Origin of the sequence: Klebsiella sp. 141251, from assembly GCF_050600725.1 — a bacterium.
Classification (GTDB): Bacteria; Pseudomonadota; Gammaproteobacteria; order Enterobacterales; family Enterobacteriaceae; genus Klebsiella; species Klebsiella aerogenes.
This window is the reverse complement of sequence record NZ_JAQIRG010000007.1, coordinates 1-114,415: the sequence shown is the minus strand read 5'-3', so window position 1 is coordinate 114,415 and position 114,415 is coordinate 1. Positions and strand designations below refer to the sequence as shown.

Sequence of the window (114,415 nt, the reverse complement as noted above, 5' to 3'; positions counted from 1 at the left end):
TAAAAAGCCCGATGTGTCCGTCAATGAAGGTCAGTAATCAGCGCATTCATTCGCCGAAAGGCCGCGCGACGCTGGTGCGTGAATGGTTACGTCTGCTGGCCGACCGCGGGATAGACCCGAACAAACTGGAGCAAGAACTTCCGGAAAAAGGTGTGAGCCTGCGCGCCCTGATCGAGCGTACCCGCAATAGCTGGCATGCGCGTAAAGGCGAATATGATTTCTCGCATGAAGTGAAAGAGGCGATGTCCGGCTGCCTGGCCTGTAAGGCCTGTTCAACCCAGTGCCCGATTAAGATCGACGTGCCGGAATTCCGCTCCCGCTTCCTGCAGCTGTATCACAGCCGCTACCTGCGCCCGGTACGCGATCATCTGGTGGCGACGGTCGAATCGTACGCGCCGCTGATGGCCCAGGCGCCGAAAACATTCAACTTCTTTATCAATCAGCCGTGGATGCGCAAGCTGTCGGAAAAACACATCGGCATGGTCGATCTGCCGCTGCTCTCCGTACCGTCGCTCAAGCAGCAGCTGGCAGGCCATCGCTCCGCCAATACCACGCTTGAGGATCTGGAAGCAATGAGCGTCGAACAGCGTGCGAAGAGAGTGCTGGTGGTGCAGGATCCGTTTACCAGCTACTACGAAGCGCAGGTGGTGGCTGACTTTGTCCGCCTGATTGAAAAAGTCGGCTATCAGCCGGTACTGTTGCCGTTCTCACCGAACGGTAAAGCGCAGCATATCAAGGGGTTCCTGACGCGCTTCGCGCGCACGGCGCAGAAAACCGCTGATTTCCTCAACCGCGTAGCGCAGCTGGATATACCGATGGTTGGCGTCGACCCGGCGCTGGTGCTTTGCTATCGCGATGAATATAACCAGACGCTGGGCGAGAAACGCGGCGATTTTCGCGTGATGCTGGTGCATGAATGGCTGACCGAGGCGATAGCGCCTTCAGCCGGGCGGGACAACAGCGGCGAACCCTGGTACCTGTTTGGCCATTGCACCGAAGTGACGGCGCTACCGGCCGCGCCCAAACAGTGGGCAGAGATCTTTGCCCGTTGCGGGGCGAAAATGGAGTACATCAGTACGGGTTGCTGCGGCATGGCTGGCACCTACGGCCACGAAGTGAAAAACCACGCCAACTCGCTGGCGATTTACGCGCTTTCCTGGCAGCAGGCGATGGCGCGTTTACCGCGCGGTCGCTGTCTGGCCACCGGCTATTCCTGCCGAAGCCAGGTGAAGCGTATCGAAGGTAGCGGGGTACGTCACCCGCTGCAGGCTCTGCTGGAGATTATGGGATGATTTGGAAACGTCAGGCTTCGCTGCCGCAGCTTAACGCGATGGGCGAGGGAAACATGGTTGGCCTGTTGGATATTCACTTTGTGTCCATCAGCGATAACGCGATTGAAGCGACGATGCCGGTGGATCACCGTACACATCAGCCTTTTGGTCTGCTACACGGCGGCGCATCGGTGGTTCTGGCTGAAACCCTTGGCTCGGTCGCGGGCTATCTGTGTACCGAAGGAGAACAAAAAGTGGTCGGCCTGGAAGTCAATGCCAACCATATTCGTTCGGTGCGCAGCGGGCGGGTGCGAGGGGTTTGTACCGCGTTGCATGTTGGGTCTCGCCATCAGGTGTGGCAAATCGATATCACCGATGAGCAGGGGCGACTGTGCTGCTCCTCACGACTGACCACCGCCGTGGTGTAACGGTCGCCACATTATTTTAAGGGGATGCGCTTGCATCCCCTTCTTGTTATTGCGTTTCGTCCTTGATGACCTCGCTGGCGCCGTTTTTCTGCACCGAGGCGATACCCTTTTTAGCCGCATCTTTCGACGAGTACATCTCGCTGGTGGCGATGGTCTCATGGTTGTCAGCCTTCAGCAGAAAATACCACGGCTGCGAGACACTCTTTTCAGACTTTTTCAGTACGTAATATCCCATTTCTCACTCCTTCGGCGTTAACGAGCACTGAATAATCTGTAGACCATGGCTAACGGCACGGCAAGCAATCATTTAATAAATATATATTTGTTAAATCATTCGTTGTAATTATGCTACTATTTTAATTACGAATTACATTCACGGTAACAAAGAGGACGGAGTTAACCATGGGTATCATTTCCTGGATCATTTTTGGTTTGATCGCTGGTATTTTGGCTAAGTGGATTATGCCGGGCAAAGACGGCGGTGGATTTATTGTCACCGTGATCCTCGGTATTATCGGTGCGGTAGTCGGTGGCTGGATCAGTACGTTATTCGGCTTTGGCAAAGTTGACGGTTTTAACTTCGGTAGCTTTGTCGTGGCGGTAATTGGCGCACTTGTGGTGCTGTTTATCTACCGTAAAGTGAAGAGCTAATACGCCGAGCGCCTATTCACTCTGAGACAGCAAACCGCCGTGAATCACGGCGGTTTTTTTTGTGCTCATGATAGCCGCAAGCAAACAAAAAAAGCCCGCTGGATACCCGCGGGCGAACCCATTTTGGCAAATTTTTCGGATGCTTCCTTACAAAGGGCGTAAACACCGTTTTGCCGGATGTTAAGGCGCAGCCCGACCGCTTCCCGGCTGGAGAAGCGGCTGGGAAATTTTATGCCCAATTCAGCGGTAAAATAAGCTAACAAAAACGGTAGGGGAAGGGGGGAATGGTTACTCCAGTAACACGCTCATCACCAGCAGCACTACCATGCACATCGACATAATACTGATATCAATCATCCTGTAAGACACAAGCTCCCGTAAATAATAGCCCAGCGTTGCTCCGGCAAGTATTCATCAACGACGTCAATTGTACATGAGTAAACGCAGACTTAACCAACCCTGCTTTTAAGAATTAACTCACTTCATCACAAAATTGAATCGTTCTGCAAAGAAGGCTTGCTATTAATTGCCAGCAGCGTCGATTGGCGCTTTGGGGAAAATCTGTAGTCGGGCTTCGGATGTGTAAAATGGAATCAGCAGAAAAGCTAAACCTGCACCACCGGTTGCATACTGCACTGCCAGATCGGCGCTGCGGGTGATAAATATTTGATGACCTCCCCAACTACAAGCCACGCTCATATCCGGCGTACAGTTTTTCCATTTGCTCAGTAACTCGCCACTTTTTGTCAGGTATAAGTACTTCTTGTCCGAACCCGATGGCGGCGCCGCGGATTCGGCTAACAGGATGAACGTTTGAGTGCTTACTACTTTCCCTTGTCCGTCTAACGATGAGGCCTGTAGCGTTGCGGTAGGGTAGTTGAAGCGTAATTCAACGGTTGCGGCATTTTTATCACTGACGTAAAAAACCTGCGTTAAATTATCCGCGCCCCAATACTTTCCGCCGCTGGATTGAAGCGGTTTGATCTTAAATCGATATACGTTCTGCGTGCGTATATCCTGGCGCTGGGAGTATTCGGCATTGTATTGCGCGCTTTGCGGCGCGTTAACCGAGCAGCCGGTAAGTAACCCCATTAATATTAATGCTGAAAATTTGCGCATGCCTTCCCCGTCCATCATTCATCTATTGCCGCCGGTTGATTATGCCCGTTAAGCCAAACGATAAAAAACGCAGAACGCTACCAAACTCGGTAGGTCGTTGCATCACGCGCCATCTGACATATAGTTAAAATAAGTGGCGGCACCTTGTTATTGCATCATGGAACAGAGAGGGAGATATGACAATTACGCTGTGCAAAGCTTGCGGTACCTCCTATGAATTTAGCGAAGTCCCTACACAACAACATTGCCCGATCTGCGAAGACGAGCGTCAATTTGTTCCTGTGGGCGGGCAGCAGTGGATTACGTTAAATAAGCTTAACGCATCGCATAACAATAAGTGGCAGCAGCATAACAGTGGGCTTTTTAGCATTCGCACCATCCCCAGTTTTGCCATTAACCAGCGTGCATTTCTGCTGCGTACGCCGCAGGGCAATATTCTGTGGGACTGCATCGCCAACCTCGATGAGGCGACAAAAACGCTGGTTTCCGCGCTGGGTGGGCTGAAAGCCATCGCTATCTCACATCCGCATTACTACAGTTGTATGCAGGATTGGGCGGCGGAGTTCAAGGCGCCAATCTATCTGCATGGGGATGACCGCCAGTGGGTCATGCGCGACAGCCCGTGGATTACCTTCTGGGAGGGAGATAGTCTGCAACTGATAGCCGATGCCAGTCTGATTCGCCTTGGTGGGCATTTTGCTGGTGGCTGCGTCCTGCACTGGGCGCAGGGCGACGGCCTGCTATTATCCGGCGATATAGTCCAGGTTGCGCCGGGAGCTAACGCCGTTTCTTTCATGTGGAGTTATCCCAATATGCTGCCGCTGCCGGCTGCCACGGTGAGTGATATCCTCCGACGTCTCGACGGGGTGAAGTTTAGTCAAATCTACGGCGCGTTTGAAGGGCGGGAAATTCTGGTTAATGCCCAAGAAATCGTACGTCAATCGGGGAAAAAGTATGTGGCATGTTTGGCCAGACATAGCGTCTAGTTATGCCGGGCTCTCTTTAGGACGAAAAAAAACTGAATCGGAAGTATTCTTGAACCAGTAATATGCCCGGCGAAAGTTCATGAGGAATTGGCCATGAATATTTCTGGTCTTAAGCGACACTTATTATTTTGTGTTAATGTTTCTGGTTTATTTACCACAAAAATGATAATCGATAGTCTGCTTTGTGCATTGCTTGTAGCGGTTTTTTACAATGAGGTTTATATCATGGTTTTCTTCGCCAGCGAGTCACTTACCGTGGTGCAATAAATATTCTATGGAAAGTCATTAAAGGCATGGCGAAGAGCGTCAGCGCGGGGGGCGTTTCTTGTTGTGTCTGTACGCCCCTGTGACGGGGCATGATTGAAAATTATAATAGAAAGTCTTTTGATAGAAGTAGGGAATAATATTTGAGTTATTAATATTTCTTTTTGAATGTGTTTTTTTGTTTTTTTCGATCCTTGATATAGGAGATGAAAACAGCAATAGCAAGTAACAAAAGAATTATCACAATAATAACGAAAAATAAATTTTCCATTTGAGATATCCTCAGGAATGAAGATCGGCGATTTTATTGTTATGGCGAAGAATCTACCTCTCTACCAGGAAAAATCCTAGTAAAAAATACGCGTCGGATAACAAAAAGTATAACCGAATGATGGTTCATAATAGAGGTGGCATTAAATTCCGAATTCCAGCGGCAGAAACGCTATTTTCTATAGCTAATTACTATTATTTCCCTTTGATGACATCCTGAAGGCACAAGCGTTCTCAATCCTGGCGCTGGCAAGGAAGCTGCCTGTGGCTACCACATAGACGGGCCTTTTGCCTATTCAATAAATAGGTATTTTCGATGCATCTTTCTTCATTGCCGCTTTATCTACGCGCTTATCCTAATAACTTATTATTTATCAATCTATTAATTGCAAAAAATGCGGCCTGATAACCTCTCGACCAGGGTCTATGCTTATAGAAAAGCGTAAAAAGGGGCGAAATGGCCGAATACCCCTGTTCCCGCAGGGTTGAAGTGATAATCATTATCACTAACATGAGGGTAGGGCCCGATAGCGGCAATCGATGAGGTAGAGCGATGGAATTACAGACAAGCACCTTTAATCCCGACGATTTTAACTGGCAGGGGCTGACGATGACCCCCGCGGCGGCGGCCCATATCCGCGAACTGATGCATAAACAGCCGGACAAGCAGGGGCTACGTCTGGGAATCAAAACCAGCGGCTGCGCCGGTTTTGGCTACGTGCTGGAGATGATTGCCGAACCGGCGGACGACGACCTGCTGTTTGAGCGCGACGGCGCGAAGCTGTTTGCGCCGCTGCAGGCGATGCCGTTTATTGATGGCACCGAACTGGATTATGTTCGCGAAGGCTTAAATGAAATATTCAAGTTTCATAACCCGAAAGCGCAGCACGAATGCGGCTGCGGCGAAAGCTTCGGGGTGCAGGCGGAGTAACTATGTCTCGAAATACTGAAGCAACTGACGATGTCAAAAGCTGGACCGGCGGCCCGCTCAACTATAAAGAAGGCTTCTTTACTCAGCTACAAACCGATGAGCTAGCCAAAGGCATTAACGAAGAGGTGGTTCGCGCGATTTCCGCGCGTCGTAATGAACCTGATTGGATGCTCGAATTTCGTCTCAACGCTTTTAAGGCGTGGCAGGAGATGGAAGAGCCGCACTGGCTGAAAGCGCATTACGATAAGCTCAATTATCAGGATTACAGCTACTACTCGGCGCCATCCTGCGGTAACTGCGATGATACCTGCGCCTCGGAACCCGGCGCGGTACAGCAAACCGGGACGAATACCTTCCTGACGAATGAAGTCGAGGAAGCCTTTAACCTGCTTGGCGTACCGGTGCGTGAAGGCAAAGAAGTGGCGGTGGACGCCATTTTCGACTCGGTATCTGTGGCGACCACCTACCGCGAGAAGCTGGCGGAGCAGGGGATCATCTTCTGCTCCTTTGGCGAAGCGATTCACGATCATCCGGAACTGGTGAAAAAGTACCTTGGTACCGTAGTGCCGTGCAACGACAACTTTTTCGCCGCGCTGAACGCCGCGGTCGCCTCTGATGGCACCTTTATCTACGTGCCGAAAGGCGTGCGCTGCCCGATGGAACTGTCGACCTATTTCCGTATTAACGCCGAGAAAACCGGCCAGTTTGAACGTACGATTCTGGTCGCCGACGAAGGTAGCTATGTGAGCTATATCGAAGGCTGCTCGGCGCCGGTACGCGACAGCTATCAGCTGCACGCGGCGGTGGTGGAAGTCATCATCCATAAAGATGCGGAAGTGAAGTACTCCACCGTGCAGAATTGGTTCCCCGGCGATAACAATACCGGCGGCATCCTTAACTTCGTCACCAAGCGCGCGCTGTGCGAAGGCGAAAACAGCAAGATGTCGTGGACCCAGTCGGAAACCGGTTCGGCCATTACCTGGAAATACCCGAGCTGCATTCTGCGCGGCGATAACTCGATCGGCGAATTCTTCTCGGTGGCGCTGACCAGCGGCCATCAGCAGGCGGATACCGGGACCAAAATGATTCATATCGGCAAGAACACCCGCTCGACCATTATCTCAAAAGGGATCTCCGCCGGACACAGCCAGAACAGCTATCGCGGGCTGGTCAAAATTATGCCGACCGCCACTAACGCCCGTAACTTCACCCAGTGCGATTCGATGCTGATCGGCCCGGACTGCGGGGCGCATACCTTCCCCTATGTCGAATGCCGCAATAACAGCGCCCAGCTGGAACACGAAGCCACCACCTCGCGTATTGGCGAAGATCAGCTGTTCTACTGTCTGCAGCGCGGTATTAGCGAAGATGATGCGATCTCGATGATCGTCAATGGATTCTGTAAAGACGTGTTCTCAGAATTGCCGCTGGAGTTCGCCGTCGAAGCGCAAAAATTGCTGGCTATTAGCCTTGAACATAGCGTCGGCTGATAATTAAGGAAAAAAGATGTTAAGTATTAAAGATTTGCAAGTCGCCGTAGAAGACAAAGAGATCCTGCGCGGGCTGAACCTTGAGGTGCGCCCCGGCGAAGTGCACGCGATCATGGGCCCTAACGGCTCAGGGAAAAGTACGCTCTCGGCGACGCTCGCCGGACGGGAAGATTACGAAGTCACCGGCGGCAGCGTCGAGTTTAAGGGCAAAAACCTGCTCGAACTCGCCCCGGAGGATCGCGCCGGGGAAGGCATTTTTATGGCTTTTCAGTACCCGGTGGAAATTCCCGGCGTCAGTAATCAATTTTTCCTGCAAACCGCGCTCAATGCGGTGCGCGGCTATCGCGGCCTGGAGGCGCTGGATCGTTTCGATTTCCAGGATTTAATGGAAGAGAAGATCAAACTGCTGAAGATGCCGGAAGATCTGCTAACTCGTTCGGTGAACGTCGGTTTCTCCGGCGGCGAGAAAAAACGCAACGATATTCTGCAAATGGCGGTGCTTGAGCCTGAGTTGTGTATCCTGGATGAATCGGATTCCGGGCTGGATATAGATGCCCTGAAGATTGTCTCGGAGGGGGTTAACTCGCTGCGCGACGGCAAACGCGCCTTTATTATCGTCACCCACTATCAGCGTATCCTCGATTACATCAAACCGGATTACGTCCACGTGCTGTATCAGGGGCGGATCGTCAAGTCAGGCGATTTTACTCTGGTCAAACAACTGGAGGAGCAGGGCTATGGCTGGCTTAGCGAACAGCAGTAACGCGTTGCAGCAGTGGCATCATCTGTTTGAAGCACAGGGCGAGGCGCGCACGCCGCAGGCCAATCAGCATCTGCAGCAGCTGTTGCGCCTGGGACTGCCGACGCGCAAACATGAAAACTGGAAATACACCCCGCTGGATACGCTGCTAAGCGGCACTTTTGTTGCAAGTCCGGCGACGCTCGGCGTGGCGCAGCGCGACGCGCTGGCGCTCAATCTCGACGCCTGGCGGATGGTGTTTGTCGATGGCCGCTTCAGCCCGGCGCTAAGTGACGATCTCGCCGCTAGCGGTTTTGACGTCAGTGTTGATAACCAGCGCCAGCATCTGCCGGAAGCGGTACAGCCGGAAGTGTTTCTGCATCTCACCGAAAGCCTGGCGCAGACGGTGACTCGCATCAGCGTGAAGCGTAACCAGCGCCCGGAAAAGCCGCTGCTGCTGATGCATATCACCAGCGGTCTGGCCGGCGACGAGCTTAATACCGCCCACTATCGTCATCATCTGGCGCTGGAGAGCGGGGCGCAGGCGACCATCATCGAACACTATACTAGCCTTGATGAGCAGCGGCATTTCACCGGCGGACGCCTGACCATGTCTGTCGCCGACAATGCCCATCTGCAGCATATCAAGCTGGCATTTGAAAATGGGCAAAGCTACCACTTCGCCCATAACGATCTGCTGCTTGGCCGCGATGCTTCGGCTTTCAGCAGCAGCTTCCTGCTGGGCGGCGCGGTGTTACGACACCATACCAGCACCCGTCTGGCTGGTGAAAACAGCAATCTGCGTATTAACTCGCTGGCGATGCCGGTGAAAAACGAGGTCTGCGACAGCCGCACCTGGCTCGATCACCGCGTTGGCTACTGCAACAGCCGTCAACTACACAAAACCATCGTCAGCGATAAGGGGCGGGCGGTGTTTAATGGCCTGATTAACGTCGCGAAACACGCGCTGAAAACCGATGGTCAGATGACCAATAACAATCTGTTGTTGGGAAGGCTGGCGGAAGTCGACACCAAACCACAGCTGGAAATTTACGCCGACGACGTCAAATGCAGCCACGGCGCTACCGTCGGGCGCATTGATGACGAACAGCTGTTTTATTTGCGCTCGCGTGGTATCGATCAACAGGCGGCGCAGCAGATGATCCTTTACGCCTTCGCCGCCGAGCTCACTGAAGCTATTAGCGATGATGCGCTGAAACAACAGGTGTTGGCGCGTATAGGCAAGCGCCTGCCGGGAGGAGATGCATGACATTTTCAGTGGAACGCCTGCGCGCCGATTTCCCGGTGTTGAGCCGCGAGGTTAACGGCCAACCATTGGTTTATCTCGATAGCGCCGCCAGCGCGCAGAAACCGGAAGCGGTGATTAACGCCGAAGCCGAGTTTTATCGCCACGGTTACGCTGCCGTCCATCGTGGTATCCATACCCTGAGCGCCGAAGCGACGGCGCGGATGGAGCAGGTACGCCAGCAGGCGGCCGCTTTCCTTAATGCCCGTTCGCCGGAAGAGCTGGTGTTCGTGCGCGGTACCACCGAAGGCATCAATCTGGTGGCCAATAGCTGGGGCGGGGCTAACGTCGGGGCTGGCGATAATATTATCGTCAGCGAGATGGAACACCACGCCAATATCGTGCCGTGGCAGATGCTCTGCGCCCGCGTCGGCGCCGAGCTAAGAGTGATCCCCCTCAACCAGGATGGCACCCTACAGCTCGACGTTATCCCCGGCCTGTTTGACAACCGTACCCGGCTGCTGGCGATAACCCAGGTGTCGAACGTACTGGGGACGGAAAACCCGCTATCGGCGCTGATCCCGCTGGCGCATCAGCATGGCGCGAAGGTGCTGGTGGATGGCGCGCAGGCGGTGATGCATCACCCGGTGGATGTGCAGGCGCTGGATTGTGATTTTTACGTCTTCTCGGCGCATAAGCTGTACGGGCCGACCGGTATCGGCGTGTTGTACGCCAAAGAAGCGTTGCTGCAGGAGATGCCGCCGTGGGAAGGCGGCGGGTCGATGATCGCCACCGTCAGCCTGAAAGAGGGTACCACCTGGGCGAAAGCGCCGTGGCGCTTTGAAGCCGGTACGCCGAATACCGGCGGAATTATTGGCCTCGGCGCGGCGCTGGACTATGTCAGCCAGATCGGACTTGAGCAGATTGGCGAATATGAGCAGACGCTGATGCGCTATGCTCTCGAGGAGCTGAAAAAGGTGCCGGATTTGACGCTGTACGGCCCGCAACATCGGTTGGGCGTCATCGCTTTTAACCTCGGGAAACATCATGCCTACGATGTCGGCAGTTTTCTCGATAACTACGGGATCGCGGTGCGCACCGGCCACCACTGCGCGATGCCGCTGATGGCGTTCTACCAGGTTCCGGCGATGTGCCGGGCATCGCTGGCGATGTACAATACGATGGAAGAGGTGGATCGGCTGGTGGCCGGGCTACAGCGGATCCACAAATTACTTGGTTAAAGGACGCGACTATGGCGGCATTACCAGACAAAGACAAATTGCTGCGCAACTTTACCCGCTGCGCCAACTGGGAAGAGAAGTATCTCTACATCATTGAACTCGGCCAGCGCCTGGCGCCGCTCAGCGCGGAAGAACACATCGCGCAGAACATTATTCAGGGCTGCCAAAGCCAGGTGTGGATCGTGATGGAGCAGGAGCCATCCGGCGTGATTACCCTTCGCGGCGATAGCGATGCGGCCATCGTCAAAGGGCTGATTGCGGTGGTCTTCATCCTTTACGACCGCATGACCGCGCAGGATATTAGCGAATTCGATGTGCGTCCGTGGTTTGAAAAAATGGCGCTGACCCAGCATCTTACCCCCTCCCGCTCGCAGGGCCTTGAAGCGATGATCCGCGCAATTCGCGCGAAAGCTGCAAATCTTAGCTAGAATAAACAGGTAGATTTCATTCTGTTACGTGCGACGAAGGCGAGTGCTTTCGTCGCCGCGCAGATCCTGGCGTTTTATCAGCGAAAGAAGGAATCTCAGTATGAAACGCGCCTCTCTCATCACGATGACCCTTCTCGCAGCTCTGAGCGCGCAGCACGGCGCCTGGGCTGTCGATTATCCACTTCCCCCTGCCAACAGCCGTTTGATTGGCCAAAACCAATACTGGACGGTACAGGAAGGGGATCGCAACCTGCAGGCTATCGCCCGCCACTTCGACACGGCGGCGATGCTGATTCTTGAAGCCAACGATACGATTGCGCCGGTGCAGCCGAAGCCGGGCACCCGGGTCTTAATCCCATCGCAGATGCTGCTGCCGGATGTGCCGCGTGAAGGCATTGTCGTCAACCTGGCCGAGCTGCGGCTGTACTATTTCCCGCCGGGGCAAAATCAGGTGCAGGTCTATCCCCTCGGCATTGGCCAGTTGGGGCTGGAAACGCCGGAGATGACTACCCGCGTCGGGCAGAAAATCCCTAACCCGACCTGGACGCCAACTGCCGGTATTCGCGCGCGCTCGCTGGAGAAGGGCATTAAGCTGCCGCCGGTGATCCCCGCCGGGCCTAATAATCCATTAGGCCGTTACGCCCTGCGGTTGGCCTACGGTAACGGCGAATATCTGATCCACGGTACCAACGCCCCTGATAGCGTCGGGCTACGGGTGAGCTCCGGCTGTATGCGGATGAATGCCGATGACATTAAGGCGCTGTTCAGCCAGGTGCGCGCCGGGACGCCGGTGCGGATTATCAATCAGCCGGTGAAGTTCGCGGTAGAACCCGATGGTAAACGCTACGTAGAGGTCCACAGGCCGCTTTCGCAAACCGAAGGGGAAAATACCCGGACAATCTCTTACTCGCTTCCTGCCGCGTTTCAGGCCTTTTCTGACGATAAAGCGGTGGATGATCTGCAGCTGAAAAAAGCGCTGTCGCGAAGAGCGGGATATCCGGTGGTGGTTTCGGAAGGGGCAGGCAGCGCGACGACGGAGCTGTCGGCGCAGAATAGCCAGCACAACGACGCTAAGCTGACGCAGTAGGGTAAAACGACAGGCAAAAAAAATGGCGCACAATGTGCGCCATTTTTATTACCAGAACTCTTACTTACGGTAAGAGTGAGCCTGGTTGTCCAGACGCTGGTTAGCGCGAGCTGCGTCGTCTTTAGCAGCCTGAACGTCAGAACGCATTGCGTTCACGTCGTTGCTCAGCTGGTCAACTTTAGCGTTCAGAGTCTGAACGTCAGAAGACAGCTGATCGATTTTAGCATTGCTGGAGCAACCAGCCAGCAGAGTAGAACCCAGGATTACCGCGCCCAGTACCAGTTTAGTACGATTCATTATTAATACCCTCTAGATTGAGTTAATCTCCATGTAGCGTTACAAGTATTACACAAACTTTTTTGGGATGAGAATATTTTTTTTATCCGAATGCACTTATTTTTGATCGTTCGCTCAAAGAAGCATCGAATTCGTCGATCTGGTTTAAAAAGCGCTGTGAAAACAGAAGGCTTCCATCGGATTCATCTTAGATAATCTCTTATTAAATAGTAAAATCCGATTTGCATTTTTATTAAGAACAGCTAGGGAATGAATAAAAAAAAGCGCCCCAGAGGGACGCTTTAAAAAAAGATAAAATAACCTGTAAATTATTACAGCACGTGCACGGAGGCTGTGTTAGTGGTGCCGCTTGGAACCAGCGCGCCGGAAACCATCACAACCACGTCGCCTTTACGCGCCAGGCCGCTCTGCAGCGCCAGCTCTTTACCCAGGTGGTAGAAATCATCAGTAGAGGCGATCTCTTTCACCAGCTGCGGTACCACGCCTTTGCTGAGAACTAACTGACGAGCGGTGGTTTCGTTGGTGGTCAACGCAAGGATAGTGGCGTCCGGGAAGTATTTACGCACTGCGCGCGCAGATTTACCGCCCTGGGTGGCGACGACGATCAGCGGCGCTTCCAGTTTCTCAGCGGTTTCAACGGCGCCGCGGCAAACCGCTTCGGTAATGCGCAGTTTACGGTTGTCGTTGTTGTAATCCAGACGGCTGGTCATCACGCGGTCGGTACGCTCGCAGATGGTCGCCATAATGGTAACGGCTTCCAGCGGGTATTTACCTTTCGCGGATTCGCCGGACAGCATAACGGCATCGGTGCCGTCGAGGATGGCGTTAGCGACGTCGCCTGCTTCAGCGCGGGTCGGGCGCGGGTTTTTGATCATGGAATCCAGCATCTGGGTCGCGGTGATAACGACTTTGCGCGCGCGGATACATTTTTCGATGATCATCTTCTGCGCGAAGATAACTTCTTCAACCGGGATTTCAACGCCCATATCGCCGCGAGCAACCATGATGCCGTCAGAAGCTTCGAGGATTTCGTCGAAGTTGTTCAGACCTTCCTGGTTTTCGATTTTGGAGATGATCTGGATGTTTTCGCCGCCGTGCGCCTTCAGGTGCTCGCGGATTTCAACGACGTCAGAACGTTTACGGATAAAGGAAGCCGCAACGAAATCAACGCCTTGCTCACAACCGAAGATCAGGTCCTGCTTGTCTTTGTCAGCCAGCGCCGGCAGAGCGATGGAAACGCCCGGCAGGTTAACGCCTTTGTTCTCGCCGAGGTCGCCGTTGTTCAGCACTTTACAGATAACTTTGTTACCTTCGATAGCGGTCACTTCCATGCCGATCAGACCATCGTCGACCAGCACGGTGTTGCCGACGCTCAGGTCGGTGGTGAAGCCTTCGTAGGTCACCGCAACGATTTCATTGTTGCCGACCACGGACTTGTCAGTGGTAAAGGTAAAGGTCTGGCCCGCTTTCAGGGAGACGTCGTTGCCGCCTTCCAGCTTAATGGTGCGGATTTCCGGCCCTTTGGTATCCAGCAGGATTGCGGCTTTCTTACCGGTTTTGTTCATCACATTGCGCAGGTTCTGGATGCGCTGACCGTGTTCCGCATAGTCGCCGTGAGAGAAGTTCAGACGCATGACGTTCATGCCCGCGTCCAGCATTTTGGTCAACATCTCTTCGGATTCGGTTTTCGGACCGATGGTGCAAACAATTTTGGTCTTTTTCATGACAGTCTTAGTCTTTAAGTTGTGAAGGATATGGAAATCTCGCTCCGGGGGCGCACTGCCGCGGAGTCAAACCTGTGTTACGAAAGTTGCAATGCCACGCTCTAAGGATAGGTGACAACAAAAGAGCGTGCAGAAGAATGTGTGCTGGCGGTTCAGCCCATGAAAAGTGGCAATGTTTTGTACGTTTTTTTGTGCAGTCCAATGCGCTGAAACCATTCAAGAAAGAATCGAGGCGCATTATACGCTGCCGAAACCAAAAAGGAAAATAAAAACGGCGTTTCATTTTTAGTGTGATTAATGTAACAAAATTCACACGATTTGCTCGCGAACCTGCAACACACTTTTGCCGCAGCGGATCAGATTAAACGGCGTTTTATCATATTTACTAACCGATTAAAGGCAGTAAAACGCCTCATTGAACGAAAAAAATAGCGCAGTTTGCTTTATTATAAAATCGTATCAATAATGAATTGATTGATAATGATAATTTAAGAGTCTTAATAATGGGAAATAAAGCGAAAGACGACGAGCTCTATCAGGAAATGTGCCGCGTAGTGGGTAAGGTGGTATTGGAAATGCGCGATCTTGGCCAGCAGCCAAAACATATTGTTATTGCCGGTGTTGTACGCACCGCGCTGGCAAATAGCAAAATTGAACGTTCCGCGCTAACCCGCGAGGCGATGGAAAGGGTGATTCATGCGTTATCGGGGCACTAATCGCCGCGCCCCGACATAAGTAATGCTTAAGAGATAACGAACCGAATCACCGCTTTCACCGCAATCTCGCAGTGGTGTGAAACCATTGCTTCGTCGTCGATTTCAGGCAGCGGATCGTCGAGGTACAGGCTACTGAAGGTATAAAAATTCGATACCTGATAGAAGCTGAAGCTGCTAATCAGCCGGTGCACGTCGCGCGCCTGCAGACCGGCCTGGAAAATCCCCTGTTGCTGGCCGCGTTGTAAAATATCCTCGATTATCGACAACGCGGTACGGTTCAGCGGCTTCAGCTCCTCTGAGCCCTTGAGCCACTTCCCGCGCTGCATGTTTTCCATGCAGATAACCCGCATATAGTCGGCATGCGTGGCGTGATAGCGCACGCTCCATTTCACCAGTTGCGCCAGCGCCTCTACCGGCGGCAGATGCTCCAGCCCCAGCTGTTGTTCCGTTTCACGGATCTGCGCATACACATGTTGCAGTACCGCCTGGTACAGCTGCTCTTTGCTCTTGAAGTAGTAAACCACCATACGCTTGGTGGTTTGCGCCTCGATGGCGATCTGCTCCATACGCGCGCCGGGAAGGCCATATTCGGCGAACACGGTAATGGCGGCGGCGAAGATGCGCTCTTTCAGGGATTGTGCTTCATCATGAGCAACGAGGGACATAACGACTCCTTTTTCTGTGGAGACAAAAAATACACATAATGATCACAATTCAGCAACCAAATCTGGCGCCTGTGAACCAAATGATACATAGTCAGTGCTCATGTCGAATGATGACCCGAGGACTCTTATGTTGCGTTCCATCGCTACCGTTTCGATATCCGGTACTTTACCTGAAAAGCTGCACGCTATCGCCGCGGCCGGTTATCAGGGCGTTGAAATCTTTGAAAACGATCTGCTCTATTATACGGGCACGCCGCGCGATATTCGCAACCTTGCCGCTGAATTAGGGCTAAAAATCACGCTTTTTCAACCCTTTCGTGATTTCGAGGGCGCCAGCCGCGCGCAGTTTGCCGCTAACCTGCAGCGGGCGAAGCGGAAATTCGCCCTGATGCATGAATTAGGCTGCAACACCATGCTGCTCTGTAGCAACGTTCAGCCGGACTGTTCTGCCGATATCGAACTGCAGGTCGCCGACCTGCGCGCGCTGGCTGAGCTCGCCGAGCAGGAGGGGATTATCATCGGCTACGAGGCGCTGGCGTGGGGAACCCACGTCAACCGCTGGCGTCAGGCATGGGAACGGGTGCAGCGGGTGAACAGCCCGGCGATGGGCATTGTGCTTGATAGCTTCCATATTCTGTCGCTCGGGGATGATCTACAAGGCCTTGCCGCGGTGCCGGTTGAGAAAATCACCTTCCTGCAGTTGGCTGACGCGCCGTTGATGAAGATGGATGTCCTTGAATGGAGCCGTCATTTCCGCTGCTTCCCGGGCCAGGGGCAACTGCCGCTGGTGGAATTCGCCTGTGAACTGACGCGCTGCGGCTATCGCGGACCCTGGTCGCTGGAGATTTTCAATGACGGCTTTCGCGCCTCACCCAACGGCACCACGGCAAAAGATGGCTACCGTTCATTGCTGTGGCTCGAAGAGCAGACCCGTCGGCAGCTTGCGGATAGCGACGCGGCGTTATTTTCGCCACCTGCACTACCGCACTATGACGGTCTGGAGTTTATTGAGTTCGCCGCTAGTCCGGCGGAGTCTACCGCGCTAGGCCAGCGCCTGACGCAGTTGGGCTTTAAGCTTCAGGGCAAGCATCGTTCCAAGCAGGTTGCGCTCTGGCGCAATGGCGAGGCGCGGGTGATTGTTAATGCGCAGCCGCACAGCTGGGCCGACCATTTTCATCAGCGCCACGGTGTCTCATTGTGCGCGATGGCGCTACGGGTAAGCCGCAGCGCGCCGGTTGTGGAACGCGCCCGCGCCTACGGTTATGCCACCTGGCAGGGGGATGCGGGGCCAAATGAGAGTTCGATCCCGGCGGTTTGCGCTCCGGATGGCAGCCTGATCTACCTGGTCGAAGCCGGTGACGATATCTACGCCCGCGATTTTCATTTACAGGCAGCGGCGCCGCGCGACGACTACCGCGGTATTGACCATCTCGCGTTAGGCATGGAGGCCGAGAGCCGCGACAACTGGATTATCTTTTTCCGTACGGTTTTCGGCTTCAGTCTCGAACATGAACAGACGTTGCCTGACCCGTATGGACTGGTGCGCAGCCTGGCGGTTCATAGCCCGCAGGGCGATATTCGTCTGGCGCTGAATATATCGCAAAGCCGAGCCACGCAGATTGCGCGTTCGGTCGCCTGTTATCAGGGGGCCGGGCTGCAGCACGCCGCTTTTGCCTGTCGCGATTTACCCGTAACGCTCGAAAGTCTGCCGCAGGCTGCGCTGAACGCGCTGCCTATCCCGGCGAATTACTATGAGGATCTGCTGGCGCGCTTTGGCGAAGAGCCGCAGGTAGAGACATTGCAGCGCCTGCAAATTCTCTACGACCGTGACGCCCGCGGCGGCGAATTCCTGCATCTTTATACCCGTCCATTCGTGGCGGGGCGCTTCTTCTTCGAATTGACCGAACGGCGTGACGGTTACGCCCAGTACGGCGCGGTAAATGCCGCCGTCCGCCTTTCGGCCATGCAGTACAGTTAAACGTAGCAAATGGTTCACAACACAACATCACAAACACAATAACAACATTCATCTGTACTCAAGACAGGAAACGACTATGAATTCTTATAGCCATAACCAGGCGACGGCGGCGGATACTGCGACTACCGCGCCTCGCTCCCGGCGGCGTATCGGGATCCTGGCGCTGCTGGCCGTCGGCACGATGATTAACTATCTCGACCGCACGGTGCTCGGTATCGCAGCGCCGAGACTGACCGCCGAGCTCGGCATTGATGCCGCCATTATGGGAATTGTCTTTTCGGCCTTTGCCTGGACCTATGCGCTGGCGCAAATTCCCGGCGGTATTTTCCTCGATCGCTTCGGCAATAAGGTGACCTATTTTCTCTCCCTGGCGCTGTGGTCGCTGTTCACTTTATTTCACGGTATGGCAATTGGCTTGAAAACGCTGTTGCTGTGTCGTTTTGGGCTTGGCGTCAGTGAAGCGCCCTGTTTTCCGGTTAACAGCAGGGTAGTGAGTACCTGGTTTCCGCAGCAGGAGCGCGCGAAGGCCACGGCGGTCTACACCGTCGGCGAATATCTCGGGCTGGCCTGTTTCTCGCCGCTGCTGTTCTGGATTATGGGCAGCTTCGGCTGGCGCGCGCTGTTTATTAGCGTCGGGGTTGTTGGCATCCTGTTCGCGCTGGTCTGGTGGCGTTGCTACCGTGAACCCCATCAGGATAGCCGCCTGAGCGACAGTGAACGCGAACATATTCTTCGCGGCGGCGGACTGGCTAGCGCGCAGCAGCAGCAAAACGCTTTTAGCTGGCCGCTGGTGCGCCAGCTGGTGGCAAAACGACAGGTGATTGGCGCCAGCGTCGGTCAGTTTGCCGGTAACACCGTGCTGGTCTTTTTCCTGACCTGGTTTCCAACGTATCTGGCGACCGAGCGCCACATGGCGTGGTTGAAAGTAGGCTTCTTCGCCATCTTGCCGTTTCTCGCCGCAGCGGGTGGCGTGCTGTTTGGCGGCTGGCTCTCCGACAAGCTGTTGAAAGCCACCGGTTCGGCCAATCTGGCGCGTAAGCTGCCTATCGTCGTCGGGCTGATGATGGCCAGCAGCATTATTTCCGCCAACTGGCTGCCGAGCGACCTGGCGGTGATCCTGATGATGTCTTTTGCCTTTTTCGGTCAGGGTATGGTTGGCCTTGGCTGGACGCTAATCTCCGATATCGCGCCGCAGGGGATGGGCGGGATAACCGCCGGCATCTTTAATTTTTGCACCAATCTGGCGGGGATCCTCACGCCGCTGATTATCGGTTTTATCGTTGCCGCTTCCGGTAGTTTTTTCTACGCGCTGGTCTATATCGGCGGCGCGGCGCTGCTTGGCGTGGTGGCGTATCTGTTTATTCTTGGCGATGTCAAACGCATCGAACTTTCGCAGTAACGACAGGAGTAGGGCATGATCATTAGTGGTCATACGCGGCTGATAGCGCATCTTGGTTATCCGACCGCCAGTTTTAAAGCGCCGATGATTTATAACCCATGGCTGGCCCATTGCGGGGCGGACGTCAAAGTGGTGCCGATGGGGGTGAGGCCGGAGGATTACGCGGCGCTGGTGCCAGCGCTGTTTTCCATGACCAACATCGTCGGCGCGCTGGTCACCATGCCGCATAAAATGGCGACCTGCGGGTTGGTCGACCAGCTGAGCCCGACGGCGGCAATCGCCGGCGCCTGCAATGCCATCCGCCGCGAAGCCGACGGCAGCCTGCGCGGCGATATGTTCGATGGCGCAGGCTTTGTGCTGGGGATTACGCGCAAAGGCTTTCAACCACAAGGGGCGAGGGCGCAGGTGTTCGGCTGCGGCGGCGTCGGCTCGGCGATTGCCGCATCGCTGGCGGGCGCCGGGGTCAGTACCTTGACGCTGTTCGACACCTGTGTAGCCGCCGCCGAGGCGCTGGCGCAGCGGCTGCATCAGCACTATCCACGTCTGGAGATCGTTCTGATGCAGCGCGATCCCGCCGCGCAGGATCTGGTGGTCAACGCCACGCCGCTGGGCATGAAAGCGGATGATCCGCTACCGCTGGATGTTTCGCGCCTGTCGCCGCGTACCTGGGTCGGCGAGGTGGTGATGAGCGTTGAATATACTCCGCTACTGCGGGCGGCGCAGGCGCTGGGGTGCCCGATTCAGCGCGGTACCGATATGCTGTTCGAGATGATCCCGGCCTATCTCGAGTTCTTCCAACTGCCGGTGGCGACGCCGGAACAGCTGCGCGAACGGGCGGAAATTCGCTACTGAATCAGCAAAAAAGGCGTTACCCTAGCGCTATATTCTCATCTTTATAGCGATTGTTGTGATGACCACTTCATTGACGCTGTTGGCGGCGGGAAGCCTGAAAAGCGCTTTCCTCCCGCTGCTGGCGCGATTTCAGCAGCTTAGCGGCATTCTGGTCGAGGCGCAGTTCGGCCCGGCTGGTCTGCTGCGCGAACGCATTGAAGGCGGCGAACGCTGCTCGCTGTTCGCCAGTGCGAATACCGAACACCCTCAGGCGCTGCTGCAGGCCGGGCTTGCGATAAACTGCTGTTCGTTTGCCGCTAACCGACTGATGCTGACCGTGCGCCGCACGCCTGATACCGATCGCGCTGACTGGCTGGCGTTACTGCACGATTCTCGGCTGCGGCTGGCGACCTCGACGCCGGGCTGCGATCCTTCCGGCGATTACACCTGGCAGCTTTTTGCCCGTCTTGAGGCCAGCTATCCGGGCCTCGGACGGACGTTGATGGCCCGGGCGCAGCAGCTGGTCGGCGGTCGGGCGTCGCTCACTGTACCGTCGGGCGCTACCGCAGGGGCATGGCTAATTGGCGAAGACTTTGCCGACCTGTTTATCGGCTACGCCCACTATGCGGTTCAGATGACGGAGAGCGCGCAGTTTCGCACGCTACTGATTCCCGAGCCGTGGAACATTCGCTGCGAGTATCAGCTGGCGCAAATTGAGGAGAGCGCTGCCGCGCGGCAGCTACGGCGCTATATAACCGCAGAAGAAGGGCAGATGTTTCTGCGCGCGGCAGGATTTTTGACCGTTAGCGATGGATCGTAAACTGCGGCGCCAGTAACGGCACTGCGCTACCGGGATGGTCGATTTTGTGAACCGGCAGGCCGTAGGCACGCTGCAGGTTCGCTTCGCTGAGTACCGCGAACGACTCTCCCGCCAGCCATTCGCCGCCGGGCAACAGCAGCAGGGTGTGGCTGGCTATCTGCAGAGCATGAGTCGGGTCATGGGTGGTGAATACCACGGTGCGCCTCTGCCGATGAGCAAGATTGCTAATCAGCTGTAATACAACCTGTTGATTAGCCAGATCCAGCGCCGAACAGGGTTCGTCTAACAGAATATTTTGACTGGCGCCGACCAGCGCGCGGGCAATGAGCACCAACTGCTGCTGGCCGCCGGACAGAGCGCGAAACACCTGATTGGCCAATGCGGCGATCCCCAGCAGCGCCAGCGCCTGTTGAACCTCCCGCTCATCTTCCGGCCCCGGCTGCGCGAACAGATCGACGAGTCGCGCGCGGCCCATCAGCACCACATCGCGTACCCGCCAGCCAAACGCCGGGCGGAACGATTGCGGCACGATGGCGATGCCGCCTTCTACGTTAAACTGCCCGCCGAGCGGCGGCAGGACGCCGGTCAGGGTATCCAGTAGCGTACTTTTGCCGCGACCGTTGGCGCCCAGTATCGCCCAGATTTCCCCGTGACGGCACTGCATGGACAGCGGGGCGAAGAGCGGCTGACGATGGCCGTAGCGCAGGGCGTTCAGTGATAATGAAATGTTCATTGGGCCACACCGCGGCGTTGGGACTGAATCAGTAAAAGGGTAAACAGCGGCGCGCCGAGCAGGGCGGTAATAATGCCAATCGGAATCTCCGCCTGGGTTAACGTGCGCGCCAGGTCGTCCACCACCACCATAAACGCGCCGCCTAGCCAGAATGCCGTTGGCAGCAGGCGGCGGTGATCGGCGCCGACAAGCAGTCGCGCCAGATGCGGAATAACCAGCCCGACCCAGGCGATGCTGCCGCTGACCGCGACCTGGGCGGCGACCAGCACCGCGCAGCAGACCAACACTCCGCGGCGCAACTTGACCACCGAAACGCCAAGACCGCGCGCATCTTTATCCTCCAGCGCCAGCAGGTTGATACGCCAGCGCAGCTTTAGCAGGATAACGGCGGCGACGGCGACCGGCAGCGCCATGGACAGCACTTTATGCCAGTTGGCGGTGGCAAAGCTGCCGAGCAGCCAGAAAACGATATTCGGCAGGGTTTCTTCCGTATCGGCAAGGTACTGCATCAGGCTGACCAGCGCGGCAAAGAAACCGCTGAGAATAATGCCGGAAAGGATCAGCGCCAGCGTGTTTTCACGCCCCTGCAGCGTGGCGATGAGATAAACCAGCGCCAGCGCGGCGAGGCCGAAGAAGAAGGTGCAACCCATCATCGATACGATGTCGAAGCCCAGCAGGATAGCAAGCGTGCCGCCGAAGGCGGAGCCGGAGGTTACCCCGATGATATGCGGGTCGACCAGCGGGTTATGGAATACGCCCTGTAACGTCGCACCGCATAGCCCCAGCGAGCCGCCGGCCAGCAGCGCCATCGCTACCCTGGGAAGTCTGACTGACCAGACGATCTGCCCGGCGACGCCGCTGCCGGGCGCGCCATGGGTAAGCTCATGAAGGACCTCATTCAGGCTGAGGTGGTACTGCCCCAGGCATAGTGAGGCGATAGCGATAAATAGCGTCGCCGCCGCCAGCCCGCCGTGCAGCAGCGCCCAGTGAAGGTTACTGCGCATTCGGCGTCCATTTCACGCGGTAGAAGCGTTGATAGTAATCCTGCGCTTTGGCATCGACATCGACATTCCGGTAGCGGGAAGGATAGAGCTTTTTCGCCATCCACAGCTCGCCTATCGCCAACGCCTCCGGCATCGGATAGCCCCAGGCCTTGGCGTATTCCGGCATCAGCCATACGCGGTGGTTTTTCACCGCGTCTATCGCTTGCCATTGCGGGTCGTTTTCAATCTGTTTGACCACCTGCGGATAGCGGTCCTGGACGAAGATAACCTCAGGGTTCCATTGCAGAATCTGTTCCAGCGAGACCTGGCGTGCGCCCTTGACCGTGGCGGCGGCGACGTTTAGCGCTCCGGCATGCTTCATCATCAGCCCGGTATATTTGCCGGAACCGTAGGTGTTGAGGTCCGGGTTGGCCATGTACACGCGCACCCGCTGGCTGTCAGGGATAGCGGCGACCGGGGCGTTAGCTTCTGCCCGCGCCGCGAAGGTGTAATCAATCAGCGCTTCGGCCTGGCTTTGGCGTTCGACCACTTCGCCAATCAGGCGGATCCCCTGTTTAAGGCCGTCGTTATAGGCCTGTTCTTCATTGGCCATTGTCGGGTTCATTTTGTTTTTCTCACCCGCCGCGTCCTGACGCAGGGATATCGCGACGACCGGAACCCCGGCGTTTTGGATCTGCTGGATCATCGCCTGCGGCGCGTAGTTAGCGACGAACACCACCTGCGGATGCAGTGCCAGCAGGCTTTCGATATTGACCTGAGTTAAATCGCCCGGCGTCGGCAGCTTTTCAATAGTGGGCATAAAGCGGAAAAACTGCGGCCCGAGCTGTTTTTTCCAGCTGCTTAACACGCCAACGATATCGTCGGCGGCATTCAACTGGACCAGGAGATTAAGCGTCTGGTGCTGCAGGACAACCGCGCGGGTGATGTGATCCGGCAGCGTAACCTGGCGGCCCAGCTGGTCGGTGACGGTGCGCTCGGCAAAAGCCTGGCTGGTGAACAGGCTGGCGCAGCACAACGTCAGCGCCAAAAGTAAACGGTGTGGTGACATGGATTGACCCGGTTGGATAAGAATAATCGATGTATATTAAATTATATAGCGGTGCCGGGTGCAAATAATTACTGCGTTCCCACCTTGTTATGGCCGGCAGCGAGCTTGAGGTCCCGCCGGGAACAAAGCATCCACATCTTGCGTATCGATGGGCTTTGGCCTACGGTAAATCCACCACCAATTTATTTACGCGCCGTTATGTCTTATCCATCCCGCTTATTAAGTGATATCCCCGGTATTCGCTACGCTTTTCTTGATGTGCACGAAACCGCCGCCTTTCCGTACAGCGAAATGGCGCCGGTGAAGTTGGTGCACGGCAATGTGGTTCATCACTATCAGGGGCCGCAGGCAGAGCGGCCGCACGCCGATGCGGTGTTTACGGCCCTGCGTGGGCAAAAGGTCGGCGTCGTTACCGCCGACTGTTTACCGTTATTGATGGCCTCGCGGGATGGGCGCTATGTTTGCAGCGTGCATGCCGGCTGGCGCGGAGCGGCGAGCGGCATTATTGAAAACAGCCTGGCGCTGTTTCACCAGCATCAGGTGGCGCCAGAAGAAATAGTGGTGGTCTGCGGGCCGCATATTCACGCCTGCTGCTATGAGGTTTCGGCCGAGTTTTATCAAACGCTGTTGACCATGCCGGCGGGCGAATTGATACGACGCTACAGCGACGAGCTCTTTCATCAGCGCCTCGCTCCGCCAGAAGCGGGGCAAGCGCGGGCTAGCGGTAGCGATAATCTGTGGTTCGATCTCCGCGCGCTGGCGCAACGGGTGCTGCAACAGGCCGGGGTGGCGGCGGAAAATACCGAATGGCTGGGGAGCTGTACCTACTGCACGCCGCAGGCGCTCGGCTCCTACCGTCGGCGCACCCATTTTCCGGCGGCCAAAACCTTCCAGTATTCATGGATTATGCGCGAATGAGATAAAATGATGTTTGCTGATGTGTAACATCGGCGCACGCTTGCTATCTCTACGGTCCTTCAAACAAGGAGGATCGTAAAATGAAAGCTAACTCAGTTGTACTGGCCCTGACCCCGCTGCTGGCCGCCAGCGCTTTTTCCGCCCATGCAGGACCGCAAGCCCAGGCGGTATGCGGCTACAGCCACACCCTTGGCGACGACGCGATTATGATGTTCGGTATGCCAAACCAGGCGATGTGGCATGATTTCTTCGGCAATATCCACACCGACGCGGTCTCAACCTATCAGACTCTGCGCGCGCAGCCGGAAACCACCTGTGATAACAAGGCCGACAGTTCTGCTTACTGGGCGCCGTCGATGAAGTTGCCGGATGGACAAATTGTCACTCCGGCTTATCAGAAAACCTATTATCAGGCGACCAAAGTCGAACGGTATCCGCTGCATCCTTTCCCGTCGGGGCTGGAGCTGCTGGCTGGCGATCACCACGGCTCCGCGCCGAGCTCGCGGATAACCTTCCTGTGCGCCAACGGTAAAGGCTATAGCAACAAAGCCGGTGAGGTTTGCGGCCTGCGTAAAGCGGGAGATGCGGTGCAGTTTAATATCGGTATTCAGTTCCCCAACTGCTGGGACGGCGTTAACCTCAAGCCGAGCCATGACCACAGCAATGCCGCTTATGATGTCAACGGCGCCTGCCCGGCCGACTATCCGGTAAAAATCCCGACGGTCAATATGAATATCGCCTACGTACTGCCGCAGATTACGTCTCTGGACACGGCGAAAATTGAGCTGTCGATGGACCCGGTTATGAATGGTGATAAACGTGAAGAGAAGTGGGGCAGCATCTATACCGCCCATGCTGATTTCATGAACGGCTGGACGGTAGAAGGGGCGCACTTCATGACCGAACACTGTATGAATGAAGGCATGGATTGCGGTACCAACGTGCCTTATAGCTTCTCGCTGGCGGAAGAAAACGCGGTGGTTGAGAGCGCGCAGCCGAATGTTAACTTCGGCGCGCCCGAAGCGCTGCAAATTTCCGATAACTGGAAGAACGGCGGCCGCACCAGCAACCCGGAAACCCTCACCCTGGTGAAGTTTAAAATCCCGGCGCTGCCTAAAGATCAGGATGCGTCGCTGTTTAAATATCGCCTGCGTCTGTACGGCGGTAAGGTTGAAACCAACGGCGCGGACCAGATCTTCTTCTACCCGGCCAGTAATGACTGGAGCGCGGCGAGCGTGACCTGGAAGCATCGCCCGACCTGCAGCTACAATTCAGATGCTCAACTGTATCTCAATTCATCACGTGAGTATCGGATGGTGGATATCGATAAAGCGGTACGTAAAGCGCTGGCGGAAGGGAAAACCGAGATCTCCTGGTACATCGGCGGCGATCGTCAGGGTAACCACTATCAGTTTGACGCCGCATCGGCGCAGAAGCAGCCGATCCTGATGCTGGTTGGTTTTAAAACCACCCCGGAAATTTAATTCACAATAAAGGTAAGTTATTCCCGGTGGCGATGTCGCCACCGGGTTTTTAACCTACAACACCTTAAAGCCGTGGGTGCCATCGCGCGCCAGCTGTTCCACCAGGCCAAACTCCCAGTCGAGATAAGCCTGCATCGTCTCTGCGGTGTTATCGGTTCCTTCATATGGCCGTCGGTAGCGATCGCTGCGTGCTGTCGCTAGATGCGTTTCGCCCTGTTCCAGCGCCAGCCCGGCATTAATCCACGCCAGCGTCCCGCCGCTTAACAGCTGTACCGCCTTACCGGTCAATGCCGCGACTTCAGGCGCGGCGTAGCGGGCCAGCAGACTACTGCCGCATGTGACAACGTAACGTTCGGCGGGAGGGATGACTTCCAGCGCCTGACGCAGCTGTGAACGCACCAGCCACCAGGCGCCGGGGATATGCCGCGCGACATAGTTCGCGCTGGTGGTGAAATCCAGTACCACGGTGCCGGGTTCGCGCAATTGTTCCGCTAACTGCGCTGGGGTTATCTCCTCAGCCCGCGGTGCCGGCGGTACGTTGGCGGGCGGAACGCCGCGTTCGCTCAATTGCTCCACGCGGACATCGCGTAATACCGCCACTTCCCAGCCCATCTGCGCCAGCCAGGACGCCGCGATCGGCGCGCGTATCTCATCATCGGCGACCAGCACAATCCGCGCTCCGCGTACGCTGGCATAATGATCGGTTTCCTGCACCAGCTGGCCGCCGGGGGCATTCACGCTGTGCGGCAGATGGCCTGCGGCATACTCCTCGGGGCTGCGAACATCAAACAGATAGGTGGTGCGGCTCGGCTGCTGTTGCCAGCGGGCTAAAGTAGGGGCATCAATGAAGGCCACGCCAGCGCGCTCGGCCAACTGCGTCACTGCAGCCACGCGTTGCGCTGAGGCGCGGAAATCGGCGTCGTAGCGCCGCTGCTGGCCGTGCTCGAGCTCCAGTCCGGCTAAGGTCCAGCCGATGGTGCCGTTGCGCAGCGCGTAAACCGGATTGGCTAAACCGGCATTACGTAGCGATTGGCTGCCGATAATGCTGCGGGTACGGCCGGCGCAATTAACGATAACCGGCGTTTGCTGCGATGGCAGCAGGCCTTCGATGCGTAACGCCAGCTCGCCGCCGGGCACGCTGATGCTGCCGGGAATATTCATCGTTTGATATTCATCAAAACGACGCGCATCGACCACCACGACCGGCTGTGGACCCTCGATCAGCGCCTTCACTTCCTCGGCGCTCAACGAGGGTGTCTGGCGCTCGCTCTCTACCAGCTCGCCGAACGCTTTGCTCGGTGAGTTAACGTCCTGAAAGAGCTCGCCGCCGCTACGCTGCCAGCCCGTCAGGCCGCCTGCCAGTAGCGCAACATCCTGATAGCCCCAGCGTTGCAGCCGCTTAACGGCCTGCTCCGCGAGACCTTCGCCATTGTCGTAGAGGGTAATTGGCGTCGTCAGGCGCGGTACGCGGCGAAAAATCTCCAGCTCCAGCTTGCTGAGCGGCAAATTAGCGGCAAACAGCGGATGGTTAGTGGCAAATGCGGCCTCTTCGCGAACATCGATGAGCGCCACTTCCGCGCCATCGATCAGCGCCTGGCGGACCTCGGCTGGCTGGCGGTAATTGTAATCAGGCATATGAATTATCCTTTGAGAGATCCCAGATATTGGGCAAGTGACGGTTGGAGTAACCGGAGACGAAAGGTTTGGCGATCCCATCCGCGCTATAAACCGCACGCCTGACGCCGCCGATGTTAGCGCCATAGACGTGAATACTGATTGAGACGTGGTCCGCGAGCGCGTTACTCACCCGATGAATATCGCCATCGCGGGAAGAGACTTTTTCTACTTTGCCGGCAGAAAGCCGTTCAGCAGGACCATTGGCGATCGGTAAACCGCGCTCGTCGAGTCGATAGCGCTGATTTTCCTCCGCGCCGCGCAACATACCGATGGCCCCCCATACCCGATGGTCGTGGATAGGCGTCGATTGCCCCGGTCCCCAGACGAAGCTGACAATCGAAAAGCGTTGGCCGGAATCGACATGCAGCAAATACTGCTGATAGTGGTGGGGATGCGGCAGGGTGTACTCTTCCGGCAACCAGTCATCTTTTTGCACCAGCGAAGCCAGGCGCACGGCGACGGCGTCGAGCAGGGTGGCCTCATCGGTAAACTGGCGATGCAGGGCATCAAGGTCTTGAATGAACTGGCGTAATTTTTCCACTCGCGGTGCGGTCATGGTGATTTCCTGTGGTCGGGACTGGTCATTACGCTAGCAAAGGCGTTAATATAATTAAAATGCAATTTCCGCATATATTAATATGCAAAAATCACATTAAGGATTGTATGCGTATCGATGACATTGATGCTCTGCTGGCTACCGTGCAGTTTTCCTCTCTGAATCAGGCGGCGGAATACCTTGGCATTACCCAATCGGCGATTACCCGTCGGCTTCAGCGTCTGGAGCAAACCCTCAATGTGACGCTGCTGGAGCGCCAGACCCGGCCCCTGACGCTCACCGCCGCCGGACATCGGGTGTATGAGCAGTGCCTGAGCATCAAGCGGGAAACCAAAAAGCTGTACGGGCTGCTCGATCCGGAGGCGGAGCCGCAGGGCGTTCTGCGTCTCGGCGTGCCGCAGAGCGTGGCGGAAATCGCCCTCCAGCCGGCGCTGAGCGCGCTACGCCAGCAGTTCCCGGCCCTTGAGCCGCAGGTGACCTGCGGCTGGAGCGGGCTGCTGCAAAAACGGCTGGAGAGCGTCGAACTGGATGGCGTGCTGGCGATGGGACCACAACAGCAGCGCTTTGCTGACGGCTACAGCGGGAGACTGCTGTGTCCGCTGGATATCGTGGTCATCGCGGCGAAAAGCTGGCGACTGCACGCCGGAGCGCTGCGCGACTGTGCGCAGCGAGGCTGGATACTCAATCCCGACGGCTGCGGCCTGCGGGCCGGGCTAATCCGCGAACTGCACTCGCAGGGGCTGCGGCTGGCGCTGAACGTCGAGACCGCCGGCGCCCAGTTGCAAATCAGCCTGGTGGCGCAGGGGCTGGGGCTTGGCCTGGTGCCTCGCGCCGCGCTGGCCGCCAGCCCGTGGCGCGATGAAGTGTCCACGCTTGCGCTCGCGGATTTTCAGCCGCAAGTGCATCTGTGGCTGGTACAGGCGCAGAATCTGGCTAACCTCAGCCAGCCGCTGACTTTTTTCGCCGGTAAAGTGGTCCAGCAACTTAATGCATCTGACTGATACATATATGTTATTTTTATAAATGCTTATCTTGCATATTAAGTTATGATAAAAATGCATTTTGCTCATTAAGAGCCTGTGTATAGGGTAATGAAAACGCGCCGCCGCCGCGGCCCATTCATTACCTTACTACCAGGAGTTCTGTATGAGCATTCAGTTTCTCGGCATGATCGGCCACCGCCTGTCGTCGGAAACCATCGCCCCGGTAGGGCCGATTTTTGACCGTGATTATATTGTGCGCTTCGCGCAAACACATGAAGCCGCGGGTTTTGACCGCCTGCTGGTGGGGCACTGGTCCGATCAACCCGACGGCTTTTTGGTGACCGCGCTGGCGGGGTTGTCGACGCAAAAGATAGCTTTCCTGCTGGCGCACCGTCCCGGTTTTGTCTCGCCAACTCTCGCCGCGCGTAAATTCGCCACCCTTGAACATCTGCTTGGCGGCCGGCTGGCGGTACATATCATCAGCGGCGGCAATGACGCCGAGCAGCGCCGTGACGGCGATTATCTCGACCACGACCAGCGCTATGCGCGCACCGACGCCTTCCTCGATACCATCCGCCAGGTCTGGACCGCCGAACAGCCGGTGGACATCGACAATGATTTTTATCAGGCGCAACAGGCCTGGTCAGCTATTCGCCCGCTGCAGAAACCGCATATTCCCCTCTATTTCGGCGGTTCGTCGGAAGCGGCGATTACGGTGGCCGGTAAACACGCTAACGTCTTCGCGCTATGGGGGGAGTCGCTGGCGCAAACGGCGGAAACTATCCAGCGGGTACGGGCGGAAGCGGCAAAACATCAGCGCGAGATCGATTTCAGCGTGTCGTTCCGGCCGATTATCGCCGATAGCGAAGCGGAAGCCTGGGAGAAGGCCGAACATATTCTGCATGTCGCCACCGAGCGGGCGGCGCAGAGTGAGGGGGGCTTTAAAGCCAAGCCCGATAGCGTTGGCGCGCAGCGTCTGCGGGCCACGGCGGCGCAGGGTAAGGTGGTGGATAAACGCCTGTGGACCGGCATCGCGCAGCTGGTGGGCGGCGGCCACAATTCCACCGCGCTGGTCGGCACGCCGGAACAGGTGGCCGATGCGCTGCTCGACTACTACGACCTCGGCGTACGTAACTTCCTGATCCGCGGATTCGACCCGCTGAACGATGCGCAGGAGTATGGCAAAGCGCTGCTGCCGATCACCCGCGAAAAAGCCGCGCTGCGCGCCGTGGCGGAGCGCGCATCATGAGGCCTCACCCCAGCGATGACTGGGTGCGGCAGCTCGCGGAGATCCGCCATCTGATGACGGAGGAGGCGGCCAGCCTTGATGCCAGCGGCGATTTTCCCCATCGCAATATTGACGTTCTGCGCCGACGCGGGTTTTTAAGCCTTGCCGTACCGCAGCAGTACGGCGGACCAGGCGCCAGTTTAGCCAAGCTGCAACAGGCCATTGCCGCCATCGCCTGGGGCGAACCGGCGACCGCGCTGATTGTCTGCATGCAGTACCTGCATCATCTGCGGCTGGCGGAAAATGTCCATTGGGCTGAGCCGCTACGCCAGCGCGTGTTTGATGATGCGCTCACAAACGGCGGGTTGATGAATAGCCTGCGCGTCGAGCCGGATCTGGGCTCTCCGGCGCGCGGCGGTCTGCCGCAAACGATAGCCAGCCGGAACAGCCGGGGCTGGCTGATTAACGGCCACAAAATTTATACCACCGGGATCGAAGGGTTGAGCTGGCTGGCGCTGTGGGCGCGTAGCGACGACAATCCGCCGCTGGTCGGTAGCTGGCTGGTTCCTGCCGACAGCGAGGGCATCAGCGTAGTGAAAAGCTGGGATCACCTCGGCATGCGGGCCACCGGCAGTCACGAGGTGGTGCTGAAAAACGTGCAGGTATCCGCCGGGCACGCGGTAGACGTTTGGCCCGCCGACGAGCCGCCCGCGGCGGACGCCGAACAGTTTCGTCTGTTTGCCAACCGTCATACGGCGTTGCTGGCGGCGATTTACGATAGCGTGGCCCGCGCGGCGCGCGACTGGCTTGTCGCGTGGCTGGGTGCGCGGGTCCCCGTCAATCTTGGACAACCGCTTTCCAGTCTGCCGCGGGTACAGGAAAAAGTGGGGCAGATAGAGGGGCTGCTGCTGGTTAACCGCGCGCTGCTGGAAAATGCCTCGGAGCTGGGCTTTTCCGCTATTGAGGCCAATCTGGCGAAAGTCACTGTCACCGATAACGCCATTCAGGCGGTCAACCTGGCGCTTGAACTCACCGGTAATCATGGTTTAAGCCGGCAAAATCCTCTGGAACGCCACTATCGCAACGTCCTGTGCGGGCGGGTACATACGCCGCAGAACGACAGCGCGTGGCAGGCGGCGGGTAAACACGCTTTTCAACAACAAGGATAATTCAGATGCGCATACCTCATTTTACCCGCATAGCCGGGGCGCTAATGCTATTGACGCTGAGCGGCTATGTTGCGGCTCAGGAAAGAATCACCCTGCGAATTGCCGATCAAAAAGGCGGCATGCGGTCGCAACTGGAAGCTGCTAACGCCTTGCAAAACCTCGCTTACGATATTAAATGGGCCGAGTTTCCTGCCGCCGCGCCGCTGGCTGAAGCGCTCAACGCCGGCGCGGTTGACGTGGGGATTATCGGCGATGCGCCGCTGCTGTTCGCGCTGGCGAACGGCGCGCCGGTAAAAGCGATTGCCGTCGATAAGAGCAACCCGGCGGGGACCGCCGTGCTGGTGCCGCCCGGCAGCGCGTTAAAAAGCGCGTCGGATCTAAAAGGTAAACGCATTGCCACCGGTAAAGGATCGATTGGCCATTTTGTGGCGCTGAAAGCGCTGGAGCAGGCGGGGATTTCGCCGAAGGATGTGCAGTGGGTATTCCTTGGCCCGGTGGATGCGAAAGTCGCGCTGCTTAACGGTTCGGTAGATGCCTGGGCGACCTGGGAGCCCTATACCACGCAGTTGGTGAAAACCGCCGAAGGGCAGATTCTGGTGAGCGGCAAAGGGCTGCTGCCGGGTAATACCTTCCTGGCCGCCACCGATAATGCGCTGAAGGATCCGCAAAAGCGCGCGGCGCTTCAGGATTATCTCACCCGACTGGCCGGCGCCGAGCGTTGGGCTTATGCCAATCTCGATAGCTATGGCAAAACGCTGGGGGAGATCATTCGCTTCCCGGCGGAGATCGCCCGCGCGCAGTTTGCCAACCGCCAGTCGCAGTGGCAGCGGCTGGACGCGCCGACGGTCGCCCAGCAGCAGTCGACGGCGGACTTTTATCTTGCTAACGGCCTCATTCGCGCAAAGCTCAATGTAACGCCGACATTTGATAACGGCTTCAGCGTGCCCGTCGCGCCGGTTCATGCGGAGGCGGCGCCATGATGACCACACGTTTTACCCGTCGTCGTTTCTTACAGTTTACCGGCGGTCTGGCGCTGGCCGGGGCGTCTGCGCCGCTATGGGCTCACGATATGGCGGAGATGGCGAGCGGCGATGAACATCCGGCGCTGCGTCTGGCGCAGCCTTACAAAATCAAGCTGGCGATCAGCAAAAGCGCGGTGTGCCTGGCGCCGGTCGCCGTCGCGGAGCAGCAGAAGATTTTTAGTAAATATAATCTCGACGTTGAGTTTGTTAACTTCGGTAATTCGACGGATGTACTGCTGGAAGCGATTGCCACCGGCAAGGCCGACGCCGGGGTCGGCATGGCGCTACGCTGGCTGAAGGCGCTGGAGCAGGGCTTTGATGTCAAGCTCACCGCCGGGACGCACGGCGGCTGCCTGAATCTGCTGACGGCCAAAAACTCGCCTTTTAGCGCGCTGGAGAGTCTGAAAGGGCAAACCATTGGCGTCACCGATATGGCCGGGCCGGATAAAAACTTCTTCGCCATCTTGCTGAAACGCCACGGTATCGACCCGATTAGCGATGTGCAGTGGAAAGTCTATCCGGCCGACCTGCTCAGCGTGGCGCTGGATAAACGCGAAATCGCCGCCATCAGCGGCAGCGAACCCTTCAGCTATCGCCTGCTGGAAACCGGCAAATATCAGCTAATCGCCAGCAATATGACCGGCGATTACGCCAACCTTAGCTGCTGCGTGCTGGGCGTCAGCGGCTCCCTTGCGCGCGATCATAAACCGGCGGCGGCCGCGCTTACCCAGGCGATTCTGGAAGCGCACAGTTATGCCGCCGCGCATCCGGAAAGCGTGGCGCAATCTTTTCTCGCCCATGCGCTAAACACTAACGAAGCGGAGGTGAGCGGCATTCTTCACGGCCAGGGGCACGGCCATCATGCGGTGGGCGAGGCTTTTGTTAAAGAGCTGACGCAGTATGCCGTGGATCTGCAGCGGGTACAGGTCATCAAACCGGGAACCGATCCTCATCAGTTTGCGGAGAGTATTTATGTCAACGTTTTCGCCTGATCGCGCGCTCGCCCGACCGGGGCCCGGCGCTCTGCTCTGGACGGAGGGCGGGCTTGCCGCCGCGCTATGGCTACTGGGCGGCCTGTTCACGCAGGCCTGGCCCGATGCCGGTCGGCGCTGGCCGTTTAGCGAGGAGTGGGCGCTGGCGCAGTTCACTCTCGGCGGCGGCCTGCTGTTACTGACACTGAGTTACCGTTACTGGCGGCAGCGGGGGGCGCGTTTGCAGCGTGCCGGGAAATGGCTGGCGCTGCTGCCGGTGCTCTTCGCGCTATGGGAAGGGCTAACGGCCAAAACGGCGTTGTTGCCGGTGCCGTTTTTCGCTCCGCCGCAGGCGCTGGTTGAAGTGCTGCACGATGACTGGCCGCGGCTGCTTGATAGCCTGTTGCATTCGCTGGGGCTGCTCGGGCTCGGAGTGCTGCTTGGCACCAGCTGCGGGTTTATCAGCGGGCTGGCGATTGGCTGGTCTCAGCGTATTGGTTATTGGGTGCATCCGATTTTACGCCTGCTGGGGCCGGTGCCTTCCACCGCGCTGCTGCCGCTATGCCTGTTTATCTTTCCTTCAAGCTTCGGCGCCAGCGTATTTTTGATTGCGCTCAGCACCTGGTTCCCGGTCACGGTATTGACCTGGTCCGGGGTCATCGGTATCGATAAAGCGTGGTATGACGTGGCGCGAACGCTGGGAGCCAGCCAGCGATTTCTGATCCTGCGCGTGGCGATCCCCGCCGCCCTGCCGAACGTGTTTGTCGGCTTGTTTATGGGGCTTGGCGCGTCGTTTTCGGTGCTGATTGTCGCCGAAATGGTCGGCGTCAAATCCGGGATCGGTTTTTATCTACAGTGGGCGCAGGGCTGGGCGGCCTATCCGAATATGTACGCGGCGCTATTCGTGATGGCGTTGCTATGTTCCGGCCTGATTAGCGGGCTATTTATGATTCGCGATCGGCTGCTGAGCTGGCAGCGCGGAGGAATGCAATGGTAAGTGCCCAGACAATTTCGACCGGTGCGGCGGTGGCGGTAGGTCATCTTCATCATGCGTTTACGTTGGGCAAACAGACGGTGCCGGTGCTGGAAAATATCAGCCTGCAGCTGCGGCCAGGCGAGAGCGTTGCGCTGCTTGGCCCTTCAGGATGCGGTAAATCGACGCTGCTGCGCCTGCTGGCGGGGCTGGAGCCGCAGCAAAGCGGGCATATTGAGATTGACGATGCGGCGATGGGCGGACCGGGGCCGGAACGGATCCTCGTTTTCCAGGATCCGACGCTTTATCCGTGGCTGACGGTGCGGCAGAACGTGCTGCTGGGGCCGCAGGCGCAGGGGAAAAAGGGGCTGGAGCCGAAGGCCGATGCGTTGATTTCACGCATCGGGCTGCAGGCGTTCAGCGAGGCGTGGCCGCGGCAGCTTTCCGGCGGGATGGCGCAGCGTGCGGCGCTGGCGCGCGCGTTGCTCAATGAACCGCGTTTACTGCTGCTTGATGAGCCGCTGGGTAAGCTGGATTCGCTCACCCGCATCAGCATGCAGCGCGAACTGATTGCGCTATGGCAGCAGCAGGGTTATACCAGCCTGCTGGTCACTCATGATATCGAAGAAGCGCTGCTGCTATGCGAGAGAGTGCTGGTGATGTCGCCGCGGCCGGGGCGCATTATCGCTGAGTTTACGCTGCCGCTGGCGTTTCCCCGCCATCGCGACAATCCGCTGTTATTGCAGCATCGGCAGGATATTTTGCGTATCCTCGGCCAGGAAGAGGATTGGTAAGCCAGGTGCGTTGTCCGGTATTTCCCCGCAGCAGGGGTTGGGGAGAAGTAGCCCGGATAAGGCGCAGCGCGCCGCTATCCGGGGCAGGGCAAGGTTTAAAAATCCATTTTCACCGTAAACTGTACTTCACGCGGGTCGCCAATCTGGTTGCCGAGATTATTGGTGCCGATTGACGAGGTGTAATAGGTCTTATCGAACAGGTTCTTCACATTCACCTGTAGCGTTACCGGATACTGCAGCTTCATTTTGTAAGCCGCGAAGACGTCGGCCACCGCATAGCCCTGCAGATAATAATCCGCGCCGTTGGTGCCGGACCGTTTGCTGACCGCGTGGCCGCCGCCGCCAACGGTCAGGGTGTTGCTGTTATAGACGTTATGAATGTCATAGGTCAGGAACAGCGAACCGGTATGTTTTGGCACGTTCGGTAGCGGTTTACCGGCATAATCAGGATCTTCCAGCACTTTAGCATCGGTATAGCCGTAGCTGGCGATGATGCTGAGGTTATCGGTGAGCGAGCCCGCCAGATCCACCTCCACGCCGCGCGAGCGAACCTTACCCGCGGTCTTCGCCACCGTCTCGTCGCCGATACTTTCGGTATACAGCACGTTACGTTTATGAATATCAAATAATGCGATATTGGCGGTAATACCCTCTAACAGGTCGAATTTGGCGCCGACTTCGTAAGAGGTGGACTCTTCCGGCGGCAGTTCGCCGATGTAGCTGGCAATCGACGACTGCGGCATAAACGACTGGGCGACGTTAGCAAACAGCGACACGTTTGGCGTTACCTTGTAGACCAGGCCTGCCTTCGGCGTCCATTTCTCATCGCGGCTATCGGTATTGACGTTAAACGGTCGGCCTTTCCCGGCATACTGGGTGTAATACTGGTAGCGTACGCCGGCCACGGCAATCCAGTTGTCGGTCAGATACAGGGCGTCCTGCAGATAGGTTGCGTAGCTCTCCTGTTTGATACGCTGATCGCTATCGGCAGCGGAGACGGTATTACAGGTATCGAGAGTGCCGTAAACCGGATGATAAATATTAAAGCCTTTCACGTTCTTACAACGCAGCATATCGGTACGCAGCAGATCGTAATTCTCATAGGCGACGCCGGTCAGCACTTCATTATAAAAGCCGCCGATGACCACATTGCCTTGTAGATCGGCGCGGGTGGAATGCATTTTTTGCGTTGAGCCATGGGTACCGTCGACCCGGCGGGTCAGGTTGCCGGGCGCAGAATCATAGGCCATCACCCTGGCCTGATTATCGTTGTAGTGATCCTGGCTGTAGCTGTAATCAAAGCGCGCGGTCCAGGCGCTGTTAAGTCGATACTCGGCATTCAATTGGGCAATATCGGAATAACCATCGGTGATATTAAAGGCTTCATCGAAACGGGTTTTACGGTCGACGTTGACCGCGTGGCCAGTATTGAGATCGAAAATGGTGCCTCGGTCAAAAGGAGCGCTGTAATCGCGATGTGAATACGAAGCGGTAATAGTCGCGCTATCGCCAAACCAGCTCAGGGAAGGGGCGATAAAGCTGCTTTTGTTCTTGCCGAAATTACGCCAGTAATCTTCATTTTGATATTCGCCGATCAGTCGATAGGCCAGACGAGTCCCTTCTATCGGACCGGTCACGTCGAAGCTACCCGTGCCGCCGCCAAAACTGCTGGAGGTGGCGGAAACCGAACCAGAGAACTGGCGCTCGGGGCGTTTGGTGACAACGTTAATCAGTCCGCCGGGGTCGAGAATACCGTACAGCGTCGAGGCCGGGCCTTTCAGAACTTCCACCCGTTCGGTCGCGGCGTTAAAGCTGCGCGGCAGAACGGTGCGCAGGCCGTTGGTCATGATAGAACCGTCGCGATTGGCGCCAAAGCCGCGGCGGGTAAAGGCATCCTGGGTACCGCCGAGGGTATTGGTCTGCACCACGTTGGCGACGTTATACAACGCTTCATCCAACGAGGTGGCGTGCTGATCTTCCAGCACCCGGTCGCTGACGGTATTCACCACCTGCGGAATATCCAACAGCGGCATTGAGGTCAATGTCGCCGTAGACGAACTCAGTGGCTGATAGCCGCTGGTGGCGTTCTGCTGGCGGCCCTCAGCTACCACGGTAATGGTGTCCTCGGCGTCTTTTGTATTATTTGCCGCGTTATTTTCTGCGGCCATTAATCCCGGTGAGGCTAAAAAAAGAAGCGAAAAAAGCGCGCGCCCTTGCAACGTCCAGCAGGCGACATGGGGTTGAGTCATTATCTGTTTCTCGTGAACGAATCTGCCTTTGCGGTCAGATAAAGCCAATAAAATCATTGCCCTGAAAATAAAACCTATCTGTTAAGCGTCTGAACGCGCCTTCAGATATGTAATTGAGAATCATTCAAGCACGAAGAAATGTAGTAGTAAATGTTATGTAAGATAAAAAATCGTCGCAGAAGAAAAGCACGATTTCGCAGCCTGTCGTAGGTAGTGGGATGCTTTTATTTTATTGATTATAAATACTATTCATAAAATTCATTTTGTGTCGCCGCGGGGTAGTGAACGTAACGATAACAACAAGAAGCACAGTATTGACTACTACATTCATCCCCTTCATGATCAAAAGAGAATGAGATTTATTTTGATTTGACTGCAGAACGTCGAGGGCTGATGCCGGAACGCTGCGGCGCAGGAGCGAGTTATGCCACAGCGGGTAAACCCTGCAGAAAAGGGGATCGTCCTGGAATCCCTGTCGGCCGGATATGGCCAGACGCTTATCGTCGATGACATTAACCTGACGATCCCCAGCGGTAAAATGACGGTGCTTGCCGGGGCCAACGGCTCAGGCAAATCAACGCTATTATCGACCATCGCCCGGATGCTAAAACCGCTCGGCGGCTGCGTGCGTCTGGACGGAAAGACCATCCACGACATGCCGACCAAAGCGGTCTCCCGCCAGCTGGGGATCCTGCCGCAATCGCCACTGACGCCGGAAGGGCTCACGGTGTTTGAACTGGTATCGCGCGGGCGCTACCCGTGGCAGGGGCTGATGCGCCAGTGGTCTGCAGCCGATGAACAGGCGGTGGAAGAGGCGCTGCAATTAACCGGCACCGCTGAATTCGCCCATTTGCCGGTTGATAGCCTTTCCGGCGGCCAGCGCCAGCGCTGCTGGATAGCGATGGCGCTGGCCCAGCAGACGAAAACCATTTTACTGGATGAGCCAACCACCTGGCTCGACCTGCGCTATCAGGTCGATATTCTTGAACTGCTGCAAAGCCTGACCCGCCAGCATGGCCGCACGGTGGTAACGGTCCTTCACGACCTGAACTTTGCGGTGAACTACGCCGATCTGCTGGTATTTCTCAAAAAGGGGCGGATAGTCGGGACCATTTCAGAACAGGAAATCTGCAGCCCCGAACTGATTAAAAACGTCTTTGATGTTGATGTGCAGATGTCAATCAATCCGCAAACCGGCAAACCTTTCTTTATGCCGTTTCGCGCACCCCAGGCCGTTGCCCGATGAGCGCCTCCGTGCTGTACGCCACGCGGCGTCGTACCCGTCCGCGGCTGGCATTGCTGCTATTAACCCTGATGCTTATCGCCGGTTCGCTGGTTCATCTTGGTTTAGGCGCCCGCTGGATCGCGCCGCAAACGGTCCTGCAGGCGCTGCTCGAGTACGATCCGCGGAACTTCGATCACCGTATTATTGTTGATTTACGTCTGGTTCGGCTGGCGGCGGCGCTGGTGACCGGCGCGGCGCTCGGCGTTGCCGGGGTGCTGCTGCAGACGGTGATCCGCAACCCGCTTGGCGAACCGCATATTCTTGGGCTTAACGCCGGCGCCTCGCTGGCGGTGGTCGCGACCTCGGCGCTGGGCCTCTCTCTCGGCGATTTTCCGGCGGCACGCCCGCTAACCGCCGCCTGTGGCGCGGCGCTGCTGTTCGGCGGGGTGATGGCGCTGGCCGCTGCCGGGCGCGGCGGGGCGACGCCGCTGCGCATCACGCTATGCGGCGTGGCGCTCTCGGCGTTTGCCTCGGCGGTGACGGCGGCGATATTAATTCTTGATGAACAAACGCTGCTGGCGATGCGCACCTGGCTTGCCGGCGATCTGTCCGGGTTGAACTGGGCTAGCCTACAGGCGGCGCTGGTGCCGGCGCTTTCTGGCATGGGACTGGCGCTGCTTCTCGCGCCACGCCTGAACGTGCTGGCGCTGGGCGATAAAGTGGCGCTGGGGCTGGGGGTGAATCTGGTGCAGACCCGACTGTTGGGGCTGGTCGCTATCGCGCTGCTGTGCGGCGCGGCGGTGGCGGTCGCCGGGCCAATTGGGTTCGTCGGGCTGGTGGTGCCGCACGTAGTGCGCCGTCTGATAACGCAAGATATTCGTCTGGCGTTACCGCTGGCGGCGCCGGTCGGGGCGCTGGTGCTGGTGTTGGCGGATATCGCCGCCCGTACCCTCGTCGCGCCGCAGGAACTGGCGACCGGGGCGATGACCGCGCTGGTGGGCGCACCGCTATTTATCTTTATCGCCGCGAGGTTTTTTAAATGAAACGCGCCGTTCACCGCGCCGGATTTCGGCCACTGGGTTTTGCTTCAAGGCATCTGTTGTTGCGCCCGGCTTCATTAAAAATTGCCGCCTTCATCCTGCTGCTTTTGCTGGCTCTCGGGCTCTACAGCCTCAGCCGAGGCAGCTTCCCGCTGCCATCTTCGACATGGGCGCGTGCGCTGCTGGCGCCGGAGCAGATTGGCGAACAGCAGCGTTTTATCCTGTTTGACATCCGCCTGCCGCGAATTTTGATGGCGCTGCTGTGCGGCGCCATGCTTGGGCTGGCCGGGGCGGCGATGCAGAGCATTACCCGTAACGGTCTGGCGGACCCCGGCCTGATTGGCGTCAAAGAGGGCGCCTGCATTGTCGTGCTGGCGCTAATTCTGTTTTTTCCGGCCGTAGGGCTGGCGTGGCGACCGCTGGCGGGAATGCTCGGCGGCGTGCTGGTGGCGCTGTTGGTGCTGGCGCTGGCGCGCGATTGTTCACGTCCGCGCTTTATTTTGATTGGCATTGGCGTGTCGTGGACGCTGGCGGCAGCGGTTGGCATTTTTATGACCACCGCCGACGTACGCGATGTACAGACGGCGATGATCTGGCTCTCCGGCAGCCTGCACGCGGCGACCTGGCCGCTGCTGGCGGTGGCGTTTTGCTGGGCGCTGCCTGGCGCACTGATTCTGTTCTGCACTGCCCGCGCGGCGGATGTGGCGCTGCTTGGCGACAGTACCGCCATCGGTCTTGGCGTGCGTTTGCCCCAGCTCACGTTACTGCGTTTCTTCGCCCCCGTGCTGCTGACCTCTGCCAGCGTTTCCTGCGTTGGCAGTCTGGGTTTTGTCGGTCTGATGGCGCCGCATATGGCGCGCTTCGTCCTGCGCGGCGGTCAGGTGGCGCTGCTCTGCGGCAGCGCGCTGATTGGCGCGTTGCTGGTGCTGGCAACCGATACGCTGGGGCGGCTGGCGTTTGCGCCGCTGCAGATCCCGGCGGGGATTGTCATTGCGCTGGTAGGGTGCCCATTTTTTATTGCTCTGCTTTGGCGTCGCCGTGACGCCCTGTAAATCAAAAAGGATTGTTATGCGTTGGTTCGTTTCTCTGCTGGTGCTGTGCGCGGGCGCTGCCGCGGCTGTCGATTCGCAAACCTTCACCGACGATTTAGGTCGTACGGTGAGCGTACCGCTGCATCCGCAGCGTATCGTTTCGATGCACGATCTCGATATTACCATCCCGCTGATCGAGCTTGGGGTGCCGCCGGTGGCCAGCCATGGCCGCACGCGCCCTGACGGCAGCCATTACCTGCGCTCGAGCGCTCAGTTAACCGGCGTCGATTTCGACAATAGCGATATTCGCTTTATTGGCACCGCCGATATTGACCTTGAAGCCGTGGCCGCGGCGAAGCCGGATCTGATTATTACCGAGCCCAGCCGCCATGTCTCGGTGGAGCAGCTGGCGAAAATCGCGCCGACGGTCAGTATCGATCACCTGCAGGGCAGCGCGCCGCTGATTTACCGCAAACTGGCGCAGCTCACCGGCAGCCAGGCGCGGCTGGCGGTGCTTGAACATCGTTATCAGGAACAAATTAAACAGCTAAAGGCCACGGTCGATCCTCAGCAGTACCGCGTGTCGGTGATTCAGGCGAATAACGGTAAGGTAACGGTACACCACTCGTATCACGCGCTGGGGCGGGTTCTGCGCGACGCCGGGTTCCGCTTCCCGCCTTTGATCGACAAGATCCCCGATGGCCAGCGGATCGACGTCAGCGCTGAACAGCTACCGGAGCTGGATGCCGATTTTGTCTTCGCCACCTGGCGTTCGGACACCGGCGGTAAGCCGCAGGATGAGCTAAAGGCCATGGAGGCGGTCATGCCCGGCTGGTGTGACTTTATGCGCGCCTGCCGAACCGGCCGCTATATTTTGCTGCCGCGCGAAGAGGTTATTTCTAATTCGTACGCCGCATTGACGCTGATGGTGGCTCATGTGCAGTCGCACATCGCCGGACGGCCGATTCCAGCGGGGGCGAAATGAAAGCAGGGGTGAAAAAAGAGAAGGGCAGAGTCGATCTGTTTGGCGAGCGCTTTCGCGCTCGCGCGCACCAGCTTTCGCCCCGTTTACGCGAGGTGGCAAACTACATCAATGATAATCGTGAAGTGGTGCTGGAACGCACGGCAATGGAGATAGCCACCGCCACCCACACCTCCGATGCCACCGTGGTGAGGGCGATTCAGGCATTGGGTTTTGCTGGGCTGCGCGAGTTAAAAGAGACCATGGCGCGCTGGTTCGGGCCGTCAGCGACCTCGTCGGAAAAGATGCGCTCGACGGTGGGGGCGCTCTCCTGTGATGTCAATTCCAGCATCGATTTTGTGCTGGATGGTCATCAACGCGCCTGTGAGGTGCTATCGCGTGCCGATAATCGCGCGGCGGTAGCCCAGGCGGTGGCGCTACTGGGCGATGCGCGTCAGGTGGCGATATTTGGCATCGGGGCGTCGGGGATCCTCGCCGAGTACACCGCGCGTCTGTTTAATCGTATTGGCTTACCTGCCTGTACCCTCAACCGTACCGGCTTCAGTCTTGCCGAGCAGTTGATTAGCCTGCAGCGCGGCGATGTGCTGATTATGATGGGGCAAAAATCACCGCATCGGGAGGGCATGACCACATTGCGCGAGGCGCAGCGGCTGGGGATCCCGACGATATTACTCACCCAGGCGCTGGATTCGCGCTTCAGTCAACTGGCGCAGGTGGTGATTGATGTTCCGCGCGGCGGCGATAACGGGCGGGTGCCGCTGCACGGCACCGTGCTGATTTGCCTTGAGATGATCGTGCTGTCCGTCGCCTCGACCGCGCCGCAAAAGACGGTCAAATCAATGAAGCGAATCAATGAATTGCATCGAGCCATCGGCAAATCAGGTGGTCAACGCGGTTGAACAAAAGATAATTCACTATCCGGATGCTTTCCGGTTGCATGCCATGCTAAGTATGTGTATTTTTATGCAAAATAAATGCATAAAAAGGATATCTCATGGTCAAGAATTTGCTCAAAGCGTGTTTCATGATGGCCGCGCTGGCGGCAGCCGGACAGGCGGCTGCGGAAACCTATACCGTCGGCTCCGGCGGCACCTACCGTCCCTTTGAATTCGAAAATAGTCAAAAACAGCTGGAAGGCTTTGATATCGATATCATCAAAGCCATCGCCAGGGCCGAAGGTTTTGACGTGAAGCTGGTCAACACCCCCTGGGAGGGCATTTTCGCCACCCTGGGCACCGGCGATCGCGACATTATCATCTCGGGTATTACTATCACCGATAAACGCAAACAGATGGTGGATTTCTCTACGCCGTACTTCCCGGCCGAGCAGTCGATTGTGGTGCCGGAAGGTTCAAAAGTGAACTCGCTGGCGGCGTTGAAAAACGAGAAAGTTGGGGTGGTGAACTCCAGCACCGGCGATATTGTGGTTTCGCAGGAACTGGGTAAAAACAGCACCTCCATTAAGCGCTTCGACAATACGCCGCTGATGCTGCAGGAGCTGTTTGAGGATGGCGTCAGCGCCGCGGTAGGCGACGTCGGGGTAGTAAAATACTACATCAAGCAGCACCCGGAAAAGCAGTTCAAGCTGGTGCCTGACGCTAAATTTGAGCGCCAGTATTTCGGTATCGCCGTCGCTAAAGGTAACAGTGAACTGCTGGGCAAAATCAACGCCGGTTTGCAGAAAATCGTTGCCGACGGCACCTACGCCAAAATCTATAAAACCTGGTTCGATGACAACGTACCGACGCTGCCTGCGCAATAACACCATTTTTCAGTGACCGCGGCTGTCGCTCAGGCGATGGCCGTATTTTTTTAGGGAAGGACTATGACGGGATTCCGTTGGGAGATCATCGAGGAGTACGGCCCGCTGTTTATGGACGGCGCCTTGATGACGATTAAATGTACCATTATCTGCGTGATCCTCGGGACGCTGTGGGGGTTAACGCTTGGACTGGGGCGGATGGCGAAGGCCGAGCACGGGCCATGGAAATATATTCTGCGTTATCTGGTGCAGTTTCCGGTACGCTTCTACGTCAGCGCCTTCCGCGGTACGCCGCTGTTTGTGCAGATCATGGTGGTACACTTTGCGCTGGTGCCGCTGTTTATTAACCCGCGCGATGGCCTGCTGGTCACCAGCGGGATAATGAGCGCCGATTTTGCCCGCGAACTGCGTTCTAACTACGGCGCGTTTCTCTCCTGTATCGTGGCGATTACCCTTAACGCCGGGGCCTACGTGTCGGAGATTTTCCGCGCTGGCATCCAGTCTATCGATAAAGGGCAGATGGAAGCTTCGCGCGCGCTGGGTATGCCGTGGTGGAAAACCATGCGTAAAGTGATCCTGCCGCAGGCGTTTCGCCGCATTCTGCCGCCGCTTGGCAACAACGCTATCGCTATTGTTAAAGACTCATCGCTGGCCTCGGCGATCGGGCTTGCCGATCTGGCCTACGCGGCGCGAACCGTCTCCGGCGCTTACGCCACCTACTGGGAACCCTACCTGACTATCTCGCTGGTCTATTGGGTGATTACCTTCCTGCTGGCGCAGCTGGTTAACCGTCTGGAAAAGAGGTTTGGCAAAAGTGATTCACATTAATAACTTACATAAGCGCTTTGGCGATAGCCACGTACTGCGCGGCATCAGCTGCGATATTAAACCGCAGGAAGTGGTGTGCATTATCGGGCCCTCCGGCTCCGGCAAAAGCACCTTTCTGCGCTGCATGAACGCGCTGGAAACCGTGAGCGAAGGCGAAGTGGTGGTCAATGGCTTTGCCGCCCATGACCGGACGACCGACCTCAACAAGATGCGCGAAAGCGTTGGCATGGTGTTCCAGCGCTTTAACCTGTTCCCGCATATGACGGTGCTGGAAAACCTGCTGATGGCGCCGATGAATCTGCGCAACATGCCGCGCCAGCAGGCGGTCGACCTGGCGGATGCCTTGCTGGCGAAAGTGGGCCTCAGCGATAAGCGCGATGCCTGGCCTTCCAGCCTCTCCGGCGGTCAGCAGCAGCGGGTAGCGATTGCCCGCGCGCTGGCAATGACGCCGTCAATTATGCTGTTTGATGAGCCCACGTCAGCGCTGGATCCGGAACTGGTAGGGGATGTGCTCGAAGTAATGAAAAATCTCGCCAGCGAAGGGATGACGATGGTTATCGTGACCCACGAAATGGGATTTGCCCGCGAAGTGGCTGACCGGGTGATTTTCATCGATCATGGCGTGATTCAGGAAGAGGGCAAACCGGCGCAGATCTTTAGCGCGCCGACCAATCCACGCACCGCCGCTTTCCTCAGTAAGGTGCTGTAGCCATCAGCAAAACGGGCAGGTGGAGTCCCGCCTGCCCGTTATCAACAACGCCCGCTATTGCGCGGTCTCGGTAGCCTCTTCCATGTCTTCTTCCTGCTCATTGGCGAGCAGCGTTTTTTCATTCTTGCTAAGGCACTGGATAAGCAGGAATAGCACGCCGCTGGCGAACAGGGTGATGATCAAGCCGTCGTAGCCGGAGACGCCAATCAGCATGCCGCTGACAATCGGCCCGGCCACGCTACCGGCGGACCAGAAAAAGCCAAACAGGGCGTTAATCATGATTAACTTTTGCCCGCTAAAGGTTTTACCCGCCCGCACCAGCGACAAGGTATAAAGCGCGCCCGCCGCGGCGCCGAGCAGCAGGCAGATAGCCATCAGCTGTACGCGCGAGGCGAGCATAAACGGCAGCGCCAGTAGCGACAGGCTAAAGACAACCGCGCAGATAAGATGCACGCGACGGATGCCGAAGCGGTCAGCAACCCATCCCAGCGGCGCCTGGAACATGGCGTCGCCGGTGAGAACGACGGTGACCAGCAGTACCGCCATCGTTTCATTTAAACCTTTATCAATGCCGTACAGCGGCAGTAGCGCGAGAATACTGGCGTCGAAGAAGGCAAAGCAGAATACCCCAGAGGCCAGCACCGGCAGGAAAGCCCCCAGGCTACGCCAGCTGGCGCGCTCGGCAAGGCTTTCGCGACTGCCGCGCGGCAGATGACGCAGCATCAGCAGGCAGACGGCGGTAATGGCGACAATGGCCATCAGCGCTACGTGTTGCCAGGCGGGGCCGACGGAGATAAGCAGCGGGCCGGCGAGCTGGCAGCCGGTAAAGGCCGAGGCATAGATGCCGGTGAGAGTAGCGCGATTACTGCCCGCCGCGCCGCCGGTTATCCAGCTTTCCCCCAATACGATAATGACGCCGGAGGCGAGTCCGGTCAGCAGACGCGGCACCAGCAACAGCGTCATGTCGGTGGTCATGCAGGAGGCGATGGTCGCCAACGCCAGCAGAATCAGGCTAACGCTGAGCAACGCGCCCATTTCAAAACGACGGCACAGCGCGGGAGAAAGAAAAGAAGAGAGCATCATTCCCGCGGGCGGCAGCGCGGCCAGCAGGCCGACATAAAGCGGAGCAACTTGCTGCTGCGCCAGCTCGAGGCTGATTAATGGCACCGTATAGCCGGTGATAAATCCCACAAGTGAAGCGGCCATGATCATCGCCAGCGTGGGGGCCAGGCGATTCTGGTCTGGGTTAAACATTGTATTCCCGATAACGGAAGGTTGCAGGTGGATAATCCGGCAAGACGCCGACCAGTCTGCATGATAATTAATCAGCTGACGGAAGTCACCGCTGAAACAGCTACTATTTTTGATATCGATAAAACGATCCGCTGGTGAATAGACAAAAATCATCATCGCTGAAGTTGTCAGCCGCGGGGGCGAAAGGATATAACGAAGGGTGCCGCCTGGAAGCAGCAGGACGGGGACCACTCATTCAGTAATGGAAGGAACAGGACATGGCGGTATCGTCTTCACTGATTGCCGAAGCTATCGGCTGGCGTCGCGATTTTCATGCTCATCCGGAGCTCGGGTACCAGGAGCAGGAGACCTCGCGTCGGGTTGCCGGGCTACTGGCTTCGTTCGGCCTGCAGGTACATGTCGGGCTGGCAGGTACCGGGGTCGTCGCGACGCTTGAGAACGGCCCGGGGCCGGTGATTGGCCTGCGAGCCGATATGGATGCGCTACCGATCGCTGAACAGGGGACGGTGGAATATCGTTCGCGTCGTGCTGGCGTGATGCATGCCTGCGGTCATGACGGCCACACCGCCATGCTGTTGGCTGCTGCCGTGCACCTTGCCCAGACCCGCAACTTTGGCGGCACCGTGCATTTTGTCTTTCAGCCCGCGGAGGAGAACCTCGGCGGCGCGCGCAAAATGGTGGAAGAGGGGTTGTTCGAGCGCTTCCCGATGGACGCCATTTACGCGTTGCACAACTGGCCAGGCTTGCCGCTGGGGCATGTGGCGGTGAATCCCGGGGCAATGATGGCCTCGCTTGACGCCTTCGAGATAACGCTCACCGGTAAAAGCTGTCATGCGGCGATGCCGGAAAGCGGCGCCGACCCTATCGTCGCCGCCGCCCAGCTGATTATGGCGCTGCAGACGATTCCGTCGCGCCGCCTGTCGCCGCAGGATTCCGCGGTGGTCAGCATTACCCAGATCAACGGCGGTGAGGCGATCAACGTGCTGCCGGACCGCGTGGTGCTGCGCGGGACTTTTCGCTGCCTGAGCAATACGGTGCGCGAGCGGGTAAAAAACCTGATTGAGCAGTACGTGCATACGCAGCCGCAGGTTTCCGACGTTGACGGTCAGATTGCGTGGTATCCGGGCTATCCGGTGACCAAAAATGATGCGCAACAGGCGCTGAAGGTGCGCGAGGTGGCGCAGGCCGAGCTCGGCGAAGCCGCGGTGCGCTGGCAGATCAATCCTTCCATGGCGTCGGAGGATTTTGCCTGCATGCTGGAAGTGTGTCCCGGCGCCTATTTCTGGATAGGCACAGACGGCGAGACGCCCTCCAGGCCGCTACACAATGCCAGCTACGATTTTAACGACGATCTGCTGGCGCCCGGCGTGGCGCTGTGGACGGCGCTGGTGGAATCGCTGCTACCTGCCGGGCAGGGCTAAGTTATCGTGCGCCGCGGAAAGCGGGTCAAGGGTCTCCGGGCGCCAACATTTTGCAGTTTAAAAAGCCTCGAGGGGAGTTCACTCAGCTAAATAACCTCCATCGATGGGATAAACGCCGCCGGTACAGAACGCTGCGTTTTCTGACAGCAAAAACAGTATGAAGTCTGCTATTTCCCGCATTTTTGCCATCCTCTTCATAGGGTGGCTATTGGCGAAACTACGTACGATATTGTCAGGAAATTCACTCATTCGTGGCGTTTGGACATAGCCCGGAGCGACGGCATTGATTCGAATGCCTTGCGTTGCAAACTCTAATGCTGCGGTTTGGGTCAAACCGATGATACCGTGTTTAGCCACGGTGTAGGGCGCTAATCCGGGAATACCAACCAGACCATTTACTGCAGATAAATTAACGATAGAGCCGCCAGACTTCATCATTGCAGGTATTTCGTATTTTAGGCAGTAAAAAACGCCGCTCAATGAAGTGGCAATAACTTTATCCCAGTTTTTAACCGTCTGCTCTGTTATATTTTTACCATGTTCACCTGTGATGCCCGCATTATTTACAGCATAATCAAGTCTGCCAAAATGTTTGATAACTTTAGCGATCATTTTCTCTACTTGCTCGGGTTGTGACACATCGCATCCGATCCCCAGCGCCTGTTGCCCCTGTGAAGATAATTGTTTCGCTTTTTGGATGGCCTGCTCTGGTGAACGGGAGACAATAACGACCTTAGCCCCATGTTGGTGTAATTGCTCTGCGACTGCCTCACCTATCCCTGTCGTGCTTCCTGTGATGACAGCAACTTTATTCTGGAAATTCATCATTCCCCCTATGACGTAGAATTGAGTCTTGCATCTGGGGGAGTATACAAAATCGCTGTGACAATTTTTGTCAGTACTCTTTTGCCTCGTCGATCCTTTCTTTTATTCTCCATTTTTTCAATAAAGCCGTCCGGCTTTCCCTGTAGATAGAGTCCAGTTGTGCCATCTCTGCAATTTTATCAGTTCTAAAGTGACGAAAATCATTTCTCATTTCACACCATGCGACCAAAAGCCAACATGACTGCATATATGCCAATCCGATGGGCCATATAACACGAGAAGAGTAAGCGCCTTTCTTGTCACAATATTTTATTTTGATTTTCCTTTGCTTTTTAATAGCGCTACGAATGTCTTTGAAAAATACCTCATTACTTTCTGCAGGGCCGATCAAATAGGATTGGCTTTCGATAAGGTTTTTTAATTCATCAGGAATGACGGCGTGTATTTTGGCAAGCGCATTCCTTGCTGTATTTTTGAAATCATTATCTGTGTTATGAGATACCCAGTTTAGCCCAAGGGTAATAGCATTGATTTCTTCATGAGAAAGATTTAAGGGCGGCAAATGAAAATCAGACTTGACGATATAACCCATTCCGGCCCCACCTTCAATACGAACCCCTTGATCCTGTAGCGTTTTTATATCTCTATAAAGCGAGCGCACGCTTATTCCTAATCTTTCTGAGAGCGTGGATGCCGTGATGGGATATCTTTGCGCCCTTAATATCTGTAGTAACTCGAGAAGCCTCTCTGTTCTGGTCATATTGATAAATCCATCCCGATACTGCGAAAAATCTTAAATCTAAAGTTTCCCGTTCATGCGCAGCGCATCAACAACGAGTGAAAAGGCAGGGGAAGGCTGCTTGCGGCTGGGATAATAAAGATAGTAGCCCGGAAAAGGATGACACCAGGACTCAAGCACCCGCACGAGACGACCTTCTCTGATGTGTGAGCCGAATTCCTCTTCAGGTAAAAAGGCTATGCCTAACCCGGCCAGGGCGGCGTCGACAACATGATCCGACGTGTTAAACGTCAACTGTCCATTAACCCGGACGTTCAACTCTCCTCCCTCGCGATCGAATTCCCAGACATAAATCCCGCCGGAGCGGACCATGCGCAAATTAATACACTGATGCTGCGTCAGCTCATGAGGCGTTTGCGGCTGCGGGTATCGCGCGAAATAATCTGGCGAGGCGGCTGCGGCCATGCGTAGTTTCGGGCCGATTGGCATCGCTATCATATCTTTATCAATCGTATCGCCAAGCCGCACGCCCGCATCAAACCGATCCGCCACGATGTCCCGGAATCCGTGATTAGCATCGAACTCAATATGAATATCCGGATATTCGCGGAGCAGCGGCGCAAGCTTGGGCAGCAGGGTCGTTTTCAGCACGTTCGGCCCGCAGGTGATGCGGACGGTGCCTGCAGGCTTGTCCCGCAGTTCAGTCAGCATATCCAGCTCAGCCTCTATCTCGTCAATACGGTGGCCCACCGATTGCAACAGGCGCTCCCCGGCGGCCGTCGGGGACACACTGCGGGTGGTCCGCGTTAATAGTCGGATTTGCATTCGTTCTTCCAGCCCGGAAATCGCCTGGCTTAGCGCAGGCTGGGTCACGCCAAGCTGCGCGGCGGCGCGCGTGAAGCTGCCTTCCCGCGCCACGGTGACGAAAGAGAGTAAATCGTTGAGGTTGCGTCTTGCCATGTTGGTTTCCGGGCTATTTATAAATTTTACTTATAAGGCTATTAAGCATTCATTAGCTAGTTTCACTGCTGCCTATTGGTAACAATAATGCGATGAAAAAGTCAACGCTAAACGAGATGGAAAATGCTCACCGTAAAACGCCACTGCTGATGATCCTCTCCGCCGGGCTCAGGGCTGTGGATTGAGCCGTCGCGCCTTCCATATCCATCGTTCTCTTTTACTCACGCGCTTATCCCCCACGTCGCCGTTTCAGGAGGGGAAGGGCATCGCATTATCAACAGAAAAGAAAAGCTAAATGCGTAATCAGAAAACTGAAACCAGAAATCAGAACGGAGCCAGTGAAAAACAACAGGCGCACTGGGGCAGCGTGTTTGCTATGACGCTGTGCGTCTTCGCCCTGATTGCCTCCGAATTTATGCCGGTCAGCCTCCTGACATCGATGGCGCAGTCCCTGAAGGTCACCGAAGGTATGGCCGGGCAGGGAATTGCCATTTCCGGCGCGTTTGCGGTGATGACCAGCCTGTTTATTTCCCGACTGGCAGGCACGCTTAACCGAAAAACGCTGTTGCTTGGCCTGACGTGCATCATGGCTCTTTCCGGGGGCGTCATTGCGATGGCACCTAATTACCTGACCTATATGACCGGCCGGGCCCTGATTGGCATCGTGGTCGGCGGGTTCTGGTCGATGTCGGCGGCGACAGCGATGCGCCTGGTGCCGATGCATCGTGTTCCGCTGGCCCTGGCCATTTTTAACAGCGGCAACGCGCTGGCAACCGTTGTGGCCGCGCCTCTGGGCAGCTGGCTGGGTTCCGTCATCGGCTGGCGGGGAGCCTTCTTCTGTCTGTTACCCATTGCCATCGTCGCGTTTATCTGGCAACTGCTCAGCCTACCTTCCATGCCGGTTACCCGCCAGCCTGCGGGGGCCGGCAACGTCTTCGCACTGTTACGCCGCCGGGTGGTCATGTTGGGCATGCTGGGAGTGGGGATCTTCTTTATGGGGCAGTTCACGCTCTTTACCTATATCAGACCTTTCCTTGAGACGGTCACGAAGGTAGACGCCTCAGCGGTGACTCTCATCCTGCTGGTTATCGGGATGGCGGGTTTCATCGGCACCACGCTGATTGGCCGGGTATTGAAGCGCGGATTCTACTCGACGCTAATGGCGATTCCCGTGCTGATGGCGATCGTCGCGCTGGCTCTGATCGCGTTTGGCAGCCAGGCAGCCATCGTGACGGCCTTGCTCGGGCTGTGGGGGTTTATTTCAACCGCCGCGCCCGTGGGATGGTGGGCATGGGTTCCACGCACGTTCCCCCAAAATGCCGAAGCGGGCGGCGGGCTGATGGTGGCGATGGTGCAATTGTCCATTGCGCTGGGATCCACCGTGGGGGGCCTGCTGTTCGACCATCATGGCTACCAGAGCACCTTTCTGGCCAGCGCCGCGATGTTGATTATCGCAACCGTACTGATTTTCCTGACCTCACGTGCAGACGCGTCTGCCGATGGTCTTTCATCACACTCGTCCTGACAAGGAAACTATCATGAATAAATTTGCGTTAGCCCTGGGAATGTTCATCAGCGCATTTGCCGCCTCGGCGGCGGATATGTCCAGAGGCGCTGATAACTTTTATAAAAGCGAAAAAGTGACGCAGCAGAAAGTCACTTTTAAAAATCAGTATCAAATGAACGTGGTTGGCAATCTGTTTGTCCCGAAAACGTTAAATCAGAACGCCAAAAACCCGGCGATCGTCGTTGGTCATCCAATGGGCGCGGTCAAGGAACAAAGCGCAAACCTATACGCGCAGAAGCTGGCGGAGCAGGGGTTTGTTACGCTGGCGATCGATCTCTCGTTCTGGGGGGAAAGCGAAGGCAAGCCGGGGCACCTGATTTCACCAGAAATCTACGCGGATGATTTCAGCGCGGCGGTGGATTACCTCAGTACACAATCGTTTATTGATCCAGAAAATATCGGCGTGCTGGGCATCTGCGGTAGCGGAAGTTTTGTCATCAGCGCCGCGAAAATTGACCCGCGTATGAAAGCTATCGCCACCGTCAGTATGTATGACATGGGCGCCGCGTTTCGTAACGGCCTTAACCACTCCCAGACGCTGGAACAGCGTAAGGCCTTTATCCAGTCGGCCATTGAGCAGCGGTTTGCCGAGTTTAAAGGAGGAGAGAAAGCATACATTCCGGGCACTGTGAATAAGCTGGACGCTTCCACGCCGGAAATTCAGCGCGAGTTCTTTGATTTCTACCGTACCGAACGCGGCGGTTATACCCCGCAGGGCGAGAAAGAGGAACTGACGACAAAACCGATGCTGAGCAGTATCGGTAAGTTTATGAACTTCTATCCGTTCAATGATATTGAAACCATTTCGCCGCGTCCGATGCTCTTTATTACCGGTGACCAAGCCCATTCAAAAGAGTTCAGCGAGGACGCCTTTAAACGCGCCGGTCAGCCTAAAGAGCTGTATGTCGTTCCGGGGGCAGGGCACGTCGATCTGTATGACCGCACGGACGTGATCCCCTTCGACAAGCTGACGGACTTTTTCCGCAACAACCTGAAATAACGCGTGGAAATGGGTTGTATCAACAGCTACCGGCCTTCGGGTCGGTAGTGGGGCGTAATTTAAGCAAAAGGACAAAATGCTGCCGCATCACTGAGAGTTGAAATGTCTGTGTAGTGCCAGGAGGGGACATTACAGAGATGGCTGTGTGGTGTCACTTGCGGGGGTTACATGATTTACCTGTAATCAAGTGCCATAGCAAACGGGCAAATATTCTTGAGGCTGCGGGGAAGTGCAGCCTCAGTGATATGACTGTGGAAAGCGGTTTATTATTTCTTTGCTGCTCGAATCAGGCCGTCAAGCCATTCCTGATGACCATTAAGCATTGGGTTCGGGCGGGTATTGGCCAGATCTTTTGCCGGGACTCCGTTCTGTGTTTCCTGCGTTAGGATACGGACCCTATGACCGGAAAGATCCTCCAGTAGCCACGCATGATGGACATCGAGTCGTTGAGCGGTATCTTTTTCACCGGCCCATCCGTGCCATGCCAGGCGAGCAGGTTTACCCTCAGCAGGTGGAACAAACTCCACAACCTGAGCTTCAACTGGGAAACCAAACGTGCTGAAGTAGAAGCGAACCCCATTTTCCAATTCTGGACCTTTGTTGTCATAAAAGCGCACATCGGCGGAATTTTTATAGTATTCCGGCCATAGCAGTGGCTGACACAGGAGCGGCCAGACATCATTGACGTTCAGACCTGAGATGATCATTTCATTAGAAACAAAGTTATCGGTAAAACCCGGAATAAAGCCTTCAGGCCAGTTAATCGCGTTCATAAATTTCTCCAATTGCTATAGTTGAGTGTACTGCGTGTGTCATTACGGCAGTAACGTGATGACAGTGATTATTGGTGCAATGGAGCTATAAGGCGAGTTGTCATTACTTATATTCTTAATAAGATAAATTATATCAGGGCGCGGGATGTTGGCTTACTTCTGCGCATAAAGCACGAATCCACTGATGACTTGGGTCACGATGGGTTCGCTCATGCCAGGCCATGCTCTTGGTAAAGCCGGGTACTTTCAGGGGCAAAGGGAGAATGATGAGATCGTTGTTAGTCAAGACCATGCGGTGAGGTACAACTGCAATCATATCAGTCACTTGCAATATATCAGGTATCACCTGAAAACTGTTAACTGACATGCCTACTCGTCGTGTCAGACTGAGCTTAGCCAGTGCTTCATCTGTAACACCGGTGAAGTTACCTTCTGATGACACCAAAATATGTTCCTGTTTGCAAAATTGTTCGAGCGTCATTTCCGAACTCGCTGCCAGAGGATGATGACGTCGTGCTACGCAGACATAATCTTCTTCATAGAGCGCTCTTCCATGCAGGTCTTCGGGGGTTGTTTGCGGTGTTATCAAAGCCAGATCAACTTCACCCCGAGACAACTGCTGATACATTCGCTCATTGTCCACGGGCCGCACGGCGATTTTAATATTCGGTGCACGTTGTTTTAGCTCAGCCATCAACGGAACGACAACAGCCTTAAGTGCATAGTCCGTTGCTACGATGGTATAAGTCAGCTCCGCCGCCATAGGATCAAATTGCTTTGGTTTCAGCATGATAGCGATATCGGTGAGTATTTGTTTCACCGGCATAGAAAGTTCGGTGGCCCGCATTGTGGGAACCATACCGTGACTGGTGCGAACAAAAAGGGGATCGTCAAAATAATCACGCAAGCGAATAAGCATGCCACTGACGGCAGGTTGTGTCAGGGAGAGGCGCTGCGCAGCCCGGGTCACGCTTCCTTCATCCAGTAATGCATCAAGGGCCTTAAGAAGGTTAAGGTCGAGGGTTCTCATATCATTTTTCATAGTGAAGTAGCCTGACAGATAAAAAATTTTAATTCAGGCTAAATGCTCGGGAAAAGGTTGTCTAGAAGGTTTATGAGTGTTTTCCTTTTGGTGATCTTTTAGTTTTGGCTGGTAACCTTTGTAAAGATAAATCCGCTCTTCGCTTACGGCAGACCTGAGTTTGTCCGCTCCGTGCCAGAGGCGGACGTTGAGGAGAATGTTATTTTGATGCGAAATATTTGCGTAATATTTTTTCTAATAGCGAGAAAACGACCGTCACCCTTTTTGGAGTAATCAGCTGGTAAGGCCGATATAAATAAAATTGCCATTTCTCCTGTCGCAGTTCTGGCAGTGGGGGAACAAGTTGGCCGCTTGTTAAGTACTCCCTACAAATAAAATCGCTGGATTGTACAACTGTTTTCCCGGCCAAGGCAGCCTGAATTTCGGCGTATGGGTCTGTTGTATAAAACTCGATATGACGAGGGACAAAAGTATTCACTGCGTCACTCATAAACTCAAATAATTTTCCTGTATCAGGGTTAATTAAACCACTAAATGGATAACGCTGCCGAAGATCTTCTAAATCAGTTGGTGCTCCCAGGCGTGCAATGAGTTCAGGGGATGAGACTAAAATATGTTCAACTTGCCCGATGTTTTTAATGATAAAGTTAGGATTAGGTTCTCGCCCTACGCGTATACCTATATCGATACGATGCTCTATAGTATCAAGTTTCATCATATCTAAACGCCAGTCGATAAATAACTCAGGATAGGGACGTAGTGCAGTCAATAGTTCATACAATATTTGTTCATGATTTGGAAATCGAAGTAATGTGATACGAACAATACCCTTCATTTCATTATCATCTTTCGCCGTCTGAAATAGTTTTTCAGAATCCTCCAGCAGTCGCTTCGCTTGGGGTAAAAATAGCTCGCCGAAACTGGTGAGAAAGATCGAACGAGTATTGCGTTTGAAAAGAGGTTCACCAAGTTGTTTCTCCAGCTCAGCGACTGTCCGCGTGACTACTGATGGTGAAACCGACAGCTTGGTTGCTGCTTCGCGGAAGTTCAGGGTATCAGAGGCGATGATAAAAAACTTTAGAGCATCAAGTTTGTTCATGATTGTTGTGAAAATTGCAATAATGTATTTTGATAATAGCAATTAATTTGCAACTATTCCAGTCATATAATCGAACAATCAAATAAGTAACCTGTCTTAATTTTTTATCAGAACTCAAAAGAGTAAATTATGTCAATTCAACCAGTAGAGTTAAACAAAGCCTATCGTTTATTGCAGATCGGGCCAACAACAATGATATCGGCTAAAAATGATGGCATTGAAAATGTCATGGCAGCGGCTTGGGTGGGATTAATAGGCAATAACAAAGTGATGGCTTTTATAGGTCCACAGGCATTTACTCGTGGGCTTGTAGAAAAAAGCGGATATTACGTTGTCCAGATCCCAGTAGTAAATCAGATGGAAATGGTTTTATATGCTGGGGGCAACAGTTATTCTGACACACCCGATAAAAACAGTAAAATTCCACTGTTTTATCAGAAAGAGTTTGATCTGCCTTTAGTTGAAGGTTGCGTTGGTTGGCTAGTCTGTAAGGTCATACCCAATGAAGAAAATGAAAAGCAGCACAACTTGTTCATGGGGGAAATTGTCGGAGCATGGAGCGATGACCGCGTTTTCAGAAATGGGCACTGGATTTTTGATGATGCGCCTGATGAATTACGTACTGTCCATTACGTAGCTGGCGGACAGTTTTACGCCATTGGCAAAGGTACAAAATTTAATTATGGTCCAGGAAAAGACTAATCCTTACCTCTGTCTCAATGTAGCCATATAACATGGCTACATTGAGGTAGTAGCATAAAAAAATAATTAAGATGTCCGCTTCTCGTTCACTGCGGACCTCCAGCTAAGTTCGCCTTGTCATAACAGGAAAGCCCATTATACACGTGTATAATGGGCTTTCCTGTGCTGATTCGTTGGCTTGCTTCCCTTCATTATTAAGTGATGCCACCATTGAGAACCTGTTCCATAGGTAAGCATGACAGCTCTTCGCTCACAGTGGCCTTTCTGCTCAGTGAATCCGTCCACTCCGTGCCAGAGATAACCTCTTGATCTCAATAATAAATGGCATCTAATTTGTCCTGACTGATGCGGGATGACAGCACCTGATGGCTCTATTTTCGCTCGCTGTATCTCGGCAAGGTATCCGCTTTATCCTGGCTGTAACCATCAATAGTTTGAGGAGAGGGGATAAGTACCGTTGTACTTTTATCATAACTCCTGCTTTTGAGTTTCATATATTAAACAGAGATCAAAACCACGTACACCCATACGACGGCCTTATTACAGCAGAGCACAGAATCCGGGCACAATAAAACAATCTAAGCCGCTGAGGGCAGGTCAGTTGTATATAGGCGGTTTGAGCACCTGTGGAAAAATTGAATATTTAGCGCTGTTTCGTCAATACCCAGAAGCCCAGAAGGATAATAGTTTACCTGTGTAGAGCAAATTGCACCCTGACCATATGAAAAGGGGGTAAAAAGTGTCATATCGATATGGAATGGATTCGTATGAGTCTCAGGGGCATTATAGCGGAATACCATATCACGTTGAAACATGTGCAAGAGCTGACTGCAGAGCTTAAAAAAAGAAAATATTCACTCGATTGGATGAAGTGAATGCCGAAGCCAGACTTAGCTGACCTGGTGGCGGGTTTACACACAGATATCGGAGCTCGTGATATCTGTGTGTGAAGTTTTTAAAGCTGATGTTCCGGAATCCGGGCGATAACCTTTATCTCAAAATCAAATCCCGCCAGCCAGTTAACCCCCACGGCTGTCCAGTTGGGATATGGCGGCTTCGGAAAAACGGTTTGTTTCACCTGCATAATGGTTGAAAACTGACTCTCCGGATCGGTATGAAAGGTTGTCACATCGATAAGATCTTCAAACGAACATCCTGCGGCGGTAAGAGTGGCCTTGAGGTTTTCAAAGGCACGTTCTACCTGCGTTGCAAAGTCGGGCTCAGGACTACCATCTTCCCGGCTACCCACCTGACCGGATACAAACAGTAAATCACCAGAGCGGATCGCAGCAGAATAACCATGCTTCTCATAGAGAGCGTGGCGATTCGCCGGGAAAACAGGTTTCGGTTGGTTCATAACGTATCCTTTTTTCGGATGTGTGAAGCCGTGCGTGACATAAATAAATCAATTAATATACGCAGTGTATGTAAACTTAACCACACATACGCGGCGTATGTCAAATTTCATACGCTGCGTATATTGCAAGGAGTCCGCATGGCTGCCAAACGCCGCGCCGAAACGATGGAAGAAACCCGCACGAAGTTGATTACAGCCGCACGAAAAGCCTTTGCCGAAAAAGGGTTTGCAGCAGCATCAATGGATGATTTGACTGCCAGCGTTGGCCTGACGCGTGGGGCTCTGTACCATAATTTTGGGGACAAAAAAGGGTTGCTTGCCGCTGTGGTTGCCCAGATTGACTCAGAAATGGCACAAAGTGCCAAGAGTGCAGCGACACAGTTCAGGGATGACCAGCAAAAGCTTCTGGCTGAAGGGATAGCCTATATCAGAATGGCTCTGGATGAAGAAGTCCGGCGTATCGTTCTGCTTGATGGCCCGGCTTTTCTTGGCGATCCTACGAAATGGCCGAGTCAGAACAACTGCCTTGACGCCACCCGAGAGAGCATTTCAGATCTGATTGAACGCGGCTTAATCAAGCCGGTAGATGTGGATGCTACCGCCTGGCTGCTAAATGGAGCTGCACTGAATGCCGCTCAGTGGGTGGCTGCCAGTGAAGATCCGCAGCATGCTTTACCAAAAGCGATTCAGGTTTTCACCCTGCTGGTAAATGGCCTGCTGGAAGAGGGCAAGCACCCATAACCTCCATTCTCAACCTGAAGGTTCGTTAATAAGTTGAGCTCCGTGCCGCTTGTTCCGGCTTCGATTCTCTCGGGTCAGTAATTCAGTCTGAAAATCACATAAGGCCGGTTCAATACGGCCTTCACGAATCTTGATAGTAAAGAATTTTGTGTAGCAATGTTTTACCAGATTTTTCGGACGTTACAATACAGCCAGCCCGATTGTGTATAAACAGGCCCGAGAAGCTAAACTCCACCTTTCATTCATAGAGATCGTACGGCTATTCAGGCAGTCCGCGTCGCGCCAGAAGCGGATATTGATAATTTGATCAATTAATTATTCGATGCGTTTAACATCTGGATGACGTTCGGTTGCAGCTTCATGGAAAATATCATCTAACCAGCCTGCAATTTCATCTTCTGCCAGATCATCTGGAATAACAACGTCATAGATACGGGAATACTTTCTTTCTGTCAGATCTACTCGAAAAACCAACCAGCACTCATTCTTACGCAGAATGCCAAGGTATCGACCAAAGACATTATAAACCAACATGTTATACCTCCAGTAATGTCAATCAAACCACACGTTATATTACTTCGAATAAGAAAGGCAGAGAATAAATCCTGCATTCGTTAGAGGACAACATCTTCTTTTGTCATGACAGTTCTGGTGATCCTGCATGCTGACCGCTTCGTGCCAGGAGCGGACGTTTATGAAAAGGGTGATAGATAAACATCAGCAATTTTATCTCCGATTACAGCACCTCAACCACTTCGAATTCTTCTGCGATCAACTCCATATCCTCAGAAAAATGACCTTCACGGATGAAAAATCGCTGATGCTCTTTCTTCCAGTATTCAAGACTTAAATCGCCTTCACCCTCTTTGCGAGCGAACTCCTCATTAATATCGCAAAAACGCACCAATTGTAGCGAAACCAGCCGGATCACGCATACCGGGACATTCTGTCCATCAAGAATTATGTTATAGCTGCCAATCCTCGGAGCAGATTCTTCCTGTTGGTAAGAGGCAAAAGATCCACAAGAGGCCGTTTTGATTCCTTTTTTAATAAGGTTAGCAAGCTCGCTTGCCAGTTCTGGACTGTCTCCCATTTGCCAGGCCCCTGCGCCTGGATATTTCATTTCTATTTCCCTAAGCTTAACCATTAATGCATCTGCCTAACCGTTGATGAAAAAAGTAATAATAGTATTAGCGTTAATGGGGTCACCATTAACAGTAATACGTTACCTCAGATAGTGTGGTTTGCTCTTCGCTCAGACTGGAGCTTAAACTCAGTTGGTTCATCCGCGCAGTGCCAAAAACTGCCCCTGACTGCTTGTTAACCGCGCCTCCTATTGTATAGATATTTTCTGTACATCAAGATACATTGAGATAGCTATTTAATGGCTTAAATAGTAATAGACACTAAGTTCAGGAAGGAAAAGTGCTGATGCCAATACCTATTCTCTATACAGAACGCTTACTGTTAAAACCATTATCCTCAGAAGATGCCTCACAAATTCAGATACTTTATCCTCGCTGGGAGATTGTTCGGTACATGGTCTCATCAGTACCGTGGCCCTATCCGGGTAATGGCGCCGAGAATTATGTCAATAACGTTGCCTTGCCTGATATAGCAAATGGAATCGCTTGGATCTGGACTATTAGGCATCGTGAAACACCTGACAACATGGTAGGTTTAATCTGTCTTTATGATGTTGAGGATAACAACCGAGGATTTTGGTTATCTCCGGAGCATCAGGGCAAAGGTTTTATGCGTGAGGCCTGTAACGCAGCTACAGATTATTGGTTCAATTCCTTAAATAAGACTATATTGCGTGCGCCGAAAGCGGCTCTCAATAACCGCTCCAAACGTATCTCACAAAGCAGTGGCATGCGGCTCATTAGGACTGAAAAGAAAGCATATGTCAGCGGTCTGCTGGATTCCGAGCTATGGGAAATCACACGTGATGAATGGAATGCTCGTAAAGGTGGCTGATAAGCTGATGGCATGTCCGCTAAGCGCTCCCAGCGGACCTTCAGCTTCGTTAACACGTCCGCTATGTGCCAAAAGCGGAAGTTAACTACGGATAAAATTCAGCGCCCCACACCCAGAGCCGCTGCATAACGGCAATAAGCTACACTTGTTCATTATTTCCACAACAGGAAAGCCTTCCGCTGCTTCAACGGTGTGTGTTTGACATCGCGCAGTTGGGACATTTTGATCAACAACGAGCATGGCCAGCTAACGATGAAATTGATACTTGTTCGACACGCAGAAACAGAGTGGAATTGGGAAGGAATTATTCAGGGGCACAGCGATAGCTCCTTGACCTGTCGGGGTTTGCGTGAAACATCCCTCCTACTAGCAGCGTTTAGTGCAAGTGAGTATCAAATAGAGCGTATTTACGCTTCTCCGCTTGGGCGTGCCTGGCAAATGGGGCAAAGCCTGGCTGAACACTTTCATTGTTCACTGACGGCTGAACCGGCCCTTAAAGAGCAGGCCTTTGGTCAGTTTGAAGGTATGCCGTTAGAACTACTCAGACAAAAACATCCAAACTATGCAAATGCATTATTCAGGCTTGATGCAGATTATTGTCCACCAGGGGGGGAGTCACTGGCGCATGCTTCTCAGCGAGTTATGCGTTTTTTACAAAACCTGGAAGATACTTCATCACATCAACAAACAATATGTATTGTGTCTCACGGGCATGTCAGTCAGGGCACTCTGGCAATTCTTAAAGAAGGGACTGTCGATAGTTTCCCTCGCTATGCTCATCCCAATGCAAGTTATTCTGTTATCGACCTGATTAATGGAAAATGTATTGGCCTAAAGTGGGGGATTGCTACACATTTACGTCACCTGAATTAGTGGCTACCTTCCAGGCATTGAAAACCCATCCTGCCAGAGTCATCATTATTTAAGCACAATGTTCACTCCTCGCTGTGAGTTCAACGGGTCGATGCAACGCTATCCTTAATCAAGGGGGGACGTTGCTATGAAACGAAGAACTCGGATTAACTTACCCGCGTTGTGCCGGATGCGGGCATCGCAAACTCATGCTCTTCTGATGACGTGGGTGCTAAAGATAATTGTCCACCCATTGAAACCTGACTTTTTCACACTGACCCAATCAATGATTCCAGCCTAATTTAGGTAATGGCATAATCAGGCTGGCGAAAGTGAGGGTGAAAATGGATAAAACAGCGAAAAATCAGATAGTAGATAGCGACATTGCACAGTTATTACTAAAGCACAGGAAAGCTCGTAACTGGACGGTAACGGAGCTTGCTCAACGCTCAGGCGTGAGCCAGGCGATGATTAGTAAGATTGAACGAGGCGTCTCCAGCCCCAGCGCGACTATCCTTAGTCGTTTAGCGAACGCCATGAATATTACGCTATCAAAACTTTTCGCCGAGCTTGAGCAACATCAGAACTCGCTGGTTCGTTTCGCTCACCAGCAGCAGCATTGGACAGATGAACAATCAGGCATTATTCGTTGGACATTGTCCCCGGCGGGCGCCAGTCCGGAACTGATAAAAGTTGAAATCCCTGCAATGGGTCAACTGACGATCCCCGCCTCCGCTATTGAGCATCTTTGCGGGCAAACACTTTGGATGCTGAGCGGCAACCTTGATTTTAGGGTCAATCATCAGACTCATCATTTGCAAGCGGGTGATTGTCTTGCTCTTACCTTTGCAGGCGAGTGCCAAATGACTAACCCGGATAGCGAACAGAACTGTACATACATCGTTGCGTTTAGCCAAAAAAACAGATGATATTTCCCCTGGCAAACGGTTAGACGCCATTCCCTTTACGCAGGTGCAGCAGGGGATAAGGTCTTCCCTGACTATCCTGCCCGGAGCGCCCTGAAACCTGGAAGCCCATATGTTGATAAAACCCGACGGCCTGTTGGTTTTGTTCATTGACGTCGACGCTTAAATCAGGATGAAGAGCAAGGGCATGGGATATCAACAGTTTGCCGACGCCAAACCCGCGAGCAGCAGCATCTACGAACAGCGCCTCCAGATGACCATCATGTAAAAACATAAATCCGAGTGGAAGGTCTTCATCATTTGTCGCTACCCATACAGGGGTTTCTGAAAAAAAACCGACCACCTCTTTTTCGATCTCTTGCCGGTCATGTGTTGTCAGAAAATCGTGCGTAGCATCTACAGAACTTTTCCAAATCTGGATGATGTCTTCCGCTTCAGAAGGTCGTGACATTCTGATTTTTATCATTTTATTTTCCTTAAAGTGGACATGGTTTGGGGTAATTACCTACAAAAATAACCCCATTAATTTACTATGGTGTAATTAAATTCACAATAGTGATGATGTCGCCATGTCTATCGTTGCTAGACTCACTTTCAGGTGCAGAATGCCACGACCGGCTCTGGCCAGATAGCGCTCGAACTGGCGTACAAGCTGTTCGAGCGTATGGAAAGCCGCGATGAGTTCCGATTTATTGTTGTGGAGCTCACCCTATGCATGTCCTCAAGGTCGTAGTCACTGCCCCGGCTATGAAGCAGACTCGCTACAAGATAGTCGAGTAAAGGGCAATGGATAAGGCCTTTCAGGCCGATGCGTTCTACTGACTCAGAAATCTTTTTTACGGAAGCTATCGCGGATGGCGTCCCCCATCAGACAGGTCAGGTTCATCCAGGTAGGCTCGACTGCGAAATTCGCCATGTTTCCAGCCATATTGTCGAATGCTCGCTTGTTGGTGTACAGCATGTGCCCTGGTGACATAAACTTTGCCTCCATGATCGATTTCTCAACGTTCTCGTAATTGAGTAGGTTGCCAAAGTTGCCGCGACCAGAAACGAACGTCTTGCCTGCCTCATTTCCACCCCAGGTAAGATAGGGGTTGAGAAAAATGAAGGACGGCATGCTGTTGATGGCGACCGCACCATATTCCAGGTCAGACACCGCTTGCTCGAGTAATTTCTGATGGGCCTTTCTGGTGTCCTCATCGATAAGTATCGCACTGGCGAGCGTGCCCAGGAGCTGGGTGTTGGCGAACTTGACGGCGCCAGGGAGGAAGTGCGCGGCATTGGCTGGCAGGTCTAGCGGCACCTCAGCGAGCACCAGGCTGAACGCTTCATGTGAAGTGGCGTAGCCACCGGGCTCAACGTCTGTTAGTAATATGACGTCGGAATGCGGATACTTGCCGCCCTCGGGGCTCAGTACTTCCGCATCGGGATAGGCCTGTCGAAAACCATCCACGACCTTGTCGGCGCCGGGGTAGTACATACCCATGGCCGGAGTAGTCTCCGAGATAGCGACCCGCAGCGCGTCGAGGAATTCCTTGCGCTGCGGCCAGTGTTTGCTTGTCACCAGAGTCTGGGGACGACCGCAGTTCGCGCCACCATTGAACTTTGCCATGGTGGCTATCTGCACTGCCTGATGCTCAATTTCCTTCTTTGTCCATGGCCGGTCGCCCGGCACGATGATGCATGGGTTATTGCCGCCGCATTCGGAGATAAGCGGCGTCTCTGTCGCTGACATGATAGCCTCGGCCGTTGCGGTTCCACCTGTAAAGTAGATCCGGGAGAGGCGGGGATCTACTGTCAGGTCTTGTCCCCGATCGGCATCGCAGAAGCTCAGAACGCGCCGATCGATCAGCGGCTGCATGATCTTCGCCCAAATCCTGTCGGTTTCTTCGTTCAGGTGATGCGGTTTGTGTACGACTGTACAGTTCTCGAAGAAGATCGCTTTCAACACCTCGAGCGCTGAGCTGTAGTTGCCGGCACCCAGCACGGCAATAATACCCGCGGGCTTTTCCATCGGATTGATTTGTTTCGGTGCGCCTTTCACACGGATGCGACTCTTCTGATCCGCGTACATCAACTTGTCCTTCCGCTCCTGCGGAAAGACATAAATATCGTAGAGATCCTCACTCACTTTTTCCACGCTCAGCGGCTGTGGCATCTTGTCGTCGAGAATGGATTCATAAAGGATGATGGCTGCCGAGACGGTACTCGCCATAGGAACGACGGTAGCAACCTTTGACATTGGGTATGAAAAAAGAGGCGCACCGAGGATGCCATTCTTCATCTTGCTGTCGGCGAAGGCGAGGTCATCACCGTACTTCTTCAGGTTTGCACGGATTTCCTCCAGCAGACGCAAACGTTCTGCGGGAGATGTTGTGGTCCATTTTTGGGGATCCAGTTGGTCGATAGCTTCGGTAGCATTCATTGGGATTTCTCTATTGTTCAGATTGGACCGTCAGGACTGGTGGAACGTGTCCTGGCTGGTGTGATGTTTTCATCTCACTATAGGAAGCAAGCCGCGACAACGCTCTGGCAATCCGCGCCAATTTTAATGCGAGAGATGCCAGCACAGGGAGTGAGTCGCGGATGTTACAGGTTGGCGCAACGTGCAGTCATTGTGGCGCGGTTTGACGGGGGTTAAGCGCATGACTGCTCTATACTCTGAGCGTCGGTTGAATGAGCAATAGTGACGGAGTGCTGAAGGTGCAAAACAAAACTTTTCCCATGGATATTGGCTGGCTGGCAATACTGAAGGACTTAGGTGTTCAGCCTGGCCATGTATTACGTCGGGCCGGCCTTCCAGACGATTTACTCTCCCGTACAAGACAGGGGCTTTCTGGCGAAGACTATTTTCGTTTCTGGCGCGCTTTAGAGGCTGAGGCAAGTGATGCCATTTTTCCCTTACGCCTCGTCGAGACTCTCTCGGCTGATTCTTTCAACCCACCGCTGTTCGCTGCCCTGTGCAGCACGAATCTGGTACAGGCTATGCAGCGCCTCGCCAAATACAAGCAACTTGTGGCGCCCATGAGCCTTGAAGTCAATACGGGTGACGCAGGCGAGCTGGTCGTGACGCCTCGCTGGTTGTCGATACAAACCGCGGTACCTCACTCGCTGCAAGTGGCCGAGATTGCGTTTTTCGTGCGACTAGCCAGACTGGCTACCCGTGAGCACATTAAGGCGCATCGCGTTATCCTGCCGGAACTTCCGTCCAGTCGTTATCTCCGGCGTTACGAGAATTTCTTCGGCGTACCTGTGCAAAAGGGAGAGTATCCAGCAATCGCTTTCGCCGCTGTGGATGCTTTGCGTCCATTCCTCACGGTCAACGAAAGCATGTTTCACGCGTTCGAACCCGATCTTCGTCGACGGCTCAGTGAACTTGATTCGACGGCGTCGACGGCGGAACGCGTGCGTGCTGTCTTACTGGAGCTGTTGCCTGGTAACGCGGCTACCATTGAGAAGGCCGCGGAACGACTGGGTTTGAGCAAGCGTACGCTTCAACGTCGGCTTGAGGAGGAGGGGGAAAACTTTCGCGCCCTGGTCAATATGGTGCGGGAGAGCCTTGCCCGACATTATCTGGCAAATACCACGATGTCCGGCGCAGAGATCGCTTTCCTCCTTGGATTCGAAGATCCCAATTCCTTTTATCGCGCATTCCAGGGGTGGACTGGAAAAACACCTGACAGCGTCCGTCATGCCATGCGCTTGAATTGAGGAAAAACACACCATGTCTAAACTTACCGAATAACGGAAAGTCCTGCTTGCTGGCGCCACAGGGCTGGTGGGCGGCTATATACTTCAGTCCCTGCTGGCAGGTCCCTGAGCGGTACAAAAGATTTTCACAAAGTCGTCCTGCCAAAGAAGGCCTATTTTGATGTCAATCCAGACAGCGTCAGATTCCAGGGAGAAGCTAAGCCTCTCCCTGAATTTACCCTCAGGCGTTAGCCGCCGCCTTTAACCGCGCTTTCATCAAACTATAGGTCGTCCAGGCGTACCGTTCCGCCCAGTCCTGGTCGGCAATGGCCTCGACCTTCACCGCGCAGTACTTGGTTTCCGGCGTTTTCGAGATAGGATCCAGATTATCCTGGGTCAGCTCATTACAGGCGCCGACCCACCACTGGTAGGTCATGTACACCGCGCCGGGGTTGATACGCTCGCTGAGATCGGCGCGAGTCATCACTTTGCCGCGCCGCGAACTCACCCAAACCAGCTGACGATCGGCAATACCTGCCCGCTCGGCATCGGCAGGGTGCATCTGTATCCGGCCCGGTTCGTCCGCCAGCGACTGCAGCGCGGCGCAGTTGCCGGTCATTGAACGGCAGGAGTAATGTCCGACTTCGCGCACCGTGCAGAGCACCAGCGGGAAATCATCGTCCGGCGTTTCCGCCGGCGTGCGCCACGGCGCGGCGAACAGTTGCCCTTTGCCCGATGGGGTATCAAAGTGATTATCCTGATACAACCACGGCGTACCGGGGTGATCGAGCGTCGGGCACGGCCACTGCACGTGGCCCATATCGCCCATTTTCTCCCAGGTTACGCCGTAGAACAGCGGGCAGAGTTCACGCATCTCATCCCAGATTTGCTGGTTACTGGCGTAATGCATCGGATAGCCCATCTCGCTGGCCAGCAGGCTGATAATTTCCCAATCGCGTTTCACGTTACCTGTGGGAGAAATAGCCTGCTCGAAACGCTGGAAGCCGCGGTCGGCGCAGGTAAAGACGCCGCCGTGCTCGCCCCAGGACGTCGCCGGCAGCAGTACGTCAGCCACTTCCGCCGTTTTGGTCATAAAGATATCCTGCACCACCACGAAATCCAGCGCCTCCATCCCTTTGCGTACCAGACCCAGGTCAGCCTCGGTTTGCAGCGGATCCTCGCCCATGATGTAGTAGGCTTTGATTTCTCCCGCCAGCGCTTTATGCGGGACTTCGGTGATACGAGTGCCGATTTGCGTATCCATCATCGCCGGATCGATGCCCCAGGCATTGGCGAATTTGGCGCGCACCGCGGCGTCGGTGACATCCTGATAGCCCGGGAACTGGTTGGGTAATACGCCCATGTCGCAGGCGCCCTGAACGTTATTTTGTCCGCGAACCGGGCCGACGCCGACGTTAGGCCTTCCGAGGTTGCCGGTCAGCAGCGCGAGGCTGGCGAGACCACGAACGACATCAACCGCCTGGCCGAACTGGGTTACGCCCATTCCCCACATAATGGTGGCGGAAGGGGCGGCGGCGAAGGTACGCATCGCCCGCCGGATAGCCAGCGCCGGGACGCCGACCAGTGCTTCCACGGCTTCGGGAGAGTAGTCTTTCACCGCTTCGCGGTAGGCCTCCAGCCCTTCGGTATAACGCTCAACGTAATCGTGGTTGTAGAGATTTTCCTCCAGCAGGACGTGGGCGAAGGCGTTGACCAGCGCCATATTGCTGCCGTTGTTGAGTTGCAGATGCTGGTCGGCGATGCGGGCGGTTTCAATGCGCCGCGGATCGCAGACGATGATTTTCGCGCCGTTATCGCGGGCTTTGAGCACCCGTCGCGCCACGATAGGGTGAGAATCGGCGCAGTTGTAGCCAAAGACCAGCAGGCATTTTGAGTTCTCGATATCGCTTATTGAGTTACTCATCGCGCCATTGCCGAGTGAAGCCTGCAGCCCGGCGACCGACGGCCCGTGGCAAACGCGGGCGCAACAGTCGACGTTATTGGTATTGAGTACCGCTCGGGCGAATTTCTGCATCACATAGTTGGTTTCGTTACCGGTGCCGCGGGACGATCCGGTGGTCATGATGGCTCGCGGCCCGTACTTGGCTTTGATCTCGCTGAGCTTAGCGGCGGTGTAGCGAATCGCTTCTTCCCAGCTGACCGGGGTGAACGGGCCGCCTTTCTGATAACGAATCATCGGTTGCTTGAGGCGAGGCGTGAGAAGCTGCGTGTCATTGAGGAAATCCCAGCCGTAGTAGCCTTTCAGGCATAGCTGGTTTTGATTGGTGACGCCGTCGGCGGCTTCGGCGCGAATGATTTTATCATTTTCGACAACCAATTTGAGTTTACAACCCGCCCCGCAATAGGGGCACACGCTGGTAATTTTATTCATCAGTAACAGACCTGTTAACAGTGAAGATAGGGCGATAGCGCGCCGGGCCCGGCAGGCTACCGTCAGCAAACGCGCGACATCGAACGTCGTGCGATGCAAATCGATTGCATAATGCGTGCCAAAGTGAAAATAGCGCTGATGACGGGGGATGAAGGTGATGAAGACGTGGGAAAATCACTGACGTCGTCACAAGTGACGATGACGCGGGACGCCGTAGCTGACGATCGCCCCGCGGGGACTGAGATTAAGCGTTAACTTCCATATTTTGCTGCAGTTGGTTCAGCGTCTCTTGCGACATGCCGGCCTGCCGCGCGGCGGCGCAGATCGCCTGCCAGCTACTGGCATCGAGCGGAATACCGTTTGCCAGCCGCTGCTGACGATTGGCCGCTTCCCACTCACCAGGCGCCAGAATAGGCGTATCGGCATCGTGCGGCGACTGTTTACACCAGTCGATAAAGGCCTCGGTTTCGCGCTGCATCTGCGGCGCATCGAAGGCTTCAGGGCTGAGAATAATGGTGGTCATGCAGTTGAAGATGGCGTCGACGCAGCCCTGCAGGCTGTCCTGATGGGTCGTTTGCCCACCCGAGACCGCGCCGCCGAGCACCTCGCAGAGCGTCGCCAGGGCATAGCCTTTATGTTGAGCAAAAGTGAGCAGGGCGCCAAGCGGCGAGGTCTGCATCACCGCCGGATCGGTGGTCGGTTCGCCGCGAGAGTCAATCAATGAGCCGGCAGGCACCGCTTCGCCTTTATGCCATGCGACGCGGGTTTTGCCAAAAGCGATGGCGCTGGTGGCGTAATCGAGCAGCAGCGGCGGATGGCCTTCACGCGGGAAGACCACGCAGAGTGGGTTAGTGCCGAAGCGACTATCTTTGCCGCGAAATGGCGCCACCATCGGGTCGCCGACGACGCTAACGAAATGAATGGATATTAACCCCTGCGCCGCGCATTGTTCCGCCCAGTAACCGATGCGCCCGATATGGTGAGCATTGCGCAGCGCCACGGCGGCGAGGCCGTGCTGTTTGGCTTTTTCAATCCCCAACTGCATGGCTTCATGGGCAACGACCTGGCCAAAACCGGCGTTGCCGTCGAGGGTGACGACGGCGCCGGTGTCTTTCATCACGCTGGCATGGCGGTTAAGTTGCAAAAAACCTTCGCTATGGGATTTTACGTAGCTCGGGATCATGCCGACGCCGTGGGAATCGTGTCCGGCAAGGTTGGCGGCGATCAGGTGGTCTGCGACCAGCGCGGCTTCGGTTGGCGTACTGCCCAGCTGCGTGAACAGGGTAGTGACGAAGTGGTGTAGCTCCGTGGGGCGAAATCGATGTCCTGTAGGCACGGATAGTCTCCTCGATGTATGTTGTTGTTTTGTTGCGTTTGCCGTTCCATGCTGCGCCGCAAGGCGCAGAAGATCAAGGAGCTAGCAGTAGAATTTAGGTTTAGACATAATAAATCGGTATGCTTGTTCGTGTAAAAAATAACCGATATATCATATGGATACGATCTTCTTAGCAAAGTGTTATTTAGAGAAGATAGTAAATAGCGATACCGCCTTTATTTCTTGAAGCTTTATATCTAGAGTTATATTTGTGACGCATTAAATGCGCACCAGGCATTCGCCTGCATACCAATAAATATGCCAGAGTATTTTCTTAATAGCATGGAAAACTAACATTAATGATATTCTACTTTATCATATAGAGGTTTATTATGCCGATTTCTGCACAGCAATTATCTAAGGTTGTTATTAATGAGTGGGATAGATGGGGAACCTACCCAGGAACGCCGAATTTAAAATCCCAACATTTGGAGTCACAGGCTAAGTTCTCGCCTATTGTTCATCAATACTGGCAATCTATAGGTGCTGCTTTGGACGGTACGAGCCCTTATGCATGGTCGGCTGCTTTTATTTGTTTTTGTATAAAACAGATAGGCTATACTGGCCATGATTTTCCACTAAAATCGTATCATTCCGAATATTGCGCCTATATCTATGCGGGGAAATATCCAAAATTTTCATTGTTAGATCCAGAACTTACCCCGGTGCAAGTAGGCGATATCATTTGTAAAAGACGGCCTGATGCAAATGGCAATTATCATGAGCCATTAACCTACTATAGTGCAATTTCTTTTTATAATAACATTCTTGTTGACGATAGTAATAATTTTGATTCTCACAGTGATATTGTTATTGAGGTTAACAATGGTACGATTTTAGCTGTAGGGGGAAACGTTAGCGATGCAGTTGCTTCATCAACCTATGATCTGACAAGTAATGGCGGACTGAACATGAATGATGCTCCTTTTTTAGCTATTATTAGAATAAACTCATAATAGAGCTAAGGTAAATGACAGGAGAGCATCAATGATGTTCTCCTGGTTTATATCCTAGTTCAGTTTGGTTTCGCATTTTTTCATTTCATTCAATAGCTCGTCGGTTTCCGCTTGAGACATGTTAGAGCCACTATTTTTATTATTTTTTGTAATGACAGGGGGTGGCATTTTATATGGGTTGTTAATAATGGCGATTAAACCAGAAATATCGGGGGTGCCGAGTACCATCGAATATTGCAACTGTCTTAACTTCTCTCTGACATTAGTTAATGAGTCCAGTGCTGCGTTACGAATGGCATGGTTATCAGGAAACCTACGGTCTTTGAAAGGAAATGTTGCCATATATAGACACTGCATCGCCTGAGAAGCCAAATCGTAATTATGCGATTGCACTTCAAGGCGGTATCGCTTGCTGTATAGGGTACCTGCCGCACCCACTGACGCGCCGGCAATCACCGTCTCAGGGGATTTAGTGGCTAGTCCGACAGCACTGGCCAGTAATCCGTAAAAGGTTATTTCATCTGCTGTTTGCGACTCCAACTTTTTGGTATCGGCAACGTGCTCCCATTTTATGGCGAAGGCTTTATATGCACCAACTACCTTTTTAAAAGAATCTAGACCATCGGCATAATTATGACATGTACGAGCGTTCTGAATACACTCTTTATCGGCATCAATAATCGGAACCGGGAGTGGTGAGCTGCAGGAGATAAGCATTGATAACCCGGACAACAACCAGTATTTCATAGTTAATGATGCTTGGTGGGGAGTAACGGGAATCCCGGAGTGGCTTTACCGGGCCAAATTTCATACCTGACGGCAATTTCATCAATTCCTCCATGTAGCGGATTTCCGCCTACCCCGAGCGCCTCTGCTGCAGCGATGCTTAATTCACCAATACCATTGCCGCTACTATCTGCAACCACACAATTTATAGATTTATCTTTCCATGTTACTCTCGCCTGGCATCCAATCACTGTGCCTTTTGTTTGCGCGATCACTATCATTGGTACGGCAATATAGAGAACTGTCGCTGCATCGATATAAGCTTTGGGGTCATCTAATGAAATATGTTGATAATGTAATGATGTTTTAGATGCAATAATTCCTTGCGGAAATATTTTTGGTTGACCATTGCCGTCTAAGATGGCATTAACTCCACTTGTAGGGTTTATTTTGTGGAATACACCATTGGAATCTATTTTTAAATTAAGGTTAACTAAACGATCGCTGCCTATTTCCTTAAACTGGTCATTTATTTGGTAAGCGGCGGGAAAACCGTTTTGCCCATTGGCGCCATCCGCATCAATACTGGCATCCGCCGTATAATAGACATACTCTCCTTCCTCAGTATTTTCAAGGTGTATATCAACCGGAATTTTGTGCTCTTTATGGACGACATAAAGTGTACCGATAATAGGCATGAGATTTGCTCCAGCTTAAATAGAGATAGATGACTTGTTAAAAGTAAACGGAATTGCACGCGCTTAAAATATTCAACATCAACAGACTGATAGCCGCAAATTGCTATCATGTTATTTATAAAAACGGTCAACGAAAAATACGGCAGATAAAAATGTTATTGTCGATTAAAATGAGTCTGGCACAAAAGCAAGAAAATACAATGCTGGCCGGTAAAAATAATTTCGCATAGTAACTTTATGTATTTATAAGAAATTACCATGATGACTGTATATGCTCGTTACTGAGACCCGCAGTTAGTGGTCGACTATAGGCGCTGGATAAACAGGCTTCAATACGCAGCATTAATCTGTGACCTCGCTCGCTGTTTTCACTACTCGCTGAATAAACTCCATAAACACCACTTTTTAAACTACACCACTGTCACAAAAGCTATAAAAAACCCGGCCCATGCGTTGCAGAGGTTCTTACAGCACTATATGTTAAATTTGTGTTTAATTATTGATGCTTAAGGGTTGATTTTATGTATAAGAAAATCGGTGGTTTAGTGGTTTCACTGACGACAGTCTTCTCGTACTCCGCGCTGGCGGAGGTGCCGCAGGGCTACCCGGCAGATTATCAAAAGGTCGTTGATGCCGGGGTGAAAGAGGGCAAAGTCGTGGTTTATTCCACAACGGACACCAAAGCGGCAGGGCCGTTAATTAAAGGCTTTGAAGCGCAATATCCTGGGATTAAAGTTGAATATAACGATATGAACAGCACCGAGCTGTACAACCGTTATATTAGTGAACAAGCCGCCGGCGGCGGGAGCGGCGACGTAGTGTGGAGCTCTTCCATGGACACGGCGCTGAAATTAGCCACCGATTATGCGCAAGAGTATGCCTCGCCGGAAGTCGGCAAGCTGCCGAAATGGGCGGTCTGGCAGCAAAAAGCCTACGGTACAACCTATGAGCCGGTGGTCTTTATCTATAACAAACGGCTGATCCCGCAAAATGAAGTGCCGGATTCACATACCGCATTGGCCAAACTTATCGCCGGGCAGGCTGATAAATTTAAAGGCAAAGTCACCACCTACGATATCGAGAAATCCGGGCTTGGTTTTATGCTGGCGGTGCAGGATAGCAAGGCTGACGGCAATTACTTTGCAGACCTGGCGAATATCGCCAAAGGCGGCCTGACGGTGCAATCCTCTACCGGCACCATGATGGAGCGCGTCTCCTCCGGTGAAAACCTGATCGGTTATAACATCCTCGGCTCCTATGCCGAAGCGCGCGCTAAAACCGACCGGTCATTAGGTATTGCCTATCCGAAAGACTACGTGCTGGTGCTGTCCCGCGTCTCATTTATCACCGCGGAAGCAGGGCATCCTAACGCGGCGAAACTGTGGTTCGACTACGTACTGTCGGAAAAAGGGCAAACGATTCTCGCCTCTCAGGGTGATATTCCATCAATTCGCAACGATATTGAAGGTAAAAATGATATCGACGGAATGACGAAATTACTGGGCAATGCCCTGAAGCCGATTCCGGTGGATGAAAGCCTGTTGCAATATCTGCAACCTAAACAGCGTCTGGAATTTATTAAGCAATGGCGTGCCGCCGCTGCGAAATAAAGTTATGGCTTTTGAAAATTCCCCCGGAATGCAGTCGGGGGAATGACCTTATCAGTGTTCAGTAAATAAGTACTCATATCTCTTCTTGATAATTTATCTCTGCACTTTGCCAGGGGAATTAAAGATGAACATTTTACGCAGAAAGTGGCAGGGACTACCGCGTGGCATGGTGGTATTGATTGCGGCGCTGGTGATTTACGTTCCGCTATTATTTATCGTGGCGCAAAGCTTTCTTTCCGCGCCATTTTTTGCCCGCTCAAAAGAGTGGAGCCTCGAAGCCTTCGGTTTTATTTTTACCGATCCGGATTTTTATCTGGCCTTACGCTCCGGATTTATTCTCGCCTTTGGTCTGGTCATTATCGCGATTCCGCTGGGCGGCATTCTGGCCTTTTTAATGGTTCGCACCGATTTACCCGGGCGACGTTTTATTGAGCCGCTGATCCTGGTGCCGATTTTCGTCTCGCCGATGGTGCTGGGCTTTGGTTACGTGGTGGCCGCCGGGCCGGTCGGTTTCCTGTCGCAGTGGGCGCAGGAGTGGCTTGGTTTTGTGCCGTGGAATATCTATTCGATGTTCAGCATCGTGGTAATCGCCGGTTTAACGCACGTCCCGCACGCCTATCTTTATATCTCCTCGGCGCTACGTAGCGTCGGTTCGGACGTGGAAGAGGCGGCGCGTACCGTCGGCGCCACGCCGCTGCAGGTGATGACCTCGGTGAGCTTGCCGATGGTACGGCCGTCCATTCTCTACGCCTGCGTGCTGCTGTTCTTCCTCGGCCTGGAGGTCTTTGGCCTGATGCTGGTGCTCGGCGATCCGGAGGGCAACATGGTGCTGGCGACCTATCTCTATAAGTTGACCAATAAACTGGGAACGCCTTCTTACCATCTGATGGCGGCGGTCGCGGTGGTGTTAATCTGCATTACCATTCCGCTGGTGATGTTGCAGCGCCGGTTGATGCGTACCGCCAACCGCTTCGTGACCATGAAAGGTAAAGCGTCGCAGTCGCGCGCCTTGCCGCTGGGGAAATGGCGTTGGGTCGCGGGCGCGGTCGTGGTGGCGTGGTTGACCGTGACCATCGGCGTCCCGCTGCTGGGCGTGGCGCTACGGGCCTTTATTTCCAATTGGGGCGTTGGCGTTTCGCTATGGGATGAGCTGTCGCTGGCGACTTTCCGCAACATCTGGCAGCAGCCGAACCTGCTGCGGGCGATCGTCAACTCGATGGCGATCGGGATTATCGGCGGCGCGCTGGCGGTGGTCTGCTATCTGTTTGTCGGTATCGCCATGCACCGTAAGCCGGATAACGTGACGCGTTTTCTCGACTACAGCGTGCTGGTACCGCGTGCGGTGCCGGGCCTGTTGGCCGGTCTGGCGTTTCTGTGGGTGTTTCTGTTTGTGCCGATGTGGCTCGATCAGTCGCTGAAAAACGGCTGGCTCTCGGCGCTGCCGGTCGCCGACTGGCTGCGCGAACACCTTATCGTGCAACTGCGCGCGCTGCGCAACACCATTTTCAGCGTCTGGTTGGCCTATACGGTGGTGTGGATGGCCTACGGCCTGCGCCTTATCTCGTCAACGCTGCTGCAGGTGGCGCCGGAGCTGGAGGAGGCCGCGCGCAGCACCGGCGCCTCTCGCGGGCAAATCACCCGCCACGTCACTGTTCCTCTGGCGCGCTACGGGCTTATCGGCTCCTGGCTGCTGATGTTCCTGATCTTTGAACGCGAGTATTCAACCGGCGTTTATTTGTTGTCGCCAGGCACCGAAACGATCGGTTCGATGCTGGTCTCTCTGTGGGCGGCGGGCGCCATTGATATCGTCGCGGCGCTATCGTTTATCAATATTCTGCTGGTGGTAGTCGGTCTGGGTATCGCCCTGCGCTTTGGAGTGAAATTACATGATTGAGTTATCGGTAGACAATTTACATCTGACCTATGGCGACAACCCGGTGCTGAAAGGGGTGTCGATGGAGCTCAAACGCGGAGAGGTGGTGTCGCTGCTCGGCCCTTCAGGCAGCGGGAAAACCACGCTGCTGCGTGCGGTTGCTGGTCTGGAGAAACCGACCGCCGGGCGGATCACCATTGGCAATAACGTGGTTTATGACGGCAGCCCGCGTAGCGAGATCCCGGCGGAAGAGCGTAATCTCGGGCTGGTGTTCCAGTCCTACGCCCTGTGGCCGCATAAAACGGTATTCGACAACGTGGCCTATCCGCTGAAACTGCGTAAGGTGGCCAGCGGCGAGATTAAACAGCGGGTGCAGAGCGTACTCGAGCAGCTAGGTCTGGGACATCTGGGCAACCGGCACCCGCACCAGCTTTCCGGCGGCCAGCAGCAGCGCGTGGCAATTGGGCGGGCGCTGGTCTATAACCCGCCGGTTATTCTGCTGGATGAGCCGCTATCCAACCTCGACGCCAAGCTGCGTGAAGAGGCGCGGGTATTTCTGCGCGAGCTCATTATTAAGCTGGGCCTGTCGGCGCTGATGGTTACCCACGATCAGAATGAAGCGATGGCGATCTCCGATCGCATTTTGCTGCTTAACAACGGCGTGATTGAACAGCAGGGGACGCCGCAGGAGATGTACGGTAACCCAGCTACTCTGTTCGCCGCCGAGTTTATGGGCAGCAATAACCGCCTGCACGGTAAGGTGACGGCGCTGGAGAACGGACGCGCGCGGGTTGAAGGCGCCAGCTGGGCGCTATGGGGCCGCGCGGGCGAGGGGATAAGCGTTGGCCAGCCGGCGACGGCGGTGATCCGCGTCGAACGCCTGCGACTTGACTGCTCGCCGCAGGATAACAGCCTGGAACTTCCGCTGCTGACCAGCATGTACCTCGGCGATCGGTGGGAATATCTGTTCCGCACCGAGGGCGATGACTTTGCGATTCGCGCCTACGGCACGGCCCTGCGTGACGCCGAACATTGTCACCTGACGCTGCCCGCGGACGATGTGTGGATCTTCCCGCAGCGATAAACTTTGCTTAGGGCGCCAGATGACACACCGCTTCGATATTGTGTCCATCTGGCGCAATGACAAAGGCGGCGTAGTAATTGGCGTGGTAATTAGGCCGCAGTCCCGGCGCGCCGTTATCCTTGCCTCCGGCGGCCAGCGCCGCGTGCCAGAAGGCATCAACCTGCTCGCGGCTGTCGGCGCAAAAGGCGATATGCAGCGGCGCGGGTTTATCTTCGCTTTGATAGAGGCATAAAGAGGCATCGTTCGCCCCGGCTAGCTCCGCGCCGTAAGCCGGCTCGCCTTCGCCTGCCAGCGTCACGCCGAGCGGCGCCAACGCCTGTAAAAAGAATGCCTTGCTCGCGGCATAATCACTGACGCCAAATTTGACATGATCGAACATAAATTCTCCTTGTGGTTGGGAATATCTGTACGACATCACCGTGTCGTTAAAATGAGAAGGGCACAGATACTGATTTAATTAACAACGGTGATTAACTAATTTAACAGCTCGAATTGTTTAATTATTCATTAAGCGAGTATTTACAGGTGCTTAATCTGCCATGTACCATAAACAAAAAATAACAAATGTGATACATATCACCCTTTATTGGCGCTTTGGTAAAACCAAAGGCGCGAAATTTCCGCATGACTTACCGCACTCAGGTTATTAAATGCCCGATCTTATCGTGACAACCCGGTGAATATTTGCGCCATTTTCCCGCGTTACGTTGAGAATCGTCTAATATCCAAACGATAACCCTATAAATCTTATCGCTATTGGCGATTTATTGTACGTCTTATTGGCCAAAGCCAGACGGTCTGTTTCGCAACAGTTCAATGGTATCGGTACCAGAGCGGGGTTTGCTGGGCTTGTAAGCGACAAAACAGTATTTTTAATTGACAGGAATGTGATTATGTCGAGCGAGAAAACCAACAATTCAAGGCGTGATTTTTTAGTAAAATCAATGGCCTTGATTCCAACGGTCGTCATCGGCGGCGGCAGCGTGGGCGCCATTGGCGTGGCGGCGAGCGCCACGGCACAGGCGGCCTCCGCACCCTCAGCCGGTGGCAACGCGGCATCCAGCGACTGGAAGCCGCAATTCTTCAACGATCGCGAGTGGCTGTTTATCAACGCCGCCGTCGCTCGCTTAATCCCGGCCGATGAACTCGGTCCCGGCGCCAAAGAGGCCGGTGTGCCGGAATTTATCGACCGTCAGCTCAACACCCCTTATGCTACCGGTTCCATCTGGTATATGCAGGGGCCATTTAACCCCGACGTGCCGAAAGAGATGGGCTACCAGCTGCCGCTGGTACCAAAACAGATTTATAACCTCGGTATCGCCGATGCCGAAGAGTGGTGTCAAAACCAGTATCACAAGAGCTTTGCTGAACTGAGCGGCGAGCAGCAGGATGAGGCGCTCGGTCTGTGGGAATCCGGCAAGGCGCAGTTCAAACAGCTGCCGGCCTCGCTGTTTTTCTCCTATCTGTTGCAAAACACCCGCGAAGGCTTCTTTAGCGACCCTATCCATGGCGGCAATAAAGGCATGGTCGGCTGGACGCTGATTAATTTTCCCGGCGCGCGCGCCGACTTTATGGACTGGGTTGAACGAGGCGAACGCTATCCCTTCCCACCGGTATCAATTAATGGGGAGAGGGCGTAATCATGGCGACCGTATTGAAAAAAACCGATGTGGCGATCGTTGGCTTCGGCTGGGTTGGCGCGATCATGGCCAAAGAGCTGACCGAAGCGGGGCTCAACGTCGTCGCGCTGGAACGCGGTCCGATGCGCGATACCTGGCCGGACGGCGCTTATCCGCAGGTTATCGATGAGCTGACCTATAACATCCGCCGCAAGCTGTTCCAGGATCTCTCTAAAAGCACGGTGACGATTCGTCACAACACCAGCCAGCAGGCGGTTCCCTACCGTCAACTGGCCGCCTTCCTGCCGGGCACCGGCGTTGGCGGCGCGGGTCTGCACTGGTCCGGCGTGCATTTCCGCGTCGATCCGATCGAACTGCGTATGCGCAGCCACTATGAAGAGCGCTACGGCAAAAACTTCATTCCCCAGGATATGATCATCCAGGATTTCGGAGTCACCTACGACGAACTGGAACCGTTCTTCGATAAAGCGGAAAAAGTCTTTGGCACCTCCGGTACCGCCTGGTCGGTCAAAGGGAAGGTTGTCGGTAAAGGCCGCGGCGGTAACGCCTTCGCGCCGGATCGCTCGGACGATTTCCCGCTGCCGGCGCAGAAAAATACCTGGTCGGCGCAGTTGTTTGAAAAAGCGGCGCTGGAAGTGGGCTATCATCCCTATAACCTGCCGTCAGCAAACACCTCCGACTCCTATACCAACCCGTATGGCGCGCAGATGGGGCCGTGTAACTTCTGCGGTTTCTGCAGCGGCTACGCCTGCTATATGTATTCGAAAGCCTCGCCGAACGTGAACATCCTGCCGGCGCTGCGCCAGGAAAAACGCTTTGAACTGCGTACCAACGCCAACGTACTGAAGGTCAATCTGACTGACGATAAATCCCGCGCCACCGGTGTGACCTATGTCGACGGTCAGGGCCGTGAAATGGAACAGCCGGCGGATCTGGTGATTATCGGCGCCTTCCAGTTCCATAATGTGCATCTGATGCTGCTTTCCGGGATTGGTAAACCGTACAATCCTGAGACTGGCGAAGGGGTGGTCGGGCGTAACTTCGCCTATCAAAACATGACCACTATCAAGGCCATTTTCGATAAAGATACCTTCACCAACCCGTTCATCGGTGCGGGCGGCAACGGCGTCGGCGTCGATGACTTCAACGCCGATAACTTCGATCACGGTGCGGCGGGCTTCGTCGGCGGTTCGCCGTTCTGGGTTAACCAGGCGGGGACCAAGCCTATCTCCGGCCTGCCGGTGCCTCCGGGTACCCCGGCGTGGGGCAGTAAGTGGAAATCGGCGGTGGCCGACACCTACACGCACCACCTGTCGATGGATGCCCACGGCGCGCATCAGTCCTATCGCCAGAACTACCTCGATCTTGATCCGAACTACAAAAACGTCTTTGGTCAGCCGCTGCTGCGCATGACCTTCGACTGGCAGGAAAACGACATCAAGATGGCGCAGTTTATGTTCGATAAGATGGCGCCGATCGCCAAAGCGATGAAGCCGAAATATATGCTCGGTAGCCCGAAAAACGCCAATAGCCACTTTGACACCACCAGCTACCAGACCACCCATATGAACGGCGGCGCGGTGATGGGCGAAGATCCGAAGACCAGCGCGGTGAACCGTTATCTGCAGAGCTGGGACGTGCATAACGTCTTTGTCATCGGCGCTTCCGCTTTCCCGCAGGGGCTGGGCTACAACCCGACGGGTACCGTTGCCGCGCTGGCCTACTGGTCGGCGAAGGCTATCCGCGAACAGTACCTGAGAAATCCGGGTCCATTGGTGCAGGCATAAGGGAAAGCAAATCATGAAAATGCAATGGTTATCGGCACTGGTTCTCGGTGCGTTAAGCTGCGCGGCGTTCGCTGAAGAGGCGCCCGCGGACAGCAATCTGATTAAGCAGGGCGAATATCTGGCGCGCGCCGGCGACTGCGTGGCCTGCCACACAAACGGTAAAGAGGGCAAACCTTTTGCCGGCGGTTTGCCGATGGAAACGCCGATCGGCACCATTTATTCCACCAACATCACGCCGGACAAAGCGCACGGTATTGGCGGTTATACCTTCGAAGAGTTTGACGACGCGGTGCGTAAAGGCGTGCGTAAAGACGGCTCCACGCTCTATCCGGCGATGCCGTATCCTTCCTTCGCCCGTATCAACGAAGCGGATATGCGCGCCATGTACGCCTACTTTATGCACGGCGTGGAGCCGGTGAACGTCGCCAACAAAGACACGGACATCCCGTGGCCGCTGTCGATGCGCTGGCCGCTGGCGTTCTGGCGCGGCATCTTCGCCCCGACGCCGAGCGACTTTGTCGCCAATCCGCAGGTGGATCCTGTACTGGAGCGCGGCCGTTACCTGGTGGAAGGGCTTGGCCACTGCGGCGCCTGCCACACCCCGCGTAGCCTGACGATGCAGGAAAAAGCGCTTAGCGAAAGCGAAGGTGATAACTACCTGGCGGGTAGCAATGCGCCGATTGACGGTTGGGTGGCTTCCAGCCTGCGCGGTGAGAATCGCGACGGTCTGGGAAGCTGGAGCGAAGCCGAGCTGGCCGAGTTCCTGAAAACCGGGCGCAATGATAAATCCGTGGTCTTCGGCGGCATGAGCGACGTGGTTGAGCACAGTCTGCAGTATCTCTCGAATGACGATATCACCGCTATTGCCCGCTATCTGAAGTCGTTACCGCCGCGCGGCGGTAAACAGACGCCAGCCCCGGTTGAAGATAGCGTGGCGAAAGATCTGTGGAAAGGCGATGACAGCAAAACCGGCGCGGCGCTGTACGTCGATAACTGCGCCGCCTGCCACCGTACCGACGGTGTCGGTTATAAACGCGCGTTCCCGTCGTTGAAAGGCAACCCGGTGGTACAGACTGAAGATGCGACCTCGCTGATTCACATCATTCTGACCGGCAACACCACGCCGGCGGTGAAGGATGCGGTCTCGAACCTGACCATGCCGTCGTTCGGCTGGCGCCTTGACGATCAACAGGTCGCGGATGTGGTCAACTTCATCCGCACCAGTTGGGGCAACAACGCGCCGCCGGTGAGCGCCAGCGATGTGGCGAAAGTACGTAAAGATAAGTCGATGATTCGCGATGAGAAGGCGTTAGGTAACGCCGACGTCTCGAAACTGCCGGCTGCTGCAGAGTAACTGGGCCGGGGCGGGGCACTGGATTCGCCCCGCCTGAGGTAAAAAACGTGATGACACCTGAACAACAGGGGACACAGCCATGATGCCGGAACTGGGCAACTATCTGCTGTGTCTGGCGGCGGGGCTGGCGCTGCTGCTAAGTATCTTTCCGCTATGGGGCGCGGCGCGTCAGGAACGATGGCTGATGGCATTAGCCCGGCCGCTGGCCTGTGCGCTGTTTATCTGCATCATCGGCGCGTTTGCGCTGCTGGTGCATGCCTTTGTAATCAATGATTTCACCATCCGCTACGTGGCGGAAAACTCCAACACCGCGCTGCCGGTGTGGTACCGGGTGGCGGCCACCTGGGGAGCGCACGAAGGCTCTTTGCTGCTGTGGGTGCTGCTGCTCAGCGTGTGGACGTTCGCCGTCGCGCTCTTCAGCCGGCAGATGCCTTCCGACGCGGTGGCGCGGGTGCTGGCGGTAATGGGGATGATCGCCTTCGGTTTCCTGCTATTTATCCTGTTCACCTCCAATCCGTTCAGCCGTAGCCTGCCGCTGTATCCCGTAGATGGCCGCGATCTCAATCCTATGTTGCAGGATATCGGGATGATTTTTCATCCACCAATCCTTTACATGGGCTACGTTGGCTTCTCGGTGGCCTTCGCCTTCGCGATTGCGTCGCTGCTGGCGGGGCGGCTGGATACCGCATGGGCGAGATGGTCGCGCCCGTGGACGCAGGCGGCGTGGATGTTCCTGACACTTGGGATCGTGCTGGGCTCGGCGTGGGCCTATTACGAACTGGGCTGGGGCGGCTGGTGGTTCTGGGACCCGGTGGAAAATGCCTCGTTTATGCCGTGGCTGGTTGGCACCGCGTTGCTGCATTCGCTGGCGGTAACCGAAAAGCGCGGCAGCTTCCGCGCCTGGACGGTGCTGCTGGCGCTGGCTGCGTTTTCGCTGTGCCTGTTGGGGACTTTCCTTGTGCGATCTGGCGTGCTGGTATCGGTGCACTCCTTTGCCTCCGATCCGGCGCGCGGGATGTTTATTCTTGCCTTGTTGACCCTCGCGATTGGCGGCTCGCTGCTGCTGTATGCGGTGAAAGGTGGGCGAGTGCGGGCGCGAGTGGAACATACGCTCTGGTCGCGCGAGTCGTTCCTGCTTGGCAACAATATTCTGCTGATGGCCGCGATGCTGGTGGTGCTGTTAGGCACGCTGCTGCCGCTGGTGCACAAAGCGCTGGGTCTGGGGACGATATCGATCGGCGAACCGTTCTTCAATACCATGTTCACCGCGCTGATGGCGCCGTTTGCGCTGCTGCTGGGGCTGGGGCCGCTGATTCGTTGGCGGCGCGACCAGCCGGGTAAACAGCTTAAACGACTGGCGATATCTCTTCTGGTGACGTTGTCACTTTCTCTGGCGTTGCCATGGCTGCTTCAGGACCGCATCACCGCGATGGCGGTCATCGGCCTGATGATGGCGCTGTGGGTGCTTATCTTCGCGCTGATTGAAGTCCACGAGCGGGCCACGCATCGCCACGGTTTCTGGCGCGGCCTGCGTACCTTAACGCGCAGCCAGTGGGGCATGGTGCTCGGCCATGTCGGCGTGGCGGTAACCGTTATTGGCATCACCTTCAGCCAGAACTACAGCATCGAGCGCGATGTCCGCATGCGGGCTGGCGACAGCCTCGATATTCATCGTTATCACTTCGTCTTCAAGGGCGTGCGTAATATCGTCGGGCCGAACTGGAGCGGCGGCGAGGGGGTGATTGCCGTCAGCCGCAACGGTCGCCCGGAAGCCACGCTGTATGCCGAAAAACGCTTTTACACCGCCAGCCGGATGATGATGACCGAAGCGGCCATCAGCGGCGGGTTTACCCGCGATCTTTACGCTGCGCTGGGTGAAGAACTGGATGATGGCAGCTGGGCGGTGCGTCTGTACTATAAACCGTTCGTGCGCTGGATCTGGTACGGCGGCGTACTGATGGCGCTGGGTGGGCTATGTTGCATGCTCGATCCGCGTTACCGCCGGTCGCGGCAACAGAAAACAGCAGCGGATCGCAATGACATTAACCGCTCGCTGTACCAGTCCCGACTGCGCGAACTTGAGCAGGAGCGCACTGATAGTAATGAAGCGATGATCGTCGAGCTGCAACGTACGTTGTTGGCGGATATTTCGCCGCAGGAACCGACGCGCGTTCGGCCGCTTAGCCGTTGGTTGCTGCTACCGGGGGCGCTGTTATTGGTCTTCGTCAGCGGCGGGCTCTATCTGAAAACCAGCGACGTGGGTCAGGTGCTGCTGTGGCGACAAAGCGAGCGCCATTATCCCGCGCTGCTGGCGCAGGCGAAAGATCCGACCGCGGCGCCGCTGCGGATGGATGAGTTGGCCCAGCTGAGGCTTGGGCTGCGCAGCCATCTGCAGGATAGCCCTGACGATCTCGCCGGCTGGCAACTGCTTGGGCGGCTTGGCCTGCTGCTAAACGATGGCGAGACGGCGATCGGCGCGTTCGGGCGGGCGCATAAGCTGGCGCCGGATGACCCGGCGGCAAGTTTTGATTACGCCAGCGCGCTGGTGCGGGCGGGCGATAACGCGCAGATGCGGATGGGCGAGCTGTTGCTGCGCGAGCTGCATCAGCGGCAGCCGAAAAATCTGCCGGTGCTGGAGATGCTGGCGCTCAGCGCGGTACGTAATGAAGACTATCCGCAGGCGGTAGCGGCGCTACAGCAGCTGCTGATGTTGTTGCCGGAGGGCGATGCCCGCCGCGAGGCGATTGCCCGCCAACTGGCTCAGGCGCAGCAGGCTCGGTAGTAGATACTGTTAGCGGTTGGCAACGGTTTTGTCGCACAGGGGTTTTCCCGGAGGCGGCGCGTTGCGCCTTCTCCGGGCTACCAAATCGCACAGCGCTGTAGCCCCGGTATGCGGCAGCGCCACCGGGGGGTTGGAGGCCATTGGTACCGGCAGTTTCAGCCAGCATGGTGAATAAATTAAAGGCAGGCCGTACGGACCGTAGATACTGTTATCGGTTGGCAACTTTTTTGTCGCACAGGGGGTTTCCCGGAGGCGGCGCGTTGCGCCTTCTCCGGGCTACCAAATCGCACAGCGCTGTAGCCCCGGTAAGCGGCAGCGCCACCGGGGGTTTTGAGGCCATTGGTACCGGCAGGGCCGTAGGCCGGGTAAGGCGTAGCCGCCACCCGGCAAAATAACGGCGTAACAGACGAAAAAAAGCCCCTGCGAACAGGCAGGGGCAAACCATGTCAGAGCTTATTTTTTTATTAATTGAATACCATGCCGCCATCGATCAGCAGCGATTGACCGGTCATATAATCGGAATCCGGGCTGGCAAGATAAGAGACGCAGGCGGCGACATCTTCTGGCTCCGACAGGCGACCAAGGGTGATGCGTTTGGCGAATTCGGCGGTGCCATAGCCCAGAGGTTTACCGGCCGCTTCGGAGACCTGACGATCGATCTCGGCCCACATCGGCGTTTTCACAATCCCCGGGCAGTAGCCGTTGACGGTAATACCCAGCGGCGCCAGGTCGCGGGCGGCGGTTTGCGTTAAACCGCGTACGGCGAATTTGCTCGAGCTGTAGACCGCCAGTTCCGGGTTGCCGACGTGGCCGGCCTGCGAACAGGCGTTGATGATTTTGCCGCCGTGACCCTCTTTTTTAAAGGCATCGACTGCCGCCTGAATCCCCCAGATCACCCCTTTAACGTTGATGTTGTAGACCTTGTCGACAATCTCCGGCGTAATGGATTCGATAGGCGTCGATGGCGCAACCCCGGCGTTGTTGACGATGACGTTGAATCCGCCCAGCGTTTTCCGCGCCTGTTCGACGGCGGCAAACACCTGCTCGCGGTCGGAAACATCGACTTTGACCGCGATGGCCCGGCCGCCGTGCTGATTGATTTCATCCGCCACGGCTTTTGCAGTGGCGTCATTGTAATCGGCGATCGCCACGGCAAAACCGTCCTTCACGAGGCGTAACGCGATAGCTTTACCAATGCCCTGACCGGCGCCGGTGACAAGTGCGACTTTTTTCATTTCCATTTCCTTTTGTGATGACTTAAAGAATCTGACTCAGGTGTAGCTGGCCCATCAGCAGCGGGTTATCGCGGTAATCCACGGGGATGGCGACCACCGCCGGGCCGTCGACGTCCATCGCCGCGCGTAGCGTCGGCTCCAGCGCATCAGCGCTTTCCACCGCAAACCCTTTCGCGCCGAAGGATTCGGCATAGGCTTTAAAATCCATTGGCCCGAACTCGACGCCGGACAGGCGTTGATATTTTTTCTCTTCCTGGATAGCAACCATGTTGTAGCCGTTATCGACCCAGATAAGATGCAGGATGTTGGCTTTCAGGCGGACCGCCGTTTCCAGCTCCATACTGGATTGCAGAAAACCGCCATCGCCGGAGACCGAGACCACTTTGCGCTGCGGATTGACCAGCCAGGCCCCGATGGCCCACGGCAGGGCGACGCCCATGGTTTGTTGACCGTTGGAGATCATCACCTGACGGGCGCGGAAGCTGTAGAGATAGCGGGCGATCCAGATATGGAAGCTGCCCATATCGACCGTCAGCGTGACGTCGCTGTTGACGATATCCTGCATGGCGCGAACGATACGCAGCGGGTGCAGGGCGAACTGATTCAACTGCGCTCCGCGGCGGTCAAGCAGTTCCCGCTGATGCTGGCGGTCGTGGAGGATTTCAGCGGCCTGCGGCGAGAGCACCAGCCGATGATCGATATTTTGCGCCAGCTTGTTCAGCGTGCCGGCGATGTCGCCCACCAGCTCGACATCCGGCGTGTAGTTACGCTCTTCATAGGCGGGCAGTACGTCGATATGTACCAGCGTCGCGTTGCCGCTGTTCCACATCGCCGGTTCGTATTCCACCGGGCTATAGCCGATGCAGATAACCAGGTCGGCCAGTTGCAATAAGCGGTCACCGGCCTGATTGTTAAACAGCCCGACGCGCCCGGCGAAGCGCGAGAAGTTATCCTGATTGACCGCCCCGGCGGCCTGATAGGTGCTGGTGACCGGAATATGGCTGGTTTCCAGCAAACGATGCAGCGCGGCGCTGTTTTCCGTCTGGCTGGCCATCAATCCAAGCAGGAACACCGGATTCTTCGCCTGGGCAATCAACTTCGCGACCTGATTGATTGCCTCGTCAGGCGCGGCGCCCATCTGCGGCGCGCTGCTGGCGGGCAGCACTTTGCCGGTCGCCGGACCATCGACGACATCCTGCGGCAAGCTGACGAAGGCGCTGCCCGGGCGCCCCTGCTCGGCGGCGCGAAAGGCATTAGAAACCACTTCCGCCAGCGCATCCGGCGAGGTCACTTCCACGGCGTATTTGGTGACCGGGCTGAACATCGCCACCGTGTCCATACTCTGATGCACCTGTTTGGCTTTATCGGCGCGTTTGACCGCGCCGCCCAATGCCACCACCGGGTCGCCTTCGCTATTAGCGGTGGCCATGCCGGTTATCAGGTTGGAACAGCCCGGACCGGAGGTCACCAGCGCGACGCCCGCTTTGCCGGTAATACGCCCGACCGCGGCGGCCATAAAGGCGGCATTGGCCTCGTGGCGCACTGGAATAATGCGGATTGAGGAGTCCAGTAACGAGTCGAAAACCTTATCGATTTTAGCGCCGGGGATCCCGAAGACCTGGCGTACACCTTGCGCTTCCAGTTGGCTGACGACCAGATCGGCGCCGTGCGCCCACTGGCGCAGCGGATACTGTTTGTCCATGTGAACCTCCTAACTTTCTACTGAACGGATGGCGGCATCGAGATTGTCGGGATGCAAATTGGCCTGCAGGAACGCGCTGTCGGCGGGAAGATCGATCATCAGCTTATGAATTTCGCCGAAGGTCAACACCCCGCTGTCGAGCTGGTAGTCCAGCAGGTGGCCGCCGCCCTGGCGGTCATCGGTGATAAAGTGTTCGTGATAGCCGGCGACGTTAATTCCCTGCATATGCTGTGGGGTACGAAAACCGACCAGTACGCCGTCACGCTGGTTAAAGCGGAACACCGGCTGATCGTCGAGTACGTCGGTCATCGCCCGGTAGGGCGGCGTCTGACGCGGCACGGTGCGGGTATGGGCGTGGCGGAAATGACCATCGATTCGCAGCGCGCAGAACAGATTGTCGGAAGGGATTTGCTGGTCAATAACCTCATGCAGCTGCTGGCGGCTGACCGGATGGTCAAAGGTTTTACGGTACTGCGGCTGAAACCAGGTCATTACCGCAAACGGGGTTTTCTGTTCCGGACGCGCTTTACGCGCGCTGCCGTCGGCACGCAGTTGATACACCTGGCTGCTAAACGCGATCAGCTCGCCGTCGAGTTCATTAAAAGTGCCGAGCCCGAAATCGCCGTGCTTCAGCAGGTCCGCAATGGTGGTGGTACCTTCGTAGACGCCGCTAAGCAGGGCGCTCATCAGCGAAGTTTGATATAGCACGCTATCGGGATGCTGGGCGGAAAACGCGCGTAGCGTTTCACACAGACTCTCTTCGCAGGTGCAATCTGAAGCATGATTCATGAGCCACTTCCTCGTTCAACAAATATAAGAAAGGTTAAATAAAGGTTGACCCGATTCAGCTCACAGTTCCAATATAGAAACCATGCTGGTTTGAGACGTTTTCGATATGGAACTTCGTTATCTACGCTATTTTGTCGCCGTCGCCCGGACGCGGCACTTCACCCGGGCAGCGAAAGAACTGGGTATCTCACAGCCACCGTTAAGTCAGCAAATTCAGCGGCTTGAGCGAGAGGTTGGCACTCCGCTGTTGCGTCGGCTAACCCGCGGGGTGGAGCTGACCGAAGCCGGGGAGTCCTTTTATGAAGATGCCTGCCAAATCCTCGCGCTGAGCGATGCGGCGCTGGAAAAGGCCAAGGGCATTGCCCGCGGCATGAACGGCAGTCTGTCGTTAGGTATTACCAGTTCTGATGCTTTCCATCCGCAAATCTTCACCTTGCTGCACCGTTTTCAGCTAGAACATCCGGGCGTCGCCCTCCATCAACAGGAAGGCAACATGGCGAATTTGATGGCGGCGCTGAGCGAGGCGGAGATCGATATCGCCTTTGTCCGCCTGCCGTGCGAAAGCAGCAAGGCGTTTAATCTGCGTATCATTGATGAGGAGCCAATGGTCATCGCACTGCCGCGCGATAATCCATTGTCAGCGGAGCCAACGCTGGCGCTGGAGCAGCTGCGGGACGTCGCGCCGATCCTCTTCCCGCGTGAAGTGGCGCCGGGTTTGTATGAGCTGGTGTTCAATAGCTGCCTGCGCGCCGGTATTGATATGAACCGCGCCAGGCAGTCGTCGCAGATTTCATCGTCGCTGAGTATGGTAAACGCCGGATTTGGTTTCGCGCTGGTGCCGCAGTCGATGACCTGTATCGCGCTGCCCAACGTCAGCTATCAATCGATACAGGGGACGCCGGTTAAGACCGATATTGCCATCGCCTGGCGCCGTTTTGAGCGCTCGCGTACGGTGAAGCGATTTTTGGAGATGTTCTAATTCCCGGGGCGCATAGCGTGACCCAACGGAGATACGCTGACCTTTTCTCCGTTGGGTTAGCGTTACTGCGCCACCCAGCCGCCATCCATATTCCACGCCGCGCCGCGAACCTGCGCGGCGGCGTCGCTGCATAAAAATAGCGCCATTTCCCCCAGTTGCTGAGGCGTCACGAATTCGCCGGAGGGTTGTTTTTCGGCAAGCAGCTGCGCTCTGGCCTGCTCCGGGTCGGCCCCCTCGGCGATACGTTTATCGATCTGCTGCTGAACCAGCGGCGTCAGCACCCAACCGGGGCAAATCGCGTTGCAGGTAATGCCGGTACGCGCGGTCTCCAGCGCCAGCGTTTTGCTAAAACCAATCACCCCATGCTTAGCGGCGACATAGGCGGATTTCTCTTTCGAGGCGACTAACCCATGCACGGAGGCAATATTAATAATCCGCCCCCAGTTGCGCTCGCGCATGCCCGGCAGCGCCAGGCGGCTGGTGTGGAAAACGCTGGACAGATTTATCGCCAGAATATCGTTCCATTTTTCCACCGCGAACTGCTCCACCGGCGCAACATGCTGGATACCGGCGTTATTAATCACAATATCGACGCCGCCAAATTCGCTTTCGGCATAGCGCATCATGGCTTCAATTTGCCCGACGTCGCGCAGGTCGGCATCGTGATAGCCGGGAATTTTACCCAGCGCGGCAACCTCGGCTCGCGCGCTCGTGCTGTCGCCAAAACCATTCAACACCAGCTGCGCGCCGGCCTGCGCCAGTACTTTGGCAATGCCTAAACCAATACCGCTGGTGGAGCCGGTGACCAACGCTGTTTTACCGTTTAAATTCATTTCGTTACTCCTTACATCAGGCATCAGACAATGCCGGTTAAATAGAACACGGCAATGACAAACAGAACCGCGAGGCTTTTGATAAGCGTAATGGCGAAAATGCCGCCGTAAGCCTGGCGATGACTTAAGCCGGTGATTGCCAGCAGCGTGATGACGGCGCCGTTATGCGGCAGGGTATCCATGCCGCCGCTGGCCATCGACGCGACGCGGTGCAGTACCTCAAGCGGGATATTGGCGGCGTGCGCGGCGGCCACGAAGGTATCTGACATCGCCGCCAGCGCGATGCTCATTCCGCCGGAGGCGGAACCGGTGATCCCAGCCAGTACGGTGACGCTTATCGCCTCGTTTAACAGGGGATTGGGAATAGCGGTCAGTGCTTTCGACAACACCAGGAAACCCGGCAGGGCGGCAATCACCGCGCCGAAACCATATTCCGAAGCGGTATTCATCGCCGCGAGGATCGCGCCACCCACCGCCGTACGGCTGCCTTCCGCCAGACGGCCGCGGATATTGCGAAATCCGAACAACAGCACCACGACGATGCCGGACAGCAGCGCGGCCTCGACGGCCCAGATAGCGGTGATTTTGCCGACCTCGGTGACGATGGGTTTGGCAAGCCCAGGCAGGGTCAGCTCGTGGCTGGCGCCATACCACTGCGGGATCCAGCGGGTAAACAGCAGGTTCAGCACGCCGACCAGCAGCAGCGGGGCAATGGCGATCAGCGGATGCGGCAGATTGATGTTATCCGGCGTCTGCGGCTCGTTTTGCAGATCGGTACCGTAACCCTCGCCATTCGCGAGCGCTTTACGCCGCTGTCGTTCCAGCCACAGTAAACCGAAGGTGATGATAAACAGTGAACCTATCAACCCAAGCCAGGGGGCGGCCCAGGCGTTGGTGCCAAAAAAGCTGGTGGGGATAATGTTCTGGATCTGCGGGGTGCCCGGCAGGGCATCCATAGTGAAGGAGAACGCGCCCAGCGCGACGGTTGCCGGGATCAGCCGCTTCGGGATACCGCTCTGGCGAAACAGTTCGGCGGCAAAGGGATAGACCGCAAACGCCACCACGAACAGCGAAACGCCGCCGTAGGTCAGCAGGGCGCAGACCAGCACGATCACCGGGATCGCATGTCGCCGCCCGAGAATTTGAATCGCGGCGGCGACGATCGAACGTGAGAAGCCCGACAGCTCAATCAGCTTGCCAAAGACGGCGCCGAGCAGGAATACCGGAAAATAGAGCTTCACGAAACCGACCATTTTTTCCATAAACAGGCCGGTAAAGGTGGGGCCTACCGCGCTCGGGTCGGTGAGCAGAACCGCGCCAAGCGCGGCGATAGGGGCAAACAGGATAACGCTGTATCCACGATACGCAGCCAGCATCAGTAATGCCAGCGCGGCCAGGGCGATCAACACACTCATTACGACTCCTCACTATCATTGTTATTGTCGGGGTACAAAACGAGAAGTTACGGTTTCAGGGCGTAGCGCAGCTGATGTTCACGGCGCGACTGTATTCGTTTCTGCCGGGCCTCATCCCAGCGATAAAAACCTTGCCCGCTACGGGCGCCGGTAGCGCCTTGCGCGACCTTGTCGGCGACCAGCGACATCATGTCGCTGCCCGTGGCCAGTTCCGGCAGCAGGTGCTGGCAGATATCCTGGACCGTCGCCAGACCGGTCATATCGGCGGCTTCCAGCGGGCCGACCATCGCGTAACGGCGGCCGAGCGAGGCGCGCATCACTTTGTCGACCACTTCCGGCGAAGCGATGCCGCTCTTGACGATATGCAGCGCTTCGCGCAGCAGGGCGAACTGTAGTCGGTTGCCGACGAACCCCGGCGCGGCGCGGTTGAGTACTACCGCTTCCAGCGAGCAGGAGGATAAAAAGTCGCTGACCTGGTTGGCGAGATGCGGCAGGGTAGCGCTACCCGGCACCACTTCCACCAGCGGGATAAAATGCGGCGGATGCCAGAAGTGGGCGATTAACAAGCGCTCCGGATACCGCATCCCCTGCGCCAGCCGATCCGGCGGTAGTCCGCTGGTGTTGCTGGCGATGATAGCTTCGTCGGCGATCAGCGTTTCCAGTTCCCGGTATAAGGCGTGCTTGAGCGCCAGACGCTCCGGAATCGCTTCGATCAGCAAGCTGGCGTCAGCAAGATCGCCTAATGCCGTGGTGCCGGAGAGGCGCGAGAGCACCGACGCACGCTGAGCGGCGTCAAACTGCTCGCACTCTTCAAGCTCGCGCAAAATGGCGGCGGCGACGTTCTCGATCTCGCTAATGCGCGCCGGGTCGGTGTCGTAGAGGCGTACGGCGTGGCCGTGGCGGGCAAAATGGCAGGCGATGCCGACGCCCATCAGGCCGGCGCCCAGTACCGCCAGTTGTGGTGTAAACATAGTGGCTCCTGTTAACGTTCGATGGTCATCGCGATACCCTGACCGCCGCCGACGCAAAGCGTCGCCAGGCCTTTGCTGACATCGCGGCGCTGCATTTCGTGCAGCAGACTAACCAGAATGCGACATCCTGAGGCGCCAATCGGGTGGCCGAGCGCGATAGCGCCGCCATTGACGTTGACCTTCTGGTTGTCCCACTCCAGCAATTTACCGACTGCCAGCGCCTGTACGGCAAAGGCCTCGTTGGCTTCGATGAGATCCACCTCATCCAGCGCCCACCCGGCGCGCTGCAGCGCCTTCCGGCAAGCGCTTACCGGGCCGATACCCATCACGGACGGATCGACGCCGGCCACCGCAGAGCTGACTATTCGCGCCAGCACCGGCAAGCCAAGCTGCCGCGCTTTATCGACGCTCATCAATAAGACTGCCGCCGCGCCATCGTTGAGCGAAGAGGCATTGCCCGCGGTAACGCTGCCATCTTCCGTGCGGAAGGCCGGGCGCAACTGCGCGAGCTGTTGTTCGCTGGTTTCCGGGCGCGGCTGTTCGTCTGCGTCCACCCTGCGCGGCGCTTTTTTACCCTGAGGGACGCTAAGCGGCACTATCTCAGCCTGAAAGCGCCCGGCGGCTATCGCGGCGGCGGCTTTGCGCTGCGAAAGGGCGGCGAAGGCATCCTGCTGGGGGCGGGAGATGTCAAAGGCGTCGGCAAGGTTCTCGGCGGTGATGCCCATGTGATAGTCGTTAAACGCATCCCATAATCCGTCCTGAATCATGCTGTCCTGCATGCTGGCATGGCCGAAGCGCAGGCCATCGCGCGCGCCCTGAACCAGATACGGAGCATTGCTCATGCTCTCCTGGCCGCCGGCGATCGCGATCTCCGCCTCGCCGCTGCGAATGGCCTGTACTGCCTGTTGCACGGCTTTCAGCCCGGAACCGCAAACCAGATTGACGGTAACGGCCGGGGTTTCAACCGGTAGCCCGGCGCGCAGCGCGGTTTGTCGCGCCGGATTCTGTCCGCAGCCGGCGGTTAATACCTGGCCAAAAATCAGTTCGTCAACGGCGCTGGCCGGTAGCTGTGTGCGTTCAAGCAGACCACGCACTACGGCGGCGCCAAGCTCGACGGCGGAAAGGGAAGATAAGGCGCCGCGAAAACTGCCGATTGGCGTACGTAGCGCGCAGACGATAGCGACTTCTTTCATATTGCCTCCTTAGTTGAAGCGCATTTCGCGGACGTCATCGGCAATGACCAGCCGTCCAGCCGTTTTACGGGCAATTTCGTCAATGCTGACGCCGGGAGCGTATTCGTGCAGAACAAAGGCGCCGTCGCTAATTTCCAGCAGTGCGAGATCGGTCAGTACCCGGCGAATACAGCCCGCGCCGGTGAGCGGCAGGGTGCACTGCGCCAGCAGTTTGGATTCGCCGTTTTTCGAAGCGTGCGTCATCACCACGATGATGTTTTGCGCGCCGGCCACCAGATCCATGGCGCCGCCCATGCCTTTCACCATTTTCCCGGGGATCATCCACGAGGCGATATTGCCCGCGACATCGACCTCAAAAGCGCCCAGAACCGTGAGATCGACGTGGCCGCCGCGGATCATGGCGAAGGACTGGGCGGAGTCAAAGATAGCCGCCCCGGTTTGGGCGGTAACGGTCTGCTTGCCGGCGTTAATCATGTCGGCATCGAGAGTCGACTCATCGGGAAATTCGCCCATCCCCAACAGGCCGTTTTCCGACTGCAGCATCACTTCAATACCGGCGGGAATATAGTTAGCGACCAGCGTGGGAATGCCGATACCAAGATTGACATAATCGCCGTCGCGCAGTTCCTGGGCGACGCGCATCGCCATTTGTTCGCGAGTTAACATGTTCAGTTCCCTCCGGCGCGCAGCGTGCGCTGTTCAATACGTTTTTCGAATTGCCCGACGATCAGCCGGTCGACATAAATACCGGGCGTGTGGATGGCGGAAGGAGGGAGTTCGCCCGGCGCGACGATTTCTTCGACTTCCACTACCGTGATCCGCCCGGCGGTGGCCATCAACGGGTTAAAATTCTGCGCGGTATGGCGGTAGACTACGTTACCGTACCAGTCGGCTTTCCAGCCCTTCACAAGGGCGAAATCGCCGCGAATGGCCTCTTCGAGAATGTAATTTTTACCGTCGAACTGACGCACTTCTTTGCCTTGCGCCACCGGCGTGCCGTAACCGGTCGCGGTATAGAATCCGGGGATCCCGGCGCCGCCGGCGCGAATTTTCTCGGCAAGCGTCCCTTGCGGCGTCAGCTCCACGGCGAGTTCGCCGCTTAGTACCAGCTGTTCGAAGAGGGCGTTTTCTCCCACGTAGGAAGCCACGACTTTGCGCACCTGCCGCGTTTCCAGCAGCATGCCGAGACCAAAGCCATCGACGCCGCAGTTATTAGAAACTACCGTCAGGCCCTGTACCTGGCGGCGTTTGACCTCGGCAATTAAGTTTTCCGGAATGCCGCACAGGCCGAAGCCGCCGGCCAGTAACGTCATGCCATCGGTTAATCCGTCCAGCGCCGCTTCATAGCTGGCGACGCGCTTATCCAGTCCTGCCATCATTTTTCTCCTGCCTTGCGATGGCTCTATCATTAAGGGCGCCGACTGATTTGATAATTTTGAATTTGTGACCCACTCATTTGGATTTTTTATTAATTTATCGTTAACTAAATTCTTTCAATTAGTTAACAGGTGGAAAAATGAGAATGAGTGTCAAACAGTTACGCGCGTTTCTAGCGGTAGCTCACACTCTCAATTTCGCCCACGCCAGCGAGCGCCTGAACCTGTCGCAGCCGGCGCTGAGTTTGACCATCAAGGGGCTGGAAGAGGCGCTTGGCGGCGCGTTGCTGCAGCGCAGCACCCGCAAAGTGACCTTAACCCAGGAGGGAGAGACCTTTCTGCCGATGGCCCGCCAGCTGCTGGCGGACTGGGACAATGCCGAAGAGGCGATGCGGCAAAGTTTCACCCTGCAGCGGGGAAAGATCTCCGTCGCCGCGATGCCGTCGTTTGCCGCTAACGTGCTACCGGAAGTGCTTAAAGCCTTTCGCGACCGCTATGCGGGAGTCAACGTGACGGTGCATGACGTGATTAATGAGCAGGTGATTGAGATGGTGCGCGAAGGCCGGGTGGAGATGGGGATCGCGTTTGAGCCATCGCCAGGCAACAATCTGTTGTTTACGCCGCTGGCGGTGGATCGCTTTGTGGCGATCGTACCGAAAACGTCGCCTTTAGCGAGTAAAAAGCAGTTAAGCTGGCGTGAACTGCTGACGCTGGATTTCATTACCCTGCAGCGACCGTCGGCGGTGCGTTTGATGCTGGAAGAAGAGCTGGCGCGCAGCGGCAGCCAGTTGGACGTGGCGCTGGAAAGTCATCAGTTGGTCACCGTTGGGCGGATGGTCGCCAGCGGTCTGGGCGGCAGCGCGGTGCCCGCGTTATGCCAGTCGCAGATGCAGTCGCTGGGAGCGGTTTGTCTGCCATTAAGCGATCCGCCGATTGAAAAGTGTATTGGCGTTATTCACGCCGGACATATGCAGTTGTCGAAAGCGGCGCAGGCGCTGCTGGAAACGCTGAAGGGTTTTTTGCCCGCTTAGGTCGTTTACAGATAAAAAAACCGGCCTGGTTAGCCGGTTTAATCATTAGATTTTGCAGGCATCGCCGCAATCATCATCGGCAACAATCGCCTGCGCTTTTTTGTCTGCTTCGTCCAGGCGTTCAGCGTTACGTTCTTCCGCTTCTTCCAGGCCGCTAAACACCAGGTTGTCGAGATCAATTTCCATGAGTTACCCACTTTGCTACTTTTTTGACTGTCGGCAGAGTATAGGTCAAAACAATGGAAGGTTGCACCCCGCGCCCGAAGCTATCGCACAGAGCGTTAATCGTCAGCTTGTTTTTGGTAGCGGAGTGGAGGGGTATTAGTCAATAACCGCTATTATTCATAGTTGACATTATTCATTTATTATATGAAAGCATAAAATGATAATTTTCGGATTGTTTCTTAAATGAAATGACAACGAACCAGTAAATAACGATTGACCCGTTTCAGATATGGTAATATGGCCGCGATTATGGATGAGTCTATGGACCTTGATCAATGGTATCGATAACAGCATCTGCCATCAAAGAATGGCGGAGAAATAATAAAGTCATTTGTCACGTAAAACTTAAATATAAAAAGGTATTGCGAAAATGTCGCGAAATACCTTTAACAGGAGGTAAGTACAAGGAATATCAACGGCTTTGCCAGACATACACATGTGCAAAATTGACCAGTACGACACCGGGGCTGGTACATTTTGAAGATAAGCCTTTTAAGGCATATTTAAATAAGCGAATGTCGAAAAGAGCTAAACTGAATATTGCCCATGGCGCTTTGAATTTTATTGAAAAAAGCTTTCAGACGGAAATATTACCGCAGTTGTATAATGTATCGTCGTTCGGTTGCTCGATGATTACCATCCCGTTGAAGAATGGAACCAGCCTGGAAGTGAAACTTCTGGCCTCGCCGTTCCAGGAAGAGGGGGAACTGATGCTGCAGATGTTCTTTGAAAATAAACGCGTATATAGCGTCTGTTTTTCCTGCACGGATCAAGGAAGCGCGTGGATTGGCGGTATTCAGGGCGGTAAAGACATTAGCAACGATGAAGTGAAGTCGTTGACCAAAGAGCTCTACGGCACGCGGCCAAAAAACCTGATTATCACCTTGCTGTACGGGTTATTGCGCCACTTTAATATCCGTGAGATCTACGCCATCGACAGCGACTACCATGTGAAGAGCGACAAGGTGAAAGCCAGTTACTCAGAGTTGTGGTTAGAAATCGGCGGCGAGAAGCAGCGGCGCGGTTGGTACAAATTACCTCCACAAGAGATTAAAAAAAGTCTTGAAGAGGTGAAAAGTAAACATCGCAGCCAGTTCATTAAACGTGAGAGTTTAAAAGAGCAGGCGCAGTTGGATCTGATCGCAGCATTACGGCAGATTAGCGTAGGTAACAACACCAACCAACCATAATACTGGATTGCCGATTCGCCGGGGGCGGCGGGTCGGCAAGCCATGATTGATGCCATCTTCTTCCTTGCGGCCCCGTCTAACACCACTCTCCTTTACAACCTGCTCATCTATCAAATCCAGTTTATAAATTAAAAAATTTTAAACATTTTATGCGGTTAAATTTTACATAAAATTTACATGTCCATATACTTTCTTACGTTCTTCGCCCTGGTTTGGGGCGTCCAACCAACAGGTTAACTGCGCTGTACGGCATCGCTTATCGATCGGCGCTTTAAAATAAATGCTTTGGTTATATCGACATATGTCGAATGGGATGAAATATGGACGAACAAAAAGGTCATGGTCGAAGGATCTTCTTCACCATATACCGATTGCTTTTTGTGTTACTGAGTTTTGGCATTGGGATTTTCTTAACTATCTGGGGGGGCAAGCTGCTCTCGCTCGGCGGCAGCGCCTGGTATCTGTTAGCCGGTCTCGCTTATCTCATCATCGCCGTCGGTTACTTCACTCGTAGTCAATACGCGCTTCCTCTTGCTGTTCTTACCTTTCTGTTAACGCTGGCCTGGGCGCTGTATGAAGTGCAGCTCAGCTACTGGGGCTTGATCCCTCGTCTGGTGGTTCCTGCGCTGATGCTGATGCTGGCCCTGTGGCTGGCGGCGGCGATGCCGGTGGCTCGCGTGCGTCTGGCGAACTGGAGCGCGACGGTTATCTTTATTGCGCTGCTGGCGACGCTGGTTTCGGCGTTCTACCCGCACGGCGGCATCCATAATGGCGTCGTGAAAGCGGCGAATGGCAACAGCGCGACGCAGGCGGCAAAAAGCGATAACTGGGAATTCTTCGGCCGCGATGCCTCCGGCACCCGTTTTGCGCCGTATACAGATATTACCCCGGAAAACGTTCATAAGCTGAAAGTCGCCTGGACCTACCACACAGGCCGCCGCCTGACCGGCCCGGCCATTGGCGTTGACGAAAATACGCCGCTGCAAATTGGCGATACGCTGTATTCCTGTACGCCGCTTAACGTGGTGACCGCCATTGATGCCGATACCGGCAAGGCGCGCTGGCGCTTTGACCCGCACGCGCAGACAGCGGAACATGTGACCTGCCGCGGCGTGGGTTACTATGATGTGCAGAGCGACGATACGCTCAGCGCGGAAGAAAAAGCGAGCCCGGCGCTGCAACAGTGTCCGCAGCGGATCATGGTATCGACCGTGGATGCGCGCCTGCTGGCGCTGAATGCAAAAACCGGCGAACTGTGCGATGACTTCGGCGACCACGGCAGCGTGGATCTGAAGCAGGGCATGGGCGACACCGAAAACAGCAAACGCTACCATCCGACTTCAACGCCGGTGATCATGGGGCATATTGCGGTGCTGGGCGGCTGGGTACGCGATATCGTACACGGCGAGCCATCCGGGGTCGTACGCGCTTTTGACGTACGCGATGGTAAAGTCGTCTGGGCCTGGGATGTCGGCAAGCCGGAAAATATCACCGACCCGGAAAAAGGCCGCGTTTATACGCTCGAAACGCCGAACGTGTGGACCATTCCCGGCTTTGATAAAGAGCTGAATCTGGTTTATCTGCCGACCGGTAACGGGCCGCCGGACTACTGGGGCGGCGATCGTAATGAAGCGAAAGAGAAATATGGCTCCGCGGTGGTGGCGGTGGATGCCAGTACCGGTAAAACAAAATGGGTTTTCCAGACCGTTCACCACGATATCTGGGATTACGACCTGCCATCGCAGCCGGTACTGTTCCACATGAAAAACGAGCAGGGCGAGGACGTGCCGGTTCTGATCCAGACCACCAAAACCGGACAGATTTACGTGCTCGACCGCCGCACCGGCAAACCGGTGACCCGCGTCGAAGAACTGCCGGTCGCTCATCAGGGAGCGGAGGGCGAACATCTGTCTGCCACCCAGCCGTTCTCTACCGGCATGCCGCAGTTAGGCGTCGAGCCGCTGAGCGAAAAATCAATGTGGGGCGTGACGCCGTTCGACCAACTAATGTGCCGTATCGATTTTAAAGAGTCGACCTACCTTGGCATGTATACGCCGCCGTCAGAGAAACCGTATATCGAGTGGCCAAGCCTGCTCGGCGGCATGAACTGGGGCGGCATCACCATCGATGAACGTACCGGCACGCTGTTCGTCAACGATATGCGTATGCCGTTGCGGATGTCGCTGGTGCGCAAAGAAGAGATGGCGAAATACAAAGTCTCCACCGACGAAGTCCCTGGCTTTATGGGCACCGTTCGCCCGCAAGTTGCCGGGCCTTACGGCGGCGTACGTATCGACATCCTGCAGTCCGCGCTGGGCGTGCCCTGTAATACCCCGCCGTTTGGTACCATGAGCGCTATTGACCTGAACAACCGTCAGCTCTTGTGGCAGGTGCCGATGGGCTCGGTAGAAGATACCGGGCCGCTGGGGATGAAAACCCATCTGCATATCCCGTTGGGAATGCCGACGCTGGGCGGCCCAACCTCCACCGCCTCGGGCCTGGTGTTCTTCGCCGGTACCCAGGATAACTATCTGCGGGCGCTGGATTCCGCCAGCGGTAAAGAGCTGTGGCGCGCTCGCTTGCCGGTTGGCGCGGTAGCGGCGCCGCTGGTCTACAAATCGCCGAAAACCGGCAAAGAGTACGTGCTGATTTCCGCCGGCGGTGCCAGCCACTCGCCGGACGTCGGTGACGATATCATCGCCTACGCGCTGGAGGACTAACCTCCTTACACGAAACAGGTCCCGGAAACGGGACCTGTTACTGGCTGACAGCCCGCGTGTTGCAGGGGTCAATCCTGGACTTTTACTATCTGAACATCGCTTTGCGCAATACGCTGCCCTGCGGCATTGACGTAGGCCAGAGACACCGGCGCACCGCTGGTTTTATCTACTAACTGGATATGCGGCGACGTATGCAAGAGTTGCTGATGTCCCCATTCCATCAGGGCAAAAAGAACCGGCGCCAGGCTGCGGCTCTTTTCGGTCAGCGTATATTCATAACGCTCACGCGCCCCCGCTTCGCGATAGGGAAGTTTACGTAGTAGCCCCACATCAACCATCAATTTTAAACGCTGAGTTAACGTCTGTTTGCTCATTCCGGTATGAGCGCGAATCGTTTCGAAACGCGTCACGCCGTAAAACGCCTCTCTTAAAATCAATAAAATCCATTGATCGCCAACAATTTTAGCGCTTTCCGCCAGGCCGCAAAGTTCCGCGGGCAGGTAAGGGGATGAATTATCTTTTGACATGATTTAGGTTATCTCCTAACCTGAGTTTGAAATATAGACTCAGTTAATCAGGAGAATACTGTGCCTTTTGTTAATGTGCAAACGATTAAAGGGATCATGACCGCTGAACAGAAGAATGAACTGCTGCGTCGCATGACTGACCTCATGGTGGAAATTGAAGGCCGGGGCGATCCGCAATTCCGTCAGTCCGTCTGGATCCGTATTGATGAACACGAGCCGGAACAGTGGAGTCTCGGAGGAATACAGCCGACAGCGGAGATGATAGCGGCAAAATTTGCCGCTAAACGATGATCTTATTGCCGTTATTGTTATGCGATAACCACGCGCGATTCAGCCTCAATTTCATGACAGGCGACCTGGTGCCCCGGCGCGATTTCGCGCAGACGCGGCGGTTCGCGACGGCAACGTTCGTTTGCCTGCGGGCAGCGGGATGAAAAGCGGCAGCCGGCAGGCGGTCGGGAAGGGTCGGGAATTTCCCCCTGAACGACCGCCAGCGGCTCGCTATCAGGATCCAGCGTGGGGACTGCGGCCAGCAGCGCCTGGGTATAGGGATGAAGAGGGCGGCTAAACAGCGCATCGCGGCTGGCCGTTTCCACCAGTTGACCGAGGTACATCACCGCCACGTCGTCGCACAGATGCTCCACTACCCCGAGGTCATGTGAGATGAATAGAAAAGTGACGCCACGTTCGTCGCGCAGGTCGGCAAACAGATTGATAATCTGCGCCTGAATCGACACATCGAGTGCGGAAATGGGTTCATCGGCGACGATAAAGTCCGGATTCAGAATCAGCGCGCGGGCGATGCCGATGCGCTGCCGCTGACCACCGGAAAATTCATGCGGAAAACGGTGGTAATGCTGAGGCGCCAGCCCGCATATCTTCATCACCGCAATGACTTTCTCATGGAGTTCAGCGCGCGTGCACAGTTTATGCTGCAGCATCGCCTCGCCAATCGCCTCGCCGATGCGGATGCGTGGATTCAGTGAACTATAGGGGTCCTGAAATACCAGCTGAATTTTTGGCCGTAAAGCCTGCATTGCTGCCGCTGACAGTTCGGATAACTCCTGACCGCGGAATTTAATGCTGCCGGCGGTTTTTTCATACAATCCAAGCAAGGTGCGGCCAACGGTGGTTTTACCGCTACCGGATTCTCCGACGAGGCCGAAAATCGTTCCCGGACGGATATTAAAACTGACGTCATCGACCGCGCGCAGTTCCCCGGTCTGCTGGCCGAACAGGCCGTCGCGCAGCGGAAAATACTTTTTCAAGCCATTAACTTCAATGATATAGGGCTGATTCATGCCACCGACTCCGTGAATTCACTATAAAAACAGGCCGCCTGGTGAGAGGGCCCCAAAAGTGGCGGTGTATCCTGGCGGCAGCGCGCGGTTGCCTGTTGGCAGCGATCGGCAAACGCGCAGCCCGCAGGCAGTTGCGCGAGATCCGGTACCTGGCCGGGAATGGAGTAAAGCCGCCGGCGGCGTGCGCCCGGCACCGGGCGAGAGGCGATAAGACCGCGGGTATAGGGATGCTGCGGCTGGCGCAGTACCTCGGCGGTGGTTCCCTGTTCGACGATCCGCCCGGCATACATCACCACTACCCGTTCGGCCATCTGTGCGATCACTCCCAGATCGTGGGTGATCAGCAGCAGAGCCATCTGGTTTTCGCGCGCGCGGTCGCGCAGCAGTCGCAGGATCTGCGCCTGTACGGTGACATCCAGCGCGGTTGTCGGTTCATCCGCTATTAATAATTTTGGCCGGCAGCTCAGCGCCATGGCGATCATTACCCGCTGTAGCATGCCGCCGGAAAGCTGGTGTGGATAGTTCGCCATCAGGCTTTCGCTGCGCGCCAGTCCCACCTCGTTTAACAGTTGTATTGCGCGCTGCCAGGCGGCTTGCGGCGAGTCACCGCGATGACGTATTAGCGGCTCGCAGAGCTGTTCGCCTATGGTCAGTACCGGGTTGAGCGCCGACATCGGCTCCTGGAAGATCATCGCCAACTGGTTGCCGCGCAGGTCGGCCATGTGACGGGCTTTCAGCTTGAGCAGATCGCGTCCTTCGAAATGGATCTCGCCGCCGTCAATGCGAGCGGCCTGGGGAGGCAGCAGGCCCATTAACGACATGGCGGTCACGCTTTTGCCGCAGCCGGACTCACCGACGATACCTACCGTTTGCCCGGCCTGAATCGAAAAAGAGACCTCCTGTACCGCGCGCACCCGGCTACCTTCAGCAGCGAAAGAGACAGAAAGTTGCTTAAAAGAAATTAATGGCGTGCTCATTTCAGCCTCTGTTTCATTTTCGGGTCCATTGCGTCGCGCAGGCCGTCGCCCAGCACATTAATAGCAATCACAGTAATAAAGATGGCAATCCCGGGAGGCATCCATAGCCACGGTCGCCGCTGAAAATCAATCAGGCTGTTAGCAGCATCCATCATGTTGCCCCACGATGGTGTCGGCGGTACCACGCCGAGGCCGAGATAGCTCAGCGCCGATTCGCTCAGAATGGCGTTAGCGACCGCCATTGTCGCCATCACCACCAGAATCGGGATGGTATTGGGCAGCAGGTGACCGAACAGCCGGCGACGCGCCGAGAGTCCCAGTACCTGCGTCGCCAGCATAAAATCGCGCTCGCGTAGCGACAGGCACTGCCCGCGCACCAGCCGCGCCAGCTTCGGCCACTCCAGCAGGCTGAGCATAATTACGACCATCCAGATGCGGGAATCCGGCGAAAAGTCGAGCTCGGAGAGCATCGCGCCGGCGACGATTAATAATGGCAGGCCGGGTATCGTCATCACCAGATCGGCTAGCCGCATGATCAGTTTATCGGTGAGCCCGCCGACATAGCCCGACAGCGCTCCCAGCAGGTAGCCCAGCGTTACCGATAGCAGCATAGTCAACAGGCCGATTATCAGTGAAATGCGCCCGGCCAGCAGTAAACGCGTATAGATATCGCGGCCAAGAAAATCGGTACCTAACCAGTGTTCGGCGCCGGGTGGTTTGTTGATCATCAGCGCATCGGTGGCGTCATCTTTCCACGGCGACCACATCGGCCCGAGCGCGCACCACAGGGCCATCACCGCAAGCAGGATTAAACACAGCATCGCCATTCGGTTGCGGCGCAGTTGGCGCCACGCCTGATGCCATGGAGAGGGAGTTATTTGCGCGAGCGCGGGGATTGTCGCCTGGCGCAGGCGGCGACGGTGGCCAAACAGGGAAGTTATCATCATTACCGCACTCGAATGCGCGGATCGGCCCACGCGTAGAGCACATCGGCCAGTAAATTACCGATGATCGTCAGCACCGCCAGAAACAGGGTAAACCCCATCAATACCGGATAGTCGCGAGCGGCCAGCGAATCGATATGAATGTGTCCGGCCCCCGGCCAGTTAAATACTTTTTCGGTAATGATGGCGCCAGAGAACAATCCCGGCAGTTCAAAGCCAAGCAGGGTGATGACCGGCAGTAGCGCATTGCGCAGCGCGTGTTTCATGATAACCGTGCGTTCTCGCAGCCCTTTAGCACGGGCGGTACGAATGAAATCCATCTTCACCACGTCGAGCATGCTGGCGCGAAAATAGCGCGTCAGGCTACCGGCCTGCAGCATCACCAGCGCCAGTACCGGCAGTACCAGATGGGCGGCGACCTGCAGCACATACTGCCAGCCGCTATCGTCGCTGCCGGTATTGGTCATCCCGCCTACCGGCAGCCAGTGAAGGTCGACGGCAAACCACTTAATTAGCAGCAGGCAGAGGAAAAAGGTGGGAAAGGACATCGCGGCGAACACCGCGATACTCACCAGATGATCAAACCAGGAATTAGGTCTGAGCGCGGAGACCACGCCAACCGTCAGGCCGATACCCCAGTAGAAAACCAGCGCCACGCTCGCCAGCAGGAAGGAGTTCCAGATGTACTGGTTCAGTAACTGGCTGACCGGAATTTGGTATTGCAGCGAGAAGCCTAAATCCCCGCGCAGCAGTTGCCCCAGCCAGTGAAGGTAGCGGGTGAAAAGCGGCTGGTCGAGGCCGTATATCGCCTTCAGTTCGGCGGCGCGGGCGGCCGTCAAGGTGATATTGCCATCGATAAAGTCGCCGGGGGTTTTGGCAAAGAGCATAAAAATGATAAAGGAGGCCAGCAGCAGCATCGGCAGCGTTTGCAATAAGCGCCTCAGGATGAAATTTTTCATAACATTCTCACATCAGCCGCCGGGGAGGCCGGCGGCTGGGGGATTTACTTCACGATTTTCACGCCCGGCAAACTGCCGGTGAGGCCGTTATAGATATCCGGCTTAAAGCCGGTCACGCGGGCGCTGCTGGCGGAAAGAATCTCCCGGTATCCAAGCAAGATAACCGGCGGATCCTCGGCCAGCACCTGGTACAGCTGGTGATAAATAGGCTTGCGTTGTTCGACATCCAGCACCGCGTTACCCGCATTGATAAGCTTATCGACTTCAGCATTGTGGTAGCCCGACTCTTTGGCTTCGCTGCTGTAGAAGTCCCACACGCCGTCATGCGGATCGTTGAGGGTGCTGGTGCTAAACGACGCCAGATCGTAATTACCTGCTTTGCGCTGCGCCATCAGCGCGTTGAAATCAACCACCTGCGGTTTCAGCAGCACGCCGATCTGCCGCCAGTTCTCTTTGGCAATCGGAATCAGCGCGTCGTTAATGACTTTTTTGCTCGCCAGCAGGGTCAGCTCCAGCCGTTTACCGTCTTTCACGCGGATGCCATCGGCGCCAGGCAGCCAGCCCGCTTCATCGAGCAGTTTTTTCGCCTGCGCCGGATCGTAATGATAGGGGTTGACGCCCTGCGCGTTGAAAGCCCAGGAAATAGGCGCGATCGGTTCAATGGCTACCTTGCCGTATCCCTGATACACCACGTCGATTAACTTCTGGCGGTCAAGCCCGTAAATCAGCGCCTGACGCACTTTTTTATCCTGCAGCGCCGGGCGATGGACGTTGAACTCCACCTGGCTGTAGTCGCTGGAACCGTAGAGGTTGATATTGGCAAAACCGAGCATCTTAAGCTGCTCAATATCATCCGGACGCGAGGTGAAGGCGTCGTAGTCGGTTTCGCCGGTCTGGAATAACTGGAAATTGGTGGACGGATTGGTCACGCGATAGATAAAGCGTGGCGTTGGCGGCGTACCGCGGTAAAAATGCGTGTTGGCGTGGAAGCGAATCTCCTGACCGGGAATATATTTATCGTAGACATACGGGCCGTTACCCAGCGGTTTTCCGTGCAGAGAACGCAGATAATCCAGATTTCCGCGTTGATACCCTTTGCCGTACCAGGCTTTTGATAATACCGGACCGCCGATTTTCGCCAGCGTCGTCGCGCCCGGCTGAGTGGTGGTAACCTGCAGGGTCAGCGGATCGATAACTTTCAGGCCGCTCACGCTATCGGCTTTGCCGGCTTTATATTCTGCGCCGCCGGCGATATTGGCCAGAGTAATATCGGTGTCGCCGTCATATTTCGGGTCGAGCAGAACGGTCAGCGTAAAGGCGACATCCTCCGCGGTGAGTGGCGATCCGTCGCTGAAGGTCAGGTTAGGGCGTAATTTGATGGTATAGACTTTGTTATCCGCGCTCACCGTCCAGCTCTCAGCCAGCCCCGGCACCAGCTTACCCTGACTGTCCCAGTCAATCAGGCGCGAGAAAATAACGTTGGTGACGTTCTCATCCCAACCGTTGACGAAGAAGTAAGGGTTAAAGATCCCCTGCGGTTCAGAAATGCCGGCCACCACCGTGTCTTTACGCAGTTTGGCGCTTGCCGGGATCTGGCTGGCATCGGTTGCGGGAGTGATCCCTTCTTTAAGGATATCGTCGGCGTTGGCGACAGAAGAAAATGCCACCATGCTACCGAGTAGCGCCACTTTCAGCGCCAGCGCGAAGCGCGTTTGTCTGGTTTTTAATCCTTGCCGTAATCTGGACAAAAGTGCTACCTCATCAAATGATTGCGTTGTTATTTACAATTCATGACGAAGATAAGAGGCGCGCTGAATACTGTCTAACAACGAAACGCTATGGTTTATAGCCATTTCGCATTAGCAAAAAACCGGCAATATAATGCCGGTTTTCGGGGAAGTCATAGTGGATTGTTCTTTATGCCGCGGCAGCTAATCGCGGGCCTCAACCGGCAGCCACAGAGTCTGCGGATTGGCGAAATAATATTCAACTTCGGCATAAAAACGGCTGGCGTGCAGGCCATCCACAAAAGCGTGATTAAATCGGCCGGCAACCGGAATGATGCCATTTTTCAGTTTCCCCCACGTCAGGGCGGGCACCGCCGCGCCAACGTAGTATTCCGCATGGGTCATGGCGCTGAAGTGCAGCCACGGCAGGCAACTGGCGCAAAAGAAATTTTCTTCTTCCACAATAAGCGGTGAGGGATTGGTGCTTCTTGCGGCCTCAATGCGCGGCGTTGCGGCGGCGCTAAACGCGGGGAAATCAGCGGCGTTATCGCACCATACCTGACGAAAACCTTCGCTGGCCGTCATGATCGGCGTCATCACCGAGATGGCGTCATATTCGATGATATCGTCGTTGCGCAGGCGCTGTTTTAGCTGCGGTACGGCGTTGGCCGCGCGCAACAGGCCGAATAATGCCAGTTGGAAGAAGGAGACGCCGTGGTCCTTCGCGCAGGTATACAACTGTTGCGCTTCGACCGGTACGCACAGATTGAAGCTGGGATTGGCAAAGGTACGGTAGAACGTAAAATGATCCAGGCGAGGCCAGCTCGCTTTATCAATGACGCGATAATGTGCCACGGTTGACTCCTTCATGTGGGTTTCCCTTACTATGCGACGATTTCCACCAGGTTACCATCCGGGTCTTTGATAACCGCCTCATAATAGCCATCACCGGTGGTGCGCGGGGCAGAGACTAAAATTCCCGCCATTTCAGCGCGTTTGGCTAACGCATTAACCTGTTCCGCGCCGCCGACGGCGATCGCCAGATGCGCCCACCCCGTATGGTTGTTATCGCGGGGCGAGTCCTGTAAGCCGGGTTTGGCCATTAACTCAATTGCCACGTCAGAGCCAATTTTTACAAAGTAGGATTCAAAACCAGGATTGGTCTTACTGTGGTACTTTTCGTTGATTTCACCGGCAAAAAACTCCACCCAAAAGCGTGCTTGTTGCTCAAGATGGCGGGTCCAGAGGGCGATATGGGCAACTTTCATAATTTACCTCGTAAGGGTTCGGGTTGACAGCATGCGCATGAGTGAATGATTATGCTCTTTGCTGCTCGTTATGTTTATTTAAAGGAGTTATTGTGCTCGATTATGCTGCTTTCCCTCAGCAACGACAAGCGCTGATTTGTCAGATCCTGCAGGAGGACGGTAGGGTCGTCTGCGCCGATTTGGCTCAGCGCTTACAGGTCTCTGAACATACTATTCGCCGCGATCTTCATGAGTTGAGCAAAGAAGGATATTGTAAGAAAGTCTACGGCGGCGCGGTGATGACCCTGCCGGAATCCATGGAGTACAGCGAACGTAAAGAGAAAAACAGGGCAACAAAGAGCAGGATCGCACAGAAGTGCGCACAGCTAGTGAAACCGGGCGGCTGTATTTTTATTGATACCGGCACCACCAATCTGGCAATGGCGGAAGCGCTACCGGGCGAGCTGGCCTTAACCGTGGTCACCAATTCTCCGGAAATCGCGGCGGTTCTGCTTAAAAAACCGCTTTACGAGGTTGTGATGCTCGGAGGTCTGGTGCAACACGCGGCTGGCGGTTGTGTCGGCGCATCGGCGGTGGCCCAGGTGCAGGGGATCCTCTTTGACCAGGGGTTTATTGGCGGCTGCGCGATGGCTCCGGAGTCAGGTTTAACCGGCTTTGATCACGCCGATTGTGAATTTAAGAAAGCGGTTATCAAACAGTGCAGTGAGATTATCGTTGGCTTAACCTCAGATAAAATCCCCGCCGTCGCGCGTTTTGTGGTAGCTGAAAGCAGCGCCATTGACGTGCTGGTGGTGGAGGAAAACATTAGCCGTAAATACCGGGATGCTTTCCGTGAACACGAGATCCGTATCTATACCGTCTAGTACAGGGGCAAATTATTAATTTGAGAAAACCGGGCTATCACTTTGATAAAAATGGCGGCGAAATGTTTCTGCCCTGCGGGCCGCGGCCTTAGTAGCGCTATTTTCTCCGCACTTTAGCCGTATTTTGCGCGGCGACTCACAAAAACGAAGCTTACGCAGCACCTCATTGATTTCTGGCACAAATCTTGGATTTGTTATCGGTGAAGTGGCTTTTCCCATGGGTTATGGATAGCGCGACGTTTAGCGAACCCGGGATTGCCCGCAACGGATAATCATTGAGGGGACTGTTATGTGTGCTTCACCTTCAGCGCCGCTACGGCGCGTGGATGGACTGGCGAAAGTCAAAGGAACGGCCGTTTATGGCGACGATATTACCTTACCGGGCATGCTGTATGGCGTTTGCCGCTTTGCGGATATACCCGCCGGGAAAATCGAGGCGATAGATCTTAGCGAGGCGCTGAATGTTGCAGGCGTAGTAAAAATCGCCACCTGGCAGGATATCCCCGGTACACCGGTCGTGGGGATCATCGTCAAAGATTATCTGCCTATCGTCAAAGACGAGGTGGTCTTCCACGGCGATGTCGTCGCCGTGGTGGCGGCAACCAGTTATGAAGCCGCCTGCGAAGCGGCGGATAAAATACATGTGCGCTATACGCCTTATGAGCCGCTAACGGACGTAGAAGCCGCGCTGGCGGCGGACGCCCGGCGAATTCACCCGGAGCGCAGCGATAATATCGCCGCCCATCACCACACCGTTAAGGGCGACATCGCCAAAGGCTTTGCCGAAGCCAGTCACGTGATTGAACGTGAATATGAAGTGGGCTTCCAGGAACACGCCTACATCGAACCGGAAGTCGTACTGACCTGGCTTGATCCTACCGATGGTAGCCTGATTATCTCCGGCTCCATTCAGAACCCGCACCGCGTACGCAGCTTCGTGGCTAAGTTTATGGGCTGTCCGCAAAGCCAGATTAACGTCAAACGCGCGGTGATGGGCGGCTCGTTCGGCGGGAAAGACGACATCATCGATCATCTGGCCTGCCGTTCCGCATTGATGACGCGGCTTACCGGTCGTCCGGTTAAATTTACCTACACCCGCGAGCAGTCCATTATCGAAAGCTGTAAGCGCCACCCTTATAAAATGAAGTATCGCGCCGGGGTGGACGACAACGGGCGTATTCTGGCGATCAAAATCGATATTCTTGCCGATAGCGGCGGTTATGCGGCGTCTTCCCCGTTCGTCACCTGGCGTTCTTCGGTGCAGGCGGCGGGGCCGTACAATATTGATAACGTCCATATCGACGTCAAAGCCGTCTATACCAACAACAGCTATACCTCGGCGATGCGTGGTTTCGGTTCACCACAGGTGGTTTACGCCAACGAATCCTTTATGGATGAAATTGCCGAAGTGCTCAATCTCTCGCCGGTGGCGGTGCGTGAAGTGAATGCGCTGCGTCAGGGAGATACCTCGGTCACCGGGCAGCAGTTTGATAAACACACCGTCTCGGCGACTGAAGTCCTGAGTAAGGCGGTGAATGCCTCGGAATTTGCGGCAAAACGCCAGCACTATCGTGAATTGAACCAAAAAGGCGGCGTTTATCGATATGGTATTGGCCTGGCGCTGAGCTATCGCGGCTGTTCCATTGGCGCGGAAGGGGTTGATACTTCGACGGCGCTTATCCAGGTCAATGAAGACGGTAGCGTCAATCTGGCGACATCGGTATCGGAAAACGGTCAGGGTCTGCAAACCGCGATGTCGCTAATCGCCGCGGAAGCCTTTGGTATTCCTCTTTCTGAACTGCATTTTATGGAGCCGCCGACCTCGGTTATCGGCGACGGCGGATCGACGGCGGCGACCCGCGGGACAATGGTCGGCGGCGGGGCGATTCTTGACGCCGCCGACAAGATAAAACGCCGTATTCTTAGCGTCGTCGGCGACAGCATCGGCACCCGCGAGTTGGAAGAAACCCTGTGGCAGGACGGCTTTATCATCAACGCCCAGGACAGTGAACGGCGTATTGACTTCAAAACCGCGGTTAATAAGACCAAATGGGCCAGCGTCAGCCTGACCGAGTACGGCTGGTTTGTGCCGCCGCCTATTCATTGGGATGAAGAAAAAGGCTGCGGCAGCCCGTACTTTACCTGGGTCTACGGCTGCCAGGTGGCGGAGGTACGGGTGAATACCAGCACCGGTAAAACCGATTTGCTGCATGTTACCGCCGCCCATGACGTGGGCCGGGTACTCAACCCGGTGGGTTTTGAAGGCCAGGTTTACGGTGGGGTGGCGCAGGGTTTCGGCTATGCGCTGCTGGAAGACTTCAACATTGAAAACGGCCGGGTCAAATCGGAAAACTTCGACAGCTACCTGCTGCCGACGATGAAAGATATTCCGCCGATGACGATTATCGGCGTAGAAAACCCGGATATCGCCGGGCCTCTGGGGGCGAAGGGGATCGGCGAACCAGCCACTGAACTCGCGGCGGCGGCTATCAACAACGCGGTAAGTTTTGCCCTCGAGACGCGGTTTAATAAATTACCGCTGACCCTTGAACAGGTGATCCTCGGCTACAACCTGAAAAAGCCGGTTCGCCAAAGCGAAATGATGCTGGAGGCGGAAAACAAGAAGCAGGTGCTGCGTCTCACTGACGTGGAAGTGACTCGCGCGAAAAGCCTGCAGGAGGCGTTAGCCCTGCTGGCGCAAGAGGGCGTGACGGCTATCGCCGGCGGTACCGATGTAATTGTGCAGGGGCGTCTGCAAACCCGCGCGATGCGGCTGGTTGATATTTCCCGTCTGCCGGAGTTGACGCAGGTGAGCGAAGATCCGGTCAGCCATGAGGTCATCATTGGCGGAGCGATGACCTTTAACCGTATTACCGATCATCCGCTGTTGCGCGAACGTTACCCGCTGCTGGTGCAGGCCTGTCATACCGTCGGTTCGCACCAGATCCGCAACCGCGCCACCATCGGCGGCAATATCGTCAACGCCGCGCCCTGCGGCGATTCCATTCCGCCTGCCATCCTCTATGACGCGCGCATCGAACTGCGCTCGCTAAATGGCGCACGCACCCTCGGTCTGGCCGAGTTCTTGCTGTCTGGCTACAAGACCCAGCGCCAGCCGGATGAACTGCTGACCAAAGTGATACTGCCGCCGCCGGCGCGCCCGCAGGCGAAAGGGTTTTATCACCAGTTAGGGCGGCGCAACGCCCTCAACATCACCCGTCAGAGCCTGAGCGCGTTACTGGACTTTGCTGATGATGGCACGGTGAGCTACTGCCGGCTGGTGGACGGCGCGCTGTTCAGCAAGCCGCAGCGGCTGCTCGATATTGAGCGCTGCCTGCTGGGGAAACCACTGAGCAACGACACTATCGATAGCGCCTGCGAAGTGCTGGACAAGCTTATCTATGCGGCCATCGGCAAGCGCTGGTCGGCGGCATATAAGCAGCCGGTGTTCGTCAACATGTTCCGCGACATGATGGCCGAGGCGCAACGGGCCTCAGGGATTTAATGATTCAATCAGGGCGCCAGAGCGCCCTGTACAGGATAAAGCTATGAGCACAATTAAAGTGAAGGTAAACGGCAAGCTGGTGGAAGCAAAAGTAGAAGGCAATATGCGCCTATTGGATCTGGTGCGGGATACATTGCATCTTACCGCCACCAAAGAGGGATGTTCGATTGGCGAATGCGGCGCCTGCACGGTGCTGATGGACGGTAACGCCGTTTGTTCTTGTCTGGTACTGGCCGAACAGTGTGATGAAGCGGAGATCGAGACCCTGGAAGGGTTAAACGATAATCCGATTACGCAAAAATTACAGGATGCGTTTATTGAGAAGGGCGGCGTGCAGTGCGGGTTCTGTACGCCGGGAGTATTGGTCAGCGCCACCGAGTTGTTAACCAAAGAGCCGCACCCGGACGAAGCGCAAATAAAGGATGTATTAGAAGGCAATATTTGCCGCTGTACCGGCTATCAGCCGATTATTGACTCCATTCAACACGCGATTAAATCGTGATCTTGTACCGGGGCTGCTGTTTTGTGCGATTTGGTGGCCGGATAAGGCGCCACCGGGGGAGAATTCCCGGATAGCGGCGCATAGCGTTTTATCCGGGCTACGGTTTGATATTCGTTTGGTAGCCCCGGTAAGCGTAAGCGCCACCGGGGAGGATTCCCGGATAGCGGCGCATGGCGCCTTATCCGGGCTACGGTTCGGTAGTCGGTTGGTAGCCCCGGTAAGCGTAAGCGCCACCGGGGAGGGGTCCCGGATAGCGGCGCATAGCGCCTTATCCGGGCCACGGTTCGGTAGTCGTCGGTATCCCCGGTAAGCGTAAGCGCCACCGGGGAGGATTCCCGGATAGCGGCGCATAGCGCCTTATCCGGGCCACGGTTCGGTAGTCGGTCGGTAGCCCCGGTAAGCGTAAGCGCCACCGGGGAGGGTTCCCGGATAGCGGCGCATAGCGCCTTATCCGGGCTACGGTTCGGTATTCGGTTGGTAGCCCCGGTAAGCGTAAGCGCTACCGGGGAGGATTCCCGGATAGCGGCGCATAGCGCCTTATCCGGGCTACGGTTCGGTATTCGGTTGGTAGCCCCGGTAAGCGTAAGCGCCACCGGGGAGGATTCCCGGATAGCGGCGCATGGCGCCTTATCCGGGCTACGGTTCGGTAGTCGGTCGGTAGCCCCGGTAAGCGTAAGCGCCACCGGGGGAGGGTTGGTATGGCCGTCGAACCTTAACCCATCGCGCTTTCGCGCAGGCGGGCTTTCAGCTTGTTGTACTCATCGATCACGTACTGCTCCGCCGCGCGCTGATCGGCAATCCGCTCAACGTTAACCGCGCAGTACTTGTACTCCGGCGTTTTGGTTATCGGGCTCAGGTTCTCCGACACCAGCTCGTTACAGGCGCCAATCCACCACTGGTAGGTCATGTATACCGCGCCTTTATTCGGCCGATCGCTGACCTGCGCGCGGGTGATGATGCGGCCTTTACGCGAATTGACCCACACCAGCGCTTCATCCTCGATGCCTAACCGTTCGGCGTCGGCGGTGTTGATTTGCGCATAGCCCGGTTCATCCGCCAGCGCCGCCAGCGCCGCGCAGTTGCCGGTCATCGAACGGCAGGAGTAGTGACCGACCTCGCGCACCGTTGAGAGCACCATCGGGTACTGTTCAGAAAGTTTATCTCCCGGCGCGACCCAGTCGCAGGTGAAAAACTGGGCTTTACCGCTCGGCGTAGAGAACGTCTCTTTAAACAGATACGACGTCCCCTGGTCGGCGTCGGACTCATCGCGGCATGGCCACATGACATAGCCGAGCTCGCCCATTTTTTCATAGGTGGCGCCGTAGAAGTTCGGGCACAGATGCCTCAACTCGTCCCAGATCTCCTGGGTGTTGTTGTAGTGCATCGGATAGCCCATCCGGGTGGCGATTTCGCTGATGATCTGCCAGTCGGTTTTCAGGTCCCACTTCGGCTCCACCGCTTTAAAGAAGCGCTGGAAGCCGCGGTCCGCTGCGGTATACACGCCTTCGTGCTCGCCCCACGAGGTGGATGGCAGGATGACGTCGGCCGCGGCGGCGGTTTTGGTCATGAAAATATCCTGGACGATAACCAGTTCCAGCTGTTCAAACGCCTTGCGCACCGCGGAAAGCTCGGCATCGGTCTGCAGCGGATCCTCGCCCATAATGTACGCCGCGCGAACTTCGCCGTGTTCGGCGCGGTGCGGCAGCTCGCTGATGCGGTAGCCGGTATGTTCCGGCAGGCTGTCGACGCCCCACGCTCTGGCAAACTTCTCGCGGTTTTCCGGGAACTTAACGTACTGGTAGCCCGGATAGGTATCCGGCAGCGCGCCCATATCGCAGGCGCCCTGAACGTTGTTCTGTCCGCGTACCGGGTTGACGCCGACGCTCGGCTTGCCGAGGTTGCCGGTGAGGATCGCTAGGCTGGTCAGCGACCGCACGGTCTCCACGCCCTGGTAGAACTGGGTGACGCCCATGCCCCACAGGATGGCGGCGGATTTGGCGCTGGCGTACAT

General features: G+C 55.6%; 104 protein-coding genes and 5 pseudogenes (1 of these 109 cut by a window edge). 60 read left to right on the top strand and 49 right to left on the bottom strand.

Annotation, left to right across the window (positions count from 1 at the left end; genetic code table 11):
- Both ydiJ and menI read left to right on the top strand, forming a co-directional pair.
- A protein-coding gene (ydiJ, locus tag PGR09_RS16825) for a D-2-hydroxyglutarate dehydrogenase YdiJ (RefSeq protein ID WP_045396078.1) crosses the window boundary here: on the top strand, positions 1-1,292 show its 3' portion. Its footprint begins 1,765 nt before the window's first position; 1,292 of the gene's 3,057 nt are visible here — the last part of the coding sequence; the start codon falls outside the window, past its left edge; the stop codon is at positions 1,290-1,292.
- Positions 1,289-1,699: a 1,4-dihydroxy-2-naphthoyl-CoA hydrolase gene (gene menI / locus PGR09_RS16820; RefSeq protein WP_045396082.1), complete on the top strand. Its 411-nt coding sequence runs from the start codon at positions 1,289-1,291 to the stop codon at positions 1,697-1,699. The genes ydiJ and menI overlap by 4 nt, the downstream gene beginning before the upstream one ends.
- Positions 1,700-1,745: 46 nt before the next feature.
- Here the strand turns inward: menI and PGR09_RS16815 are convergent, their stop codons facing one another.
- Positions 1,746-1,934: a YegP family protein gene (locus tag PGR09_RS16815; protein WP_045396087.1), complete on the bottom strand. Its 189-nt coding sequence runs from the start codon at positions 1,932-1,934 to the stop codon at positions 1,746-1,748.
- 167 nt (positions 1,935-2,101) lie between these two features.
- On the opposite strand from PGR09_RS16815, the gene PGR09_RS16810 reads away from it, so the two are divergent.
- Entirely contained in the window at positions 2,102-2,350 is a 249-nt protein-coding gene (locus tag PGR09_RS16810) for a GlsB/YeaQ/YmgE family stress response membrane protein (RefSeq protein ID WP_020079088.1), read from the top strand.
- A gap of 522 nt (positions 2,351-2,872) precedes the next feature.
- On the opposite strand, the gene PGR09_RS16805 is transcribed toward PGR09_RS16810, so the two are convergent.
- Complete coding sequence (locus PGR09_RS16805; RefSeq protein ID WP_047046943.1) at positions 2,873-3,469, bottom strand: hypothetical protein; 597 nt, start codon at positions 3,467-3,469, stop codon at positions 2,873-2,875.
- Positions 3,470-3,645: 176 nt separating this feature from the next.
- On the opposite strand from PGR09_RS16805, the gene PGR09_RS16800 reads away from it, so the two are divergent.
- Complete coding sequence (locus tag PGR09_RS16800; protein ID WP_315710105.1) at positions 3,646-4,455, top strand: MBL fold metallo-hydrolase; 810 nt, start codon at positions 3,646-3,648, stop codon at positions 4,453-4,455.
- Positions 4,456-4,870: 415 nt separating this feature from the next.
- On the opposite strand, the gene PGR09_RS16795 is transcribed toward PGR09_RS16800, so the two are convergent.
- Complete coding sequence (locus PGR09_RS16795) at positions 4,871-4,990, bottom strand: small membrane protein (RefSeq protein ID WP_141097063.1); 120 nt, start codon at positions 4,988-4,990, stop codon at positions 4,871-4,873.
- Positions 4,991-5,542: 552 nt separating this feature from the next.
- Between PGR09_RS16795 and sufA the strand changes: the two genes are divergently transcribed.
- The 7 genes from sufA (at position 5,543) to ldtE (ending at position 12,151) form a co-directional block, all read left to right on the top strand.
- Complete coding sequence (sufA, locus tag PGR09_RS16790; RefSeq protein ID WP_045396094.1) at positions 5,543-5,920, top strand: Fe-S cluster assembly scaffold SufA; 378 nt, start codon at positions 5,543-5,545, stop codon at positions 5,918-5,920.
- Between the two features lie 2 nt (positions 5,921-5,922).
- The gene (gene sufB, locus PGR09_RS16785) at positions 5,923-7,410 is read left to right on the top strand and encodes a Fe-S cluster assembly protein SufB (RefSeq protein WP_430916329.1); all 1,488 of its coding nucleotides are present in this window, start codon (positions 5,923-5,925) and stop codon (positions 7,408-7,410) included.
- Positions 7,411-7,426: 16 nt separating this feature from the next.
- Positions 7,427-8,173, top strand: a complete 747-nt coding sequence (gene sufC, locus PGR09_RS16780; protein WP_045396098.1) for a Fe-S cluster assembly ATPase SufC — start codon at positions 7,427-7,429, stop codon at positions 8,171-8,173.
- Complete coding sequence (gene sufD, locus PGR09_RS16775; RefSeq protein WP_045396101.1) at positions 8,148-9,419, top strand: Fe-S cluster assembly protein SufD; 1,272 nt, start codon at positions 8,148-8,150, stop codon at positions 9,417-9,419. The genes sufC and sufD overlap by 26 nt, the downstream gene beginning before the upstream one ends.
- Positions 9,416-10,636 (top strand): cysteine desulfurase SufS, encoded by a 1,221-nt coding sequence (gene sufS / locus PGR09_RS16770; protein WP_430916328.1) that lies wholly within the window; start codon positions 9,416-9,418, stop codon positions 10,634-10,636. The genes sufD and sufS overlap by 4 nt, the downstream gene beginning before the upstream one ends.
- A gap of 11 nt (positions 10,637-10,647) precedes the next feature.
- Entirely contained in the window at positions 10,648-11,064 is a 417-nt protein-coding gene (gene sufE, locus PGR09_RS16765) for a cysteine desulfuration protein SufE (RefSeq protein ID WP_047046681.1), read from the top strand.
- 100 nt (positions 11,065-11,164) lie between these two features.
- Positions 11,165-12,151: a L,D-transpeptidase LdtE gene (gene ldtE / locus PGR09_RS16760; RefSeq protein WP_047046679.1), complete on the top strand. Its 987-nt coding sequence runs from the start codon at positions 11,165-11,167 to the stop codon at positions 12,149-12,151.
- Positions 12,152-12,211: 60 nt separating this feature from the next.
- On the opposite strand, the gene PGR09_RS16755 is transcribed toward ldtE, so the two are convergent.
- The 3 genes and pseudogenes from PGR09_RS16755 to PGR09_RS16745 all read right to left on the bottom strand — a co-directional run.
- Complete coding sequence (locus PGR09_RS16755) at positions 12,212-12,448, bottom strand: major outer membrane lipoprotein (RefSeq protein ID WP_002908860.1); 237 nt, start codon at positions 12,446-12,448, stop codon at positions 12,212-12,214.
- Between the two features lie 311 nt (positions 12,449-12,759).
- Positions 12,760-14,172 (bottom strand): pyruvate kinase PykF, encoded by a 1,413-nt coding sequence (gene pykF, locus PGR09_RS16750; protein WP_045396113.1) that lies wholly within the window; start codon positions 14,170-14,172, stop codon positions 12,760-12,762.
- A gap of 7 nt (positions 14,173-14,179) precedes the next feature.
- Positions 14,180-14,314, bottom strand: a pseudogene (locus PGR09_RS16745) (hypothetical protein); the annotation flags it as partial.
- On the opposite strand from PGR09_RS16745, the gene PGR09_RS16740 reads away from it, so the two are divergent.
- Positions 14,310-14,441, top strand: coding sequence for a hypothetical protein (locus PGR09_RS16740; RefSeq protein WP_161801916.1), 132 nt, complete (start codon positions 14,310-14,312; stop codon positions 14,439-14,441). The pseudogene PGR09_RS16745 and the gene PGR09_RS16740 sit on opposite strands and share 5 nt — an antisense overlap.
- A gap of 234 nt (positions 14,442-14,675) precedes the next feature.
- Positions 14,676-14,888: a fumarate hydratase FumD gene (gene fumD, locus PGR09_RS16735; protein WP_045396115.1), complete on the top strand. Its 213-nt coding sequence runs from the start codon at positions 14,676-14,678 to the stop codon at positions 14,886-14,888.
- Between the two features lie 26 nt (positions 14,889-14,914).
- Here the strand turns inward: fumD and PGR09_RS16730 are convergent, their stop codons facing one another.
- Positions 14,915-15,553: a TetR family transcriptional regulator gene (locus PGR09_RS16730; RefSeq protein WP_045396118.1), complete on the bottom strand. Its 639-nt coding sequence runs from the start codon at positions 15,551-15,553 to the stop codon at positions 14,915-14,917.
- 127 nt (positions 15,554-15,680) lie between these two features.
- Here PGR09_RS16730 and PGR09_RS16725 point away from each other — a divergent pair, with 127 nt between their 5' ends.
- The 4 genes from PGR09_RS16725 to PGR09_RS16710 all read left to right on the top strand — a co-directional run bounded on the left by PGR09_RS16725 (position 15,681) and on the right by PGR09_RS16710 (position 20,581).
- Positions 15,681-17,531: a bifunctional sugar phosphate isomerase/epimerase/4-hydroxyphenylpyruvate dioxygenase family protein gene (locus tag PGR09_RS16725; RefSeq protein ID WP_430916327.1), complete on the top strand. Its 1,851-nt coding sequence runs from the start codon at positions 15,681-15,683 to the stop codon at positions 17,529-17,531.
- A gap of 76 nt (positions 17,532-17,607) precedes the next feature.
- Positions 17,608-18,930: an MFS transporter gene (locus PGR09_RS16720; RefSeq protein WP_315710117.1), complete on the top strand. Its 1,323-nt coding sequence runs from the start codon at positions 17,608-17,610 to the stop codon at positions 18,928-18,930.
- A 15-nt stretch (positions 18,931-18,945) separates the two neighbouring features.
- A complete protein-coding gene (locus PGR09_RS16715; RefSeq protein WP_316423319.1) occupies positions 18,946-19,782 on the top strand; it encodes a shikimate dehydrogenase family protein in 837 nt (278 codons plus the stop codon).
- A gap of 55 nt (positions 19,783-19,837) precedes the next feature.
- Positions 19,838-20,581, top strand: a complete 744-nt coding sequence (locus PGR09_RS16710) for a substrate-binding domain-containing protein (RefSeq protein ID WP_430916326.1) — start codon at positions 19,838-19,840, stop codon at positions 20,579-20,581.
- Here PGR09_RS16710 and PGR09_RS16705 read toward each other — a convergent pair.
- From PGR09_RS16705 to PGR09_RS16695, 3 genes are read right to left on the bottom strand one after another with little or no spacing between them, the layout of a single operon-like run.
- Positions 20,565-21,314 carry an ABC transporter ATP-binding protein gene (locus PGR09_RS16705; protein WP_047046668.1) on the bottom strand — a complete coding sequence of 250 codons (750 nt, stop codon included), beginning with the start codon at positions 21,312-21,314 and terminating at the stop codon, positions 20,565-20,567. The genes PGR09_RS16710 and PGR09_RS16705 overlap by 17 nt on opposite strands.
- On the bottom strand, positions 21,311-22,318 hold the full coding sequence (locus PGR09_RS16700) for a FecCD family ABC transporter permease (RefSeq protein ID WP_063415807.1): 1,008 nt from the start codon (positions 22,316-22,318) through the stop codon (positions 21,311-21,313). Before PGR09_RS16700 ends, PGR09_RS16705 begins: the two co-directional genes overlap by 4 nt.
- The gene (locus PGR09_RS16695) at positions 22,308-23,366 is read right to left on the bottom strand and encodes an ABC transporter substrate-binding protein (RefSeq protein ID WP_430916325.1); all 1,059 of its coding nucleotides are present in this window, start codon (positions 23,364-23,366) and stop codon (positions 22,308-22,310) included. Before PGR09_RS16695 ends, PGR09_RS16700 begins: the two co-directional genes overlap by 11 nt.
- A gap of 198 nt (positions 23,367-23,564) precedes the next feature.
- Between PGR09_RS16695 and PGR09_RS16690 the strand changes: the two genes are divergently transcribed.
- Together PGR09_RS16690 and PGR09_RS16685 are read left to right on the top strand one after the other, a co-directional pair.
- Positions 23,565-24,284 carry a polyphenol oxidase family protein gene (locus PGR09_RS16690; protein ID WP_316423322.1) on the top strand — a complete coding sequence of 240 codons (720 nt, stop codon included), beginning with the start codon at positions 23,565-23,567 and terminating at the stop codon, positions 24,282-24,284.
- Positions 24,285-24,364: 80 nt separating this feature from the next.
- Positions 24,365-25,768, top strand: coding sequence for a DUF7594 domain-containing protein (locus tag PGR09_RS16685; protein ID WP_348877074.1), 1,404 nt, complete (start codon positions 24,365-24,367; stop codon positions 25,766-25,768).
- Between the two features lie 54 nt (positions 25,769-25,822).
- Here PGR09_RS16685 and PGR09_RS16680 read toward each other — a convergent pair whose 3' ends face one another.
- The gene (locus PGR09_RS16680; protein ID WP_430916323.1) at positions 25,823-27,403 is read right to left on the bottom strand and encodes a rhodanese homology domain-containing protein; all 1,581 of its coding nucleotides are present in this window, start codon (positions 27,401-27,403) and stop codon (positions 25,823-25,825) included.
- Positions 27,396-28,001, bottom strand: coding sequence for a cysteine dioxygenase (locus PGR09_RS16675; RefSeq protein ID WP_045396149.1), 606 nt, complete (start codon positions 27,999-28,001; stop codon positions 27,396-27,398). The genes PGR09_RS16680 and PGR09_RS16675 overlap by 8 nt, the downstream gene beginning before the upstream one ends.
- 107 nt (positions 28,002-28,108) lie before the next feature.
- Here PGR09_RS16675 and PGR09_RS16670 point away from each other — a divergent pair, with 107 nt between their 5' ends.
- The 7 genes and pseudogenes from PGR09_RS16670 to PGR09_RS16640 all read left to right on the top strand — a co-directional run bounded on the left by PGR09_RS16670 (position 28,109) and on the right by PGR09_RS16640 (position 35,141).
- Entirely contained in the window at positions 28,109-29,002 is an 894-nt protein-coding gene (locus tag PGR09_RS16670; protein ID WP_045396152.1) for a LysR family transcriptional regulator, read from the top strand.
- 145 nt (positions 29,003-29,147) lie between these two features.
- Positions 29,148-30,252: pseudogene (locus tag PGR09_RS16665) on the top strand (LLM class flavin-dependent oxidoreductase).
- Positions 30,230-31,381, top strand: a complete 1,152-nt coding sequence (locus PGR09_RS16660) for an acyl-CoA dehydrogenase family protein (protein WP_430916322.1) — start codon at positions 30,230-30,232, stop codon at positions 31,379-31,381. Before PGR09_RS16665 ends, PGR09_RS16660 begins: the two are co-directional and overlap by 23 nt.
- A 5-nt stretch (positions 31,382-31,386) precedes the next feature.
- Positions 31,387-32,361, top strand: a complete 975-nt coding sequence (locus PGR09_RS16655; protein WP_047078794.1) for an ABC transporter substrate-binding protein — start codon at positions 31,387-31,389, stop codon at positions 32,359-32,361.
- On the top strand, positions 32,358-33,395 hold the full coding sequence (locus PGR09_RS16650) for an ABC transporter substrate-binding protein (RefSeq protein ID WP_430916321.1): 1,038 nt from the start codon (positions 32,358-32,360) through the stop codon (positions 33,393-33,395). Before PGR09_RS16655 ends, PGR09_RS16650 begins: the two co-directional genes overlap by 4 nt.
- Entirely contained in the window at positions 33,376-34,371 is a 996-nt protein-coding gene (locus PGR09_RS16645) for an ABC transporter permease (protein WP_047066559.1), read from the top strand. The genes PGR09_RS16650 and PGR09_RS16645 overlap by 20 nt, the downstream gene beginning before the upstream one ends.
- Complete coding sequence (locus PGR09_RS16640; RefSeq protein WP_320482527.1) at positions 34,365-35,141, top strand: ABC transporter ATP-binding protein; 777 nt, start codon at positions 34,365-34,367, stop codon at positions 35,139-35,141. Before PGR09_RS16645 ends, PGR09_RS16640 begins: the two co-directional genes overlap by 7 nt.
- Before the next feature lie 95 nt (positions 35,142-35,236).
- Here PGR09_RS16640 and PGR09_RS16635 read toward each other — a convergent pair whose 3' ends face one another.
- Positions 35,237-37,309, bottom strand: a complete 2,073-nt coding sequence (locus PGR09_RS16635) for a TonB-dependent siderophore receptor (RefSeq protein ID WP_430916366.1) — start codon at positions 37,307-37,309, stop codon at positions 35,237-35,239.
- Between the two features lie 505 nt (positions 37,310-37,814).
- Between PGR09_RS16635 and PGR09_RS16630 the strand changes: the two genes are divergently transcribed.
- The 8 genes and pseudogenes from PGR09_RS16630 (at position 37,815) to PGR09_RS16595 (ending at position 44,967) form a co-directional block, all read left to right on the top strand.
- The gene (locus PGR09_RS16630) at positions 37,815-38,636 is read left to right on the top strand and encodes an ABC transporter ATP-binding protein (RefSeq protein ID WP_047046631.1); all 822 of its coding nucleotides are present in this window, start codon (positions 37,815-37,817) and stop codon (positions 38,634-38,636) included.
- Entirely contained in the window at positions 38,633-39,658 is a 1,026-nt protein-coding gene (locus PGR09_RS16625; protein WP_315710141.1) for a FecCD family ABC transporter permease, read from the top strand. Before PGR09_RS16630 ends, PGR09_RS16625 begins: the two co-directional genes overlap by 4 nt.
- Positions 39,655-40,707: a FecCD family ABC transporter permease gene (locus tag PGR09_RS16620; protein ID WP_045396176.1), complete on the top strand. Its 1,053-nt coding sequence runs from the start codon at positions 39,655-39,657 to the stop codon at positions 40,705-40,707. Before PGR09_RS16625 ends, PGR09_RS16620 begins: the two co-directional genes overlap by 4 nt.
- An 11-nt stretch (positions 40,708-40,718) precedes the next feature.
- Positions 40,719-41,671, top strand: a pseudogene (locus PGR09_RS16615) (iron-siderophore ABC transporter substrate-binding protein).
- Positions 41,622-42,567, top strand: a pseudogene (locus PGR09_RS16610) (MurR/RpiR family transcriptional regulator). The pseudogenes PGR09_RS16615 and PGR09_RS16610 overlap by 50 nt, the downstream one beginning before the upstream one ends.
- 95 nt (positions 42,568-42,662) lie before the next feature.
- Positions 42,663-43,430, top strand: coding sequence for a basic amino acid ABC transporter substrate-binding protein (locus tag PGR09_RS16605; protein ID WP_047046620.1), 768 nt, complete (start codon positions 42,663-42,665; stop codon positions 43,428-43,430).
- A gap of 63 nt (positions 43,431-43,493) precedes the next feature.
- On the top strand, positions 43,494-44,258 hold the full coding sequence (locus PGR09_RS16600; RefSeq protein WP_020079062.1) for an amino acid ABC transporter permease: 765 nt from the start codon (positions 43,494-43,496) through the stop codon (positions 44,256-44,258).
- On the top strand, positions 44,245-44,967 hold the full coding sequence (locus PGR09_RS16595; RefSeq protein WP_430916365.1) for an amino acid ABC transporter ATP-binding protein: 723 nt from the start codon (positions 44,245-44,247) through the stop codon (positions 44,965-44,967). Before PGR09_RS16600 ends, PGR09_RS16595 begins: the two co-directional genes overlap by 14 nt.
- Positions 44,968-45,021: 54 nt before the next feature.
- On the opposite strand, the gene PGR09_RS16590 is transcribed toward PGR09_RS16595, so the two are convergent.
- Positions 45,022-46,221: an MFS transporter gene (locus PGR09_RS16590; RefSeq protein WP_380379219.1), complete on the bottom strand. Its 1,200-nt coding sequence runs from the start codon at positions 46,219-46,221 to the stop codon at positions 45,022-45,024.
- Between the two features lie 257 nt (positions 46,222-46,478).
- Here PGR09_RS16590 and PGR09_RS16585 point away from each other — a divergent pair, with 257 nt between their 5' ends.
- A complete protein-coding gene (locus PGR09_RS16585; protein ID WP_430916320.1) occupies positions 46,479-47,642 on the top strand; it encodes a M20 aminoacylase family protein in 1,164 nt (387 codons plus the stop codon).
- A gap of 78 nt (positions 47,643-47,720) precedes the next feature.
- Here the strand turns inward: PGR09_RS16585 and PGR09_RS16580 are convergent, their stop codons facing one another.
- The 3 genes from PGR09_RS16580 to PGR09_RS16570 all read right to left on the bottom strand — a co-directional run bounded on the left by PGR09_RS16580 (position 47,721) and on the right by PGR09_RS16570 (position 50,166).
- Positions 47,721-48,467, bottom strand: coding sequence for an SDR family NAD(P)-dependent oxidoreductase (locus PGR09_RS16580; RefSeq protein WP_430916319.1), 747 nt, complete (start codon positions 48,465-48,467; stop codon positions 47,721-47,723).
- 70 nt (positions 48,468-48,537) lie between these two features.
- Complete coding sequence (locus PGR09_RS16575) at positions 48,538-49,227, bottom strand: helix-turn-helix transcriptional regulator (RefSeq protein ID WP_430916318.1); 690 nt, start codon at positions 49,225-49,227, stop codon at positions 48,538-48,540.
- Between the two features lie 39 nt (positions 49,228-49,266).
- Entirely contained in the window at positions 49,267-50,166 is a 900-nt protein-coding gene (locus PGR09_RS16570) for a LysR family transcriptional regulator (protein WP_045396202.1), read from the bottom strand.
- A 295-nt stretch (positions 50,167-50,461) separates the two neighbouring features.
- Here PGR09_RS16570 and PGR09_RS16565 point away from each other — a divergent pair, with 295 nt between their 5' ends.
- Complete coding sequence (locus tag PGR09_RS16565) at positions 50,462-51,691, top strand: MFS transporter (RefSeq protein ID WP_430916317.1); 1,230 nt, start codon at positions 50,462-50,464, stop codon at positions 51,689-51,691.
- A 13-nt stretch (positions 51,692-51,704) separates the two neighbouring features.
- Positions 51,705-52,733 carry an alpha/beta hydrolase gene (locus PGR09_RS16560; RefSeq protein WP_047046608.1) on the top strand — a complete coding sequence of 343 codons (1,029 nt, stop codon included), beginning with the start codon at positions 51,705-51,707 and terminating at the stop codon, positions 52,731-52,733.
- A 266-nt stretch (positions 52,734-52,999) separates the two neighbouring features.
- On the opposite strand, the gene PGR09_RS16555 is transcribed toward PGR09_RS16560, so the two are convergent.
- From PGR09_RS16555 to PGR09_RS16545, 3 genes are all read right to left on the bottom strand, one after another.
- Positions 53,000-53,506 carry a polyketide cyclase gene (locus PGR09_RS16555; RefSeq protein ID WP_045396209.1) on the bottom strand — a complete coding sequence of 169 codons (507 nt, stop codon included), beginning with the start codon at positions 53,504-53,506 and terminating at the stop codon, positions 53,000-53,002.
- A 133-nt stretch (positions 53,507-53,639) separates the two neighbouring features.
- The gene (locus PGR09_RS16550; protein ID WP_032711470.1) at positions 53,640-54,548 is read right to left on the bottom strand and encodes a LysR family transcriptional regulator; all 909 of its coding nucleotides are present in this window, start codon (positions 54,546-54,548) and stop codon (positions 53,640-53,642) included.
- A 199-nt stretch (positions 54,549-54,747) separates the two neighbouring features.
- Positions 54,748-55,647, bottom strand: coding sequence for a LysR family transcriptional regulator (locus PGR09_RS16545; protein WP_032709936.1), 900 nt, complete (start codon positions 55,645-55,647; stop codon positions 54,748-54,750).
- Positions 55,648-55,776: 129 nt separating this feature from the next.
- On the opposite strand from PGR09_RS16545, the gene PGR09_RS16540 reads away from it, so the two are divergent.
- Positions 55,777-56,349, top strand: a complete 573-nt coding sequence (locus tag PGR09_RS16540) for a flavin reductase family protein (RefSeq protein WP_047046604.1) — start codon at positions 55,777-55,779, stop codon at positions 56,347-56,349.
- A gap of 955 nt (positions 56,350-57,304) precedes the next feature.
- Here PGR09_RS16540 and PGR09_RS16535 read toward each other — a convergent pair.
- Complete coding sequence (locus PGR09_RS16535; RefSeq protein ID WP_015705171.1) at positions 57,305-57,706, bottom strand: RidA family protein; 402 nt, start codon at positions 57,704-57,706, stop codon at positions 57,305-57,307.
- Positions 57,707-57,844: 138 nt separating this feature from the next.
- On the opposite strand from PGR09_RS16535, the gene PGR09_RS16530 reads away from it, so the two are divergent.
- Positions 57,845-58,447, top strand: coding sequence for a TetR/AcrR family transcriptional regulator (locus PGR09_RS16530; RefSeq protein WP_015705172.1), 603 nt, complete (start codon positions 57,845-57,847; stop codon positions 58,445-58,447).
- Positions 58,448-58,762: 315 nt separating this feature from the next.
- Here PGR09_RS16530 and PGR09_RS16525 read toward each other — a convergent pair whose 3' ends face one another.
- Both PGR09_RS16525 and PGR09_RS16520 read right to left on the bottom strand, forming a co-directional pair.
- Positions 58,763-58,981, bottom strand: coding sequence for a DUF7661 family protein (locus PGR09_RS16525; protein ID WP_015366962.1), 219 nt, complete (start codon positions 58,979-58,981; stop codon positions 58,763-58,765).
- Between the two features lie 202 nt (positions 58,982-59,183).
- Positions 59,184-59,540, bottom strand: coding sequence for an ASCH domain-containing protein (locus tag PGR09_RS16520; protein ID WP_161798772.1), 357 nt, complete (start codon positions 59,538-59,540; stop codon positions 59,184-59,186).
- A 338-nt stretch (positions 59,541-59,878) separates the two neighbouring features.
- On the opposite strand from PGR09_RS16520, the gene PGR09_RS16515 reads away from it, so the two are divergent.
- The 3 genes from PGR09_RS16515 to PGR09_RS16505 all read left to right on the top strand — a co-directional run bounded on the left by PGR09_RS16515 (position 59,879) and on the right by PGR09_RS16505 (position 62,208).
- Entirely contained in the window at positions 59,879-60,427 is a 549-nt protein-coding gene (locus tag PGR09_RS16515) for a GNAT family N-acetyltransferase (protein ID WP_430916316.1), read from the top strand.
- 252 nt (positions 60,428-60,679) lie between these two features.
- Entirely contained in the window at positions 60,680-61,300 is a 621-nt protein-coding gene (locus tag PGR09_RS16510; protein WP_430916364.1) for a histidine phosphatase family protein, read from the top strand.
- 323 nt (positions 61,301-61,623) lie between these two features.
- Positions 61,624-62,208 carry a helix-turn-helix domain-containing protein gene (locus tag PGR09_RS16505; RefSeq protein WP_430916315.1) on the top strand — a complete coding sequence of 195 codons (585 nt, stop codon included), beginning with the start codon at positions 61,624-61,626 and terminating at the stop codon, positions 62,206-62,208.
- Positions 62,209-62,227: 19 nt separating this feature from the next.
- Here the strand turns inward: PGR09_RS16505 and PGR09_RS16500 are convergent, their stop codons facing one another.
- Entirely contained in the window at positions 62,228-62,671 is a 444-nt protein-coding gene (locus tag PGR09_RS16500) for an acetyltransferase (protein ID WP_316423612.1), read from the bottom strand.
- Positions 62,672-63,028: 357 nt separating this feature from the next.
- On the bottom strand, positions 63,029-64,630 hold the full coding sequence (locus PGR09_RS16495) for an aldehyde dehydrogenase family protein (RefSeq protein WP_380378946.1): 1,602 nt from the start codon (positions 64,628-64,630) through the stop codon (positions 63,029-63,031).
- Between the two features lie 278 nt (positions 64,631-64,908).
- Between PGR09_RS16495 and PGR09_RS16490 the strand changes: the two genes are divergently transcribed.
- A complete protein-coding gene (locus PGR09_RS16490) occupies positions 64,909-65,916 on the top strand; it encodes an AraC family transcriptional regulator (protein ID WP_074165853.1) in 1,008 nt (335 codons plus the stop codon).
- Positions 65,917-66,136: 220 nt separating this feature from the next.
- Here PGR09_RS16490 and fdhF read toward each other — a convergent pair whose 3' ends face one another.
- Both fdhF and PGR09_RS16480 read right to left on the bottom strand, forming a co-directional pair.
- Positions 66,137-68,287 carry a formate dehydrogenase subunit alpha gene (gene fdhF / locus PGR09_RS16485; RefSeq protein ID WP_380378948.1) on the bottom strand — a complete coding sequence of 717 codons (2,151 nt, stop codon included), beginning with the start codon at positions 68,285-68,287 and terminating at the stop codon, positions 66,137-66,139.
- Between the two features lie 244 nt (positions 68,288-68,531).
- The gene (locus PGR09_RS16480) at positions 68,532-69,623 is read right to left on the bottom strand and encodes a malate/lactate/ureidoglycolate dehydrogenase (RefSeq protein ID WP_380378950.1); all 1,092 of its coding nucleotides are present in this window, start codon (positions 69,621-69,623) and stop codon (positions 68,532-68,534) included.
- Between the two features lie 371 nt (positions 69,624-69,994).
- On the opposite strand from PGR09_RS16480, the gene PGR09_RS16475 reads away from it, so the two are divergent.
- Entirely contained in the window at positions 69,995-70,618 is a 624-nt protein-coding gene (locus tag PGR09_RS16475) for a DUF2272 domain-containing protein (RefSeq protein ID WP_430916314.1), read from the top strand.
- A 54-nt stretch (positions 70,619-70,672) separates the two neighbouring features.
- Here the strand turns inward: PGR09_RS16475 and PGR09_RS16470 are convergent, their stop codons facing one another.
- A complete protein-coding gene (locus PGR09_RS16470; RefSeq protein WP_047046589.1) occupies positions 70,673-71,365 on the bottom strand; it encodes a hypothetical protein in 693 nt (230 codons plus the stop codon).
- Positions 71,366-71,367: 2 nt separating this feature from the next.
- Complete coding sequence (locus PGR09_RS16465) at positions 71,368-72,042, bottom strand: hypothetical protein (RefSeq protein ID WP_196796339.1); 675 nt, start codon at positions 72,040-72,042, stop codon at positions 71,368-71,370.
- Between the two features lie 521 nt (positions 72,043-72,563).
- Between PGR09_RS16465 and PGR09_RS16460 the strand changes: the two genes are divergently transcribed.
- The 3 genes from PGR09_RS16460 to PGR09_RS16450 all read left to right on the top strand — a co-directional run bounded on the left by PGR09_RS16460 (position 72,564) and on the right by PGR09_RS16450 (position 76,609).
- Positions 72,564-73,652 carry an ABC transporter substrate-binding protein gene (locus PGR09_RS16460; RefSeq protein WP_430916313.1) on the top strand — a complete coding sequence of 363 codons (1,089 nt, stop codon included), beginning with the start codon at positions 72,564-72,566 and terminating at the stop codon, positions 73,650-73,652.
- Positions 73,653-73,776: 124 nt separating this feature from the next.
- Complete coding sequence (locus tag PGR09_RS16455) at positions 73,777-75,546, top strand: ABC transporter permease (RefSeq protein WP_047046585.1); 1,770 nt, start codon at positions 73,777-73,779, stop codon at positions 75,544-75,546.
- Positions 75,539-76,609, top strand: coding sequence for an ABC transporter ATP-binding protein (locus tag PGR09_RS16450; protein ID WP_047050603.1), 1,071 nt, complete (start codon positions 75,539-75,541; stop codon positions 76,607-76,609). The genes PGR09_RS16455 and PGR09_RS16450 overlap by 8 nt, the downstream gene beginning before the upstream one ends.
- 7 nt (positions 76,610-76,616) lie before the next feature.
- Here PGR09_RS16450 and PGR09_RS16445 read toward each other — a convergent pair whose 3' ends face one another.
- On the bottom strand, positions 76,617-76,988 hold the full coding sequence (locus tag PGR09_RS16445; protein WP_020079032.1) for a VOC family protein: 372 nt from the start codon (positions 76,986-76,988) through the stop codon (positions 76,617-76,619).
- 511 nt (positions 76,989-77,499) lie between these two features.
- Here PGR09_RS16445 and PGR09_RS16440 point away from each other — a divergent pair.
- The 5 genes and pseudogenes from PGR09_RS16440 to PGR09_RS16420 all read left to right on the top strand — a co-directional run bounded on the left by PGR09_RS16440 (position 77,500) and on the right by PGR09_RS16420 (position 84,172).
- Positions 77,500-78,249 carry a gluconate 2-dehydrogenase subunit 3 family protein gene (locus PGR09_RS16440; RefSeq protein WP_161799853.1) on the top strand — a complete coding sequence of 250 codons (750 nt, stop codon included), beginning with the start codon at positions 77,500-77,502 and terminating at the stop codon, positions 78,247-78,249.
- A gap of 2 nt (positions 78,250-78,251) precedes the next feature.
- Complete coding sequence (locus PGR09_RS16435) at positions 78,252-80,036, top strand: GMC family oxidoreductase (RefSeq protein ID WP_045397725.1); 1,785 nt, start codon at positions 78,252-78,254, stop codon at positions 80,034-80,036.
- Between the two features lie 10 nt (positions 80,037-80,046).
- Positions 80,047-81,390 carry a c-type cytochrome gene (locus tag PGR09_RS16430; protein WP_161801909.1) on the top strand — a complete coding sequence of 448 codons (1,344 nt, stop codon included), beginning with the start codon at positions 80,047-80,049 and terminating at the stop codon, positions 81,388-81,390.
- 79 nt (positions 81,391-81,469) lie between these two features.
- Positions 81,470-83,629, top strand: a pseudogene (gene ccmI, locus PGR09_RS16425) (c-type cytochrome biogenesis protein CcmI); the annotation flags it as partial.
- Between the two features lie 18 nt (positions 83,630-83,647).
- A complete protein-coding gene (locus tag PGR09_RS16420) occupies positions 83,648-84,172 on the top strand; it encodes a tetratricopeptide repeat protein (protein WP_430915640.1) in 525 nt (174 codons plus the stop codon).
- Positions 84,173-84,636: 464 nt separating this feature from the next.
- Here the strand turns inward: PGR09_RS16420 and PGR09_RS16415 are convergent, their stop codons facing one another.
- The 3 genes from PGR09_RS16415 to budA are packed head-to-tail and all read right to left on the bottom strand — an operon-like array spanning position 84,637 to position 87,898.
- The gene (locus PGR09_RS16415) at positions 84,637-85,407 is read right to left on the bottom strand and encodes a (S)-acetoin forming diacetyl reductase (RefSeq protein ID WP_045397690.1); all 771 of its coding nucleotides are present in this window, start codon (positions 85,405-85,407) and stop codon (positions 84,637-84,639) included.
- 22 nt (positions 85,408-85,429) lie between these two features.
- Positions 85,430-87,109, bottom strand: a complete 1,680-nt coding sequence (alsS, locus tag PGR09_RS16410; RefSeq protein WP_047046546.1) for an acetolactate synthase AlsS — start codon at positions 87,107-87,109, stop codon at positions 85,430-85,432.
- A 9-nt stretch (positions 87,110-87,118) separates the two neighbouring features.
- On the bottom strand, positions 87,119-87,898 hold the full coding sequence (gene budA / locus PGR09_RS16405) for an acetolactate decarboxylase (protein WP_047078441.1): 780 nt from the start codon (positions 87,896-87,898) through the stop codon (positions 87,119-87,121).
- 106 nt (positions 87,899-88,004) lie between these two features.
- On the opposite strand from budA, the gene PGR09_RS16400 reads away from it, so the two are divergent.
- Positions 88,005-88,877 (top strand): LysR family transcriptional regulator, encoded by an 873-nt coding sequence (locus PGR09_RS16400; protein ID WP_045397688.1) that lies wholly within the window; start codon positions 88,005-88,007, stop codon positions 88,875-88,877.
- Between the two features lie 62 nt (positions 88,878-88,939).
- Here PGR09_RS16400 and PGR09_RS16395 read toward each other — a convergent pair whose 3' ends face one another.
- From PGR09_RS16395 to PGR09_RS16370, 6 genes are read right to left on the bottom strand one after another with little or no spacing between them, the layout of a single operon-like run.
- On the bottom strand, positions 88,940-89,710 hold the full coding sequence (locus tag PGR09_RS16395) for a 3-hydroxybutyrate dehydrogenase (RefSeq protein ID WP_032707870.1): 771 nt from the start codon (positions 89,708-89,710) through the stop codon (positions 88,940-88,942).
- Positions 89,711-89,733: 23 nt separating this feature from the next.
- On the bottom strand, positions 89,734-91,125 hold the full coding sequence (locus tag PGR09_RS16390; RefSeq protein ID WP_045397687.1) for a GntP family permease: 1,392 nt from the start codon (positions 91,123-91,125) through the stop codon (positions 89,734-89,736).
- A gap of 47 nt (positions 91,126-91,172) precedes the next feature.
- Entirely contained in the window at positions 91,173-92,096 is a 924-nt protein-coding gene (locus PGR09_RS16385) for a 3-hydroxyacyl-CoA dehydrogenase family protein (protein ID WP_430916312.1), read from the bottom strand.
- A gap of 11 nt (positions 92,097-92,107) precedes the next feature.
- Positions 92,108-93,289 (bottom strand): acetyl-CoA C-acetyltransferase, encoded by a 1,182-nt coding sequence (locus PGR09_RS16380; protein ID WP_380378452.1) that lies wholly within the window; start codon positions 93,287-93,289, stop codon positions 92,108-92,110.
- Positions 93,290-93,298: 9 nt separating this feature from the next.
- Complete coding sequence (locus tag PGR09_RS16375) at positions 93,299-93,955, bottom strand: CoA transferase subunit B (protein WP_045397682.1); 657 nt, start codon at positions 93,953-93,955, stop codon at positions 93,299-93,301.
- Positions 93,956-93,957: 2 nt separating this feature from the next.
- The gene (locus PGR09_RS16370) at positions 93,958-94,665 is read right to left on the bottom strand and encodes a CoA transferase subunit A (RefSeq protein WP_047046533.1); all 708 of its coding nucleotides are present in this window, start codon (positions 94,663-94,665) and stop codon (positions 93,958-93,960) included.
- A 140-nt stretch (positions 94,666-94,805) separates the two neighbouring features.
- On the opposite strand from PGR09_RS16370, the gene PGR09_RS16365 reads away from it, so the two are divergent.
- Positions 94,806-95,696: a LysR family transcriptional regulator gene (locus PGR09_RS16365; protein ID WP_020079025.1), complete on the top strand. Its 891-nt coding sequence runs from the start codon at positions 94,806-94,808 to the stop codon at positions 95,694-95,696.
- A gap of 45 nt (positions 95,697-95,741) precedes the next feature.
- On the opposite strand, the gene PGR09_RS16360 is transcribed toward PGR09_RS16365, so the two are convergent.
- Positions 95,742-95,882 (bottom strand): hypothetical protein, encoded by a 141-nt coding sequence (locus tag PGR09_RS16360; protein ID WP_015705194.1) that lies wholly within the window; start codon positions 95,880-95,882, stop codon positions 95,742-95,744.
- Between the two features lie 314 nt (positions 95,883-96,196).
- On the opposite strand from PGR09_RS16360, the gene PGR09_RS16355 reads away from it, so the two are divergent.
- Positions 96,197-97,111 (top strand): DUF535 family protein, encoded by a 915-nt coding sequence (locus tag PGR09_RS16355; protein ID WP_320482541.1) that lies wholly within the window; start codon positions 96,197-96,199, stop codon positions 97,109-97,111.
- Between the two features lie 320 nt (positions 97,112-97,431).
- Positions 97,432-99,831 carry a membrane-bound PQQ-dependent dehydrogenase, glucose/quinate/shikimate family gene (locus tag PGR09_RS16350; RefSeq protein ID WP_348877058.1) on the top strand — a complete coding sequence of 800 codons (2,400 nt, stop codon included), beginning with the start codon at positions 97,432-97,434 and terminating at the stop codon, positions 99,829-99,831.
- 68 nt (positions 99,832-99,899) lie between these two features.
- Here the strand turns inward: PGR09_RS16350 and PGR09_RS16345 are convergent, their stop codons facing one another.
- Complete coding sequence (locus PGR09_RS16345) at positions 99,900-100,358, bottom strand: winged helix-turn-helix transcriptional regulator (RefSeq protein ID WP_047046525.1); 459 nt, start codon at positions 100,356-100,358, stop codon at positions 99,900-99,902.
- A 60-nt stretch (positions 100,359-100,418) separates the two neighbouring features.
- On the opposite strand from PGR09_RS16345, the gene PGR09_RS16340 reads away from it, so the two are divergent.
- Positions 100,419-100,649 carry a tautomerase family protein gene (locus PGR09_RS16340; protein ID WP_045397673.1) on the top strand — a complete coding sequence of 77 codons (231 nt, stop codon included), beginning with the start codon at positions 100,419-100,421 and terminating at the stop codon, positions 100,647-100,649.
- A 17-nt stretch (positions 100,650-100,666) separates the two neighbouring features.
- On the opposite strand, the gene PGR09_RS16335 is transcribed toward PGR09_RS16340, so the two are convergent.
- From PGR09_RS16335 to PGR09_RS16305, 7 genes are all read right to left on the bottom strand, one after another.
- On the bottom strand, positions 100,667-101,659 hold the full coding sequence (locus PGR09_RS16335) for an ABC transporter ATP-binding protein (RefSeq protein ID WP_380378455.1): 993 nt from the start codon (positions 101,657-101,659) through the stop codon (positions 100,667-100,669).
- Positions 101,656-102,636, bottom strand: coding sequence for an ABC transporter ATP-binding protein (locus PGR09_RS16330; protein WP_047046519.1), 981 nt, complete (start codon positions 102,634-102,636; stop codon positions 101,656-101,658). The genes PGR09_RS16335 and PGR09_RS16330 overlap by 4 nt, the downstream gene beginning before the upstream one ends.
- The gene (gene opp4C / locus PGR09_RS16325; protein ID WP_045397668.1) at positions 102,633-103,580 is read right to left on the bottom strand and encodes an oligopeptide ABC transporter permease; all 948 of its coding nucleotides are present in this window, start codon (positions 103,578-103,580) and stop codon (positions 102,633-102,635) included. The genes PGR09_RS16330 and opp4C overlap by 4 nt, the downstream gene beginning before the upstream one ends.
- A gap of 2 nt (positions 103,581-103,582) precedes the next feature.
- Positions 103,583-104,539 carry an ABC transporter permease gene (locus PGR09_RS16320; RefSeq protein ID WP_015705201.1) on the bottom strand — a complete coding sequence of 319 codons (957 nt, stop codon included), beginning with the start codon at positions 104,537-104,539 and terminating at the stop codon, positions 103,583-103,585.
- Positions 104,540-104,583: 44 nt separating this feature from the next.
- Entirely contained in the window at positions 104,584-106,287 is a 1,704-nt protein-coding gene (locus PGR09_RS16315) for an ABC transporter substrate-binding protein (RefSeq protein WP_047046514.1), read from the bottom strand.
- A 183-nt stretch (positions 106,288-106,470) separates the two neighbouring features.
- Positions 106,471-107,121, bottom strand: a complete 651-nt coding sequence (locus PGR09_RS16310; protein WP_316423597.1) for a CatA-like O-acetyltransferase, family 1 — start codon at positions 107,119-107,121, stop codon at positions 106,471-106,473.
- Between the two features lie 29 nt (positions 107,122-107,150).
- Positions 107,151-107,534: a VOC family protein gene (locus PGR09_RS16305; RefSeq protein ID WP_315710202.1), complete on the bottom strand. Its 384-nt coding sequence runs from the start codon at positions 107,532-107,534 to the stop codon at positions 107,151-107,153.
- Between the two features lie 92 nt (positions 107,535-107,626).
- Between PGR09_RS16305 and PGR09_RS16300 the strand changes: the two genes are divergently transcribed.
- The 3 genes from PGR09_RS16300 (at position 107,627) to PGR09_RS16290 (ending at position 112,404) form a co-directional block, all read left to right on the top strand.
- On the top strand, positions 107,627-108,397 hold the full coding sequence (locus PGR09_RS16300) for a DeoR/GlpR family DNA-binding transcription regulator (protein WP_047078447.1): 771 nt from the start codon (positions 107,627-107,629) through the stop codon (positions 108,395-108,397).
- Between the two features lie 289 nt (positions 108,398-108,686).
- Entirely contained in the window at positions 108,687-111,902 is a 3,216-nt protein-coding gene (locus PGR09_RS16295) for a molybdopterin cofactor-binding domain-containing protein (RefSeq protein ID WP_430916310.1), read from the top strand.
- A gap of 43 nt (positions 111,903-111,945) precedes the next feature.
- Entirely contained in the window at positions 111,946-112,404 is a 459-nt protein-coding gene (locus PGR09_RS16290; RefSeq protein ID WP_380378460.1) for a (2Fe-2S)-binding protein, read from the top strand.
- Positions 112,405-113,116: 712 nt separating this feature from the next.
- On the opposite strand, the gene PGR09_RS16285 is transcribed toward PGR09_RS16290, so the two are convergent.
- On the bottom strand, positions 113,117-114,415 hold a 1,299-nt coding region (locus PGR09_RS16285), incomplete at its 5' end, for a molybdopterin-dependent oxidoreductase (RefSeq protein WP_430916309.1).

Coding starts and splice junctions, on each gene's coding strand:
- sufB (WP_430916329.1), top strand. CDS start 5,923: ATGTCTCGAAATACTGAAGCAACTGACGATGTCAAAAGCTGGACCGGC.
- PGR09_RS16510 (WP_430916364.1), top strand. CDS start 60,680: ATGAAATTGATACTTGTTCGACACGCAGAAACAGAGTGGAATTGGGAA.
- PGR09_RS16625 (WP_315710141.1), top strand. CDS start 38,633: ATGAGCGCCTCCGTGCTGTACGCCACGCGGCGTCGTACCCGTCCGCGG.
- PGR09_RS16295 (WP_430916310.1), top strand. CDS start 108,687: ATGTGTGCTTCACCTTCAGCGCCGCTACGGCGCGTGGATGGACTGGCG.
- PGR09_RS16470 (WP_047046589.1), bottom strand. CDS start 71,365: ATGAAATACTGGTTGTTGTCCGGGTTATCAATGCTTATCTCCTGCAGC.
- PGR09_RS16555 (WP_045396209.1), bottom strand. CDS start 53,506: ATGAACGCGATTAACTGGCCTGAAGGCTTTATTCCGGGTTTTACCGAT.
- PGR09_RS16365 (WP_020079025.1), top strand. CDS start 94,806: ATGAGAATGAGTGTCAAACAGTTACGCGCGTTTCTAGCGGTAGCTCAC.
- PGR09_RS16290 (WP_380378460.1), top strand. CDS start 111,946: ATGAGCACAATTAAAGTGAAGGTAAACGGCAAGCTGGTGGAAGCAAAA.
- PGR09_RS16675 (WP_045396149.1), bottom strand. CDS start 28,001: ATGACCGCACCGCGAGTGGAAAAATTACGCCAGTTCATTCAAGACCTT.
- fdhF (WP_380378948.1), bottom strand. CDS start 68,287: ATGAATAAAATTACCAGCGTGTGCCCCTATTGCGGGGCGGGTTGTAAA.
- PGR09_RS16645 (WP_047066559.1), top strand. CDS start 33,376: ATGTCAACGTTTTCGCCTGATCGCGCGCTCGCCCGACCGGGGCCCGGC.
- PGR09_RS16805 (WP_047046943.1), bottom strand. CDS start 3,469: ATGCGCAAATTTTCAGCATTAATATTAATGGGGTTACTTACCGGCTGC.
- PGR09_RS16810 (WP_020079088.1), top strand. CDS start 2,102: ATGGGTATCATTTCCTGGATCATTTTTGGTTTGATCGCTGGTATTTTG.
- PGR09_RS16335 (WP_380378455.1), bottom strand. CDS start 101,659: ATGAATCAGCCCTATATCATTGAAGTTAATGGCTTGAAAAAGTATTTT.
- PGR09_RS16400 (WP_045397688.1), top strand. CDS start 88,005: ATGGAACTTCGTTATCTACGCTATTTTGTCGCCGTCGCCCGGACGCGG.
- PGR09_RS16360 (WP_015705194.1), bottom strand. CDS start 95,882: ATGGAAATTGATCTCGACAACCTGGTGTTTAGCGGCCTGGAAGAAGCG.
- PGR09_RS16630 (WP_047046631.1), top strand. CDS start 37,815: ATGCCACAGCGGGTAAACCCTGCAGAAAAGGGGATCGTCCTGGAATCC.
- PGR09_RS16585 (WP_430916320.1), top strand. CDS start 46,479: ATGGCGGTATCGTCTTCACTGATTGCCGAAGCTATCGGCTGGCGTCGC.
- PGR09_RS16795 (WP_141097063.1), bottom strand. CDS start 4,990: ATGGAAAATTTATTTTTCGTTATTATTGTGATAATTCTTTTGTTACTT.
- PGR09_RS16740 (WP_161801916.1), top strand. CDS start 14,310: ATGTGTGCTGGCGGTTCAGCCCATGAAAAGTGGCAATGTTTTGTACGT.
- PGR09_RS16690 (WP_316423322.1), top strand. CDS start 23,565: ATGTCTTATCCATCCCGCTTATTAAGTGATATCCCCGGTATTCGCTAC.
- PGR09_RS16525 (WP_015366962.1), bottom strand. CDS start 58,981: ATGTTGGTTTATAATGTCTTTGGTCGATACCTTGGCATTCTGCGTAAG.
- opp4C (WP_045397668.1), bottom strand. CDS start 103,580: ATGATAACTTCCCTGTTTGGCCACCGTCGCCGCCTGCGCCAGGCGACA.
- PGR09_RS16640 (WP_320482527.1), top strand. CDS start 34,365: ATGGTAAGTGCCCAGACAATTTCGACCGGTGCGGCGGTGGCGGTAGGT.
- PGR09_RS16715 (WP_316423319.1), top strand. CDS start 18,946: ATGATCATTAGTGGTCATACGCGGCTGATAGCGCATCTTGGTTATCCG.
- PGR09_RS16650 (WP_430916321.1), top strand. CDS start 32,358: ATGATGACCACACGTTTTACCCGTCGTCGTTTCTTACAGTTTACCGGC.
- PGR09_RS16445 (WP_020079032.1), bottom strand. CDS start 76,988: ATGTTCGATCATGTCAAATTTGGCGTCAGTGATTATGCCGCGAGCAAG.
- PGR09_RS16600 (WP_020079062.1), top strand. CDS start 43,494: ATGACGGGATTCCGTTGGGAGATCATCGAGGAGTACGGCCCGCTGTTT.
- PGR09_RS16330 (WP_047046519.1), bottom strand. CDS start 102,636: ATGAGCACGCCATTAATTTCTTTTAAGCAACTTTCTGTCTCTTTCGCT.
- sufS (WP_430916328.1), top strand. CDS start 9,416: ATGACATTTTCAGTGGAACGCCTGCGCGCCGATTTCCCGGTGTTGAGC.
- PGR09_RS16560 (WP_047046608.1), top strand. CDS start 51,705: ATGAATAAATTTGCGTTAGCCCTGGGAATGTTCATCAGCGCATTTGCC.
- PGR09_RS16670 (WP_045396152.1), top strand. CDS start 28,109: ATGCGTATCGATGACATTGATGCTCTGCTGGCTACCGTGCAGTTTTCC.
- PGR09_RS16505 (WP_430916315.1), top strand. CDS start 61,624: ATGGATAAAACAGCGAAAAATCAGATAGTAGATAGCGACATTGCACAG.
- PGR09_RS16415 (WP_045397690.1), bottom strand. CDS start 85,407: ATGAAAAAAGTCGCACTTGTCACCGGCGCCGGTCAGGGCATTGGTAAA.
- PGR09_RS16545 (WP_032709936.1), bottom strand. CDS start 55,647: ATGAACAAACTTGATGCTCTAAAGTTTTTTATCATCGCCTCTGATACC.
- PGR09_RS16465 (WP_196796339.1), bottom strand. CDS start 72,042: ATGCCTATTATCGGTACACTTTATGTCGTCCATAAAGAGCACAAAATT.
- PGR09_RS16680 (WP_430916323.1), bottom strand. CDS start 27,403: ATGCCTGATTACAATTACCGCCAGCCAGCCGAGGTCCGCCAGGCGCTG.
- sufE (WP_047046681.1), top strand. CDS start 10,648: ATGGCGGCATTACCAGACAAAGACAAATTGCTGCGCAACTTTACCCGC.
- PGR09_RS16605 (WP_047046620.1), top strand. CDS start 42,663: ATGGTCAAGAATTTGCTCAAAGCGTGTTTCATGATGGCCGCGCTGGCG.
- PGR09_RS16375 (WP_045397682.1), bottom strand. CDS start 93,955: ATGTTAACTCGCGAACAAATGGCGATGCGCGTCGCCCAGGAACTGCGC.
- PGR09_RS16395 (WP_032707870.1), bottom strand. CDS start 89,710: ATGAATTTAAACGGTAAAACAGCGTTGGTCACCGGCTCCACCAGCGGT.
- PGR09_RS16720 (WP_315710117.1), top strand. CDS start 17,608: ATGAATTCTTATAGCCATAACCAGGCGACGGCGGCGGATACTGCGACT.
- PGR09_RS16345 (WP_047046525.1), bottom strand. CDS start 100,358: ATGTCAAAAGATAATTCATCCCCTTACCTGCCCGCGGAACTTTGCGGC.
- PGR09_RS16535 (WP_015705171.1), bottom strand. CDS start 57,706: ATGAACCAACCGAAACCTGTTTTCCCGGCGAATCGCCACGCTCTCTAT.
- PGR09_RS16655 (WP_047078794.1), top strand. CDS start 31,387: ATGCGCATACCTCATTTTACCCGCATAGCCGGGGCGCTAATGCTATTG.
- PGR09_RS16580 (WP_430916319.1), bottom strand. CDS start 48,467: ATGAATTTCCAGAATAAAGTTGCTGTCATCACAGGAAGCACGACAGGG.
- PGR09_RS16540 (WP_047046604.1), top strand. CDS start 55,777: ATGTCAATTCAACCAGTAGAGTTAAACAAAGCCTATCGTTTATTGCAG.
- PGR09_RS16620 (WP_045396176.1), top strand. CDS start 39,655: ATGAAACGCGCCGTTCACCGCGCCGGATTTCGGCCACTGGGTTTTGCT.
- alsS (WP_047046546.1), bottom strand. CDS start 87,109: ATGGACAAACAGTATCCGCTGCGCCAGTGGGCGCACGGCGCCGATCTG.
- PGR09_RS16800 (WP_315710105.1), top strand. CDS start 3,646: ATGACAATTACGCTGTGCAAAGCTTGCGGTACCTCCTATGAATTTAGC.
- sufD (WP_045396101.1), top strand. CDS start 8,148: ATGGCTGGCTTAGCGAACAGCAGTAACGCGTTGCAGCAGTGGCATCAT.
- PGR09_RS16730 (WP_045396118.1), bottom strand. CDS start 15,553: ATGTCCCTCGTTGCTCATGATGAAGCACAATCCCTGAAAGAGCGCATC.
- PGR09_RS16565 (WP_430916317.1), top strand. CDS start 50,462: ATGCGTAATCAGAAAACTGAAACCAGAAATCAGAACGGAGCCAGTGAA.
- PGR09_RS16320 (WP_015705201.1), bottom strand. CDS start 104,539: ATGAAAAATTTCATCCTGAGGCGCTTATTGCAAACGCTGCCGATGCTG.
- PGR09_RS16590 (WP_380379219.1), bottom strand. CDS start 46,221: ATGTTTAACCCAGACCAGAATCGCCTGGCCCCCACGCTGGCGATGATC.
- PGR09_RS16815 (WP_045396087.1), bottom strand. CDS start 1,934: ATGGGATATTACGTACTGAAAAAGTCTGAAAAGAGTGTCTCGCAGCCG.
- sufC (WP_045396098.1), top strand. CDS start 7,427: ATGTTAAGTATTAAAGATTTGCAAGTCGCCGTAGAAGACAAAGAGATC.
- sufA (WP_045396094.1), top strand. CDS start 5,543: ATGGAATTACAGACAAGCACCTTTAATCCCGACGATTTTAACTGGCAG.
- PGR09_RS16305 (WP_315710202.1), bottom strand. CDS start 107,534: ATGAAAGTTGCCCATATCGCCCTCTGGACCCGCCATCTTGAGCAACAA.
- PGR09_RS16695 (WP_430916325.1), bottom strand. CDS start 23,366: ATGTCACCACACCGTTTACTTTTGGCGCTGACGTTGTGCTGCGCCAGC.
- PGR09_RS16390 (WP_045397687.1), bottom strand. CDS start 91,125: ATGAGTGTGTTGATCGCCCTGGCCGCGCTGGCATTACTGATGCTGGCT.
- budA (WP_047078441.1), bottom strand. CDS start 87,898: ATGAATCATGCTTCAGATTGCACCTGCGAAGAGAGTCTGTGTGAAACG.
- PGR09_RS16575 (WP_430916318.1), bottom strand. CDS start 49,227: ATGACCAGAACAGAGAGGCTTCTCGAGTTACTACAGATATTAAGGGCG.
- PGR09_RS16495 (WP_380378946.1), bottom strand. CDS start 64,630: ATGAATGCTACCGAAGCTATCGACCAACTGGATCCCCAAAAATGGACC.
- PGR09_RS16460 (WP_430916313.1), top strand. CDS start 72,564: ATGTATAAGAAAATCGGTGGTTTAGTGGTTTCACTGACGACAGTCTTC.
- ldtE (WP_047046679.1), top strand. CDS start 11,165: ATGAAACGCGCCTCTCTCATCACGATGACCCTTCTCGCAGCTCTGAGC.
- PGR09_RS16700 (WP_063415807.1), bottom strand. CDS start 22,318: ATGCGCAGTAACCTTCACTGGGCGCTGCTGCACGGCGGGCTGGCGGCG.
- PGR09_RS16450 (WP_047050603.1), top strand. CDS start 75,539: ATGATTGAGTTATCGGTAGACAATTTACATCTGACCTATGGCGACAAC.
- PGR09_RS16500 (WP_316423612.1), bottom strand. CDS start 62,671: ATGATAAAAATCAGAATGTCACGACCTTCTGAAGCGGAAGACATCATC.
- PGR09_RS16355 (WP_320482541.1), top strand. CDS start 96,197: ATGGTATCGATAACAGCATCTGCCATCAAAGAATGGCGGAGAAATAAT.
- PGR09_RS16755 (WP_002908860.1), bottom strand. CDS start 12,448: ATGAATCGTACTAAACTGGTACTGGGCGCGGTAATCCTGGGTTCTACT.
- PGR09_RS16705 (WP_047046668.1), bottom strand. CDS start 21,314: ATGAACATTTCATTATCACTGAACGCCCTGCGCTACGGCCATCGTCAG.
- PGR09_RS16370 (WP_047046533.1), bottom strand. CDS start 94,665: ATGGCAGGACTGGATAAGCGCGTCGCCAGCTATGAAGCGGCGCTGGAC.
- PGR09_RS16435 (WP_045397725.1), top strand. CDS start 78,252: ATGGCGACCGTATTGAAAAAAACCGATGTGGCGATCGTTGGCTTCGGC.
- PGR09_RS16570 (WP_045396202.1), bottom strand. CDS start 50,166: ATGGCAAGACGCAACCTCAACGATTTACTCTCTTTCGTCACCGTGGCG.
- pykF (WP_045396113.1), bottom strand. CDS start 14,172: ATGAAAAAGACCAAAATTGTTTGCACCATCGGTCCGAAAACCGAATCC.
- PGR09_RS16350 (WP_348877058.1), top strand. CDS start 97,432: ATGGACGAACAAAAAGGTCATGGTCGAAGGATCTTCTTCACCATATAC.
- PGR09_RS16685 (WP_348877074.1), top strand. CDS start 24,365: ATGAAAGCTAACTCAGTTGTACTGGCCCTGACCCCGCTGCTGGCCGCC.
- menI (WP_045396082.1), top strand. CDS start 1,289: ATGATTTGGAAACGTCAGGCTTCGCTGCCGCAGCTTAACGCGATGGGC.
- PGR09_RS16455 (WP_047046585.1), top strand. CDS start 73,777: ATGAACATTTTACGCAGAAAGTGGCAGGGACTACCGCGTGGCATGGTG.
- PGR09_RS16550 (WP_032711470.1), bottom strand. CDS start 54,548: ATGAAAAATGATATGAGAACCCTCGACCTTAACCTTCTTAAGGCCCTT.
- PGR09_RS16635 (WP_430916366.1), bottom strand. CDS start 37,309: ATGGCCGCAGAAAATAACGCGGCAAATAATACAAAAGACGCCGAGGAC.
- PGR09_RS16475 (WP_430916314.1), top strand. CDS start 69,995: ATGCCGATTTCTGCACAGCAATTATCTAAGGTTGTTATTAATGAGTGG.
- PGR09_RS16515 (WP_430916316.1), top strand. CDS start 59,879: ATGCCAATACCTATTCTCTATACAGAACGCTTACTGTTAAAACCATTA.
- PGR09_RS16520 (WP_161798772.1), bottom strand. CDS start 59,540: ATGGGAGACAGTCCAGAACTGGCAAGCGAGCTTGCTAACCTTATTAAA.
- fumD (WP_045396115.1), top strand. CDS start 14,676: ATGGGAAATAAAGCGAAAGACGACGAGCTCTATCAGGAAATGTGCCGC.
- PGR09_RS16380 (WP_380378452.1), bottom strand. CDS start 93,289: ATGAAAGAAGTCGCTATCGTCTGCGCGCTACGTACGCCAATCGGCAGT.
- PGR09_RS16530 (WP_015705172.1), top strand. CDS start 57,845: ATGGCTGCCAAACGCCGCGCCGAAACGATGGAAGAAACCCGCACGAAG.
- PGR09_RS16725 (WP_430916327.1), top strand. CDS start 15,681: ATGTTGCGTTCCATCGCTACCGTTTCGATATCCGGTACTTTACCTGAA.
- PGR09_RS16660 (WP_430916322.1), top strand. CDS start 30,230: ATGAGGCCTCACCCCAGCGATGACTGGGTGCGGCAGCTCGCGGAGATC.
- PGR09_RS16385 (WP_430916312.1), bottom strand. CDS start 92,096: ATGTTTACACCACAACTGGCGGTACTGGGCGCCGGCCTGATGGGCGTC.